This is a genomic window from Pseudarthrobacter sp. H2, assembly GCF_050157045.1.
Taxonomy (GTDB): Bacteria; Actinomycetota; Actinomycetes; order Actinomycetales; family Micrococcaceae; genus Arthrobacter.
Genome location: NZ_CP189594.1, coordinates 1,019,873 through 1,131,303, shown reverse-complemented (window position 1 = coordinate 1,131,303; position 111,431 = coordinate 1,019,873). Strand labels below are relative to the sequence as shown.

Annotated in this window: 110 protein-coding genes, 1 tRNA gene and 3 pseudogenes (2 of these 114 running past the window's edge); 67 read left to right on the top strand and 47 right to left on the bottom strand. The window is 68.0% G+C overall.

Annotated features, from left to right (window positions below):
- The 10 genes from ACQCSZ_RS05335 to ACQCSZ_RS05290 form a co-directional block, all read left to right on the top strand.
- Nucleotides 1-572, top strand: partial view of a type IV pilus modification PilV family protein gene (locus tag ACQCSZ_RS05335; RefSeq protein WP_427007037.1) — the final stretch only. Its footprint begins 853 nt before the window's first position; the window shows 572 of its 1,425 coding nt (coding positions 854-1,425); the start codon falls outside the window, past its left edge; the stop codon is at nt 570-572.
- On the top strand, nt 569-1,282 hold the full coding sequence (locus ACQCSZ_RS05330) for a PilW family protein (RefSeq protein WP_427007036.1): 714 nt from the start codon (nt 569-571) through the stop codon (nt 1,280-1,282). Before ACQCSZ_RS05335 ends, ACQCSZ_RS05330 begins: the two co-directional genes overlap by 4 nt.
- A gap of 62 nt (nt 1,283-1,344) precedes the next feature.
- On the top strand, nt 1,345-3,183 hold the full coding sequence (locus tag ACQCSZ_RS05325; protein WP_427007035.1) for a hypothetical protein: 1,839 nt from the start codon (nt 1,345-1,347) through the stop codon (nt 3,181-3,183).
- Nucleotides 3,180-4,025, top strand: coding sequence for a prepilin peptidase (locus ACQCSZ_RS05320; RefSeq protein WP_427007034.1), 846 nt, complete (start codon nt 3,180-3,182; stop codon nt 4,023-4,025). The genes ACQCSZ_RS05325 and ACQCSZ_RS05320 overlap by 4 nt, the downstream gene beginning before the upstream one ends.
- A gap of 39 nt (nt 4,026-4,064) precedes the next feature.
- A complete protein-coding gene (gene pilM, locus ACQCSZ_RS05315) occupies nt 4,065-5,999 on the top strand; it encodes a type IV pilus assembly protein PilM (RefSeq protein WP_427007033.1) in 1,935 nt (644 codons plus the stop codon).
- Nucleotides 5,999-6,658, top strand: coding sequence for a hypothetical protein (locus ACQCSZ_RS05310; RefSeq protein ID WP_427007032.1), 660 nt, complete (start codon nt 5,999-6,001; stop codon nt 6,656-6,658). Before pilM ends, ACQCSZ_RS05310 begins: the two co-directional genes overlap by 1 nt.
- Nucleotides 6,659-6,757: 99 nt before the next feature.
- The gene (locus ACQCSZ_RS05305) at nt 6,758-7,690 is read left to right on the top strand and encodes an ABC transporter ATP-binding protein (protein ID WP_427007031.1); all 933 of its coding nucleotides are present in this window, start codon (nt 6,758-6,760) and stop codon (nt 7,688-7,690) included.
- Nucleotides 7,691-7,695: 5 nt separating this feature from the next.
- Entirely contained in the window at nt 7,696-9,006 is a 1,311-nt protein-coding gene (locus ACQCSZ_RS05300; RefSeq protein WP_427007030.1) for an ABC transporter permease, read from the top strand.
- 356 nt (nt 9,007-9,362) lie between these two features.
- Nucleotides 9,363-9,614, top strand: a complete 252-nt coding sequence (locus ACQCSZ_RS05295) for a hypothetical protein (protein ID WP_427007029.1) — start codon at nt 9,363-9,365, stop codon at nt 9,612-9,614.
- A gap of 24 nt (nt 9,615-9,638) precedes the next feature.
- The gene (locus ACQCSZ_RS05290) at nt 9,639-10,229 is read left to right on the top strand and encodes a DUF3841 domain-containing protein (protein WP_427007028.1); all 591 of its coding nucleotides are present in this window, start codon (nt 9,639-9,641) and stop codon (nt 10,227-10,229) included.
- A 45-nt stretch (nt 10,230-10,274) separates the two neighbouring features.
- On the opposite strand, the gene ACQCSZ_RS05285 is transcribed toward ACQCSZ_RS05290, so the two are convergent.
- Nucleotides 10,275-10,418 (bottom strand): hypothetical protein, encoded by a 144-nt coding sequence (locus ACQCSZ_RS05285; RefSeq protein ID WP_427007027.1) that lies wholly within the window; start codon nt 10,416-10,418, stop codon nt 10,275-10,277.
- 101 nt (nt 10,419-10,519) lie between these two features.
- Nucleotides 10,520-11,002 carry a MarR family winged helix-turn-helix transcriptional regulator gene (locus tag ACQCSZ_RS05280; RefSeq protein WP_427008258.1) on the bottom strand — a complete coding sequence of 161 codons (483 nt, stop codon included), beginning with the start codon at nt 11,000-11,002 and terminating at the stop codon, nt 10,520-10,522.
- A gap of 97 nt (nt 11,003-11,099) precedes the next feature.
- On the opposite strand from ACQCSZ_RS05280, the gene bcp reads away from it, so the two are divergent.
- The 11 genes and pseudogenes from bcp (at nt 11,100) to ACQCSZ_RS05225 (ending at nt 23,307) form a co-directional block, all read left to right on the top strand.
- Complete coding sequence (gene bcp, locus ACQCSZ_RS05275) at nt 11,100-11,573, top strand: thioredoxin-dependent thiol peroxidase (RefSeq protein WP_427007026.1); 474 nt, start codon at nt 11,100-11,102, stop codon at nt 11,571-11,573.
- Between the two features lie 90 nt (nt 11,574-11,663).
- Nucleotides 11,664-11,745 (top strand) — tRNA-Leu (locus ACQCSZ_RS05270).
- A gap of 238 nt (nt 11,746-11,983) precedes the next feature.
- Nucleotides 11,984-12,655: a fasciclin domain-containing protein gene (locus ACQCSZ_RS05265; protein WP_427007025.1), complete on the top strand. Its 672-nt coding sequence runs from the start codon at nt 11,984-11,986 to the stop codon at nt 12,653-12,655.
- Between the two features lie 224 nt (nt 12,656-12,879).
- Entirely contained in the window at nt 12,880-14,553 is a 1,674-nt protein-coding gene (locus ACQCSZ_RS05260; protein ID WP_427007024.1) for an ABC transporter substrate-binding protein, read from the top strand.
- Between the two features lie 80 nt (nt 14,554-14,633).
- Nucleotides 14,634-16,136, top strand: coding sequence for a malate:quinone oxidoreductase (locus ACQCSZ_RS05255; RefSeq protein ID WP_427007023.1), 1,503 nt, complete (start codon nt 14,634-14,636; stop codon nt 16,134-16,136).
- An 89-nt stretch (nt 16,137-16,225) separates the two neighbouring features.
- A complete protein-coding gene (locus ACQCSZ_RS05250) occupies nt 16,226-19,492 on the top strand; it encodes an efflux RND transporter permease subunit (protein ID WP_427007022.1) in 3,267 nt (1,088 codons plus the stop codon).
- Nucleotides 19,493-19,602: 110 nt separating this feature from the next.
- Nucleotides 19,603-20,547: an endonuclease domain-containing protein gene (locus tag ACQCSZ_RS05245; RefSeq protein ID WP_427007021.1), complete on the top strand. Its 945-nt coding sequence runs from the start codon at nt 19,603-19,605 to the stop codon at nt 20,545-20,547.
- A gap of 245 nt (nt 20,548-20,792) precedes the next feature.
- The gene (locus tag ACQCSZ_RS05240) at nt 20,793-21,917 is read left to right on the top strand and encodes an LLM class flavin-dependent oxidoreductase (protein ID WP_427007020.1); all 1,125 of its coding nucleotides are present in this window, start codon (nt 20,793-20,795) and stop codon (nt 21,915-21,917) included.
- The gene (locus ACQCSZ_RS05235; protein WP_427007019.1) at nt 21,917-22,378 is read left to right on the top strand and encodes a MarR family winged helix-turn-helix transcriptional regulator; all 462 of its coding nucleotides are present in this window, start codon (nt 21,917-21,919) and stop codon (nt 22,376-22,378) included. Before ACQCSZ_RS05240 ends, ACQCSZ_RS05235 begins: the two co-directional genes overlap by 1 nt.
- Nucleotides 22,379-22,577: 199 nt before the next feature.
- Nucleotides 22,578-22,808, top strand: a pseudogene (locus ACQCSZ_RS05230) (hypothetical protein); the annotation flags it as partial.
- A 22-nt stretch (nt 22,809-22,830) separates the two neighbouring features.
- Nucleotides 22,831-23,307 carry a recombinase family protein gene (locus ACQCSZ_RS05225; RefSeq protein WP_427007018.1) on the top strand — a complete coding sequence of 159 codons (477 nt, stop codon included), beginning with the start codon at nt 22,831-22,833 and terminating at the stop codon, nt 23,305-23,307.
- A 273-nt stretch (nt 23,308-23,580) separates the two neighbouring features.
- On the opposite strand, the gene iolD is transcribed toward ACQCSZ_RS05225, so the two are convergent.
- The 7 genes from iolD to ACQCSZ_RS05190 form a co-directional block, all read right to left on the bottom strand.
- Nucleotides 23,581-25,431: a 3D-(3,5/4)-trihydroxycyclohexane-1,2-dione acylhydrolase (decyclizing) gene (gene iolD, locus ACQCSZ_RS05220; RefSeq protein WP_427007017.1), complete on the bottom strand. Its 1,851-nt coding sequence runs from the start codon at nt 25,429-25,431 to the stop codon at nt 23,581-23,583.
- Nucleotides 25,431-26,621, bottom strand: coding sequence for a Gfo/Idh/MocA family protein (locus tag ACQCSZ_RS05215; protein WP_427007016.1), 1,191 nt, complete (start codon nt 26,619-26,621; stop codon nt 25,431-25,433). Before ACQCSZ_RS05215 ends, iolD begins: the two co-directional genes overlap by 1 nt.
- Nucleotides 26,618-27,499: a 5-deoxy-glucuronate isomerase gene (iolB, locus tag ACQCSZ_RS05210; RefSeq protein ID WP_427007015.1), complete on the bottom strand. Its 882-nt coding sequence runs from the start codon at nt 27,497-27,499 to the stop codon at nt 26,618-26,620. The genes ACQCSZ_RS05215 and iolB overlap by 4 nt, the downstream gene beginning before the upstream one ends.
- Nucleotides 27,496-28,398 carry a Cgl0159 family (beta/alpha)8-fold protein gene (locus ACQCSZ_RS05205; protein ID WP_427007014.1) on the bottom strand — a complete coding sequence of 301 codons (903 nt, stop codon included), beginning with the start codon at nt 28,396-28,398 and terminating at the stop codon, nt 27,496-27,498. The genes iolB and ACQCSZ_RS05205 overlap by 4 nt, the downstream gene beginning before the upstream one ends.
- Complete coding sequence (gene iolC / locus ACQCSZ_RS05200) at nt 28,392-29,348, bottom strand: 5-dehydro-2-deoxygluconokinase (protein ID WP_427007013.1); 957 nt, start codon at nt 29,346-29,348, stop codon at nt 28,392-28,394. Before iolC ends, ACQCSZ_RS05205 begins: the two co-directional genes overlap by 7 nt.
- Nucleotides 29,345-30,256, bottom strand: a complete 912-nt coding sequence (locus ACQCSZ_RS05195; RefSeq protein WP_427007012.1) for a TIM barrel protein — start codon at nt 30,254-30,256, stop codon at nt 29,345-29,347. The genes iolC and ACQCSZ_RS05195 overlap by 4 nt, the downstream gene beginning before the upstream one ends.
- A gap of 152 nt (nt 30,257-30,408) precedes the next feature.
- Nucleotides 30,409-31,449, bottom strand: a complete 1,041-nt coding sequence (locus ACQCSZ_RS05190; RefSeq protein ID WP_427007011.1) for a LacI family DNA-binding transcriptional regulator — start codon at nt 31,447-31,449, stop codon at nt 30,409-30,411.
- Between the two features lie 270 nt (nt 31,450-31,719).
- On the opposite strand from ACQCSZ_RS05190, the gene ACQCSZ_RS05185 reads away from it, so the two are divergent.
- From ACQCSZ_RS05185 to ACQCSZ_RS05165, 5 genes are all read left to right on the top strand, one after another.
- On the top strand, nt 31,720-32,721 hold the full coding sequence (locus ACQCSZ_RS05185) for a substrate-binding domain-containing protein (RefSeq protein WP_427007010.1): 1,002 nt from the start codon (nt 31,720-31,722) through the stop codon (nt 32,719-32,721).
- Nucleotides 32,722-32,782: 61 nt separating this feature from the next.
- Complete coding sequence (locus ACQCSZ_RS05180; RefSeq protein WP_427007009.1) at nt 32,783-33,832, top strand: ABC transporter permease; 1,050 nt, start codon at nt 32,783-32,785, stop codon at nt 33,830-33,832.
- 14 nt (nt 33,833-33,846) lie between these two features.
- A complete protein-coding gene (locus ACQCSZ_RS05175) occupies nt 33,847-34,746 on the top strand; it encodes an ATP-binding cassette domain-containing protein (protein ID WP_427007008.1) in 900 nt (299 codons plus the stop codon).
- A 99-nt stretch (nt 34,747-34,845) separates the two neighbouring features.
- Entirely contained in the window at nt 34,846-35,850 is a 1,005-nt protein-coding gene (locus tag ACQCSZ_RS05170; RefSeq protein WP_427007007.1) for a Gfo/Idh/MocA family oxidoreductase, read from the top strand.
- Nucleotides 35,847-36,875 carry a Gfo/Idh/MocA family oxidoreductase gene (locus ACQCSZ_RS05165; RefSeq protein ID WP_427007006.1) on the top strand — a complete coding sequence of 343 codons (1,029 nt, stop codon included), beginning with the start codon at nt 35,847-35,849 and terminating at the stop codon, nt 36,873-36,875. The genes ACQCSZ_RS05170 and ACQCSZ_RS05165 overlap by 4 nt, the downstream gene beginning before the upstream one ends.
- Nucleotides 36,876-37,237: 362 nt before the next feature.
- Here ACQCSZ_RS05165 and ACQCSZ_RS05160 read toward each other — a convergent pair whose 3' ends face one another.
- Nucleotides 37,238-38,044 carry a transglutaminase-like domain-containing protein gene (locus ACQCSZ_RS05160; protein WP_427007005.1) on the bottom strand — a complete coding sequence of 269 codons (807 nt, stop codon included), beginning with the start codon at nt 38,042-38,044 and terminating at the stop codon, nt 37,238-37,240.
- Nucleotides 38,045-38,119: 75 nt separating this feature from the next.
- Nucleotides 38,120-38,962: a hypothetical protein gene (locus ACQCSZ_RS05155; protein WP_427007004.1), complete on the bottom strand. Its 843-nt coding sequence runs from the start codon at nt 38,960-38,962 to the stop codon at nt 38,120-38,122.
- A 145-nt stretch (nt 38,963-39,107) separates the two neighbouring features.
- Between ACQCSZ_RS05155 and ACQCSZ_RS05150 the strand changes: the two genes are divergently transcribed.
- The 3 genes from ACQCSZ_RS05150 (at nt 39,108) to ACQCSZ_RS05140 (ending at nt 41,118) form a co-directional block, all read left to right on the top strand.
- Entirely contained in the window at nt 39,108-39,782 is a 675-nt protein-coding gene (locus tag ACQCSZ_RS05150; RefSeq protein ID WP_427007003.1) for a DUF1684 domain-containing protein, read from the top strand.
- A gap of 108 nt (nt 39,783-39,890) precedes the next feature.
- Nucleotides 39,891-40,406, top strand: coding sequence for a GtrA family protein (locus ACQCSZ_RS05145; RefSeq protein ID WP_427007002.1), 516 nt, complete (start codon nt 39,891-39,893; stop codon nt 40,404-40,406).
- 103 nt (nt 40,407-40,509) lie between these two features.
- Nucleotides 40,510-41,118 (top strand): NADPH-dependent FMN reductase, encoded by a 609-nt coding sequence (locus ACQCSZ_RS05140; RefSeq protein WP_427007001.1) that lies wholly within the window; start codon nt 40,510-40,512, stop codon nt 41,116-41,118.
- Nucleotides 41,119-41,145: 27 nt separating this feature from the next.
- Here the strand turns inward: ACQCSZ_RS05140 and ACQCSZ_RS05135 are convergent, their stop codons facing one another.
- The 7 genes from ACQCSZ_RS05135 to ACQCSZ_RS05105 all read right to left on the bottom strand — a co-directional run bounded on the left by ACQCSZ_RS05135 (nt 41,146) and on the right by ACQCSZ_RS05105 (nt 48,756).
- Nucleotides 41,146-41,973, bottom strand: coding sequence for a GAF domain-containing protein (locus ACQCSZ_RS05135; RefSeq protein WP_427007000.1), 828 nt, complete (start codon nt 41,971-41,973; stop codon nt 41,146-41,148).
- A 110-nt stretch (nt 41,974-42,083) separates the two neighbouring features.
- Nucleotides 42,084-43,256 carry a cysteine desulfurase family protein gene (locus tag ACQCSZ_RS05130; RefSeq protein ID WP_427006999.1) on the bottom strand — a complete coding sequence of 391 codons (1,173 nt, stop codon included), beginning with the start codon at nt 43,254-43,256 and terminating at the stop codon, nt 42,084-42,086.
- 8 nt (nt 43,257-43,264) lie between these two features.
- Entirely contained in the window at nt 43,265-44,263 is a 999-nt protein-coding gene (gene nadC / locus ACQCSZ_RS05125; protein ID WP_427006998.1) for a carboxylating nicotinate-nucleotide diphosphorylase, read from the bottom strand.
- 2 nt (nt 44,264-44,265) lie between these two features.
- Complete coding sequence (locus ACQCSZ_RS05120; RefSeq protein WP_427006997.1) at nt 44,266-46,074, bottom strand: L-aspartate oxidase; 1,809 nt, start codon at nt 46,072-46,074, stop codon at nt 44,266-44,268.
- Complete coding sequence (nadA, locus tag ACQCSZ_RS05115) at nt 46,071-47,372, bottom strand: quinolinate synthase NadA (RefSeq protein WP_427006996.1); 1,302 nt, start codon at nt 47,370-47,372, stop codon at nt 46,071-46,073. Before nadA ends, ACQCSZ_RS05120 begins: the two co-directional genes overlap by 4 nt.
- Nucleotides 47,369-48,079, bottom strand: a complete 711-nt coding sequence (locus ACQCSZ_RS05110) for an NUDIX hydrolase (protein WP_427008257.1) — start codon at nt 48,077-48,079, stop codon at nt 47,369-47,371. The genes nadA and ACQCSZ_RS05110 overlap by 4 nt, the downstream gene beginning before the upstream one ends.
- Before the next feature lie 203 nt (nt 48,080-48,282).
- Entirely contained in the window at nt 48,283-48,756 is a 474-nt protein-coding gene (locus ACQCSZ_RS05105) for an Lrp/AsnC family transcriptional regulator (RefSeq protein ID WP_427006995.1), read from the bottom strand.
- 172 nt (nt 48,757-48,928) lie between these two features.
- Between ACQCSZ_RS05105 and ACQCSZ_RS05100 the strand changes: the two genes are divergently transcribed.
- The 7 genes from ACQCSZ_RS05100 to ACQCSZ_RS05070 all read left to right on the top strand — a co-directional run bounded on the left by ACQCSZ_RS05100 (nt 48,929) and on the right by ACQCSZ_RS05070 (nt 55,306).
- The gene (locus ACQCSZ_RS05100) at nt 48,929-50,353 is read left to right on the top strand and encodes an amino acid permease (protein WP_427006994.1); all 1,425 of its coding nucleotides are present in this window, start codon (nt 48,929-48,931) and stop codon (nt 50,351-50,353) included.
- A gap of 475 nt (nt 50,354-50,828) precedes the next feature.
- The gene (locus ACQCSZ_RS05095; protein WP_427006993.1) at nt 50,829-51,137 is read left to right on the top strand and encodes a hypothetical protein; all 309 of its coding nucleotides are present in this window, start codon (nt 50,829-50,831) and stop codon (nt 51,135-51,137) included.
- Between the two features lie 206 nt (nt 51,138-51,343).
- A complete protein-coding gene (locus ACQCSZ_RS05090) occupies nt 51,344-52,381 on the top strand; it encodes a thiamine pyrophosphate-dependent enzyme (protein ID WP_427006992.1) in 1,038 nt (345 codons plus the stop codon).
- An 85-nt stretch (nt 52,382-52,466) separates the two neighbouring features.
- A complete protein-coding gene (locus tag ACQCSZ_RS05085) occupies nt 52,467-53,450 on the top strand; it encodes an alpha-ketoacid dehydrogenase subunit beta (protein WP_427008256.1) in 984 nt (327 codons plus the stop codon).
- The gene (locus tag ACQCSZ_RS05080) at nt 53,443-53,772 is read left to right on the top strand and encodes a biotin/lipoyl-containing protein (protein ID WP_427006991.1); all 330 of its coding nucleotides are present in this window, start codon (nt 53,443-53,445) and stop codon (nt 53,770-53,772) included. Before ACQCSZ_RS05085 ends, ACQCSZ_RS05080 begins: the two co-directional genes overlap by 8 nt.
- A gap of 4 nt (nt 53,773-53,776) precedes the next feature.
- Nucleotides 53,777-54,604 (top strand): alpha/beta fold hydrolase, encoded by an 828-nt coding sequence (locus ACQCSZ_RS05075; RefSeq protein ID WP_427006990.1) that lies wholly within the window; start codon nt 53,777-53,779, stop codon nt 54,602-54,604.
- A 51-nt stretch (nt 54,605-54,655) separates the two neighbouring features.
- Entirely contained in the window at nt 54,656-55,306 is a 651-nt protein-coding gene (locus tag ACQCSZ_RS05070; RefSeq protein ID WP_427006989.1) for a phosphoribosyltransferase, read from the top strand.
- A 94-nt stretch (nt 55,307-55,400) separates the two neighbouring features.
- Here the strand turns inward: ACQCSZ_RS05070 and ACQCSZ_RS05065 are convergent, their stop codons facing one another.
- Complete coding sequence (locus ACQCSZ_RS05065) at nt 55,401-56,747, bottom strand: MFS transporter (protein ID WP_427006988.1); 1,347 nt, start codon at nt 56,745-56,747, stop codon at nt 55,401-55,403.
- 207 nt (nt 56,748-56,954) lie between these two features.
- Between ACQCSZ_RS05065 and ACQCSZ_RS05060 the strand changes: the two are divergent.
- Nucleotides 56,955-57,086 (top strand): annotated as a pseudogene (locus ACQCSZ_RS05060) (ArsR family transcriptional regulator); the annotation flags it as partial.
- A 67-nt stretch (nt 57,087-57,153) separates the two neighbouring features.
- On the opposite strand, the gene ACQCSZ_RS05055 reads toward ACQCSZ_RS05060, so the two are convergent.
- From ACQCSZ_RS05055 to ACQCSZ_RS05030, 6 genes are all read right to left on the bottom strand, one after another.
- Nucleotides 57,154-58,518: an MFS transporter gene (locus ACQCSZ_RS05055; protein WP_427006987.1), complete on the bottom strand. Its 1,365-nt coding sequence runs from the start codon at nt 58,516-58,518 to the stop codon at nt 57,154-57,156.
- A 164-nt stretch (nt 58,519-58,682) separates the two neighbouring features.
- Entirely contained in the window at nt 58,683-61,784 is a 3,102-nt protein-coding gene (locus ACQCSZ_RS05050; RefSeq protein WP_427006986.1) for an AAA family ATPase, read from the bottom strand.
- A complete protein-coding gene (locus ACQCSZ_RS05045; protein WP_427006985.1) occupies nt 61,781-62,956 on the bottom strand; it encodes an exonuclease SbcCD subunit D in 1,176 nt (391 codons plus the stop codon). The genes ACQCSZ_RS05050 and ACQCSZ_RS05045 overlap by 4 nt, the downstream gene beginning before the upstream one ends.
- A 127-nt stretch (nt 62,957-63,083) precedes the next feature.
- Complete coding sequence (locus tag ACQCSZ_RS05040; RefSeq protein ID WP_427006984.1) at nt 63,084-64,067, bottom strand: MIP/aquaporin family protein; 984 nt, start codon at nt 64,065-64,067, stop codon at nt 63,084-63,086.
- Between the two features lie 150 nt (nt 64,068-64,217).
- Nucleotides 64,218-64,571, bottom strand: coding sequence for a DUF202 domain-containing protein (locus ACQCSZ_RS05035; RefSeq protein ID WP_427006983.1), 354 nt, complete (start codon nt 64,569-64,571; stop codon nt 64,218-64,220).
- Nucleotides 64,568-64,924 carry a YidH family protein gene (locus ACQCSZ_RS05030; RefSeq protein WP_427006982.1) on the bottom strand — a complete coding sequence of 119 codons (357 nt, stop codon included), beginning with the start codon at nt 64,922-64,924 and terminating at the stop codon, nt 64,568-64,570. The genes ACQCSZ_RS05035 and ACQCSZ_RS05030 overlap by 4 nt, the downstream gene beginning before the upstream one ends.
- A 100-nt stretch (nt 64,925-65,024) precedes the next feature.
- On the opposite strand from ACQCSZ_RS05030, the gene ACQCSZ_RS05025 reads away from it, so the two are divergent.
- A complete protein-coding gene (locus ACQCSZ_RS05025; RefSeq protein ID WP_427006981.1) occupies nt 65,025-66,197 on the top strand; it encodes an ADP-ribosylglycohydrolase family protein in 1,173 nt (390 codons plus the stop codon).
- A gap of 23 nt (nt 66,198-66,220) precedes the next feature.
- Here ACQCSZ_RS05025 and ACQCSZ_RS05020 read toward each other — a convergent pair whose 3' ends face one another.
- Both ACQCSZ_RS05020 and ACQCSZ_RS05015 read right to left on the bottom strand, forming a co-directional pair.
- Nucleotides 66,221-66,769: a DUF4395 domain-containing protein gene (locus ACQCSZ_RS05020; protein ID WP_427006980.1), complete on the bottom strand. Its 549-nt coding sequence runs from the start codon at nt 66,767-66,769 to the stop codon at nt 66,221-66,223.
- A 93-nt stretch (nt 66,770-66,862) separates the two neighbouring features.
- On the bottom strand, nt 66,863-67,879 hold the full coding sequence (locus tag ACQCSZ_RS05015; protein WP_427006979.1) for an exonuclease domain-containing protein: 1,017 nt from the start codon (nt 67,877-67,879) through the stop codon (nt 66,863-66,865).
- Nucleotides 67,880-68,002: 123 nt separating this feature from the next.
- On the opposite strand from ACQCSZ_RS05015, the gene ACQCSZ_RS05010 reads away from it, so the two are divergent.
- Complete coding sequence (locus ACQCSZ_RS05010) at nt 68,003-68,770, top strand: VTT domain-containing protein (protein WP_427006978.1); 768 nt, start codon at nt 68,003-68,005, stop codon at nt 68,768-68,770.
- Nucleotides 68,771-68,869: 99 nt separating this feature from the next.
- Here the strand turns inward: ACQCSZ_RS05010 and rdgB are convergent, their stop codons facing one another.
- From rdgB to clpS, 6 genes are all read right to left on the bottom strand, one after another.
- On the bottom strand, nt 68,870-69,520 hold the full coding sequence (gene rdgB, locus ACQCSZ_RS05005; protein ID WP_427006977.1) for an RdgB/HAM1 family non-canonical purine NTP pyrophosphatase: 651 nt from the start codon (nt 69,518-69,520) through the stop codon (nt 68,870-68,872).
- Nucleotides 69,517-70,275: a ribonuclease PH gene (gene rph / locus ACQCSZ_RS05000; RefSeq protein WP_427006976.1), complete on the bottom strand. Its 759-nt coding sequence runs from the start codon at nt 70,273-70,275 to the stop codon at nt 69,517-69,519. Before rph ends, rdgB begins: the two co-directional genes overlap by 4 nt.
- 73 nt (nt 70,276-70,348) lie before the next feature.
- Nucleotides 70,349-71,146, bottom strand: coding sequence for an MBL fold metallo-hydrolase (locus tag ACQCSZ_RS04995; RefSeq protein WP_427006975.1), 798 nt, complete (start codon nt 71,144-71,146; stop codon nt 70,349-70,351).
- On the bottom strand, nt 71,143-72,213 hold the full coding sequence (gene murI / locus ACQCSZ_RS04990) for a glutamate racemase (protein ID WP_427006974.1): 1,071 nt from the start codon (nt 72,211-72,213) through the stop codon (nt 71,143-71,145). The genes ACQCSZ_RS04995 and murI overlap by 4 nt, the downstream gene beginning before the upstream one ends.
- Before the next feature lie 154 nt (nt 72,214-72,367).
- Nucleotides 72,368-72,934, bottom strand: coding sequence for a DUF2017 domain-containing protein (locus ACQCSZ_RS04985; protein ID WP_427006973.1), 567 nt, complete (start codon nt 72,932-72,934; stop codon nt 72,368-72,370).
- Entirely contained in the window at nt 72,927-73,295 is a 369-nt protein-coding gene (gene clpS, locus ACQCSZ_RS04980; RefSeq protein ID WP_427006972.1) for an ATP-dependent Clp protease adapter ClpS, read from the bottom strand. The genes ACQCSZ_RS04985 and clpS overlap by 8 nt, the downstream gene beginning before the upstream one ends.
- A gap of 37 nt (nt 73,296-73,332) precedes the next feature.
- On the opposite strand from clpS, the gene ACQCSZ_RS04975 reads away from it, so the two are divergent.
- The 11 genes from ACQCSZ_RS04975 (at nt 73,333) to ACQCSZ_RS04925 (ending at nt 82,646) form a co-directional block, all read left to right on the top strand.
- A complete protein-coding gene (locus ACQCSZ_RS04975) occupies nt 73,333-74,661 on the top strand; it encodes a nicotinate phosphoribosyltransferase (protein ID WP_427006971.1) in 1,329 nt (442 codons plus the stop codon).
- Complete coding sequence (locus ACQCSZ_RS04970) at nt 74,661-75,350, top strand: isochorismatase family protein (RefSeq protein ID WP_427006970.1); 690 nt, start codon at nt 74,661-74,663, stop codon at nt 75,348-75,350. Before ACQCSZ_RS04975 ends, ACQCSZ_RS04970 begins: the two co-directional genes overlap by 1 nt.
- 126 nt (nt 75,351-75,476) lie before the next feature.
- Nucleotides 75,477-75,821, top strand: a complete 345-nt coding sequence (locus ACQCSZ_RS04965) for a hypothetical protein (protein ID WP_427006969.1) — start codon at nt 75,477-75,479, stop codon at nt 75,819-75,821.
- Nucleotides 75,822-75,949: 128 nt separating this feature from the next.
- A complete protein-coding gene (locus ACQCSZ_RS04960; RefSeq protein ID WP_427006968.1) occupies nt 75,950-76,315 on the top strand; it encodes an ArsR/SmtB family transcription factor in 366 nt (121 codons plus the stop codon).
- Nucleotides 76,312-77,418, top strand: coding sequence for a cation diffusion facilitator family transporter (locus tag ACQCSZ_RS04955; protein WP_427006967.1), 1,107 nt, complete (start codon nt 76,312-76,314; stop codon nt 77,416-77,418). The genes ACQCSZ_RS04960 and ACQCSZ_RS04955 overlap by 4 nt, the downstream gene beginning before the upstream one ends.
- 24 nt (nt 77,419-77,442) lie before the next feature.
- On the top strand, nt 77,443-77,772 hold the full coding sequence (locus ACQCSZ_RS04950) for a hypothetical protein (RefSeq protein ID WP_427006966.1): 330 nt from the start codon (nt 77,443-77,445) through the stop codon (nt 77,770-77,772).
- A 161-nt stretch (nt 77,773-77,933) separates the two neighbouring features.
- Nucleotides 77,934-78,104, top strand: a complete 171-nt coding sequence (locus ACQCSZ_RS04945) for a hypothetical protein (protein WP_427006965.1) — start codon at nt 77,934-77,936, stop codon at nt 78,102-78,104.
- A 62-nt stretch (nt 78,105-78,166) separates the two neighbouring features.
- A complete protein-coding gene (locus ACQCSZ_RS04940) occupies nt 78,167-80,299 on the top strand; it encodes a copper-translocating P-type ATPase (RefSeq protein WP_427006964.1) in 2,133 nt (710 codons plus the stop codon).
- Between the two features lie 93 nt (nt 80,300-80,392).
- Complete coding sequence (locus tag ACQCSZ_RS04935) at nt 80,393-80,893, top strand: hypothetical protein (protein WP_427006963.1); 501 nt, start codon at nt 80,393-80,395, stop codon at nt 80,891-80,893.
- A 146-nt stretch (nt 80,894-81,039) separates the two neighbouring features.
- Nucleotides 81,040-81,684: a DUF305 domain-containing protein gene (locus tag ACQCSZ_RS04930; protein ID WP_427006962.1), complete on the top strand. Its 645-nt coding sequence runs from the start codon at nt 81,040-81,042 to the stop codon at nt 81,682-81,684.
- A 125-nt stretch (nt 81,685-81,809) separates the two neighbouring features.
- A complete protein-coding gene (locus ACQCSZ_RS04925; RefSeq protein WP_427008255.1) occupies nt 81,810-82,646 on the top strand; it encodes a F510_1955 family glycosylhydrolase in 837 nt (278 codons plus the stop codon).
- 271 nt (nt 82,647-82,917) lie between these two features.
- On the opposite strand, the gene ACQCSZ_RS04920 is transcribed toward ACQCSZ_RS04925, so the two are convergent.
- The 8 genes from ACQCSZ_RS04920 to ACQCSZ_RS04885 all read right to left on the bottom strand — a co-directional run bounded on the left by ACQCSZ_RS04920 (nt 82,918) and on the right by ACQCSZ_RS04885 (nt 88,637).
- Complete coding sequence (locus ACQCSZ_RS04920) at nt 82,918-83,394, bottom strand: universal stress protein (RefSeq protein ID WP_427006961.1); 477 nt, start codon at nt 83,392-83,394, stop codon at nt 82,918-82,920.
- Nucleotides 83,384-83,560: a hypothetical protein gene (locus tag ACQCSZ_RS04915; protein ID WP_427006960.1), complete on the bottom strand. Its 177-nt coding sequence runs from the start codon at nt 83,558-83,560 to the stop codon at nt 83,384-83,386. Before ACQCSZ_RS04915 ends, ACQCSZ_RS04920 begins: the two co-directional genes overlap by 11 nt.
- A gap of 3 nt (nt 83,561-83,563) precedes the next feature.
- The gene (locus ACQCSZ_RS04910) at nt 83,564-83,998 is read right to left on the bottom strand and encodes a low molecular weight phosphatase family protein (RefSeq protein ID WP_427006959.1); all 435 of its coding nucleotides are present in this window, start codon (nt 83,996-83,998) and stop codon (nt 83,564-83,566) included.
- Nucleotides 83,995-84,669, bottom strand: a complete 675-nt coding sequence (locus ACQCSZ_RS04905) for an arsenate reductase ArsC (RefSeq protein WP_427006958.1) — start codon at nt 84,667-84,669, stop codon at nt 83,995-83,997. Before ACQCSZ_RS04905 ends, ACQCSZ_RS04910 begins: the two co-directional genes overlap by 4 nt.
- A 42-nt stretch (nt 84,670-84,711) precedes the next feature.
- Nucleotides 84,712-86,088: an NAD(P)-binding domain-containing protein gene (locus ACQCSZ_RS04900; protein WP_427006957.1), complete on the bottom strand. Its 1,377-nt coding sequence runs from the start codon at nt 86,086-86,088 to the stop codon at nt 84,712-84,714.
- A gap of 185 nt (nt 86,089-86,273) precedes the next feature.
- The gene (trxB, locus tag ACQCSZ_RS04895) at nt 86,274-87,263 is read right to left on the bottom strand and encodes a thioredoxin-disulfide reductase (RefSeq protein ID WP_427006956.1); all 990 of its coding nucleotides are present in this window, start codon (nt 87,261-87,263) and stop codon (nt 86,274-86,276) included.
- Between the two features lie 27 nt (nt 87,264-87,290).
- Entirely contained in the window at nt 87,291-87,713 is a 423-nt protein-coding gene (locus ACQCSZ_RS04890) for an arsenate reductase ArsC (protein ID WP_427006955.1), read from the bottom strand.
- A gap of 249 nt (nt 87,714-87,962) precedes the next feature.
- Complete coding sequence (locus ACQCSZ_RS04885; protein WP_427006954.1) at nt 87,963-88,637, bottom strand: helix-turn-helix domain-containing protein; 675 nt, start codon at nt 88,635-88,637, stop codon at nt 87,963-87,965.
- 45 nt (nt 88,638-88,682) lie between these two features.
- Here ACQCSZ_RS04885 and ACQCSZ_RS04880 point away from each other — a divergent pair, with 45 nt between their 5' ends.
- The 5 genes from ACQCSZ_RS04880 (at nt 88,683) to ACQCSZ_RS04860 (ending at nt 91,625) form a co-directional block, all read left to right on the top strand.
- Nucleotides 88,683-89,423, top strand: a complete 741-nt coding sequence (locus tag ACQCSZ_RS04880) for an aquaporin (RefSeq protein ID WP_427006953.1) — start codon at nt 88,683-88,685, stop codon at nt 89,421-89,423.
- 130 nt (nt 89,424-89,553) lie between these two features.
- Complete coding sequence (locus ACQCSZ_RS04875; protein WP_427006952.1) at nt 89,554-89,904, top strand: ArsR/SmtB family transcription factor; 351 nt, start codon at nt 89,554-89,556, stop codon at nt 89,902-89,904.
- 35 nt (nt 89,905-89,939) lie between these two features.
- Entirely contained in the window at nt 89,940-90,425 is a 486-nt protein-coding gene (locus tag ACQCSZ_RS04870; protein ID WP_427006951.1) for an N-acetyltransferase family protein, read from the top strand.
- A 347-nt stretch (nt 90,426-90,772) separates the two neighbouring features.
- Nucleotides 90,773-90,931 carry a hypothetical protein gene (locus ACQCSZ_RS04865; RefSeq protein WP_427006950.1) on the top strand — a complete coding sequence of 53 codons (159 nt, stop codon included), beginning with the start codon at nt 90,773-90,775 and terminating at the stop codon, nt 90,929-90,931.
- Between the two features lie 109 nt (nt 90,932-91,040).
- Nucleotides 91,041-91,625, top strand: coding sequence for a DoxX family protein (locus ACQCSZ_RS04860; protein ID WP_427006949.1), 585 nt, complete (start codon nt 91,041-91,043; stop codon nt 91,623-91,625).
- A gap of 38 nt (nt 91,626-91,663) precedes the next feature.
- Here the strand turns inward: ACQCSZ_RS04860 and ACQCSZ_RS04855 are convergent, their stop codons facing one another.
- The 6 genes from ACQCSZ_RS04855 to ACQCSZ_RS04830 all read right to left on the bottom strand — a co-directional run bounded on the left by ACQCSZ_RS04855 (nt 91,664) and on the right by ACQCSZ_RS04830 (nt 99,221).
- Nucleotides 91,664-93,451 carry a DEAD/DEAH box helicase gene (locus ACQCSZ_RS04855; protein WP_427006948.1) on the bottom strand — a complete coding sequence of 596 codons (1,788 nt, stop codon included), beginning with the start codon at nt 93,449-93,451 and terminating at the stop codon, nt 91,664-91,666.
- 264 nt (nt 93,452-93,715) lie between these two features.
- Nucleotides 93,716-94,039, bottom strand: a complete 324-nt coding sequence (locus tag ACQCSZ_RS04850) for a DUF3039 domain-containing protein (protein WP_427008254.1) — start codon at nt 94,037-94,039, stop codon at nt 93,716-93,718.
- A 297-nt stretch (nt 94,040-94,336) separates the two neighbouring features.
- Nucleotides 94,337-95,119: a glucosamine-6-phosphate deaminase gene (gene nagB, locus ACQCSZ_RS04845; RefSeq protein ID WP_427006947.1), complete on the bottom strand. Its 783-nt coding sequence runs from the start codon at nt 95,117-95,119 to the stop codon at nt 94,337-94,339.
- A 145-nt stretch (nt 95,120-95,264) separates the two neighbouring features.
- A complete protein-coding gene (locus ACQCSZ_RS04840; RefSeq protein ID WP_427006946.1) occupies nt 95,265-96,365 on the bottom strand; it encodes an NADH:flavin oxidoreductase/NADH oxidase in 1,101 nt (366 codons plus the stop codon).
- Entirely contained in the window at nt 96,365-97,396 is a 1,032-nt protein-coding gene (locus ACQCSZ_RS04835) for a co-chaperone YbbN (RefSeq protein WP_427006945.1), read from the bottom strand. Before ACQCSZ_RS04835 ends, ACQCSZ_RS04840 begins: the two co-directional genes overlap by 1 nt.
- 70 nt (nt 97,397-97,466) lie before the next feature.
- A complete protein-coding gene (locus ACQCSZ_RS04830; protein ID WP_427006944.1) occupies nt 97,467-99,221 on the bottom strand; it encodes a hypothetical protein in 1,755 nt (584 codons plus the stop codon).
- Between the two features lie 264 nt (nt 99,222-99,485).
- On the opposite strand from ACQCSZ_RS04830, the gene ACQCSZ_RS04825 reads away from it, so the two are divergent.
- The 12 genes and pseudogenes from ACQCSZ_RS04825 to ACQCSZ_RS04770 form a co-directional block, all read left to right on the top strand.
- The gene (locus ACQCSZ_RS04825) at nt 99,486-100,724 is read left to right on the top strand and encodes an AI-2E family transporter (protein WP_427006943.1); all 1,239 of its coding nucleotides are present in this window, start codon (nt 99,486-99,488) and stop codon (nt 100,722-100,724) included.
- A gap of 136 nt (nt 100,725-100,860) precedes the next feature.
- Nucleotides 100,861-100,965 (top strand): annotated as a pseudogene (locus tag ACQCSZ_RS04820) (ACR3 family arsenite efflux transporter); the annotation flags it as partial.
- Between the two features lie 15 nt (nt 100,966-100,980).
- Complete coding sequence (locus ACQCSZ_RS04815) at nt 100,981-101,403, top strand: arsenate reductase ArsC (RefSeq protein ID WP_427006942.1); 423 nt, start codon at nt 100,981-100,983, stop codon at nt 101,401-101,403.
- A 28-nt stretch (nt 101,404-101,431) separates the two neighbouring features.
- Complete coding sequence (trxB, locus tag ACQCSZ_RS04810) at nt 101,432-102,424, top strand: thioredoxin-disulfide reductase (RefSeq protein WP_427006941.1); 993 nt, start codon at nt 101,432-101,434, stop codon at nt 102,422-102,424.
- A 92-nt stretch (nt 102,425-102,516) separates the two neighbouring features.
- A complete protein-coding gene (locus ACQCSZ_RS04805; protein ID WP_427006940.1) occupies nt 102,517-103,836 on the top strand; it encodes an FAD-dependent oxidoreductase in 1,320 nt (439 codons plus the stop codon).
- Between the two features lie 104 nt (nt 103,837-103,940).
- Nucleotides 103,941-104,363, top strand: coding sequence for a low molecular weight phosphatase family protein (locus tag ACQCSZ_RS04800; RefSeq protein WP_427006939.1), 423 nt, complete (start codon nt 103,941-103,943; stop codon nt 104,361-104,363).
- Between the two features lie 2 nt (nt 104,364-104,365).
- Nucleotides 104,366-104,842 (top strand): universal stress protein, encoded by a 477-nt coding sequence (locus ACQCSZ_RS04795; RefSeq protein ID WP_427006938.1) that lies wholly within the window; start codon nt 104,366-104,368, stop codon nt 104,840-104,842.
- A 693-nt stretch (nt 104,843-105,535) separates the two neighbouring features.
- On the top strand, nt 105,536-106,657 hold the full coding sequence (locus ACQCSZ_RS04790) for an IS110 family transposase (RefSeq protein WP_427006937.1): 1,122 nt from the start codon (nt 105,536-105,538) through the stop codon (nt 106,655-106,657).
- 489 nt (nt 106,658-107,146) lie between these two features.
- Nucleotides 107,147-108,346 carry an IS4 family transposase gene (locus ACQCSZ_RS04785; protein WP_427006936.1) on the top strand — a complete coding sequence of 400 codons (1,200 nt, stop codon included), beginning with the start codon at nt 107,147-107,149 and terminating at the stop codon, nt 108,344-108,346.
- A 463-nt stretch (nt 108,347-108,809) separates the two neighbouring features.
- Nucleotides 108,810-110,081, top strand: a complete 1,272-nt coding sequence (locus ACQCSZ_RS04780) for a 3-hydroxyacyl-CoA dehydrogenase family protein (protein WP_427006935.1) — start codon at nt 108,810-108,812, stop codon at nt 110,079-110,081.
- A 72-nt stretch (nt 110,082-110,153) separates the two neighbouring features.
- Nucleotides 110,154-111,341, top strand: a complete 1,188-nt coding sequence (locus ACQCSZ_RS04775) for an acyl-CoA dehydrogenase family protein (RefSeq protein WP_427006934.1) — start codon at nt 110,154-110,156, stop codon at nt 111,339-111,341.
- Between the two features lie 9 nt (nt 111,342-111,350).
- Nucleotides 111,351-111,431, top strand: the start of a protein-coding gene (locus ACQCSZ_RS04770) for an AMP-binding protein (RefSeq protein WP_427006933.1). It continues 1,551 nt past the right edge of the window; only the first 81 of its 1,632 coding nucleotides appear in the window; it begins with the start codon at nt 111,351-111,353; the stop codon falls past the right edge of the window.

The following is a 111,431-nucleotide window of genomic DNA, read 5'->3' as shown; positions in this document are numbered from 1 at the left end:
ACGTGTCGACTGCCACATCTGCAGTGTCCAGCCGCACTCTGCAGCTGTTCCCGTTCCCCAGCGGCTACGCTGTGATGGCCGGCAAGTACGTGGCTCCCAACGAGAGCTCCACGGGGTGTATCTCCGTCGATCCGGAAGCCTGGCCGGAGAGCGCCACTACAACTGCAGGCGTCCGGACGCTCATGACGCCGGCTGCGGTCGCCGGGCTGCCGATGGGATTGCTCACCATCGCCGGCGCCTCCGGCCAGTTCATCACGGCCGTTTCGTCCACTGGGGCGGGCCTCGACGAGCCGGGCTGCTCGGTGCCGATGACATATACCTTCGACGCCCTCGCGGTCTCCGGAAAGATCGCCTTGCCCTACGGCTCGTGGACCCTGTACACCGGCACGACGGTAGGCGCGAAAACGACGCCCGTCCCAGCGGCATCCGTTGCGGTGGCGGCACCGAGCCTCGTCGCCACAACCGGAATCGTGACGCTTGACCCGCGTCTCACGCCCACGCCCACGCCCACGCCCACGCCCACGCCCACGCCCACGCCCACGCCCACGCCCACGCCCACGCCCACGACATGATCACCCTTGTCAAAAAGTGCCGGGTCCGACTGCAGCGATCTCGCGACGACCACGAGCGCGGCATGACCCTTACGGAATTGCTGATCGCCAGCGTCGTGCTCATGATCGTCCTCACGGCCTCCTCGTCGCTGTACATCAGCGCGACGAAATCGATGAGCATGGCGGGCGCCACCAACACCAACACCGCAAATGCGTCCAACGGCATGAACGAGCTCGCTCGGGTCATTCGCGCAGGCACGTCCAATCCTGTCGTGGGACAACCGCTGGACGACCCCGCCTTCCTCGAGGCGCAGCCGGAGTCCGTCATTCTTTACTCCTATGTGTCCTTGGATCCAGCCGTACCGAAACCGGTAATGACGCACTTCTACCTGAACTCCCAGCGCCAGCTGGTCGAAGACCGCTGGCCAGCCACCGGCCCACTGAACGGCTACTGGAGCTTCCCCTCACCGTTCCCCGGAACTGCCAAATACACACCTCCGCAGTCCTCCCGCATCCTGACGACGACCGTTCCACTCACGGGTTCAGCGGCAAATCTATTCACGTACTACAAAGACGTGCAGGGCAAAGACGCCACCACGATTCTTTCGTCAATCGTGGCGGTCAAAATAACCCTGACCGTGCAGCAAAGCCTGACGAACAACAGCTCCCCCGTCACCTTGGAAAATCTCGTCGGTATTCCCAACCTCAACGCATTGGAGAACATTTTATGACCGGTGGGCGAAAGTTTCGGCGGCCTCGTGTTGCGGACCCCTCAGCGCCGCGCGATCATGGCGTGGCCCTGATCGTGGTCATCGGAATCGGCGCGGTCCTTACCCTGCTGGTTACGGCGTCTCTCAGTATCTCCCTCAGCGGAGTCGTCAAGGCCAAAACCGATCAGGACTGGAACGCCGCTGTCGCCGCCGCCTACGCCGGGGCGGATGATTATAAGAGCAAGCTCGCCAACGACTCCACGTACACGAAGTACGGCAACCCCGATTCCCCGTTCAGCGCGTCCAGCAAGGCCGCCGGCACGATCCTCCTGCCCCCCGCATCGGCGACGAACCCGGCGTTTGGCCTGGGCCAGTCCGGGTCCTGGGCCACGATGCCCGGAAGCGGCGAAACTGCCTCCTACCGCTATGAGGTGGACAATTCCAATTACTGGTCCACCGGCGCGCTCCGGCTCCAGTCAACCGGCCGGGTAGGGAAGCAGACACGCAGTATCGTCGTTAATCTCAAGCAGTCCGGTTTCATCAATTATCTGTACTTCAGTAACTATGAGATGCCGGATCCCGCGTTGACGAACAACCCTGCCACCTGTGTCGTCAAATACAGGTGGCAGGACCGCTCCGATACCTGCGCCACAGTCCAGTTCGGCGCGGCAGACACCATTAACGGCCCGCTGCACAGCAATGACACGATCCTCCCCTGCAGCGCCACGTTTAACGGACCCGCGACTACCGCGAACCCGGTGGGGCCTCCGGCTACCCCGACACGGTACGCCAAGGTGCCGGGCTGTTTGGATCCAACCTTCACCGTTCCCGGCAGCCCCGCCTACGTTCCTGTCATCGCGATGCCACCCTCGAACGCGCAGATGAAGCGGGAGACGCGAACCGATCTCCCGGCGGAGGTACCGCGACCGGGCTGCCTCTACACGGGGCCGACAGACATTGTCTTCAACGCCGACGGAACTATGACCGTGCGCTCACCGTGGACAAAAGCCATCCCCTCGCCATCCTGCGGAACACCCGGAGATCCGACCAAAAACGCGGCCGATAACATTGGGAAATTGGCCGGGGCTGCGGGCCAGAAGATCGCCGTTCCCGCCAACAACCTCATTTATGTCCAGAATGTGCCCATCACTCCCACTTCCGACCCTAATTACTGGCCGGAAGGGAGCACCCCGCCAGGGCTGACCTGCACGGGACTCAGCGGCAGCACCGGGGCCGGCAACGGGATCGGCTACCCCAGGGCCGACGAGTACGCTCCCATCGCGGTATCCGGGACCCAGGCCTATGGCTGCCGCAGTGGCGACGCCTTCGTCAAAGGCCAACTGCACGGCGCTGTCACGGTTAGCGCCCAGAATTATCTGTATGTGACCGGGGACATCACCTATGTTGACTCAAGGGCGGACATTCTCGGGCTTGTGGCGGAGAAAGCGGTCTGGGTCTGGAATCCGATGAGCTGCAGCACGAAAAACGGCAAGTCCGACTGCAACAGCAATTGCAACGGAAACTGCAGCTGCATGGGCCAAGGTAAAGGCCTAGGTGACGGGAACAGCGCGTGCAATGCGAACTACGTTCCGCTTCTGCTCGACAGCGGCACAGGACGCACAATCAACGCCGCCATTCTCTCGGTCGACCACACATTCCTGGTCCAGAACTATGACAAGGGCACCCCGCGCGGGAACCTTACAGTCAGCGGAGCCATTGCGCAGAATTTCCGCGGACCCGTCACCGCCACCGGGGCCGGCAGCGCCCCAGGCTCCACCGGTTACATCCAAAAATATACTTACGATCCACGGTTCCGAACCATGGCCCCGCCCAAGTTCCTGCTGCCGACGTCCACCACCTACATTGTGAGCACGCAGGCTGAGGTCCGCACGGCGTTCACCACGGATGGAAGCCCAGGATGAGCCTCGCCGGCCAGAGCCTCTGGTTCCTAGTCGCCGCAGCCTGCGTGGGCGTGTTCGGCCTCCTTATCGGCTCGTTCCTGAACGTGGTGATCTACCGCGTGCCGAACGGCCTCTCCATCGTGTCTCCGCCCAGCGCCTGTCCCTCCTGCGGCCACACCATCAAGGCCTACGACAACATCCCCGTCCTCTCGTGGGTCCTGCTGCGCGGCAAATGCCGCGGCTGCGCGGAGCCGATCTCCAAGCGGTACCCCCTCGTGGAGGCCGGCACGGGCGTTGCCTTCGCCGGCGTCGCCTTGTGGTCGTGGACGGGCGGCGCGTCGGCGCGCCCCTCAGATGGAGCCGCGGGAATCCTCGTCCTGATCGGATTCCTGTATCTGGCGGCCATCAGCGTGGCGCTTGGGCTGATCGACCTGGACACCTACCGGCTGCCCGACGCCATCGTGCTGCCGGGTTACGTCGTCGCTGCCGCACTGTTCGCCGTGGCCAGCGTGATCACGGGAGACTATTCGGCCCTGCTGCGCGCCGCCGTCGGGATGGCATCTTTGTGGACCGCCTACCTCCTCATGGCGCTCGCCTATCCGGGCGGCATGGGACTGGGCGACGTGAAACTGGCCGGCCTGCTGGGGATGTTCCTGGGCTGGACCGGCTGGGGCGAACTGGCCGTCGGGGCGTTTGCGGCCTTCCTGCTCGGCGGCCTGTACTCGCTCATCCTGCTTGCGGCCGGCAGGGCCAGCCGCAAGAGCGGCATACCGTTTGGTCCGTGGATGCTCCTCGGAGCATGGGCCGGGATCCTCGCCGGCGCTCCGCTCTGGAAAGGCTACCTTGCACTCGTCGGACTGTAATATCACCGCTACACCGGGGATTCGGAAAGGATGCAGGCCATGCCATCACGCATCGTAGGAATCGACATCGGCAGCACGGCCCTGCGTGCCGTGGAGGTCGCGAATCCGGACAGAGCCAATCCCACTGTGCTCCGGTACTTCGAAGTTCCGCTGCCGGTCGGTGCGGTCAACCACGGCGAGGTGACGGACCAGGCCGCGGTGACGGCCTGCCTCAAGCAACTGTGGTCAGAGGGCGGTTTCAAGACAAAGGCCGTCGTGCTCGGCCTGGGCAACCAGCGCGTGCTCGTGCGGGACCTCACGGTGCCCAAGGCTTCCCTCAAAGTCATCCGGGAATCGCTGCCGTTCCAGGTCCAGGACCTGCTGCCCGTTCCGGTCGCCGACGCCCAGCTGGACTTCTACCCGACGTCGGAGGAAACCGGCCCGGACGGCCCGACCGCCAGCGGGCTTCTGGTCGCCGCCCGGAAGGAAGCACTCCTTGGCAACGTCGAGGCGGTCCGGCGCGCCGGACTCCTCACGACCGACGTCGACCTGATCCCCTTCGCCCTCAGCCGGGTGCTGCTGCGGCGCGGGGAAGGGGAAGGCGGCACGGCAGTCATCGACGTGGGCGCCAGCACGGCCAGCGTTACCATCGCCAAGGATGGCGTGCCGCAGTTTGTCCGACTGATCCCCACCGGCGGCCTCGACCTCACCGTCGCGCTTGCCGCACGCCTCGCGATCAGCGTCGACGACGCCGAGAAGCTCAAGCGCAACGTCGGCCTGCGCTCGCTGCGGGACGTGCCCGAACATCAGCACGAGGCCCTTCGGGTCATCCACGAGTTGAGCATCGAACTGCTTGACAGCCTTCGCAATACCGTCACCTACTTCCTGAAGATGCGGCCGGATGAGTCGATCGGGCGGATCATCCTCACCGGCGGCGGAGCCGAACTGCCGGGCTTTGCCGGGGCCCTGGCCGAGATGACCAGGCTCGACGTCGTCATGGCCGACCCGTTCGCGGACCTCGGACTGTCGCGGGAGCTCAAGGCCAAGGGCCTTGGCCTTGGCCCCGCTTCCATGGCAGTCGCCTTGGGCCTGGCCATCGCCGAGCGAGCCACGGGCGCGGCGGACACCGCGGGCGACCGGAAGTCCGCAAAGGCCCCGGACGCGGTCGGTAAAGCGGCCGGTAAAAGGGGACTGAAAAAGGCACCCAAGGCCGAAAAGGCCGGGAACAGCACCGAGGCGCCTGCCACGGCGGCCGCCGAAGCCAAGCCGGCCGAGCAGCCGTCGAAGAAGACCGCCACGGTGCCCCGGTTGAAGGGCAGGGCCCTTCCGCCGATCTCACTGAAGCGGAAGGACCAGCCGCTGGTGGTCGGCGGGGAGCGCCGCGTTGACCTGCTGCCCACGGAGCTCCGCCAGCTCGTGATGGCCAAGAAGGTGCGGGAGCGCCTGGTCCTCGCCGTCGCCGCCTTGCTCGCAGTGGTGGTGCTGGGCTCGGGAGCCGCCAATGTGGCCGCGATCCAGTCGCGGAGCGACCTTGCCGTCGAACAGGCACAAACGGGCGCCCTGCTTGCGGAGCAGGTCAAATACCTGGACGTCCGGAAAGTGCAGGCCGACGTGGCACGCATCAAGGCCGCACTCCGGACGGGGGCGAGCACGGAGATTGACTGGAAGAACTACCTCGATGCCGTCCAGAAGACGCTCCCGGGCAACGTGACCATCGAAACCGTCAAGATCGACTCGGCATCGCCGGTCGCCACGTACGTCCAGTCCACCGCGCCCTTGCAGGGGGCGCGAGTGGCGACCCTCAGCTTTTCCGCCCGGAGCCCCACGCTGCCCTCGGTGCCCACCTGGCTGGACAACCTCCAGACCCTCCCCGGCTTCGCCGATGCGCTGCCGGACACCGTGGTGAAGAACGACGACGGCAGCTACACAGCCAACATCACCATGCACATCAACGACGGCGCGTTCTCCAGGCGCTTCCCGGCGGAAGGGCAGTAATGGACAAGAACAGACTCTTCGTCATCGGCGCGGCACTGGCGATGGCCGTCATCGTGCTCTTGGGTTGGACCCTCGGTGTCCAGCCGCAACTGGCCGCCTCCGCCGCCGCCGCCGAGGAGGCAAAGGCCGTCCAGGTGAAGAACGCTGCGCAGGCCGAGGTTCTGTCGGTCCTGAAGAAGGACTACGCGAACATCGGCACGCTGGAGAAGCAGCGGGACGAGCTGCGCAAGGCGGTTCCGGCGGGAACTGACATGTCGGCGTTCATCGACGAACTGCACGCCGTCGTGGTGGCCCGCGGCGTCACCCTCGGTTCCTTCGCAGTGACCGAGGGCCAGGCATATGTTGCGCCAAAAGCCGCGCAGCCGGCCGCGGCGGCGCCGGCTGGCACGGCCACCCCCGCGCCAAGCGCCGGGCCGGCCCCGGACGGTCTGGTACTGATGCCGATCCAGCTCACGGTGACGGGGGCGTACGCGAAGGTGCTGGACTTCGTACACGGCCTGCAGACCGGCACGAGGCTCGTGTTGGTCACCACGCTGACAACATCGCCGTCTTCCGCCGGTACTGGTGCTGGCGCGGGTGCCAGCAAGGACGTTACCGCATCAATCGGCGGTTTCGCCTACGTCCTCGCCACGCCGAAGGCAGGGAGCCCGGCCGCTTAGCTGCCCCCGGCGCCACCGGAGCGGCGGTTCATTTTGCCTAACCGGCGCGCCATTTGCCGCTGCCTCCGGGGCGAAGGCGCAGCCGGTTACAGTGGTGGCATGACGTTGGGGGACGCGGCCGCCGAGCCGCTGGTGCGCATTGAAGATTTCAGGATGGACTTCGGGGACAAGACGGTCATCAAGGACCTGTCCTTTGAGGTGCGGTCCGGGGAGACCTTCGGTTTCCTGGGCAGCAACGGATCCGGGAAAACCACCACGCTCCGGGCGCTGCTGGGGATCTACCAGCCCACGGCCGGGACCCTCCTCATCGGGGGCAAGGTCTTCGACCCGCGGGACGGGGCACGGCTCGGGTACCTGCCGGAGGAACGCGGCCTGTACAAAAAAGAATCGGTGCTGGACGTCATGGTCTACTTCGGCCGGCTCAAGGGCCTGGACAAGGCCTACGCGAAGACCTGGTCCCGGGACTATCTGGAGCGGGTCGGGCTGGCCGACAAAGCCGGCATGCGGCTGGACAAGCTCTCCGGCGGCCAGCAGCAGAAGGTCCAGCTCGGCGTCACCATCATGAACGACCCCGAGCTGCTAATCCTCGACGAGCCGACGAAGGGCTTCGACCCGGTGAACCGGCGGCTGCTGATGGACATCATCGAGGAGCAGAAACTCGCCGGCGCGACCGTCATCATGGTCACCCACCAGATGGAGGAGGTCGAACGGCTCTGTGACCGGGTCATCCTGCTCAAGGACGGCACCTCGCGGGCGTACGGCACCGTCGCCGAGGTCCAGGAACAGTTCGGCGGGACCGTCTACCGGCTGGCCTACGACGGCGTCCTGCCGTCCTCGGCCCTGTACGACATCGTCACCGACGCCGGCGGCCACGCCGGGCTCTCCCCCCGCCCGGGCGGGGACGCAACGGCCGTGCTGCGCGAACTCATCACCGCAGGCGTCGCGGTCCGTGCGTTCACCACGGCCGGGACATCCCTGGAGGACATCTTCATCAAGGTCTACGGCGAAGCCCACGACATGGTGGAGGCCTGAACCTCATGGCACAGCAAACACCCACACTCCGCTCCCCCGCCCCCAAGCCGCCCACGTCGCGGCCGCAGGTCCGGCGGCCGTTCGCACAGCACAACCTGGGGACGGTCGTCGGTTTCGAATTCACCCGTACCGTCAAGAAACGCCGCTTCTGGATCGCGACCCTGGCCATCCCTGTGGTGATGGCGATCGTCGTCCTGCTCGTCGTCGTCAGCAACACCTCTACCTCGGCCAGCGCCGACGCGCAGAAGAACGCGACGGTGTCCTTCGCCTACACCGACGACTCGGGGCTCATCCCGGCCGGGATCGCAGCAGCCATGGGCGGCCGGCAGGCCGCCGACGCGGGCGGGGCCCTGCAGGATGTGAAGGACGGCCTGACGGATGCGTACTTCGCCTACCCCGCCGACCCAACCACCGCCCCGGTCAGGGTCTACGGCGCCGACAAGGGGATCTTCGAAAACGGCAAATACGACGCCGTCGCCAAACAGCTCCTCGCCGCCGCCGCCCAGGCTCAAATCGGCTCCCCCCTGCTTACCGCCGCAGCCGGCGGCAACGTGAAGATCGAATCCAAGGCCTTCAAGGACGGCCAGGCCACCGGCGGGATCGGCACCGTCGTCCCGCCCCTGATGTTCCTCCTGATCTTCTACGTCTCCATCATCCTGCTCTCCAGCCAGATGCTGAACAGCACCCTGGAAGAGAAGGAAAACAGGGTTACCGAGATGATCCTGACCACCCTGAACCCGACCACCCTGATCATCGGCAAGGTCATCGCCCTGTTCATGGTCGGCCTGGTGCAGATGCTGGCCTTCCTGACCCCGGTGGTGGCCGGCTACCTGTTCTTCCGCGAACAACTCGCGATCCCCGACTTCGACCTCTCCCACCTCACGTTTGAGCCCGGCGCCATGGTGGTCGGTGCGCTGCTGCTGCTGGGCGGGTTCACCGTTTTCACGGGTGTCCTGGTGGCGGTCGGCGCGGTCATGCCCACGGCCAAGGACGCCGGCACGATCTTCGGGCCCCTCTTGGCCCTGATGTTTGTCCCCTTCTACGCGGTGAGCCTCATCGTTTCCGACCCGCATGCGCCGATCGTGCAGATCTTCACCTACTTCCCGCTCTCAGCGCCCGTGACCGCCATGCTCCGCAACGGCTTCGGTACCCTCAGCCCGCTCGAATCCGTGATCGTCATGGCGGAACTGTTCATCACCGGCTTCCTTGTCCTTCGACTGGCCGTGCACCTGTTCCGCTACGGGTCCATCGAATACTCGAACAAACTCTCCATCGCCGGAACCTTCCGCAAACGGAACACCACGCCCGGAAAATGAGCCGGCCCGGCAGCGGCTCGGACCGGGCTCGTCCGCTTGTTGCCGGACTCTTGACTACCTGGGCTCTCCGGACCCTCTGACAAGCACGTTCGTGCTGCCTGCCGATGAGGTCCGGCGGGCCCGCAATATCGCAGCTTCGAACGCCTCAACATCAATCCACGTCGACCCGCGGTCCACGGCTTTGTGTGCGACCAAGGGCGGGTCTCCGGCGAGGGGCCCAGCCAGGGGAAGGAGGCCGTCTTCCATCCCGTGGCCGTCGCCGAACCGGGCCCCCGTCCCGGGCCTTGCCATGGGAGGCCAGATCGGTATCATGTAGCCACAGCACCTGCGCTGTGGCCGTGACCGGAGGTTCAGCGATGCCGCACTACCCCGACGAAGTGATCCGCTACAGCCGCGATGATCTGATCCTGGCACTGGCCCAGGAGCTCTGTTCAACGGCGGAAGACCCGAGGATCCTGGATGCCTACGAGCAGGTGATCGACGAATTGGCTTATGCCTCCTTCGATCCCGACGCGGTGTACGCACGCTACTTCCGGGACGGACTTGTCGCCACCGACCTCGACATGGCCGCAGTGCGGGGCTGGGCCAAGGGCCGCCTCCTGCTGTAGCCGGCGGCGAGGACTCCTTTTTGTGTGCGGCGCCAGCTCCTTCTCCACACGATTCAGACGGCGGAAGCGTTCGATGCGCTTCTTTCGACCGGCGTACTCGTTCCGGACAATTCCTTTGCCGAACCGTCGTACGCGGACGCATACGGCTGGATGCTCCGCCAGATGGGAGCAAGACTTGCCACCGTGGGTGACGGGGCGATCTGGTTCTGGGCTCGGATCAGGCGCCAGGACCTGGTGGACCTCTGCAGTCGTGCCAACGGCGAAGTTTTGCTGACGTGCAAAGTGCCGCGGGAAGCAGTGCTCCTCTCCCATTTTGGTGACTGGCACGCGGCCTTGAACTGGCGTCCGCATGTCCCGGATCTTCCGGGCGAGAGCGACGAAGAGTACGGTGCCCGGCTGGACCGCGTGGTGGACGATTTCGACGCACGGATCAGGGCGGCGGGGGTGCGGGATGCGGGAGTCCAGCACTGGCCGGAGGACCTGCGGACCGAGATCGAGGGAAGCTGGGAGCACGTTCTGGAGCCATTGAACTACGGCCGTTTCGAGTCCTGGCAGGCCACCATGCACTTGCTGCGCACGGACCACGTTCTAGAGGCGGTTAGGCTCGAACGCTGAGCGACAGTCCCGTCAGACCAGGGCGTACGTCCAGTCGATCCGGCGTCAGGACCCCCGCCGGAGCGATGCCGCCAGGATGTGGAAAGGTATCGGCAGCGCGAGCTGGATGGGTTCGGTGCCGATCGGCTCGTCGATCAGCTCGTTGATCGAGATCTGTCCCTCGAGTTCCGCGGGATGGTCAGTGCCCATGCCATGACGATATGCGCCAGCAGTACCGGCAGCCGCGAGCGACACGGCAGCAGATGCCAGGCAACGCAAAAAAGCCGGCGCCGGCCCGGCTCCGGGAAGGCTCAGTTGAGGCGGGTCGACTCGGCCACCAGGCCGGGCTCGACGTCAGTGACGATGGCCTTGACGTCCGGGGAGGTGACGCCGGTGGCCAGCTCCCTCACCACCGCCTGGAGTTCCTGCCGGAGCACGTCCGGGTCGATTGATGCGGCGGCGAGCACGGAGCGCTCCATATCCGCGGCTTCGGCGACGGCCTGGCGGCCCCGCTTCGTCAGGGACACCACATGGCTGCGGCGGTCGGAGGTGCTGCGCTCCCGGGAAATGTGCCCGTGCGCTTCCAGCCGGGTCAGCGTCTTGCCCATGGTCTGCGCCTGGACCCGCACCAGCTGGGCCAGCTGGGCCTGCGTCATCGGTCCGTTGGCGGAAAGCACTTCCATGGCGATCACCCCGGCGTGGGTCAGGCCGATGGCCCCCAGCTTCACGTTCCAGGAGTGCTCGACGAGGCGCGCTGCCGTGGACAATAGGCGCCCCGTGGGCCAGCGATCCATATCAGGCATACCACTGAGTATAGCGAGCGCCGGATTCGCCGGCCGCGCCGCCGCTCATTAGGCTGGGATGTTCCGCCACCCTGCGAAGGAGAACATCTTGCCTGAACGGCTCATTCCCGGTGACCTTGCACCGGATTTCACCCTGAAAAATGCGGAAGGACAGGACGTCAGCCTGAACGCCTACCGGGGCCGCAGCACCGTCGTGTACTTCTACCCGGCGGCATCCACGCCGGGGTGCACCAAGGAGGCCTGCGACTTCCGCGATTCCCTTGCATTCCTGCGGACGGCAGGCTACGAGGTGCTCGGGATCTCCCCCGACCCGGTGGACAAGCTCGCCCGGTTCGCCGCCGCGGAAGGGCTGAACTTCCCGCTGCTCTCGGACGCCGACCACGCCGTGGCCGAGGCCTACGGGGCGTGGGGCGAGAAGAAGAATTACGGCCGCAGCTACGAGGGGCTCATCCGCTCAACGGTCGTCATCGGCCCTGAAGGCACGATCACGGTGGCGCAATACAACGTGCGGGCCACCGGACATGTCGCCAAGCTGCGCCGGGATCTGAAACTGGACGGCTGACCTCGGCACCCGGCTGTAGGTACAATGGAGCCTGGCGCCCGCCGTCGGGAGTCCAGAAGTGATCCAGGACCTGACGGGCGACGGCGCCGCGCGCGAGTGGTGAAATTGGCAGACACGCAGGATTTAGGTTCCTGTGCCTTCGGGCGTGGGGGTTCAAGTCCCCCCTTGCGCACACAGTCAATATCCGCAGAGAGAAAGAATCCCGGCCTTCGGACCGGGGTTCTTTCGGTTTAACGCGGCACTGGGTGCGGGCCGCCAAAAAGAATTTTCAACCGGTACCCATCCGTTTCCTCCGGGCCCCCGAATACCCGTTGAGACACCAGCCAAGGGCAGGTGCCCATCAGTCGGAAAAGGGCCAGGGCGGCAGTTTCGCCGCAGCCAATAATCGGCACAACACAGGAGAAAACGAAATGCAGACCATCAAGCGCACGACTTTCGCCATTGCAGGTATCGCTGCCGCAGCCATGCTCAGCCTCACTGCCTGTGGCGGTTCCAGCACCACGGCGAGCTCTTCGGCTCCGGCTTCAACGCCGCCGGCGTCCAGCATGGCGCCGTCACCGTCCAAGAGCTCCGCCGCGGCCATGGATCCGGCCGCCAACCTTGTCGGCAGCGGCTGTGCCGCCTACGCCGCCCAGGTGCCCAGCGGTAAGGGCTCGGTCGCCGGGATGGCCCTTGACCCGGTAGCCGTCGCGGCATCCAACAACCCGATCCTCACCACACTGACCGCCGCCGTTTCCGGCAAGCTCAACCCCAAGGTCAACCTGGTGGACACGCTCAACGGCAGCGAATTCACCGTCTTCGCCCCGGTGGATGACGCCTTCAAGAAGATCGACGCCGCCACCATCGACAAGCTGAAGACCGACGATGCGCTGCTGAGCAAGATCCTGACCTACCACGTTGTTCCCGGCCAGATCACCCCGGACAAGATCGTGGGCACCCACAAGACCGTCGAGGGCGGCTCCGTGACGGTCACCGGTAGCAAGGACGCCCTCATGGTTGACGGCGCCAACGTCATCTGCGGCGGCGTCAAGACCGCCAACGCCACTGTTTACATGGTGGACTCCGTCCTGATGCCCAAGTAAGCAGCACCAAGCACTCCTGCTCCGGCCCAGTCCGGCTCCCTGGACCGACCAGGAGAAGTGAAGGCCCGCACCGACTGGTGCGGGCCTTCACTTTTGCACGCAACATTTGCCCGCCACTTCTGCACGCGACTTCTGCCCGCGGCAAAGCGGACCGCACGGTCAATTAGACTGGGGCTGTTCCGCAGCCCGGCGGCCCATCCATTTCCCCCAGAGGTGATAGTCGAGTGCCCAGCAGCCCATCGCGCCGCATCGCAGCCGGTATCGGCGCCCTTCTACTCATGCTGCCGCTCGCTTCCTGCACCGGAACCGCCGGTCCCGGCCCGACGTCGCCGGCTGCGTCGGCCGTGGCTTCCGACGCCGGACCCACCGCCGTCTTCACCTTCGGTACCGCCTCCCAGCCCCTCGGCCTCGATCCGGCACTGGTTTCCGATCTCGAGTCCTACCGGATCACCCGCCAGGTGCTCGAGGGCCTCGTCGGCGTCGACCAGACCACCGGGCAGCCGACCCCGCTGCTCGCCACGGCGTGGGAACAGGGCGACGAAGGCCGGAGCTACACCTTCAAGCTCCGCGAGAAGGTGACCTTCCAGGACGGGACGCCCTTTGATGCCGCCTCGGTCTGCAGCAACGTCAACCGCTGGTTCAACTTCCCGGAAGCCCTCCGCCAGCAGGCCCCCGGAGCCTCCTTCAAGTCCGTCTTCAAGGCGCACGCGGACCAGGCCCCGCTCTCCATCTACAAGGGCTGCACCGCCCTGGCGCCCGGCAGCGTCAGGATCGACCTCACCCAGCCGTTCACCGGGTTCCTCCAGGCCCTGACCCTCCCGGCCTTCGCCATCTCCTCGCCCCAGGCCATGGCGGCCGGGACCGCCGACGTCCTGGACCAGAGCCGCGCCGGCCAGCCGGCGTCCGCCTATGCCCTGCACCCGGTGGGGACCGGCCCCTACGTCTTCGGCTCCTGGGAGCAGGGCCACGTCACCCTGGCGAGCAACAAGGACTACTGGGGCGACAAGGGGCAGATCGCGACCATCAACTTCGTCACCTACGATCACCCGCAGACACGGCTGCAGGCGCTGCTCGACGGCAAAATCGATGCCTACGACCCCGTGACGGTGGACAATTTCGACCAGTTGGTCAAGCGCGGCAAGCAGATCATCCAGCGGGACCCCTTCTCCGTCATGTACCTGGGAATGAACCAGGACATTCCCATCCTGCAGAACCTCAAGGTCCGCCAGGCGATTGAGATGGCGCTGGACAAGGACACCCTGATCCGCCGGTTCTTCATCGACAACACGGCCCAGGCTTCCCAGTTCGTCCCGCCCAAGCTGAGCGGCTTCAACAACACCGCACCAGCCCTGGGGCACAACCCGGACAAGGCCAAGCAGCTCCTCGCCGAGGCCGGCTACAAGGGCGAGGAACTGAAGTTCTACTACCCGCTGAACGTCACCCGGCCCTACCTCCCCACGCCGGAAAAGGTGTACGCCGAGATCAGCAGGCAGCTGACCGCCGTCGGCCTGAACATCAAGCCGGTGCCCGTCGACTGGTCCGACGGCTACCTGCAGAAGGTCACCTCCCCGGGTGACCACGCCCTCCACCTGCTCGGCTGGAACGGCTCCTACTCCGATCCGGACAACTTCGTGGGGCCGCTTTTCGGCGAGAAGACCGGCGAATTCGGCTACCAGGATCCCCAGGTCTTTTCCAAGATCGCCCGCGCCCGCGGCCTGCCCGAGGGCAAGGAGCGGACCGAGCAGTACCAGACCATCAATGCGCAGATCGCCGCCACGGTGCCGGCCGTCCCGATTGCCTTCCCGATCTCGGCGCTGGCACTCTCGGACCGCGTGCTGAAGTACCCGGCCTCGCCGGTCCTAAATGAAGTTTTCACAAAGGTCGAGCTGAAACCTTGACGGACGGACCCAATTTCAGTTAGAGGGCTGTGCGGGGATATTCTTTGACAGCCAGAGCCGCTGCTAAACGGAGACTGATCGTGACTTTCATTTCCAAGACCCACCATGCCGACGTCGTCCTGATTGGCGGCGGCATCATGAGCGCCACCCTCGGGGCTTTCATCAAGCAGCTTGAGCCGAACTGGACCATTTCCCTGTTCGAGCGCCTGGACGAACCGGGGCTGGAAAGCTCCGGGCCGTGGAACAACGCGGGCACCGGCCACGCCGCGCTGTGTGAACTGAACTACTCCCCCGCCGCCAAAGACGGCTCGGTGGATCCCGGCAAGGCGCTTGCCATCAACGAACAGTTCCAGCTGTCCCGGCAGTTCTGGTCCCACCTGATCAGCAACTCGCTGATCGGCTCCCCCAAGGGCTTCATCAACACCGTTCCGCACATGAGCTTCGTGATCGGCGAGGCCAACGTCAAGTTCCTGCGCACCCGCTACGAGGCACTCACGCGGAACCCGCTGTTCCGCTCCATGGAGTACTCCGAGGACCACGCCCAGATCGCCAGGTGGGCCCCGCTGATCGTCAAGGGCCGGGACCCGAAGCAGCACATCGCGGCAACGCGCGCCGCGGAGGGCACCGACGTCGACTTCGGCGCCCTGACCCGCGAGCTGACCGGCTACCTCGGCAACAACGGCGTGGAAATCAACTACGGCCACAACGTCACCGGCATCGCCAAGGCGTCCGACGGCGGCTGGGACCTCGCGATCAAGCACCCGGAGTCCGGCGAACACGGCTCGATCCACGCGAAGTTCGTCTTCGTAGGCGCCGGCGGCGGCGCCCTGCACCTGCTGCAGGCCTCCGGGATCCCGGAAAGCAAGGGCTACGGCGGCTTTCCGGTCTCCGGCCAGTTCTTCCGCTGCACCGACGAGACCCTCGCCGCCCAGCACAGCGCCAAGGTCTACGGCCAGGCGTCCGTGGGGGCCCCGCCCATGTCCGTGCCGCACCTGGACACCCGCTTCGTCAACGGCAAGCGCTCCCTGCTGTTCGGCCCGTACGCCGGCTTCTCGACCAACTTCCTCAAGCACGGCTCCTACCTGGACCTGCCGCTGTCCATCCGGCCCTCCAACATCATCCCGATGCTGGCCGTGGCCAAGGACAACATGGACCTCACCGCCTACCTGATCAGGGAGGTCGCCAAGCGCCACGGCGACAAGGTCGAGGCCCTGCGCGAGTACTACCCGGAAGCCAGCGACGGCGACTGGGAACTCATCACGGCCGGCCAGCGGGTCCAGATCATCAAGAAGGATGCGAAAAAGGGCGGCGTGCTGCAGTTCGGCACCGAGGTCATCGCCGGACGGGACGGCTCCATCGGCGCGCTGCTCGGCGCGTCCCCGGGCGCATCGACTGCTGTGCCGATCATGATCGAGCTGCTCCAGAAGTCCTTCCCCAAGGACTTCAAGGGCTGGCAGTCCAAGCTCAAGGAGATGATGCCCGGCTACGGCGTCAAGCTCAACGAGAACCCTGAACTCGCCGCGCAGCTGGAAGCCGAAACAGCCAAGGCGCTGCAGCTCGAACCGGTCGGCGCGCAAAGCTGACAGCGGGCGCCGGTTGCCCTGATGCTTTGAAGCCAACCCCTTTGGGCCACCCTTGAGGCACGTCCGCCGACCCACCAGGAGACCATGAGATGTTCCGGCTCGCAAAGCTGTCGCTGGCCAACCGGGCGCTGATCGCGCTGGTCACCGTGTTCGCGTCCGTCTTCGGCGTGATCACGATGTCCTCGCTGAAGCAGGAGCTCATCCCGTCCATCGAGTTCCCGCAGATCACGGTCATCACCTCGATGCCCGGTGCCTCGCCGGAAGTCGTGGACAAGCAGGTCAGCGCCCCGCTGGAGACGGCGCACAACGGCGTCGAGGGGCTGGAGTCGACGTCGTCCACTTCCCGCAACGGCGTCTCGCAGATCCGCCTGGCGTTCACCTACGGCACCAACCTGGACCGGGCCCGGAACCAGATCGACCGCGCCGTCTCCAACGCCAGGCAGTCGCTGCCGAAGGACGTCCAGCCGCAGGCGATCGCCGGCAGCATCAGCGACTTCCCGATCGTGTACCTCGCCGTCGCCTCGGACAAGCCGCTCAGTGAGCTGAACGCCGACCTCGCCCGGCTCACCGTGCCGCGGCTGCAGAAGCTCGACGGCGTGCGGGGCGCCGAGGTGACCGGCGGCGCCACCCGGCACATCCGGATCCTGCCCCGCCCCGCGGCGATGGCCGCCGCCGGCGCGGGCATCCAGTCCATCAGCAACGCGCTGAAGAACAACGGCACGCTGGTTCCGGCCGGCACCGTCGAGGAACAGGGCAGGACGCTCGCGCTGCAGATCGGCAGCCCGGTGGATTCCCTCGACGCGGTCAAGGCCCTCCCCTTGGGCGGCGCGAAAAACGGCACGACGATCGGGAGCGTGGCCGACGTCAGCATCGCCGAGGACGCCCGCACCTCGATCACCCGGACCAACGGCAAGGAAACCCTGGCCCTCTCCGTCACCAAGAAGCCCGAGGGCGACACCGTGGCGATCTCCCACGCGGTCAAGGACGCCATCCCGCAGCTCGAGGCCGAGCTCGGCTCCAACGCCACGTTCACTCCGGTGTTCGACCAGGCCCCGTTCATCGAGAAATCCATCAAGGACCTGACCACCGAGGGGCTCCTGGGCCTCGGCTTCGCCGTCGCCGTGATCCTGGTGTTCCTGATGTCCGTGCGCTCCACCCTCGTCACGGCCGTGTCGATCCCGCTGTCCCTGCTGATCACCTTCATCGGGCTCTCGGCCACCGGCTACTCGCTGAACATCCTCACCCTCGGCGCGCTCACCATCGCGATCGGCCGCGTCGTTGACGATTCGATCGTCGTCATCGAAAACATCAAGCGCCACCTCAGCTACGGCGAAGCCAAGCTCACCGCGATCCTGACCTCCATCCGGGAAGTGGCCGGCGCCATCACCGCCTCCACCCTGACCACCGTCGCCGTCTTCCTGCCCATCGCCTTCGTGGCCGGCCTCGCCGGCGAGCTGTTCCGGCCCTTCGCGCTGACCGTGACCATCGCGCTGGTCTCCTCGCTGCTGGTCTCGCTGACGATCGTGCCGGTGCTGGCCTACTGGTTCCTGCGGACCCCGGCAGATTCCGGTGTCCCGGACGCGTCCGCGCGGGAGACCGCCGCGAAGGCCCACGAGGCCGAGCAGCGCACCCTCCTGCAGCGCGGCTACCTGCCCGTCCTGACCAAGACCCAGCGGCATCCGGTCCTTACCCTGATCGCCGCCGTCCTCGTGCTCGGCGGCACCGCCGCGATGTCGCCGCTACTCGCCACCGACCTGCTGGGCCGTTCCGGGGAAAACAGCATGACGGTCAAGCAGGAGCTGCCCGCGGGCACGAGCCTCGCCGACGCCGGCGCGGCAGCGGTCAAACTCGAAAATGTGCTGCGCGGCATCGACGGCGTCAAGGACGTCCAGGCCACCACCGGCAACGCCACGGCCGGCTTCTCCGCGCTCCTTTCCGCCGGCGCCTCGAATTCCAGCATCACGGTGGTCACCGACGAAAAGGCCAACCAGGGCAGGCTCCAGGACACCGTCCGCAACGCCCTCGCCCAGCTGTCCGGCGCCGGCAAGATCACCGTCGGCTCCCAGCAGGGCGGCTTCGGCACCTCCTCGACGGTGGACATCACGCTGACGGCCGCGACCTCGGCCGACCTCAGGACCGCCAGCGACGCGATGGTCAAGGCCATGGACGGGGTTCCCGGCAGCAGCGAGGTCAGCACCAACCTCGCCGCCAGCCAGGCCGTGGTCCAGGTGAAGGTGGACCGCGCCAAGGCCGTCGCCGCCGGCCTGAACGAGGAACAGGTCGCCGGCGTGCTCGCCGCCACGGTCAGCCCGATTCCGGCCGGAACCGTGCGCATCGACACCAACGACTTCCCGGTCCGGATCGGCGAGGGCACCCGGTTCAGCAGCATCGGCGCCGTCCGGGACATCCCGCTTCCGACGGCGGCCGGCGCCGTAACGCTGGGCAGTGTCGCCGCCGTCGAGCAGGTGGACGTTCCGGTCTCGATCACCGCCAGCAACGGCCAGCGGACCGCACGCGTCTCCGTCACGCCGTCGGGCGGCAACCTCGGCGCGGTCAGCACCGAAGTGCAGAACCGGCTCACGTCGGTCCCGCTGCCGCCCGGCGTCACCGCGGCGATCGGCGGGGCCACGACGCAGCAGGCCGAGTCGTTCGCCCAGCTGGGCCTGGCGCTGCTGGCCGCCATTGCGATCGTCTACGTCATCATGGTGGCCGCGTTCAAGTCCCTCGTGCAGCCGCTGATCCTGCTCGTGTCCGTCCCGTTCGCCGCGACCGGAGCGATTGCCCTGCTCCTGGTGACCGGCGTGCCGCTGGGCCTGCCCTCGCTGATCGGCATGCTGATGCTGGTGGGCATCGTGGTGACCAACGCGATTGTGCTGATCGACCTCATCAACCAGTACCGCCGGCCGCGGAACGGCGAGCCCGGGATGAGCGTGGCGGACGCGATCACGCACGGGGCCCGGCAGCGCCTGCGGCCGATCCTGATGACAGCCCTGGCCACCGTGTTCGCCCTGACGCCGATGGCCCTGGGCCTGACGGGCGGCGGCGGCTTCATCTCGCAGCCGCTGGCAGTGGTGGTGATCGGCGGCCTGATTTCGTCGACCGCGCTGACGCTGGTGCTGGTTCCGGTGCTGTACCGGCTGGTGGAAGGCCGGCGCGAGCGGAAAGCCCTGCTGAAGGCGCCCCGCCCCGCCCCCCGCCGCACCGCCCGCCACGCCGCCCCGGCACCCCTGGACGACGTCGGCGGGGACTTCGCGGACGACTTCCCTGGCGACTTCGCCGGGGACCTCGATGACTTCCGAGGCGACGCTCCTGATGACCTCCCGGATGCCGTTCCCCTCCCAACTGGCTCGCATTAGTTGTCGTTTAGAGGGCCCAAAACGACAACAATTGCCAGCTAGTTGGGCTCCCGGGGCGCCGGCCTGTGGATAACCCTCCGCAGGCCGCCAGGGTTTGCCACGATGGGGGCATGAAGACGCCTCGACCACTGCCGGAGCCGCTGGGCAGCGCTCCGTTTACGTTCCGGGAAGCGCTCGACGCCGGAGCCAGCCACCGCAGGCTGCGTCACCCTGGGCTTGCGGCACCCAGCCGCGGCATCCGTATCCCTGCGTCGCCGGCCGGACCGCTGGCCGGAGCCGCGGCGCTGGTCCGGCCGCTCACCCGGATCACCGAATTTTCGGCGGCTTCGCATGCCACGGCATTCCGGCTCTGGGCACTGCCCGGATTCCTCCCCGGGGCCGACTCCCCCGGCATCCACATCTCGAGGCCGGACACCATGGCCATTCCGCGGCGGACGGGCGTCGTGGGCCACGTGGGCCAGTTCTTTCCGGACGAGATCACCAGTCTGGACGGCCTCCTGCTCACAAGCCGCACCCGGACATGGCTGGACATCTCCCGGAGGATGAGCATCGACGAACTCACCGTCGTGGCTGACCACCTGATCCGCAGGCCGCGTCCCGAGCTGGAGGGCCGCAGCGAGGCACACGCCAGCATCGGGGAACTCGCGGAGATGCTGGACCGGCACAAGGGCACGCCCGGCATCCGCAAGGCGAGGCTGGCCCTGGAGCAGGCACGGCTCGGCGCCGATTCCGCGCCTGAGACAAGGCTCCGGCTCGCGCTCGGACAGGCAGGTCTGCCGGAGCCCTGCCTGAACCCGCCCACGGAACTGCGGGCCGGCGTCGTGCGCCAACCCGATCTGGGGTACCCCGAATACCGCGTGGCCGTCGAATACGAAGGCGATGGCCACTCCGAGCCTGAGCAGATCATCCGCGATATCTCCCGCGAGGAGGATTTCAGCCGGGCGGGCTGGACGCTGGTCCGGCTGTCGAAGCGTCATATGGCCAACAACGCCCGCTCAGCCGTCACGAAGGTCCGCGCCGCTCTCCTTGACCGGGGCTGGACCCCGCGCGGCTGAACTGCCGCGCTGACTCGGCCCGACCGCGCCCAACCGCGCCCGACCGTGCCCAACTGGATCGCAGTTGTTGCCGTTTTGAGCGCTGAAAACGGCAACAAATGCGAGCTACTTGGGAGGGGCGCGCCGGGGAAGGCCGGGGAATAAGCGGGTGTGGCACACGTTATGCCGGGTGATAGATGCATATGCATGGAAATGGTCTATACTTGAAACAGACCCCAAGAAGTCCAGAGAACGGAAGGCGCATCATGCAAATCGGCGTATTCAGTGTCAGTGACATCACCACTGACCCCACCACCGGCCACACCCCCACCGAAAACGAACGCATCAAGGCGTCCGTGGCCATCGCCAAGAAGGTCGAAGAAATCGGCATGGATGTCTACGCCATCGGCGAGCACCACAACCGGCCGTTCTTCTCCTCCTCCCCCACCACCACCCTGGCCTACATCGCCGCCCAGACCGAGCGCATCATCCTGTCCACGGCGACCACGCTGATCACCACCAATGACCCGGTGAAGATCGCCGAGGACTTCGCCATGCTCCAGCACCTGGCCGACGGCCGCGTGGACCTGGTCCTGGGCCGCGGCAACACGGCTCCGGTCTACCCCTGGTTCGGCAAGAACATCCAGGACGGGGTGGAGCTCGCGATCGAGAACTATTCCCTGCTGCGCCGCCTCTGGGACGAGGACACCGTGAACTGGTCCGGCAAGTTCCGCACCCCGCTGCAGAACTTCACCTCCACGCCCCGCCCGCTCGACGGCGTCGCCCCCTTCGTGTGGCACGGCTCCATCCGCACCCCGCAGATCGCCGAAGTGGCCGCCTACTACGGCGACGGCTTCTTCGCGAACAACATCTTCTGGCCCAAGGAGCACTACCAGCAGCTGATCAGCCTGTACCGGGAGCGCTACGAGCACTACGGCCACGGCAAGGCGGACCAGGCGATCGTGGGCCTCGGCGGCCAGTTCTTCATGCGGAAGAACTCCCAGGACGCCGTCAAGGAGTTCCGCCCGTACTTCGACAATGCCCCGGTCTACGGCCACGGCCCGTCACTCGAGGACTTCACCTCGCAGACCCCGCTGACCGTCGGCAGCCCGCAGGAGGTCATCGAGAAGACCCTCGCCTTCCGGGAGTACTTCGGCGACTACCAGCGCCAGCTGTTCCTGATCGACCACGCCGGCCTGCCGCTGAAGACCGTACTGGAACAGCTGGACCTGTTCGGCGAGGAGGTCCTGCCGGTCCTGCGCAAGGAATACGCCGCCCTCAAGCCGGCCCATGTTCCGGAACCGCCCACCCACGCCGGCCGCGTGGCAGCTTCACTGGCCGCAGGCGCCGTGGCGTCGCAGCCGAGTGAAGCTGCCAGCCAGGACGCGTAATGTCCGCCAAGACGGCCGAGTCCTCTGTCCGCCTGGCCGCGGAGACCTGGGAATCCCTGTTCCGCGCCCAGGTGGCGGTGATGCGCAGGCTGCAGGCCGGCCCCGCCTTCAAATCGCTCGCGATCAACGAGTACGACGTGCTGTTCACGCTCTCCCGGTGCCCCTCCGGCTGGCTCCGCCTCAACGAGCTCAACGACCATGTGCTCCTGAGCCAGTCCAGCCTGAGCCGGCTCGTGGAGCGCCTCGGGAAGCGCGGGCTCGTGGATCGGATGCCGGCCCCCGACGACGGCCGCGGCATCCGCATCCAGCTCACCGAGGCCGGCTGGGAGCTGCAGAAGCAGATCGGCCGGGAGCATGTCCGCGACATCGCCGCGCTCGTCTCCCCGGCCCTCACGGCAGAGGAACAGCAGGAGCTGCGGCGGCTGACGGAAAAGCTGAGGGCCTCGGTGGCGGCTCGCTGAGCGGACGCGGCCACGGGGGGACCGGCCCCCGTGTCATTTTCGAAGTCGTGTGCACAGAGTGTTCGAACTCTGCAGTCAGTCGGTCCTCTTCGAATGTTCTTGAAGTGGCATCATGAGTCATGATCACCCCTGATGCGGTTACTCCGGATCAGCCAGACAGTTGACATCGTCTCCAGATACGCCATGCATAAACGCCAACATGGAGACGCAACAGCCTTCAGCTTTGCCCCGTGCGACGACCTGGAGACCGCCGTGCAGCTGGCGTGGGAGCGGGAACGTCGCGAGACGGCAGCATCGGAGTCGAAGACAGTCGGCCCAAGGCCCCGAATCGAGTTTGAGAAGAGAACACCCACATGGCTGCACACCGTATCGCTACGCCAGAGTCTCCACCCGTGACCAGAACCTTGATCTGCAGTTGGGTGCCCTGAAGGGCGCCGGGTGCGACCGTATCTATGAAGATACGATCAGCGGCCAAAGGCCCGGCGCCCCGGCCTCACCCAGTCGCTGGACGTCGCACGGGCGACACCCTGGCCGCATGGAAGCTGGACCGCCTCGGCCGCAGCGTGAAAGACCTCCTGGACTTCGCCGGCGGTCTGAACGAGCGCGGCATCGGTTTCGTCAGCCTCACCGACGCGATCGACACCACCACGGCCTCCGGCCGCTTCTTCTTCAACGTGATGGCGTCACTGGCCCAGATGGAACGTGAGCTCATGGTCGAACGCACCCAGGCCTGCCTGCAGGCAGCCAGGGAACAGGGCATGGTCGGTGGCCGCAAACGGGTCATGACGGAGGCCAAGATCCGCTCCGCCCGCAAACTCCTCAGCCAGGGAACCCCGCCCAAGGAGGTTGCCAAAAACCTCGGGGTCTCTGTCCCCACGCTCTACCGATGGGTCCCGGCAACGGACATGGCGAAGGATTCAACGCAGTAGCTGGTGTCATTCGGTGCAGACGGGTTCGAACACCCAAATGTTCACACCCGAAGTTAACAGTCACAAGCGGTCGCGGAAAGCCGCGGATTCGCACACGCCGCCTTGAGCTGCCGGGAACCAGGGCCCACACGGAAGCCGCTGAGTACCGGAACCTCAAAAGGTGATCACGTCGCTGCGGCCGGCGACGCGTGGGCAGCGTGGAAATGGTTCAGGCCGGGCGAGTGCCCGGCCTGAACCATTTCTAATCCCGAACCCGCCCGGTTCCTGAACCCGTCAGATGCCGCGGCGTTGACCGGCGAGGCCTTCATCCATGGCTGCCCGGGCAGCGGTGACCTCCGGACGGTCACTGGTGGTCGGTACGCCCACCTCCCAGAAGGCGCCGCCGAGCGTCCAGTCGCTGGCCCGGACCTTGGTGACGATCACCGTGGTCCGGTCAGCGGTCCGGGCCGCCGCCAGGGCTTCGCGCAGCTCGTCCATGTCTTCGACCGTGAACGTCAGGGCCCCCAGGGCCTGGGCGTGGGCATGGAAATCCACCCGGACGGAAGACCCCGGGCCGCGCGCATCGCTGAGCATGTTGTTGTACGACGCGCCGCCCTGTCCGACCTGCAGGCGTTCGATGACGGCGTAGCCCTCGTTGTCGCAGACCACCAGCACAAACTTCTTGCCGGAGAGCACGGAGGAGTAGATGTCCGAATTCAGCATCAGGAACGAGCCGTCGCCGACCATCGCGTAAACCTGTCCGGAGGTCCGGGCGAACGCCGCACCCCAGGCTCCCGCGATTTCGTAGCCCATGCAGGAGAATCCGTATTCCGTGTCGACCGTGGCGATCCCCTTGCTCGCCCAGTTGACGTTCACCTCGCCGGGCAGGCCGCCCGCCGCAGTGAGGATGTAGTCCTCGGCGGTGGCACTTCCGTGCACTTCGGCGATCAGTTGGGCGTAGCTCGGGGGCCAGTGGCCATCAGGCGCGGCGCGGCCGGCAACGAATGCCTCCAGCCCTGCGCGTGCCTCGGATGCCCGCGCCGTCCAGTCCTGCTCAGCGGTCCACCCCTGCAGGGCTTTCTGGAGACTGACCAGCGATTCACGCGCGTCGCCGATGACCGGCAGCGCGCGGTGTTTGAGGGCATCGAACCTCGCGGCGTTGAGCGCCACGATCCTGGCATCCGGGGCGAACGCGGTCCAGGAACCGGTGGTAAAGTCCTCGAGCCGGGTCCCCACCGCGATGATGAGATCCGCGTCCCGGACCACGGCGTTGGTGGCTTCGGCGCCGGCCACGCCGACCGGGCCTGCATAGCAGGGATGGTCCGGCAGCAACGCCGATTTTCCGGCCACCGTCTCCACCACGGGGATACCCAGGGCTTCGGCGATTTCTCCCAGCTCGGCTTCCGCGAGGGAGTAGTGGACTCCTCCGCCGGAGATGATCACCGGCCGCTCAGCGTTCCGGATGGCCTCGGCTGCCAGCTCGACCTGGCCGAAATCGGGCCGTGGGCGGGAGATCCTGTGCACGTGGGTGGTGAAGAACTCCACCGGGTAATCGTAGGATTCAGCCGCGACGTCCTGGGGCAGGCCAAGGAAGACCGGTCCGCAGTCCGCCGGGTCCAGGAGCGTGCCCACCATCTGCGGCAGTGAGGAAAGCAGCTGTGCCGGGTGGGTGATCCGGTCCCAGTAGCGCACGACCGGCCGGAACCCGTCATTTACTGTGGTCGACGGCGCTCCGAAGTGCTCCACCTGCTGGATGACCGGGTCCTGGAGCCTGGAGTTGAAGGTGTCGCCGGAGATGAAGAGCACGGGCAGCCGGTTGGCCATGGCGACCCCGGCCGCGGTGATGAAGTTCGTGGCGCCCGGGCCGATCGAGGAAGAGCACACCATGACCTGCCGGCGGCGCATGGCTTTCGCGAAACCCGCCGCAGCCAGGCCCATGCCTTGTTCGTTCTGGCCCCGCCACACCGGGATCTCGTCACGATGGCTTTCCAGGGCGTGGCCGAGGCTGGTGACGTTGCCGTGACCGAAGATCGCCAGCACACCGGGGAACAGCGGGACTTCCTGCCCGTCCACGACGGTCCGCTGCGCGATCAGGTACCTGACGATCGCCTCCGACGTTGTGATGCGTACCGTTTCGCCGCCCATCAGGATGCTCCTTCGTTCTCGGCCAGGTCCACGACCGTCTGCCATGAACGCGATTTCCACGAGTCGATGAGAGCCTGCTGGACGCTCACGACGTCGACTGCTTCCCTGAAGCTCGGCGAGAAGGGTGCCCCGGTCGCGAGGCTCTCCATGAAGTTGAAGTCCTCGATCGCCACGAGGTCTTCGAAGCCGATGGAGTTGGCCTGCCCGGGGACGAATGCGCCGTGGAAGGGGAACCGGTCCCCGCCGCGCACCGTCGTGTATCCGGTGTCATCGCCGGTGCCGAGCTTGTACACTTCGAGCTCATTGATGCGCTCGTGGTTCCACTTCAGCGAGCCCTTCGTGCCGTAGACCTCAAAGGCGTTCTCGGACTCGGGACCCACGATCGTCCGGCTGCTCTCAAAAGTGCCGGTGGCACCGTTGGAGAAGCGGCACAGCATCGAGGCGAAGTCTTCGTTCTCGACCTCGCCGGTCGGGTCCTCTGCCGAACCGCGGCCGTAGTGGCTCGCGGTTCCGGACGGCAGCGGGCGCCGGGTGATGGTGGTGTTCTGCATTCCGACAACTTCCTCGATGCCGCCCACCAGGAACTGTGCCATCGACACCGAGTGGCTGAGAATATCGCTGGTGACGCCGTACCCGGCCTCGGCGAGTTTGAACCGCCAGGTCAACAGGCCCAGTTCGTCGCTGCCGTACATCGTCAGGAACCGGCCCCGGTAGTGGGTGATCTCGCCCAGCTCACCGGACGCGATCAGGTCGCGGGCGTGGAGCACCAGGGGGCTCCACACGTAGTTGTACCCGACGCCGGTGCGCACGCCGGCGGCTTCGGCGGCGCGGAAGGCCTGCACGGCCTGTTCCGGCTTGCCGCCGATCGGCTTCTCGCTGAAGACGGCCTTTCCTGCTGCGCAGGCGGCTTCGATCATCGGCAGGTGCAGCATGTTGGGTGCGGTCACCCAGACGGCGTCGACGTCCGGATCGTTGATGGCCTCGCGCCAGTCTTCCACGGCACGTTCAAACCCGAAGTCGTTGACTGCGCGTTCCCGCAGGGCCGGCGCCGTGTCAGCGCAGACGACAAGCCGTGGCTCAAAGGAGCGGTCCGGGAACAGCGAGGGAATCCGCAGTGCGGAACGGCTGTGCGCCTGTCCCATCCATCCCAGCCCGAGTACCGCAATTCCGATGCTTCGTCGATTTGTCATACGTTGATCACTCTTCCGTGTGCTGAGGTCAGGGGCAGGCGGGGGTCGGGCTCCTGGCCCTCCCACGCCTCGCGGATCCAATGGTGTGTGGCGTCATCGCAAAATGCCATGGTGCGGTCTTCGTTCGGCCCGGCAAGGACGTTCAGGAAGTACATCGGGTATTCCGGCGGGGCGACGGACGGGCCGTGGTAGCCGTGCGGGACCAGGTAGACGTCCCCGTCGTGGAGCGTCACGGTCTCGTCGACAGAACCATCAACGGAGTAGACGTGGAACAGGCCCTGGCCGTCCGGTTCGCCGTGTGCGGAGTCGCCGCGGCCGATCCGGAAGTAGTAAATCTCCTCGTTGTTGACCGTACAGCCGTCCAGGCCGTCGTGGCGGTGCGGCGGCCACGAGGACCAGTTGCCGCCGGGCGTAATCACCTCACACACGTTGATTCGGTGGGCGGCCGAGAAAGACCCGGGGGTCGCGATGTTGGCGATCTGGCGGGTTGCCCGGCCGGCGCCGCGGACTTCGACGGGGACGTCTTCGGCGCGGACATGGGCCACCGGGAAGCGTTCCGAAGCGCGGGCGGTGCAGACGGCGACTTCTCCGGAAGCGCCGCTGATCGTCAGTTTCGATCCGACCGGTGCGTAGAGCCAGTCGGAGACCGCGGCGAAGACTCCGTCGCGTCCTTCCAGCAGGTAGGGCTCGCCGTCGACGGTGACGCCGATGTTGCGCGCCGAGAGCGGCACGATGACCGCCTCGTCCTGCGTCAACTCAATCTCGACGGTCACGCCCGGCTGAAGCGTCCTGACGTCGAGGCCGCTGTAGGCCCAGCCTGCCTCTTCCGGGGTGACGGACGCGTCGCTGCCGGCAACCGCGGGCCGGTGCCAGCTCATCGGTTCGCCCCGTGGACGAGGTCCGACGCCTGCCGGACTGCTGCCTCAACGGTCCCGGCATGCGGGTAGAGCAGGGCCCTTCCGGCCACCAGTCCTCTGACGTTTGGTTCTTTCATGGCGTTCTCCCATCGTGCGAATGTCTGTGCAGTGTCTTTGCCGGGGTCCCCGCCGAGCATCAGGACGGGCATTGACGTCGCGCCAGCGACTTCCGCCATCCGGTCCGTGGTGGGGAGCTTGAGCCAGGTGTGAGCCGAGGACGACCCCAGTCCGGAGGCAATGGCGACGACCTTGATGAGCCGTTCGTCCGACTCGTCGAGGACGGCGAGGCCGGCGTCGTTGAGGAGGTACGGCAGCGGCTCAAGCAGGCTCATGATGCCGCGGTCGGCCAGCTGGGTGATGGCGGCGGCGACGGTCTCGATCGTGCGGGCGACCCCGGGGTCGGTGTCTTCGATCCGGAGCAGCATTTTTCCGCCGTCAAGGCCGTAGGCGGCGACGTGGTCGGCGTCGTAGGCGCTCATGCGGTCGTCGAGTTCCCACTGCGTGCCGATGACTCCGCCGCGGTTCATGGTGCCGATGGCCAGCCGGCCTTCGAGCACGCCGAGCCAGGCCAGTTCCTCGAGGATGTCCGCGCTGGCGAGGACACCGTCGACGTCGGGATTGGCCAGGGCCCGCACGATCCGGTCCAGCATCGTGTAGCGGTCGGCGATGGCGAGCGGATCACCGCCGGCCGCGAGCTTACCGCGGGCCGTGTGGTCCGCGGCCAGGATCAGGAGCCGGCCGTCTTTCCCGGCGAGGCTGCGCCGGGACCTGTTCACCAGTGCGGTCTGCAATGATTTCGGCTCAAAGATGCGGGCCTCGATGAGGGCCCTGTAGCTGGTTTCGTCGAGGTGCGTCAGCACGATTCCTTCTCCTTGGTTATGAACATTGATTCGAGTTCCTCGAGGGTCGGCATCGCTTCGGCGCATGCCAGCCGGCTTGCGACCAGGGCGCCGGCGGCGTTGGCGAAATGCCCGATCCGCTCCGGGGCCCAGCCGTTGAGCAGCCCGTGCGACAGTGCGCCGCCGAAGGCATCGCCGGCACCGAGTCCGGACACCACTGCGACCGGAATCGGGGCGATGGTCCACCGCTCGCCGCCCGCGGCCAGGTACACGCCGTCGCCGCCGAGCTTGATCACCGCCAGTTCGACGCCGGCGCCCAGGAGTGCGGCGGCCGCCGTCTCAGGATCCCGGGTACCCAGTGCCATTTCGCATTCGTCCAGGTTGCCGATCACGACGGTGGACAGTCCGATGGCCGTCCGGCTCGCCCGCCGGGAGGTCTCCAGATCGGGCCAGAGCGCGGGCCGGTAGTCCAGGTCCAGGATGGTGTGACCGGCCCGGCCGCGCTGCTCCAGCCAGGTCATCGCCGCCGACGCCGTTGTCCCCTGCGCGAGTGCGCCGTGACTGATCCACAGCACCCCGCAGTTCCGCACTGTTTCCGGATCCAGGTCGGCCGCGACCAGGGTGGTGTCCGGCGCCGGGTTGCCGCGGTAGAACGCCACCTGCGGTGTTTCGGCCGGGGCGAGGGCCGTCAAGGCCAGGGGCGTCTGGCCCTGCGGGTCGATTCCCACGTGATCGACGGTGACTCCCCAGCCTGCCAACCGGTTCCGGACAAAGGTGCCGAATCCGTCGCCGCCGACTTTGGTGACGATCGCTGCCCGCCGCCCCAGCCGGGCGGCGGCGACGGCGACGTTGGTCGGGCTCCCGCCCACAGACTTGGTGAACGACTGCGGCCCGTCAAAGCCCACGTTCATTTCGACCCCATACAGATCGACGCTGACGCGTCCGACGCAGATGACCTCCGGGATGCTCATGCGATGACCCGCTTCCCGAGCGTCGGGGCGACAATGTCCTGGAGGTACTTCAGTGATGACTGCACCTCTTGGCCCGGTCCCTGCCCCTCGGCCGGCACGGCCCCGGCGATCGCGGTGTCCTGCTCAATCACATACGAGCCCCGGTAGTTCGCTGCTTCCAGCGCCTGGATGACGCCGGCAATATCGACGTCGCCGCGGCCCAACTGGGTGAACAGTCCCGCCTGTGTCGCTGCCTTCAGTGACACTTCGCGGTCCAGCACGGCCGGGACCATATCCAGCCGGACGTCCTTGAGGTGGACATGTCCCACACGCTCGACGGCGTCCTTGGCGAACTGGACCGGGTCAATGCCGCCGATGGCCAGATGACCCGTGTCCAGGCACCAGTTGACGTCACACGTGTCAAGAATCCGGTGGACGTCGTCCGCGGTTTCCACGAGCGTCTGCACATGCGGGTGCAGGACCTGCACCAGGCCGTGCTCGGCACAGATTTCATCGATCAGGGCGAGCGTCTCGACCATGTGGCGGTGCTCGCCGGCGGTCAGGGCACGCGGGATGGACCAGTCGGCGTCCATGATCGCCGCCGAAATAAACAGCTTGGCGCCCGATTCCGCCAGCAACCGCGCCGTGGCACGGGCCTGCTTGAGCGTGGCATCGCGCCTGGATGCCACGTGCGGTTCGATCGGCGTGAATCCGCCGGACAGCGTCATACCGAATTCGGCGAGCAGGGCCTTCACCGAGCCCGGTTCCTGCGGAAGAAAGCCCGGCGCGCCAAGCTCCGTGGCCGTGAACCCTAGATCCGACATCTCCTGCAGGACGCGGCGGGTGGGGAGCATGGCACCCCACCCGGGCACCTCGCAGATGCCCCAGGAAATGGGCGCCGATGCGACGCGTGCGAGAAAATCACTCAATTCTGTACCACCTCATCGTGTTTGGATCGTTCCAAGTAATGCGACAACGATGACATACAGATCCACGGGGCGCAAGCATTTTCGGGAAATGCAGAATTCTCGGCGCTTCCACCCTTGAGCGGGCACGGGCGGCCAGTGCCCGGCCGCAGGGGCTAGAGTGCGGGTGCGCCCGCCGGGCGGGGTTCCTCCGGCGCCGCGCTGCTGCGGCGAATCACCAGTTCAGGGGCCAGCAGGGTCTCCGTGCCGGGATCCTCCGGCGCGGCGATGCGGCGGACCAGCGCCTGGGCGGCAGCGACACCTGTCCCATACCCGGCGGCGTCCACGGACGTGAGGTTAATGTGGCCGATCCCGGCCAGATAGCTGTTGTCATAGCCGACAACAGACAGCTGTCCGGGAATCGAAATTCCCAGCTCGAAGGCGGCGTCCAGAACCCCGACGGCGGCCAGGTCGTTGACGGCGAACACTGCCGTGGGCCGGTCCGCCTGCCGGAGGAGCTGCAGCGCGGAGGCATGGCCCTGTTCCTCCGTATTGCCGCTGCGCGTCACGGCGGGCCGGAGGCCGTGGGCGCGCATGGTGGATCTGTAGCCCTCTTCCCTGAGCCGGGCGACCTGGCCGCTGTCGCCCGCCACATGGGCAATCCTGCGGTGGCCGAGGGAAATCAGGTGTTCGACGGCCATCCGCCCGCCGGCCGCGTCGTCGTTGGCAACGACGTCGACTCCCGGCAGCGAGAAGTTCCTGCTGCTGAGGACGACGGTGGGCACCTTCCTGGCGGCATCTTCCAGATCGGCGGTCTGCGGCATGGTGCCGGCGAGGATCAGCCCGTCCACGTTCCGGTCAAGGAACGTACTGACAATCGATTGCCCGCTGGCTCTGCCCAGGCGCTGTTCCCCCAGCAGCATGTGGAGCCCGTTCTCGGCCAGGACGTCGTTGATGCCGCGCAGCGATTCGAGGAACCAGGGGTTCCGAAGGTCGTTGAGAATCACGCCGACAGCGCGCGTGCGGACCTGGACCAATGCCCGCGCTGCCGTATTGGGCCGGTAGTCGAGGGCTTCAATGGCCGTCAGGACGGCTTCGCGCTTGTCCGGACGGACGAGGGGCGAGTCATTGAGGACCAAGGAAACCAGCGATTTGGAGACGCCTGCCTGCAGCGCCACATCCACGATGGTCGCTCGTCCCGGCCGCTTGCCCGCCATTCGTAACCCCTTCAGGTCCTGCCCGCCAACCCTTGACGGTGCACTTCAACCAATGTACGCTCATCTCGATTTGGAACGCTACAAATGCGGTGGAATCTATTCTTCGTCACGCTACCGCTTTGACTGTCCGTTCCCGAGGATCACCGGGAATACAGGTCAGAGACCCTCAGGCGCCCTGTACCCGGACGTCACTTCACCTATCGGGGACCACGGACTGCCGAATTACGGGCTAGGTCCGGCTCCATCCCACCATTCAAGGAGAAATTTACGATGAAGAAAATTTCGTGGCGGAAGGCGGCACTGGTTGCTGCTGTTGTACCCATGCTGGCCCTGAGCGCGTGCTCGAGCACCGGCGGCAAGCCAGCAGATTCAGGCAATGCGGCTGGCGGGGGCCAGGCGGCCTCGACGCCCCGGATCAAAATCGCCTTGATCACCCACGCCGGGCCGGGTGACACCTTCTGGGACATTGTCCGCCGGGGCGCCGAAGAGGCATCTGCGAAGGACAACGTGGAACTGCTCTACACCTCGGATCCGGAAGGTGGCCGGCAGGCCCAGCTGATCCAGCAGGCCATCGACCAGAAGGTGGACGGAATCGCCGTGACCCTGGCGAAGCCGGATGCTCTTAAGGACGCGTTGAAGAAGGCCACCGACGCCGGAATCCCGGTGGTGAGCCTGAATGCCGGCGAATCGGTCTCCGCCCAGCTCGGAGCTTTTACGCACTTCGGCTCGGATGAGAGAGTGGCGGGTGCGGCTGTCGGTGCCCGCCTGGCCGCTGAAGGTGTGGCGCATCCGATCTGCGTCATCCACGAGCAGGGAAACGTGTCGTTGGAAGCCCGGTGTGCCGGTGTGAAGTCCAAGGTGCCCGGATCGGAGATCCTGTACGTCACCGGAACGGACATGACCCAGGTTTCTTCCACCGTGACGGCAAAGCTGCAGGCCACCCAGGGCGCTGACGCCATCATCGGCCTGGGTGCACCGTTCACCCTGACCATGGTCAAGGCCGTGGAGTCCCTGCACCTGAAAGACAAAGTCAAGGTGGTGTCCTTTGACCTGAACGGTGAGCTGAACCAGGCCATCATCGACGGCAAGGTCGTCTTCACCGTGGACCAGCAGCCGTGGCTGCAGGGCTATGGCGCGGTTGATGCGCTGTGGCAGAACAAGCGTGGCGGTTTCAAGCTCGGCGGCGGCCAGCCGGTGCTGACCGGTCCTGCCATTGTTGACCAGTCGAACGCAGCCGATGTCCTGAAGTTCGCCGCTGAAGGCATCCGCTAAGGATGCTCGCGCCGGGTTCCGGGGTGAGGGCCCGGAACCCGCCCGACGTAGGAGAAGCACCATGACCCAAACCATATCCAAGACGCCGCCCGTGGTGTCCGATGAGCGCGTCGCCAAGCGCAACCCGTTGCAGAAACTCCTCGGACGTCCCGAGGTCGGTGCCCTCGTCGGCGCCATCGTCCTGTTCATCTTCTTCGCTTCGGTGTCCCAGACGTTCATCCAGCCCAATGCATTCGCCACGGTGCTCTATGGCAGTTCCACGATCGGCATCATGGCGGTGGGGGTGTCCTTGCTGATGATCGGCGGGGAGTTTGACCTTTCCACCGGTGTCGCCGTGATCTCCTCGGCGCTGACGGCGTCGATGTTCAGCTGGTACTTCAACACCAATGTCTGGGTCGGTGTCGGCCTGGCCCTGGTGGTCTCCTTGTCCATCGGCTTCATCAACGGCTGGATCCTGATGAAGACCAGGCTGCCCAGCTTCATCGTCACCCTGGCGACGTTCCTGATGCTGACCGGCCTGAACCTGGGCCTGACCAGGATGATCGGCGGCGGCGTGTCCTCCCCGTCGATCTCCACCATGGACGGCTACAAGACCGCGCAGGCGGTGTTCTCCTCCTCGGTGAACATCGGCGGCGTCGACGTCAAAAACACGGTGTTCATCTGGATCGTCCTCGTGGCGGTGGCCTCCTGGGTGCTGCTGCGGACCAAGGTCGGCAACTGGATCTTCGCCGTCGGCGGGGACGCGAACGCGGCCCGCGCCGTGGGTGTGCCGGTCAAGGCGACCAAGATCGGCCTGTTCATGGGCGTGGGCTTCTGCGGCTGGATCCTGGGCATGCACAACCTGTTCGCGTTCGACGCCGTGCAGTCCGGCGAGGGCGTGGGCAACGAATTCCTCTACATCATCGCCGCGGTCATCGGCGGCTGCCTGCTCACCGGCGGGTACGGCTCGGCCGTAGGCGGGGCGATCGGCGCGTTCATCTTCGGGATGGCCAACAAGGGCATCGTCTACGCCCAGTGGAACCCGGACTGGTTCAAGTTCTTCCTGGGCCTGATGCTGCTCCTGGCCACCATCGTGAACCTCATCGTCAAGCGCCGCGCGGAACTCAAGTAAAGGGGCCGAACACTATGAACGCGAAACAGATCGACCAGCAGACGCTGCTGCAGAATGAAAAAGATCCCCTCACGCACACTCCGGTGCACCTGCTCTCCCTCGAAGGGGTGGGCAAGCACTACGGCAACATCGTCGCCCTCAGCGATGTGACCATGGCCGTGGACAACGGCCGCGTCACCTGCGTCCTGGGCGACAACGGCGCGGGCAAGTCCACGCTGATCAAGATCATCGCCGGCCTGCACCAGCACGACGCGGGGGTCCTGAACATCATGGGCGAACCGCGGAAGTTCGATTCGCCCCGGGACGCCCTGGACGCCGGCATCGCCACCGTCTACCAGGACCTCGCGGTGGTCCCGCTGATGCCGATCTGGCGTAACTTCTTCCTCGGCTCCGAGCTGACCAGCGGTTTCGGGCCGTTCAAGAGCATGGATGTCCAGCAGATGAAGGACATCACCAAGAAGGAACTCGCCGAGATGGGCATCGACCTGCGCGACGTGGAGCAGCCCATCGGCCAGCTCTCCGGCGGCGAACGCCAGTGCGTGGCGATCGCCCGGGCCGTGTACTTCGGCGCCAAGGTCCTGATCCTGGACGAGCCCACCGCGGCGCTGGGCGTGAAGCAGTCCGGCGTGGTGCTGCGCTACATCCTGCAGGCCCGCGACCGCGGCCTCGGCGTCATCTTCATCACCCACAACCCGCACCACGCCTTCCCCGTCGGCGACCGGTTCCTGCTGCTCAAACGCGGCAAGTCGATCGGCTACTACGACAAGAAGGACATCACCCTCGACGAGCTCACCGCCCAGATGGCCGGCGGCGCCGAACTCGCCGAACTCGCCCACGAACTCGAACAACTCGGCGGCCACGGCGACGTGGTCAAAGAAGTCGAAGTCGAGCTGGAGACCACACGCCGCCGCTGACTCTGGCCGGACGTCCGGCGCCCCAATGGCGCCGGTCGGTTACCGTCCGCTACGACATTACGGTCCGTGCCGGGCCGGACAAGAGATTGGACTCAAGGAATGAGCATTCGGGTTGGCGTCATAGGTGCCGGAATTATGGGCATGGACCACATCACGAACCTGGCAACAGCCATCAGCGGCGCAGACGTCAGCTTCGTGGCAGACATTGACGGTGCCCGGGCAGCCGAGGCGGCTCAGCAGGTGGGTGCCCGTTCCACAACGGACCCTTCCGCACTGATCAACTCCAGTGAGGTGGACGCGGTGGTCATTGCCTCCCACGACTCCACCCACGCCGAACTCATCTTTGCCTGTCTGCAGGCCTCAAAACCTGTGCTCTGCGAGAAACCCCTGGCGCCGACGGTGGACGAGTGCCGCCGGATTGTGGCCGCCGACGAGGAAACAGTGGCAGCCACCGGCAGGTCGCTGCTGTCCCTGGGATTCATGCGGCGTTTCGACCCCGGGTACCAGGAACTGCTCCGCTTTACCGGGTCCGGGGGCGCCGGGGCGCCGCTCATGGTGCACTGCGTGAGCCGGAATGTCGCCTCGGGCCCCAACACCACCACCGCGACGGCCATAACCAATTCAGCGATTCATGAACTGGACATCATCCCGTGGCTTCTGGGATCACCCATCGTGGAAGTGGCCTGGCACGCCGGAAGAAGGTCCGCAAGCGCCCCTGACGGACTGCACGACCCTGCGTTGATGCTGCTGCGCACGGCCGACGGCATCCTCACCACCCTGGAACTGTTCCTCAACGCCCAGTACGGCTACAGCACCCTGTGTGAGGTGGTGTCCGAGCGCGGCACGGCCAGCCTCGCGGAGCCTGCCCTGCTGAGCACCAATGAGTCCCTCCGGCAGTCAACGCGCTACCCGGAAGACTGGCGCCCGCGTTTCGCGGACGCATACCGGATTGAACTGCAGGCCTGGATCCGTTCCCTTCTGGACCAGACGGCGTCGCCCCTGGCCACAGCCCGCGACGGCCTTCACGCAGCCCAGGTTGCGCAGGCCCTCATTGCCGCCTCCGGCGACACCCACAACGCTTTTACCAAGGTGGACTACTCATGACCCCACAGGCCCTGCCCGCTTCCCGGGTCCCCGATCCCATGGATGCCCCCATGCTGCGCTGGGGGATCATGGGCCCCGGCTGGATTGCCGAACTATTCACCCGGTCCCTCCAGGCCCACACCCGCCAGGTCGTTACGGCTGTGGGATCCCGTTCCCTGGACCGTTCGCAGGCCTTCGCCGCACGGCACGGCATCCCCGCCGCTTACGGCAGTTATGAAGAGTTGGCCGCCGCGGACGCCGTCGATGTCGTTTACGTAGCTACACCGCACAACTTCCACCACGCCGCCGCCGCCGTGGCGCTGGCCGCTGGAAAGCATGTCCTCATCGAGAAGCCGATCGCCATGAACGCCGCCGAGGCCCGCGACATCCGGGACCGGGCCGAGGCAGCCGGGCTGTTCGCGGCCGAAGCCCTCTGGAGCTTCTTCCTGCCCAAGTTCGACGTGGCCCGCCAGGTCATCGAATCGGGGACGTTGGGCAAGCTGACCACCGTCATTGCCGAATACGGCGAACACTACGACCCGAGCAACCGCATCTTTGACCCGGCCCTGGCCGGCGGACCGCTGCTTGACCTGGGCACATATCCGCTCGCTCTCATCACAACCCTGCTCGGTGAACCCAGCCAGGTGAAAGCCATCGGAACGGACCACGACTCCGGGGTCAACGGCCAAATCTCCGCCATCATGTCCTTTCCCGGCGGGGCGCAGGCCATCGTCAACACACAGCTGCACAACTTCACGCCCACCGCGGCAAGCCTGGTCGGCCGGAAGGCAACGCTGAATTTCGACGGGATGTTCAACCGGCCCGGCGGGTTCGACGTCCGCTACCCGGACGGAACGGCCCTGCGGTATGACGAACCGGCAGGTTCGCATTTTGACGGCCTGCATTTCCAGGCTGCCGCAGCTGCCCGCAGCATCCACGCCGGCGGCCGCGGGGTCCCGGAACGCCCACTGTCGGAATCAATCACGACCATGGACGTGGCGGACGAAATCCGCCGCCAGCTGGGCATCGTCTTCCCGGGCGAGTAGCGGGCGCCCAGGCCAAACTTCCCGGCGCACTATGAACAACCCTGCGCTAGCGGGGTCATGACCGAGTCCAAGATCCAGTGCAGACGACTTCGAAAAATGACACCCCGGCCGTTGCCGGATGACCTGCCGGATGACCTGATCGGAAAATGCAGGTGACCTGACTGCGGCCGGTGCGTACCGTTGTGCCCGTCGTGGTCCGGCGGAACGGGTCGGGGTATGAAGGCGGCCACATCCGCCAGCTCGAAGCACTCGGCTAGACCGTAACCCTGACCCCATTTTCATGACCACCGGAGACGCTCTGTGCCGCCGCCGCCGGATACCCACACGCGCACCAACCACAGGCAGGTCATCTCATTTTCGGATCAGCGGAGGGCGACGAGCTTCGCCGGATCCTCGTGGGGCAGCTCGCCGTTGACGACGGCGGTGACCTTGAGTTCCGTCAGCGACAGGCTGCCACCCACGGTGGACAGGAACGCGGTATCGGAGGAGTCGCGCCCGGCCGTGATCCGCAGCATGCTTTCGCGCGGCGCGAGCCCGGTGGGATCGATGACCTGCCAGGCCCCGTTGATGTGGGCCTCGGCCACGGCATGGAAGTCCATCGGGCTCAGTCCCGGCGCATACACGGCGGCCAGGCGGGCCGGGACGTTCCTGGACCGCAGCAGCGAAATGGCGAGGTGGGCGAAATCGCGGCACACGCCGCGGCGGTGCAGCAGCGACTCCACGGCGCCGTCGGTCCCCCTGGAGGAGCCGCTGACGTAGCGGAGTTCGCGGAAGACCCAGTTGCGCACGGCGTGCAGCAGTTCCTCGCCCTGGACGCCGCCGAATTCGGCGTAGGCCGTCGGCAGGAGCCTGTCGGACTCGGCGTAGCGGCTCGGCCGGACATACCGGATGAGTTCCATCAGGCCCGGTTCTTCCGGCAGGGCAAAGCCGGACACCGTGGCGGTGTAGTCCACCAGCACGTCCGCGGGCTCTTCGAATTCCATGTAGTGGAAGCGCCCGCCGTGGTGGTCGTGCAGCTCGGTCAGGGCCACGCCTTCGCCGCCCGCGGTGACGGACAGGGACTCCTCGAGCGAGTCGTACCCGGCGTTCCGGGCCACGGCCACCGCCAGGGCGACTTTGGTGTCGGCCACGGTCTTGAAGGCCAGCCGGGCGGCCACAGTGCGTTCCATGTATCTCCGGGGTGTGAGGTGGCGGCAGGGGAACCGGCCGCCGCCGCCGGCCCGCGGCGGGCGCGGGGAGCGGGACTAGTTTCTGATCTTCAGAGACATTAGCATCCGTTGGACGTTGGCGAATTCGGAGCTCTCGTTGACATATTTTGCGGCCTGGTCAAGGGTGTCGAAGGCCTTCGCCGGGGCGACCTTCTGGTCGGGGGCGAACGTCTTGAGCACCGCCAGGTCCCCGAAGGAATAGTCGCCCCTGCCCTCCGGCCCGCGCACCAGGTTCTGCAGCGCGCAGGACGTGCCCCCGGAGCCGCCCAAGATGTTGGTGATGCCGTAGGAGCCGAAGTATTTGTAGCCCTGGATCACCCGGAACACCACATGGGGATCGATGGTCCCCGCGCCGCCGCCATGCGGAAGCTCCACCGGTACGCTGCTGACGACGACGTACGGCCTCGCGGCCCCGTCGGCGCAGGCAGGCACAGGCTGCGGCTGGAGCCCGGTCTGCAGCGTGGCGAGATAGCCTCCCTTAGCGTCCTTGACCTCGATCTTGAGCGCCCCCGGCATGGTTCCCGAATCCGGCGCGACGGACTGGGCAAGCCATTCCTGTGGCAGCTCGAAACTGACGCTTTTCGCGGGGTCGGTGAAGACCTTCCAGGCCGACGCCGTCGAGCCGGGCGCCGCCGACCCGCCGCCGGAGGCGGTGGCCTCCGCCGTCGCGCCGGGTGAGGCGCCCGTCGACGCGCCCGCGGACGCGCCGGGTGAGCCGCCCGACGACGACGCGTCCGGCGTCGTCGTTCCGGCCGGGCCGCTGCCGGACGTCCATGCCGGCGTTCCCTTCCCGTCGCCGCTGCAGCCGGTAAGCGCGGCCGCGGCGACGCCGAGCGCGGCGGCGATCCGGATCCCGCGTGATAGTGCCGTCCCAGTCATGCTGCCAGCCTAGCCGCCGTGACGACGGACACAGGAAAACGCGCAGCGTCGGTTCGGTGTCGGCTGCCGCGGGGTTGCGCGGGCTCAAGGGTCCGCTCCGCCACGGGCGCAATCCGGGGCCGGGAAACCGGGCTACGCTGGGGGCATGGCGGAACAGCAGTTTGACGGAACGCATTTTGGGGACCAGGACAGCGTGGCGGACATCTCCGCCGTCGACATCGCGGACTGGCGGCTCCGGACCTTTGCCCTCTACGCCACCGTGCGGCAGATCGCCGCGGACGACCCCGCCGAGGCCCATTCCTACTGGCGCCAGGAGCGCGACCGGATGTTCGGCACGCACCCCGCATCGCCGCTGACTGCCGCCGCCAAGTCCAGCTTCGACGGGCTGAAGACGGCGGACTACGATCCGATCTACCGCTTCCACATCCCCCTCACCAGTGAGGGCGCGGGCCGGGAAATGAACGTTGAGACCGGGACCGACGGCCTGGTGCGATTCGTCCGGCTCGGGACGTTCGACCTTCCCGAGATGGGACAGCTGGCCGTCTGGAAGCTGAACGGCTACGGCGGCGGGATCTTCGTGCCGTTCCGTGACGCCACCGCCGGACAGCCCGGCGGCAGCTACGGCGCGGGGCGGTACCTGCTGGACACCATCAAGGGCGCCTTCCACGGCGTGCACGGTTCCGGCCCGAAGGCGGAGTTCGTCGTGGACTTCAACTTCGCCTACAACCCGTCCTGTGCCTACAACGAGGCGTGGGCATGTCCCCTGGCCGGTCCGTCCAACCGGCTGGCCGTGGAGATCCCGGCCGGCGAGCTGTACTGAGCGAGCTGTACTGAGCGGACTGTACTGGGCGGGCTTTGCCGGACGGGCTCTACCGTGCGGCCCGGCACTTTTTCGCGGAACGCGGCCGTACTGTGACAGTCTGGACGGATGGAATCCCCTGCCGCCCCGGCCACCGATCCCGGGCAGCAGCTCCTTCCCGCCAGCCCTGTGCCCGCCGGTTCCCGCCAACCGGCAGCGCTCCGGCGCCGCGGGATCTTCCGCTACCCGCTGGCCCGGCAGCTTGTCCGGTTCACCGGCGTCGGCATCGTCTGCACCGTGGCGTCCCTGGCCCTCTATGCGGTTCTCCGGCCGTGGATCGGATCCCAGCCGGCCAACGCGGCGGCCCTGATCATCACCTCGCTGATGAACACGGCGCTCAACCGGCGGCTGACCTTCAAGATCACCGAGCGCCGGCGGATGAAGCGCGACCACCTCAACGGGCTGATCGTGATCCTGGTGGCGCTGCTGATCACGGGCGGCAGCCTGGGGGTCCTGCACTGGGTCAGGCCGGACGCCTCGGTGGCCGATGAACTGTGGACCACCACCCTGTCCGGATTTATCGCCACGGCCGTGCGGTTCACCCTGCTGCGGCACTGGATCTTCCGCCGCGCCCGGCACCGCTGACCATCCCGCCTTCCCCGGCTGGCGCACGAATGTGTGGAAGATTCGGCGCTTCCGGGTTGTTGACCTGATGGAGGGGAAACACGTTCCGGAAAGGAATTCCGCCATGATCCGCATAGCTGTCGTGCTCGGGAGCACCAGACCGGGGCGGCTGGGAAAGCCCGTGGCCGACTGGGTGCAGGCCCGGGCAGCGGAGCGCGGCGACGCCGCCTTCGAGGTCCTCGACGTCGCCGACTTCGGCCTGCCGCTGCTGGACGAGCCGGTGCCCCCGTCAAGGGGCCGGTACAGCCAGGAGCACACGAGGGCCTGGTCGCAGGCGGTCAACGCCTTCGACGGCTACATTTTCGTCACCGGCGAGTACAACCATTCCATTCCCGGGGCACTGAAGAACGCGCTGGACTACCTGTACAAGGAGTGGAACAACAAGGCCGCCGGATTCGTCAGCTACGGCAGTGCCGGCGGCACCCGGGCCGTGGAACACCTCCGGTCCGTGGCCGGGGAGTTGCAGATGGCGGACGTCCGCGCCCAGGTCGCGCTGCCGTTGGCCACCGAGTTTGAGGGCTACCGTACCTTCACGCCGTCGGAGAGTGCCGAAAAGAACCTGCAGACGCTCTTGGACCAGGTCATCGCCTGGGCCGGTGCCCTCAAGGTCCTCCGCCCCGGAAAGGAGCAGGACACGGGGGCCTACACCCTGGCCGGCCCAGGCAAGGGCTGAGGCAGCACCGGCAACGACTCGGGGCGCTCAGGCGGTGCTTCCCGCGCTCCCGCGGGACGGAACGGTTCGACCGGCGGGCCGGGCTTTCCTGGCCGGAGCCGGCAGGCCGTCGGGGCCGTCGTGCAGGTCGGGGTGGGGGCTGGGCGGCGAACCGGCGGTAACGATGTCCAGGGCCGCCTGCTCAAGGTCCGCAGACCTCCGTGCGGCGGTGTGGAGGTAGTGGGAAGCTGCCTCGTAACTGAGCCGGTATTCGTCCATGAGGATCCGCAACGCTTCACCGACGAGGTCACGGGATCCGGGTGCGGGGAGACGCCCGGCGTCGGTTTCTTTCTTCGCGGACAGCTGCATTGCGAGGCTGAGTCCGCGCATGCCCTGCCGGGTGTAGCTGCGCGCCTTGGTGATGTCCTCGCTGGTGAAGGAGTGCGGCAGCGGCGCGTACAGGTTGACCGAGGCGGCGAACACGCCTTCTGACACCAGGGGAACGGACAGCAGGGACCGGACCCCGTAACCGGCAACTGCACTCGCGTATCCCGGCCAGCGGCGTTCCAGGCCGGCATCACCGACATGCACAAATTCGCCGCCGCGCATTGCCGTCAGGGCCGGACCGTCGTCGAAAGAATGCTGGATCCGGTCGATGGCCGCCGTGTGGGCGCTGTCTGCCACCCAGGTGCTGGTTTTCCCGGCCCGGAGAATGGCGAGGGCCCAGTTCATTCCCCGGCCGGCGCCGCCGAGATCCGCCATCAACGCGGCCAGGACGCTCCGGAGGAAGGTGCCGACCTCAGCGCTGTCCAGCACCAGGTCGAGGATGGCGGCGGGCGGTCCGCCTGTGGGGTCCGCTGCAGTTCTGTCGGCCATGCTCCACGCCTAAATATCGCGACGCGACGGCTCGCTGCTGAACCGCTATGAAAAGCATACGTCCGTCAGCATGCCGCCGGTCATGGCCCTGGAAGGCCGGGCAAGCCGGGTCAGGCAGTCTGGCCGAGGGCCCGGACGCTTCCGACGGCGTTGCGGACGGCCGCCGCCGCCTCCTGCAGTTCCGCTGCCGTGATCGTGGAATCGAAGCTGAACCGGACCGCCGTCTGGGCCACCTCGGCGTCGATACCCATCGCCAGCAGCACCGGCGATGCCTCGTCCGAGCCTGCAGCGCACGCCGAACCGCTGGAGCAGATGACGCCCTGGCGCTCGAGTTCCAGCAGCACGGATTCACCGCTGGTCCCGGGGAAGCAGAACGACGCCACCGAGGGCAGCCGCTCGGTGGGGTGGCCGGTGAGGACCGCCCCCGGGACGGCCGCCAGGACGGACCGGATGAAGTCATCCCGCAGCGCCGCAACCCGGGCCGCCGGATGGTCCCCGGTCCCCGGACGCGACGGCCCGGCCAGCGTGAGCGCCGTCGCCAGCGCCACGGCGCCGGCGACGTTTTCGGTGCCCGAGCGGCGGCCGCGTTCCTGCCCGCCGCCGTGGACCAGCGGCTCGAGCCGGATCCGGCCGCGGACAAACAATGCGCCGCTGCCCTTGGGGGCGCCCAGCTTGTGCCCGGAAATGCTCAGCGCGTCCACGCCCAGCGCCGCAGTGTCCAGCGGCAGCCAGCCGGCGGCCTGGACCGCGTCGGTATGGAACGGGATGCCGTGTTCGCGGGACAGCGCCGCGAGGCGGGCCACGGGCTGCACGGTCCCGACCTCGTTGTTGGCGTACATGATGCTGACCAGCGCCGTCTCCGGCCGGAGCACCGCGGCCAGGGCCTGCTCCGTGACCTGCCCGTAGGCGTCCACCGGAACCACGTCGACGGCGAAGCCGTGGACCCGCTCGAGGTAGCGCGCGGATTCCTGCACGGCGGGATGTTCGACGGCGCTGATCGCCACCCGGTCCAGCCGCGGGTCCGCCGCGTGGCGGGCCAGGGCGATGCCTTTGACGGCCAGGTTGTCCGCTTCCGTGCCGCCGGAGGTGAAGATGATCTCCCCCGGGCGGGCGCCCAGGGCCCTGGCCGTGGCCGTGCGCGCCCCGGCGAGCGCGGCGGCTGCCGCCTCACCGAGGGAATGGTGGCTTGACGGGTTGCCGAATTCGCCGCTGAGATAGGGCCACATGGCCTCGAGCACCTCGCGGCGGACCGGCGTCGTGGCCGCGGCGTCCAGGAAGATCATGGCGTGCCTCAGCCTGCGGCCTGCGCGACGGCGGCCGGCTCTGGGCCGGTTTCTACGGCCTGCTCGGCGTGCGGTTCAACGTCCAGTTCAACGTCCAGGCCCAGGTCCAGGGCGGTGACGCTGTGGGTGAGGGCACCGATGGAGATCACGTCGACGCCGGTGGCGGCGATGGCCGCCACGGTGGACAGGTTGACGTTGCCGCTGGCCTCGACCCGGGCGCGGCCGCCTACCAGTGCCACGCCGGCGGCGAGGTCCGCCAGCGGGAAGTTGTCCAGCATGATGGTGTCCACGCCGGCGGCCAGCACCGGTTCGATCTGCTCCATCCGGTCCACCTCCACCTCGAAGTGCGTGGTGTGGCCCAGCTGCGCCTTCGCTGCGCGCAGCACGCCGGTGAGCCGCCCCGGGTCTCCCCCTGTGAGGACGGCCAGGTGGTTGTCCTTGGCCAGCACGGCATCGGAGAGGCTGAAGCGGTGGTTGGCGCCGCCGCCGCAACGCACCGCGTAGCGTTCCAGCACGCGCAGCCCCGGCGTCGTCTTCCGCGTGTCGGTGATCCGCGCCCCGGTGCCGTCCACGAGCGCGACGAATTCCGTGGTCCTGGTGGCGATGGCGCTCATCCGCTGGACGAGGTTCAGGGCCACCCGCTCGGCCAGGAGCACGGCGCGGGCGTTCCCGGTGACCCGTGCCAGCACCGTCCCGGCGGTGAAGGAGGCGCCGTCCGCCACGAGCAGTTCGACGGCGGCATCCGGGTCCGTCAGCTTCATCGCGGCAGCGAACACGTCCCCGCCGCTCAGCACGCCGGGCACGCGGGCGGCCAGGACCGCCGTCGCGCGGGCCTGCGCCGGGATGAGCGTCTGGGAGGTGATGTCGCCGTACGGCGCGTCCTCGGCGAGCGCGGCCCGGAGCACGGCCAGGACCGCGGCCTCCGGCAGGGTTCCGGCGAGCGCCGCGGGGGCGGTTGGTGCCTGGCGCACGGCGGTGCCGCGGGCGGGGGCCTGGATTGCTGTCATGGCTAGATCCTTTGCATGGAGAAGGTGCCGGCGGCCTGGGCTGTGTCGTGTGCTGTGTCATGTGCCGTGTCGTGTGCTGTGTCGGCGCGGTAGTGGGCGCCGACGGAGACGCTCCGCTTCCGTGCCGCCGCCACGAGGAGCCGGGCGGCGAGCAGCAGGTTCCGGTCCTCGTGCTCCCACGGGTCCGCCACTTCGGGGCTGTCGATAGATTCCGACCAGTTGGCCAGTTGCGCGGCTGCAGCGTCGAGTTCCGGTCCCGTGCGCAACACTCCAGCGTGCGCGGTCATCAGCCGCCCCAGGGCGTCGCGTGAAAACCGCCCGGGAACAAGCACAGGTTTCACAACATCCTCGGGGACAACCGGTGAGGTTCCCTCCCCCCACCCAAAGTCGAGCTGTCCGTCGTCGACTGCGGGTGCTCCGGAAGCGTGCGTCAAGGGGAGGCCGCCCGCGGCCGAGACAGCACGCGGAGCAGTGCCGTCGTGCGACGGTTCGTCACTCAGGAAGGCCTCGACGGCGCGGCGGCCGAACACGAGACCCTCGAGCAGCGAATTGCTGGCCAGCCGGTTGGCACCCTGAACTCCGGTGCAGGCAACCTCGCCGGCTGCGTACAGCCCCGGAACCGAGGTGCGGGCCCAGACGTCGGTGGACACACCGCCCATCCAGTAGTGCGCGGCCGGGGACACCGGGAGCGGTTCCGCGGTCCAGTCGTAGCCGGCGGCGCGGGTCGCGGCGCTGATCGTGGGGAACCGCCGGGCCAGGAACCCGGCACCCCGGTCGGCTTCGATGCCGCGGGCGTCGAGGTAGACCGGGCTGTCGGCGGGGGCGCCGGTGGCGGCCAGGTGCAGTGCGATGCTGCGGGAGACGACGTCGCGCGGGGCGAGTTCCGCGTCCGGGTGGTAGTCCGGCATGAAGCGGTAGCCGGCGGCGTCGAGCAGCAGCGCCCCCTCGCCCCGCACCGCCTCGGAGATCAGCAGTGCGGGCGGTCCGCCCGGGACTTCCTCCGCGGCCAGCGTGGTGGGGTGGAACTGGAAGAACTCGAGGTCCCGTACGTCCGCTCCCGCGCGCCAGGCCAGGGCCAGGCCGTCGGCGGTGGCCACGGCGGGATTGCTGGTCCGGGCAAACAGCCTGCCGGCGCCGCCGGTGGCGAGGAGCACCGCGTCGGCGGCCAGCCGCTTCGGCGCCCCGTTGGACAGGTAGGCGACGCCGGTGACCCGGGCCGCCGTCGTCGGGCCCCCCGCCGGAACCGCAGTCCCGATCCCGGTCCCGGTCCCTGCGTCAGCCTGGTCCGTCAGGAGTCCGGTGACGAAGGCGCCGGTCTCCACCCGGAGCCGTCCCTGCACGGCGCGTTCGAGGACGGCGGCGACCAGCCCGCGGGCGATGCCGGCTCCGGTCGCGTCGCCGCCGGCGTGCAGGATGCGCGGGGCGGAGTGCGCGGCCTCGAGGCCCAGGGCCGGGCCGCCGCCGGGCCCGGCGTCGAACCGCACGCCGAAGCGCCGCAGCCCCGCGATGTCCCGGACGGCTTCCGTGCACAGGATCCGGACGGCCTCGGGGTCGTTCAGCCCGGCGCCGGCGGCGAGGGTGTCGGCGATGTGGGCGGCCGCGGAGTCGCCCGGAGCCGCCTCTCCGGGTGAGAGCACGGCCGAGACGCCGCCCTGGGCGTAGAAGGTGTTGCTCGCCTCGAGCGTGCCCTTGCTCAGGAGCACCACCTCGGCCGCCGGGGCGCCGTGCCGGCGCGCATCGGAGGCCAGCAGCGCAGCGTAGAGTCCGGCGATTCCGCTGCCGACGATCACCAGACGCAGCGGCCTGGTCATGGCCGGGCCGCCAGCATCCGCTCCAGGGCGACCTTTGCCGGGGCCGCGACTGCGTCCTCCACGGTGATGCGGTTGACGACCTCGCCGTTGACCAGGGCCTCCAGGACCCAGGCGAGGTAGCCGGGGTGGATGCGGTACATCGTGGAGCAGGGGCAGATCACCGGGTCCAGGCAGAACACGGTGTGCTGCGGGTATTCGGCGGCCAGCCGGTTCACCAGGTTGATCTCGGTGCCGATCGCGAAGGTTGTCGGCTCGGTGGCGGCGGCGATGGCCTTGCGGATGAAGTCGGTGGAACCGGCGGAATCCGCCGCGTCCACCACCTCCATGGGGCATTCCGGGTGCACGATGACCTGGACGCCGGGGAACTCGGCGCGGGCCTTCTCGATCTGGCCCACGTTGAAGCGCTTGTGGACCGAGCAGAAGCCGTGCCACAGGATCACGCGGGAGTCCTCGAGGGTCTGTTCGTCGTTGCCGCCGAGGTCCTTGCGCGGGTTCCACATGGGCATCTGCTCCAGCGGCACGCCCATGGCCTTGGCGGTGTTGCGGCCCAGGTGCTGGTCCGGGAAGAACAGCACGCGCTGGCCGCGCTCGAACGCCCATTCGAGCACCGTGGCGGCGTTGGAGGAGGTGCACACGATGCCGCCGTGCTCGCCGCAGAAGCCCTTCAGCGCGGCGGAGGAATTCATGTAGGTGACCGGGATGACCGGGACCCGGCCGTCGGCGTCGGGCTCGGTGCCGAACAGCTCCTCCAGCTGTTCCCAGCATTCGGTGACCGAATCGATGTCCGCCATGTCCGCCATGGAGCAGCCGGCGGCAAGGTTGGGCAGGATCACGGCCTGCTCCGGCCGGGACAGGATGTCCGCGGTCTCGGCCATGAAGTGCACGCCGCAGAAGATGATGGCCTCGGCGTCGGGCCGGGTCAGGGCCGCGTTGGCCAGCTGGAAGGAGTCGCCCACGAAGTCGGCGTATTCGACCACCTCGTCGCGCTGGTAGAAGTGGCCCAGGATGACGGCCCGGTCCCCCAGCACCGCCTTGGCCGCGCGGATCCGGGCGTCAAGCTCGGCGTCGGACGCCCGCTTGTATTCCTCCGGGAGCTGGACCTGGCGCGGGGTCGCGGGCGGGGCGACGTCGGCGGAGGACGCGCCGGGGCCGTAGGCAGGCACACCGGCGAGGGCCTCGGCGAGGTCGTAGTCCCAGGGTCCGCGGGCGAGCGCCGGGCTGCAGGTCGAGGCCGCCGCCGTGTTTTCCTCGGCCTGTTCGCGTGTGATCAGCTGGATTGCCGTGTTGACGCTGCTCATGGTGTGCTCCTGTTATCTGGGTCAAGGCCGGGGCGGCCGGTGAAGCGGTAGAGGCGGGGCGGGCGGTGCTTGCCGCCCTGCAGGTACTGGTCGGTTTCTTCGATCTCCGGCGTGGCTTTGATCTGGCGGCGGAAGTTGGCCGGGTCCAGTTCGCGGTCCAGGACCGCCTCGTAGACCTCCCGGACCTGGGCCAGGGTGAAGTACTCGCCGAGCAGGTGGTAGGCGATGGAGCCGTAGGCCATCTTGTTCCGCAGCCGCCAGAGCGCGTAGTCGACGATCGCGTTGTGGTCGAAGGCCAGCCCGTCGAGCCGGTCCGCCCGGAACCACCGGACGTTTTCGGATTCGTCGGCGAGCGCGGCCTCGGTGGGCTGGACCAGCGCCCAGTACACGATCGAGACCACGCGCTGGGTCGGCGAGCGGTGCAGCCCGCCGAAGGCGTAGAGCTGCTCCAGGTAGCTGGGCGCGAGTCCGGTGGTTTCGCGCAGGTTCCTGGACGCCGCGTCCTGCAGGGATTCGGCGTGGGTCAGCGGACCGCCCGGGAGGGCCCACAGGCCCTTGAACGGTTCCCTGATCCGGCGCACGAGCGGGATCCAGAGGGTGGGACGGCCGGACCGCTCGCTGGGGCGCAGTGCGAAGATCACGGTGGAGATAGCCAGCGACGGCGGCGCGGACTGGCGCTCGGTGACGTTGGCGGCTGTCGTGAAAATGGTGGTTCACCCCGCAATCCGGGCTCCCGGATGTCCCGTGTGGGGCTGTCCGGAGCGGTCCGGCCCGACCGCCGGATTAGTTATGGTCACTTTGACTAGAACTAAGTGTAAGGCCCGTTGCCCATGATGCAAAATGTTTCGGCTCACCGGACGCTCCGGCCTGCCGAACAACCTCGGCGTCGTCTAGCTCAGCGTCGTCTAGCTCAGCGCCCCCGGGCGGCCGCTTCCAGCAGCGGCAGGGTGCGGCCCTGGAAATGGGTGTTGAGCACAATCACGGAGGAGGAGCGCAGCACCGTCCGGGTGGCGATCATCGCATCGAGCACCCGCTGCAGGTCCGGGTTGGAGCGGGCGGCGATGCGGGCCATCAGGTCCGAACTGCCGGAAACGGTGTGGATCTCGATCAGTTCCGGGATCTCCGCGAGCGCTTCGACGACGGCGTCGTGCCCCAGGTCCTGGTTGATGGTCAGGGAACAGAAGGCCACCACCGGATAACCGAAATGCGCGGGGTCCGGCAGCGGGACCCAGGAAGCGATGACACCGGTGGCGGTCATCCGGTCCAGCCGGGACTGGACCGTGGCCCGGGCAATCTTGAGAACCCGCGACGCTTCCAGCACCGAGGCTCTCGGCGAGTCTGTGAAGAATCGGACAATTCTCGCGTCCACCGCATCAACGTTCATCGAATTTCCTTTTCTCACGATACTCTGCAGCACAAAAAGCCGAATTTTGTGGCTGTTTCCCCGCAAACTGCGTCCATGATCCCACGGACCGTATGCGCACCCCCGGGCGGGACGGTAAATTCACTATGTCCCACAAGGACCCCAGACACCGACCACAAGAAGGTTCGCAAGCATGACGATGAAGTCGACGATGATTTCCACCGCAGTGCGTCCGGCCACACAACTGGGCCACAGCATGAAGCCGCGCCAACTCACCATGATGGGACTCGGCAGCGCGATCGGCGCCGGCCTGTTCCTGGGATCAGGAGCCGGGATCGCGGCAGCGGGCCCGGCCGTGCTGATCTCCTACCTCGTGGCCGGCACCCTGATCATCCTGGTCATGTGGGCCCTGGGCGAGATGGCCGCGGCCAACCCGAACAGCGGCGCGTTTTCCGTGTACGCGCAAAAGGCCCTGGGCAAGACGGCGGGCGCCACCGTGGGCTGGCTCTGGTGGCTGCAGCTCGTGGTGGTCATCGCGGCCGAAGCCCTCGGGGCCTCCGGACTGCTGTTCACGGTCTGGCCGGTGATCCCGGTCTGGGCCCTGTCGCTGATCTTCATGGCGCTGTTCACGGCCATCAACCTCGCCGGGGTGAAGAACTTCGGCGAGTTCGAGTTCTGGTTCGCCATCCTCAAGGTGGCCGCCATCGTGCTGTTCCTGGCCGTCGGCGCCGCCCTGCTGCTCGGCTGGCTCCCCGACGTCGCCTCCCCCGGACTGCGCAACGTCACCTCGGACTTCGCTCCGGCGGGCCTCGGCGGCATCGCCACCGCCCTGTTCGTCGTGATCTTCGCCTTCGGCGGCACCGAGATCGTCAGCGTGGCAGCGGCCGAGACCGAAAACCCGGAACACAGCGTGGGCCAGGCCATCCGCACCGTCGTCTGGCGGATCCTGGTGTTCTACATCGGCTCCGTCTTCGTCATCGCGGCGGTCCTCCCGTCGACGTCGCCGGCACTGAAGTCGCCGTTCGCCGGCGTCCTGGACGTGGCCCGGATTCCGGGGGCGGGCACCGCCATCACCCTGGTCGCCGTCGTCGCGCTCCTCTCGGCGCTGAACGCGAACCTCTACGGCGCGTCACGGATGGTGTACTCGCTGTCCGGGCGCGGCGAGGCTCCGCGGATCCTGTCCAGGCTCAGCCGGGCCAGGGTCCCAATGGTGGCCGTCGGCGTCTCCGTGGCGTTCGGCTTCCTGGCCGCGGTGCTGGAACTGCTCTTCCCGGACCGGATCCTGCCGGCCCTGTTCCAGCTGGTCGGCTCCACGTGCCTCGTGGTGTGGGGCACCGCCCTCGTGTCCCAGTTGGTCCTCCGCCGCCGGGCCGACCGGGACGGCACCGCCCTGCCGCTGCGGATGAAGGGCTTCCCCGGGCTGACCGTTTTCGGGCTCGCGCTCCTGGCGCTGATCTTCGCGGTCGGCTTCAGCAGCCCGGACAGCAGCAGGCAGCTTTTCAGCACCATGGCCCTCGTCGCCGGCATCGCCGCGGCCTGCTGGATCGGCGACCGGCTCACCCGCTCCCGCCGCGCCGGACGGACCGACACCACCGCGGACCTGCCCCGCAAGCTGTAGCGCCGCCCTGAAGACTGGCTCCATTGTCAGAAGAACAATGGAGCCAGTCTATGGGGTTGGGAATCGTCACTTTGAGGGAAATGACGTGTGGCGTGCCCCCAACCGGGCTACTGGGCCACGGGGTAAGAGTAAGTTCCGGAGCTGGGCTTTTCCTTGCCCGGGTATCGACGCGCCGCGGATCGCCAGCGTGACGCGTGGGCTGGCAGTGGCCGCTCGGGCAACGATATGGGGACGAGTTTCGGGCGGGAGTATTCGCTCGTCACTCACCCACCATAATGAGGAAATGGCGCCCCATTGCTGGTATCCCGTTCGCAACAGCAGCCCGCCATATTCGGTCATGGGTGCGGTCATTGCCGTCCTGGTAGTTGCTGCTGCATCCGGGTGCGCCTCCTCCTCGGGGAACGGAGAACCGCCCTGTCTCCCGCCCGCCTTTTCAGTGGACCCGCCGGGCGCGAAAGCCGGTGAGAAGGTCACGGTGGCAGCGCCCGACGCCGGCTGCAATCCCCGCTACGGCGAGAACGCCCGCATCCAGGTGATCGTCACCGATGCGACCGGCGCGGAAGTCGTCAACACCACTGCCCCGATGAACGACGCCGGCGGATTCACCTACACCTTTGAGGTCCCGGCCCGGACGGCCGCCGGCGATGCGGCCGTCACTGCCATGCCGTACAACATCGACTGGTGCGATGACACCGGCAGGAACAACCGTACCGACGGAGCCGCTGTAACCCTTCGAGGGGCCTCATGTGCCCCACCAACGAAGCCCCTTGGCATCACCCGATAGGGGCCGTCGGCCCCTGCCGGCCCAAGTAACTCGCAGCAGTTGTCGTTTTGGGCGCTCAAAACAGCAACAACTGCGAGCCAGTTGGGGCGGGACGTGCTGCACAAACTGCAAGGCGGGACGGCACCACGGCCCGCAAGGTTGTGCAGTCTGGCCAGGGATTCCTGAGCTGATTGCACGGCCGCGCGGGGGTGACTAGGGTCACAGGCATGGACACCCTTCCGCCCCCGGCTTCCGGTGAATCCGCCGCGCCGCCCACTCCTGCCCAGCTGCGCGAGCTCTATTCGCTGATGGTGGCCGTCCGCCACCTCGACACCTCCGCCATCGCCTGGCAGCGGCAGGGCCTCATCCCCGGCTACGCGCCCGAACTCGGGCAGGAAGCGGCCCAGGTGGGCAGCGGCTACGCCGTGGACACCACCCGCGACTTCGTCTTCCCCACCTACCGCGAGATGGGGGTCGCCCGGACCATGGGCGTGGACATGGTGGCCTACATGTCCACGCACAAGGCGACCTGGCACGGCGGACTCTACAACCCGCTCGAATCACGTCTGGCCCCGATCCAGGCCGTCGTAGCCGGCTCGGTGCTGCACGCCGTCGGCTGGGCGCACGGCCAGACCCTGGATGCGAAAGACGGCGTGGCGCTGACCTACTTCGGCGACGGCGCCTCCTCGCAGGGCGACGTGCACGAGGCCATGAACTTTGCCGCCGTGATGAAGGCCCCCGTGGTGTTCTTCGTCCAGAACAACGGCTGGGCCATCTCGGTCCCCACCGAGCGCCAGGTAGCCGGCGGCTCGGTCGCCGCCCGCGCCGCCGGCTACGGCATCCCCGCGCTGCAGGTCGACGGCGACGACGTCCTCGCCGTCCTCGAGGCCACCCGCGGCGCCTTCGCGCACGCCCGCGCCGGCAACGGCCCCGCGGTCATCGAGGCCATGACCTACCGCCGCGGACCGCACTCCACCGCCGATGACCCGGGCCGCTACCGCTCCCTCGAGGAGGAGCGCGACGGCGCCGGCGCGGACCCGCTGGAACGCTTCCGGCAGCGGCTGCTCGCCGACGGGACAGCGGACGAGGCGTTCTTCGCCGCGGCCCTGGCCGCCGCCAAGGCCGAAGCGGAACAGGTCCGCGCCGGCCTCACCGCCCTCGGATCCCGCCCCGGCACGGAGATGTTCGACCTGGTCTTCCAGGAAACCACCCCGGCCCTGCAGGCGCAGGCCGCCAGCTGGCGCGAGGAGTCCGAACATGTCTAACTCGATTCTCGAAGGCGAAAGTGCCGGATTTCGACAGGCTCAATCACCGGCACAGGCGCAATCACCGGCAAGCACAACCACCGTGATGTCCATGCAGCAGGCACTGAACCTGGCCCTCGACGAGGTCCTGGCGGAAAACCCCCGGACCCTGGTCTTCGGCGAGGACTGCGGCCGGCTCGGCGGCGTCTTCCGCATCACCGACGGGCTGCAGGCCAAACACGGCGCGCAGCGGGTCTTCGACACCCCGCTGGCGGAATCCGGCATCCTCGGCATGTCCGTGGGCCTGGCGATGGCAGGCTTCCACCCCATCCCCGAGGTCCAGTTCGACGGCTTCGCCTACCCCGCGATCAACCAGATCGTCTGCCAGATCGCACGGATGAACTACCGCAGCCGCGGCACCCTGCCGATGCCGATCACCCTGCGGGTGCCCAGCTTCGGCGGCATCCGTGCCCCCGAGCACCACGGCGAAAGCCTCGAGGCGCTCTTCGCCCACGTGCCGGGGCTCAAGGTGGTCTCGCCGTCGAACCCGCACGAGGCCTACCACCTGCTCAAGTACGCCGCCACCCGGCCAGACCCGGTGATCTTTCTGGAGCCGAAGTCGCGCTACTGGCAGAAGGGCGACGTCGACCTCGCCCAAGGCGATGCTGCCGGCGGCTCCCCCACCGGCGCGAAGGTGATGCGGGCGGGCCGCCATGTCACGCTCGTCGCGTGGGGCGCCATGGTGGCCCGCTGCCTGCAGGTCGCCGGGCTCGCCGCCGAGGACGGGATCGACGTCGAGGTCCTGGACCTGCGCTGGCTCAAGCCGATCGACGCGGAGGCGCTGGCCGCCTCCGTGCGCAAGACGCGCCGCGCCGTCGTCGTCCATGAGGCGCCGCTGACCTCGGGGCTCGGCGCCGAGGTGGCGCAGCTGATCACCCAGGCCTGCTTTGACACGCTCAAGGCGCCGGTGGAACGCGTCACCGGCTTCGACGTCCCCTACCCCTCGGGCGACCTGGAGGACGAATACATCCCGAACATCGACCGGATCCTCTTCGGCATCCAGCGGGTATTGGAGTACAATCGTGGCTGAAATTTCCTTTCCGCTCCCCGATCTCGGCGAGGGCCTGATCGAGGCGACCGTGCTCGAATGGCTGGTTTCGCCGGGCGATCAGGTGGAACGCAACCAGCCCCTCGTGGAGGTCGAGACCACCAAGTCGGCGGTTGAATTGCCCAGTCCGCAGGCAGGTAAAGTGGTGCGTACCTGCGGCGGGCCCGGCGACACGATCAATGTCGGCGAGCCCCTGATTGTGTTTGAGGTGCCGGACAACACCGCCGGGATCGTGGGCACGGTCCCGCAGGACGAGGCACCGAAGCGCCGGGTCCGCCTGAGCGCCGTACTTGATGAGGACTGACACCATGAGCGGCAGACACACCGGCGAGCAGCATTCCCACACCGTCGAGGGCACCGACCCCCAGCTCTATGTCGCGGTGCACGAGCCCGCGACGGACGCCGGGCTGCGGCCCGTGATGCTGCTGCACGGCTTCTCCTCCTCCGCCAAGCTCAACTGGGAGGACACCGGCTGGCTGGCCGCCCTGCTCGAGGCAGGCCGCCGCGTCATCACCGTCGATCTGCCGGGCCATGGCCGCAGCGGCGCCCCCGAGGACATGGACTCGTACGCGCCGAGCCGGATCCGCGCGGACCTGCTGCAGATCGCGTTCGACGCCGGCACCCGGCCCCTGCGCGACGGCGACCCGGGCAGCGGGCTGGATCTGATCGGCTACTCCCTGGGCTCCCGGCTGGCCTGGGAGTTCGGCGCCACCCAGCACGAACTCGTCCACCGCCTCGTCCTGGGCGGCCCGAACACCGCCGATCCGCTCGCCGAGTTCGACCTCGTCGCCGCGCAGCGGTACCTCGCCGACGGCACCCCGATCGCGGACCAGTCCACGGCGGGGCTGCTGAAGATGGCCCAGCTGCTGCCCAGCAACAACATCTTCTCGCTGCTCTCCCTCGTGGAGGCGATCAAGGGCGAGCCCTTCGACCCCGCCGAGGCCGTCCCGCGGATGCCCATGCTGCTCGTGGCCGGGGACAAGGACGATCGTGCCGCGTCCCTGCCGGAGCTCGCCGCCCTGGGCGCCAAGGCAGGCGCCATGGTCGAGCAGGTACTGCTGCCGGGCCGGAACCACACCAACGCCGTCACCAGCCGCGCGTTCAAGCAGGAGGCCATCAGCTTCCTGGCCGCCTGAACCATGCCGGGCCGTCCAGGGCGTCCCGGGCCAGACCCGAAGGGGAACCCCATGGGAATGCGCTTCACGGACCGCGGGGAGGCCGGCCGGCTGCTCGCCGCCGCCCTCCCCCAGTTCCGCGGACGCGCCGGCACGGTGGTGCTGGGCCTGGCCCGCGGCGGCGTACCGGTGGCGGCCGCCGCCGCGGACGCGCTCCGGCTGCCCTTCGGCGCCCTGCCGGTCCGCAAGCTGGGGGTCCCCGGCCACGAGGAAACAGCCTTCGGTGCCCTCGCCTGGTCCCCCGGCAAGGTGGTCCGCGTCCTCAACGGGCCCCTCGTGGTCCGGCTCCTGGAACTGGGCTTCCCGCAGTCGTCCCTGGACCGGGTGGAACACGACGGGCGCGCCGAACTGGAGCGCCGCGCAGGGCAGTATCCGGGCACCCGGGACGAGCTGCGGGACCGCACCGTCATCCTGGCCGACGACGGCCTGGCCACCGGCGCGACCATGCGGGCCGCCATCGAGGCGGTGCGGCGAGCCGGGGCGGCACGCATCGTCGTCGCGGTCCCGGTGGCCGCACTGGACGCGCAGACGTCCCTGGAGCCGTTCGCCGAGGCCGTCGTCAGCCTCTTCATCCCCGGCGGGTTCCGCAGCGTCGGCAGCTACTACCGCGCGTTCGGGCAGGTGAGCGACGACGACGTCGTCCGGCTGCTCCGCGCCCGGTAACCGCAGGACCACCACCCGCAGGGCCACAGCAACGCGGGGTCACATCGGGCCCGTCCGGAGGCCCCGGACGGGCGCGATGTGACCCCGCGTTGACTTAGTGCTTGGCGGGCTCGTGGGCGTGGACACCCAGCGGCCGGCCCCGGGTTTCCTTGGCCAGCAGGACGCCGACGGCGGAGATGACGCACAGGATCATGATGTAGATCCCGATCGAGCCGGTCCACTTCGTGCTCTGCAGCAGCGATTCGGCGATCGTGGCGGCGAAGGCGCCGCCCAGGATCGCGCCGAAGGCGTACCCGATCGAGATGCCCGAGTAGCGCACGTTGGCCGGGAACATCTCGGCGTACATGGCGGACATCGGGCCGTAGGACAGGCCCAGGCCGATGGTCAGGACGAACAGCGCGGTGCCGTAGAGGACGATGTCCTTGGTGTCGATCAGGGCGAACATCGGGATCATCCAGGCGAAGACGATCGCGTAGCCGATCAGGAAGGTCTTGACGCGGCCGATCTTGTCCGAGAGCCAGCCGCCCACGAGCGTGAAGATCAGCCAGCCGAAGGAGGCCAGGGTGGTGGCGAGCAGGATCTGCGGGGTCGGCATCTTCAGCGATTTGGTGGCGTAGGAGATGAAGAACGCGATGAGCAGGTAGCCGGCGGCGTTGTTGCCGATGAAGATCATGGTCGAGTAGAGCACGGCCTTCTTGTGGAACTTGATCAGCTGGCCCAGCGGGGCCTTGCTTTCTTCCTTGCGGGCGGCCATCTCCTTGAAGACCGGGCTCTCGCCGACGGCACGGCGGATCAGGTAGCCCACCACGATCAGCACGATGGAGAGCAGGAACGGCACCCGCCAGCCCCAGGCGGCGAAGTCTTCCTTGGACATGCTGGTGTTCAGGAAGTACAGCAGGCCGGTGGCCAGGATCATGCCGACCGGGACGCCGATCTGCGGGTATGCGCCGAACAGTCCGCGCTTGCTCTTGGGTGCGTGCTCCACGGCCATCAGGGCAGCGCCGCCCCATTCACCGCCGGCGGAGAAGCCCTGGATGACGCGGAGGAGGATCAGGAGGATCGGTGCCCAGACGCCGATCTGGCCGTAGGTCGGCAGCATGCCGATCAGGGCCGTGGCGGCACCCATCATGATGAGCGTGAAGACCAGCATGGCCTTGCGTCCGAGCCGGTCACCGAGGTGGCCGGCAATGACCGCACCGAGCGGGCGGAACAGGAAGCTGATGCCGATCAGGGCGAAGGACAGGATCTGCGCCAGGCCCGGGTTCGAATCGTTCAGCGGGGCCAGGAACAGCGCCGACAGCAACGTCCCTGACAACTGGGCAAAGATGAAGAAGTCGTACCACTCGATGGTGGTGCCGACCAGCGTCCCGGCGAGGACCTTGCGTTCCTCATGCTTGCTGCTGGGTCCCGCCTCGGAATCGACGGATGAAGTTGCGGTCATTGGAACTCCGTTGCTGGGGGCAGAGGCACTGCCCGGGTGGGTGCGAGGTGATTTACTGATCGTTCGGTCAGTTGGTACTGAGTACACTACTACGGAAATGTGACAAAGGGCACATGATTCTTGCGAGGGGGCTCCCGCCGGCATCGTCTGCGGCGGACGGCCGGCCGGCTCAGTCCTCGCGGGTCCGCCTCGACCGGCAGCGCCATTAGGCCGGTCCGGGTCCCGGGCGGGCGTCCGGCTGCCCTCGCCGTCGTGTACATCCGCACCAGCGAGGATCCGGCCGACGTGGCGGCCGCGCTGGCGGCCGGCGCCGTCCGCATCGAGGGCCAGCTGGGCTGAGGCCTGCCTTCCCTGACAAGCGGACCGAGGTGCCCCCTTCCCAACTGGCCCGCATTAGTTGCCGTTTTCAGCCCGCAGAACGACAACTACCGCCAGCTACTTGGACCGGGGCCGTCGTCTTCCATCGCGGGAGGACGACGGCGGCTGCCGCACCCAGGAGGAACAGCGCCGCGGCGGCGCAGGCCGGGACGAGTAACGCCGCGGAGTAGCCATGGTCCTGTGCCAGCCGCCCCGCGATGGAGGACCCCAGGGCCGTGCCGGCGACAATGCCGCTGGCCAGTGCTGTCATGACCGTGCCGAGCTTGCCGGTCGGGGCCACGAGGCCGCCGGCGGCGAAGACCGTGACCATGAGCGGTCCCACCGGCACTCCCAGGACCAGGAGTACGAGGATCATCGGCAGCGCCGTCGAAGGCAGGAGCAGCAGCACGGCGAGCCCGGCCATCAGCGCCGCGCAGACCAGCCAGCGGGCGTGCACCGTGAACCGCCGGGGCCAGTAGGCGACCGAGAGGGCAGCCGCGGCTGAGCCTATGCCCATCACGGCGTACAGCAGGCCGGCCAGTTCGGAGCCCGCGAAGCTTGCGGAGAAGGAACTCAGGGAGGTTTGCGTGGAGCCGAAGAAGGTGCCCATGCACACCATGGCGAGCACGGGCAGGGCGACGGCGGCGACGGTCCCGATGCGCTGGCGTGCCGTCAGCGCGTCACGGCGCTTTTCCTGCGCGGAGCCTGCGGTCCTGGCCGGGGTGCGTACCACCGCATGATGGGTGGGGTGCGTGGCGAAAGCGGGCACGAGGGTGATGGTAAGCGCGGCGGCGAGGGCCAGGGGCAGCCACGGCGCAATCAGGCTGGCGAGGATTCCCACCAGCGCGGGGCCCAGGACGAAGGTCAGCTCATCCGCAGTGCTTTCGTAGGACAGGGCAGTGTCCAGGTCCGCGGTGTTGGCGTCACGCCCGCCTCGGGAGGTCAGGGCCATCCAGCGGACCCGTGCCAGGGGTCCGACCTGAGGGCAGCTGGCACCGGCCACGAACGCGGCGGCAAGCACCGGCACCGCGGTGGCCATGTCCTGCCCGCCCGGGATCAGATAGGCGGCGAGGATCAGGGCGACGACGGCGACGGTGTTGAAGATCGCGGCAAACACCAGCACGGGGCGCTGGCCCAGCCGGTCCGCCAGAGCGCCGAGAATGGGAGCACCAAGCGCGGAGCCGATGCCGACGGCCCCAGCCGAGGCTCCGCCAATGGCGTAGGAGCCGGCGACGGCGGTGACCAGGGTCAGGGCGCCCATGGTGAGCATGGCCAGGGGCAGGCGGGCGAAGAGTCCCAGCGGGATGAAGCTCCGGCCGGCAAGGAGCGGGAGCCGTGCGAAGCGGCCGCCGGTGCGGGGTTCGGAGGTGGGCGCGGCGGAAACGGGAGGCTGGAAAGACGTTGAAGGGGTCATGATTCCGGGTTCGTTCAATGCTGCGCATCGTCCCTCCTCCCGATGCGCGCGACCCGGTAACTGTTCAATAGTAGCGGCGTTGGCCATGGTGGCAAGGGTCTTGCCTGCCACCATGGCCAACGGAATTCCGCCTGCTCAGCCTTGCCCGGCTCAGCCCTGCCGGCTCAGCCCTCGGCGTCGTCGGAGATGTGCAGGGTGGACCCGTTGCGGCCCTTGACCACCTGGAGCTGGGTGCTGATGCGCTGTTTCATTTCCCCCACGTGGCTCACGAGCCCGACCACCCGGCCGCCGTCCCGGAGTCCTTCGAGGGCGTCCATCACCTGTTCGAGGGCCTGTTCGTCGAGGCTGCCGAATCCCTCGTCGACGAAGAGGGTCTCGATGTCCACCCCGCCGGATTCCTGCTGCACCACGTCCGCCAGCCCCAGGGCCAGGGCCAGGGAGGCCATGAATGATTCGCCGCCGGACAGCGTTGCCGTGTCGCGGCGCAGTCCGGTCCACTCGTCCACGACCTCCAGGCCCAGCCCGGATTTCGCCCCGCGTGCGGCCTTGGCGTCCGTGTGCTCCAACGTGTAGCGGCCATCGCTCATGCCGACCAGCCGCTCCGAGGCGGCGACTGCCACCTGTTCCAGCCTGGCGGCGAGCACGTAGCTGTTCAGGCTCATGCGGTACGTGTTGTCTCCGGCGCCCCGGGCGGCGTCGGCCAGGGCGTTCAGGAGTGCTGCGCGTTCCCGCGGCCCGCTGCCGGTGGCGGCGAGCCCGGCGTACTCGGCCGTGATCCGGCCCAGGGTGCGCACGGACTTCTCCGCAAGGCCGGACCCGAGCGCGGCGTCCCGCGCCTCGCGTTCAGCCAGGGCAGCAGCTGCCTGGAGCCGCTCCAGGACGTCGTCCCCGAGCGGTCCCTCGGCCTCCAGCTCCCGGGCAGCCAGGGCGAGTTCCTCACCGGCGAAGAGCTCTTCAACCCGTGCGGCTTCGTCCTGTCCGGCACGGATGGCCGCTTCCAGCACCGCAGCCTCGGGCGCCGCGAGCAACGCGGCACGGGCCTCGGCCGCGGACTCGAAGCCGGACGCGGGAAGCGCCTGCTCCACCTGTTGCCGCACGCCTGCCGTGCGGGTCCGGGCCTGTTCCAGTCCGGTCCGGGCATCCTCAGCCCGTTCCAGGACCGCCGTCGCCTTGCCGACGGCGGCGATACGCCCCGCCAGGGTGCGGTGGCCGGAGCGCAGTTTCCCGAGGGACAGTTCGAGGGCGTCCGCCTGTTCCTGGACTTCCGCCATGGTGGATTCCGTCTGGGCGATGCCGGCGGCAGCCTCCGCCTGTGCCTGTTCGGCGGCGGAGATCTCCTCCGCAAGCTCGGCCTGCCGGGCGCGGCTGACGGCGAGCCCCTTGGCTGCGGCGGCGGCTTCGGCCGCCCGTTCCGTGGCCACGGCCGCGTCACGGCGTGCTTCCTCGGGCGCGGTGCTGCCGCCCTGCGCCGCCAGGACGGCGACCTCCTGCTGGGCATCGGCAAGTCGGCGCTCCAGCGCGGACAGCGCCGCTTCCGCGGCCTCGCAGGCGTCCTGGGCGGTCTGCTCCGCCTCGGCGACGGCCAGTGCGGACGCCGCGGCCTGGGCGGGCGCCGGATGGTCCGGACTGCCGCACACCGGGCAGGCGACGCCGGAGAGCAGCTGCGCGGCGAGCTCGGCGGCGGCATTGGCGAGCCGCTCCTCGCGGAGATCAAGCCAGCGCTGGCGACGGTCCTGGTGCTCGTCCCGCGCGAGCCGGTGGCGTTCCGCCACGCCGGCGCACGCCGCCTCGGCCGCCGCATGGCGCCCGACCATGGCCACGAGCTCCCCGGCCGCCGCAGCCTCCTTGGTCCGCAGCCGGACCTCGGCCGCGAGTTCCTCGAGCGGACGGAGACCTGCGAGCAGCCCGGCCGTTTCCGTGCGCAGGGTGTCTAGGGCCGCAGCGCCCGAATTGCGGTCCGCGGTGAGCTGCTCCAGCGCCGTGCCCAGCTGGCCGGCGCGCGCGATCAGCCCGGCAAGCCTGGACTCCTCGGGCAGCCGTTCCTCCAGCACCGCCCGCACCGAGCGCAGGCGGACCAAGGCGCTCCGCAGGGCAGTGCCGTCGAGGGTTGCCCCGCCGGCAGGAGGGCCCTGGCGGTCCGGGCCGGCGGCTTCCGTGCCGGTGAGTCCGGGGCCGGCGGCTTCGAGGTCCGTGAGTTCGGGGTCGCTGAGAGCCGCCGTGTGCAGTTCCGCGGCCGCCCCGGCCATGGCCTGGGCTGCCGTCTCCTCGGCGTCCGCGGCGCGTTCCACGGCCTGCAACTGGCCGCCGAGCACCTCGGCCCTGCGGTGCAGGCCCAGCTTGCCGGTCCTCGCGGCGAGGACGGGCGCGGCGGACTCGGCGCCGGACCGACGAAGTTCCGCGGCGGCAAGCCTGGCCTGGCGCGCCGCGCGCGCCGCCGCGGCGTCCAGTCCCGCCGCGTGTTCGGCCCTGCGCCGCTCGACCTCTGCCGTGGCCGCCTGGCGTACCTTGGCCGCGGAGGCCGCACTGTCCCCCAACCAGGCCAGGAGCGCATCGGCGTCTTCGCGGTCCGGGGCCCCGGCCGTATCGAGTTCGAGGGCCGTCGTCTCTGCCTCGGCCCGGGCGAGCAGCAGTTCCAGCTGGTTGTTGAGGCCGGCGACCTCGGCCCGGGCCGCCTGTGCCTTCCGGGCCAGTTCCTGTTCCACTGCTTCGAAGCGCTGCGTACCGAACAGGCTTTGCAGCAGTTCAAGGCGGTCCGTGGCCTTGGAGCGCAGGAAGGCCGCGAAGTCCCCCTGCGGCAGCATGACCACACGGGTGAACTGCTCCCGGTTCATGCCCAGAATGTCGGCGATCTCAGCCGCTGCCTCGTCGTTGCGGCCCGACTTCTCCAGCCAGGCGCCGTCAACGCGTTCGCGCAGCAAAGTGTTCGCCTTTTGGGCGGTGGAACCGTTCTTGCCCCTGGCGCTGGGCCTGTCCCAGGCGGGCGACCGGGACACTTCAAAGTGCCTGCCCTTGGCCGAAAACTCGCAGGTGACACGCGGTTCGACGGCGGCCTCGGCGTGGTCGCTGCGCAGCCGCTTGCCGTCCTGCCGGGCGCCGGGCACCGAGCCGTACAGGGCGAAGCAGATGGCATCCAGGACGCTGGTCTTGCCTGCGCCGGTGGGCCCGTTCAGCAGGAAGAGCCCGTGCGCGCTCAGGCGGTCGAAATCGATGTGTTCGGTGCCGGCGAACGGGCCAAAGGCGGAAATCTCGAGACGGTGGATCCTCACAGGGATGTCCCTTCCAGGCGGACGGCTTCCAGGGCTTCGGCGAGGACTGCCGTTTCGGCGTCGTCTGCGTCCCGGCCCCGGACGTGCGCCAGGAAGCCGGAGCAGATGGACAGGTCGTCGTCGGCCTCGGCGAGCCGTCTGCTGTAGCTGGTCCTGGCCGCCGCGGCCGCCCCTTCGGGCTCGAACCCGAGCACCAGGGTGTCCGGAAAACGGGCGCGCAGCCTTTCCATGGCCTGCGCTGGGCGTTGGGCGTCCGTCAGCGTGACCTGGCAGTAGGCGTCCTCGGCCCAGGCGAATTCCTCCGCCGAGAGCAGCTCCTCAAGCCTGCCCCGCAGCACGGCCAGGGTCCGCGGCGCCTCCCAGAGCACCTCCGTGACGCCCGTGATGCCCGCGGCCCCGACGTCCACCAGCCAGCCGCCCTTCCGGTGCTTGGCCTCGGAGAAGGAGTACGCGAGCGGTGATCCTGAGTAGCGCACGGCGGGCGAAAGCTCCTGCCGGCCGTGCAGGTGCCCGAGCGCGGCATAGCCGAACCCGTCGAAGAGATCCAGCGGCACGGCACCCACCCCGCCGATGCTCAGGTCCCGCTCGCTGTCCGAGCTGATTCCGCCGCTCGCGAAGGTGTGGGCCAGCACCACGGAATGAACCGTCCGCGTCGCGGAACGGACGCCGAGATCGTCCCGGATGAGTGCCGTCGCGGCCCGCGTCACCTCGTAATGGCTCGCCGTCTCAACCCCCAGCTGGTCCGCGACCAGCCGGGGCTCCAGCCAGGGAATGCCGTAGACCGCCAGCACGGGGCCGTCCTCGCTGCCCTCGTCGAGCGGGAACAGGACGGGTTTGTCCAGCTCGGTCAGCCGCGTCCGCAGATGCACACCGCCGCGCTCCAGCAGCCGGGAGGCGAACCCGAGCCGGATGGCCGAATCGTGGTTCCCGCTGGTCAGCACCACCTGGGCGCCGGCGCCCGTGATCCGCACCAGCGCGTCGTCGAGCAGGCCGACGACGTCGACTCCGGGCAGGGCGCGGTCATAGACGTCCCCGGCGATGAGGACGACGTCGACCGCTTCCTTCCGGACGAATGTGACGAGCTGGTCCACGAAGGCGCGCTGGGCGTCGAGCATCCCGACGCCGTGGAATGACCGGCCCAGGTGCCAGTCCGAGGTGTGCAATAACCGCATGCTCCTACGGTATCGGCTGCCACCGACAGTTTTGTGCAGCCGCCCCGACCGCAACGCGGGGTCACTTACGGCCTATCCAGGCGGCCGGGATAGGCCGTAAGTGACCCCGCGTTGCTTGGAAGGAGTGCTATTCCGCGCGCTTGTCGAAGAAGTCGCGGGCCTCGTCGCCGCCCGCCGTCCCGGACCCAGCCGTCCGGGACCCCGCCGTCCCGGACTCCTGGGCCGGGGCGGGGGATGCCGGAGCCGGCGCAGCGGAAGCATGGGCCCGGGCGGCGTCCGGCTCGGCGTCTTCCTCGCCGTCCGCACGGTCCGGCACAGCTGTAGAAACGGCAGGCTGCGGCTGCGCGGCGCTCTGCCCGAAGCCGCGGAAGAGAAGTCCCGCGAGGACGGCGCCGAGCAGGGGAGCCACCCAGAAGAGCCACAGCTGTCCGAGGGAGCCGGTGTTGCTGAAGATGGCGGAGGCCGTGGCGCGGGCGGGGTTGAAGGGCGCGTTGCCGATCGCCTGGCCGAGCTGCAGCAGCACGGCCGTGGCCAGGCCGACGGCGAACGGAGCCGTTGCCTTCGCGGGGTTGCGTCCCGAGGTGGTGCCCAGGTAGACGGCGACGAGCAGGGCCGCACCGAGGACCTCCACGAGCAGCACCCCGGCCATCGGGACCTGGATGATGGAGTGTTCGCCGAAGCCGGCGGTGACGGTGTCAAAGGCGGCCCGGCTGTCACTGATCGTGGGGACAGTGCGCAGGATGCCGAAGAGCGTGACAGCGCCGAGCAGCGCGCCCACGATCTGGGCGCCGAGGTAGGCTGCCGCTTCCTTCAGCCGGATGCGGCCGGCAACGGCATTTCCCACCGTGACCGCGGGGTTGAAATGGCCGCCGGAGAGGTAGCCGAACGCCAGCATGGACGCCGTCAGCGCCAGGCCGGCGGCGAGGGATGCGGGCAGCGGGTTGGACTGCGGGATGGTGAACAGCGGCACGCCCAGGCCTGCGACCACCACGAACAGTGTCCCGACGGCCTCGGCGGAGAGCCGTGCCACCAGCCCGGGCCGGAGCGCATTCTCGCGGGTGGCGGACGGTTTGGCGCCGCCCGTCTCGGGGGCTGGCACAGGCGTGGTCATGTTCAGTGGATTCCTTTGCTTGGGGTGTGCGGCTGCACGGGTCTTCGGCCGGCGGCGGCTCAGGGGCAGGGCGCGCGGTGAGCCGCCCGCCCGGAAGATTGGTCCGCGAGAAGTCTTCCAGCGAATTCTGGGCGTTCGCTGGATCCGCGCTTAATGGCCCAGGGCCACCGCGGCGACGGCGCTGCCGGCCAGGACGACGACGGCGCCGGCCGCCCAGCGCAGGAGGGCCGCGGCAGGTGCCGCCGTGGAGCGCCGGAGTTCCCTGCCGCGGGCCAGCACGCAGAGGCAGAGGACGACGGTGGCCGCCATGGCGGTCAGCGCGCAGATGCCCAGGTAGTCCGGGCCTCCCGTGCCGGCCGCCGGGGCGGCGGTGCGGGTTCCCGACAGTGCCCAGCTGCGCCAGATCAGCAGGTCCGCCACCACGAGGGCCAGCAGCGTCCGGCGCCAGGCCAGGGAGGTCCGCTCGGGCTGGAGCCCGGGGTCCCCGACCGGTCCTGCGCTCAACGCGCCACCAGGATCAGGACGGCAAAGGTGAAGGCCGCGGCAGCCACGCCGATGGTCATCACGAGCATCAGGCCGGAAAACGGCAGCTCCCGGTTGTTCCGCATGGCCGCCTCCATCTGCCCCCAGCGGCGGTAGGACAGGGCGGCCAGGCCGGCACCCAGGACCGCCAGGATGACGCACAGGCCGATGCGGACCGGACCGGGCGCGATGGACGGTGCCAGCTGGTCAATCGCCAGGGCCCCGGCGACGAGGGCCAGGGAGGTCCTGATCCAGGCCAGGAAGGTGCGTTCGTTGGCAAGCGAGAATCTGTAGTCGGGGGTGCTGCCCGTCTTCCGCCACGCTGGTTCACGCATTCGCTGGTTGTCCTCTGTTCGGCCTGACGGCACCCGATGGGCTCCAACAGCACCCTACCCGGCGCAGGAAGGCAACCGGGGCCGGGGTAAATTTGAAGGCATGAGCACCGAGCCCGGCACCACCCCCGCACCGCGTCCCCTCCCATCGGCGCTGCCCGCACCGGCCCCGTCCCGCGAGTCCCGCATCCACGGCTGCCTGCTCGGCGGGGCCCTGGGGGATTCCCTCGGGTACGCCGTCGAATTCGACGACATCGCCGCGGTCCGCGCCCGGTTCGGCCCCGCGGGGCTGCAGGACTTTGCGGCGCTCGACGGCGGCAGCCACTTCTCCGACGACACCCAGCTGACGCTCTACACCGTCGACGGCCTCGTGGAGGCGCTGGAATGGGCCAACGACGGGGTCGGCGCGGACACCAACGCCTGCCTGTGGCTCGCGTACCTGCGCTGGCTCGGCACCCAGGGCGTGCCCCTCCCGGCGTCGGCCCCGGTGCAGCCTCCGCGCTGGATCGACACCCACGAGGTCCTCAAACACCGCCGGGCTCCCGGCAAGGCGTGCCTGAGCGGCCTCGCCACCGGCGAGATGGGCACGGTGTACCGGCCTGTCAATCCCGATTCCAAGGGGTGCGGCACGGTGATGCGCTCGGCACCGTTCGGCCTGATCCCCCACATCGCGCCCGGATCCGTCTACAAACTGAGCTCGGACGCGGCATCCCTCACCCACGGCCATCCCGCGGCCCGGCAGGGTTCGGGCGCCCTGAGCCTGATGATCCACTTCCTGGCGGCCGGCCACGGCCTGCTAGAAGCCGCCGGCTACGCCCTGGCCCACCTGCGCGAGGCGGACCTGGGCAGGAACGAATCCCCGGATCCCGTCCTGATCGAACGGCTGGAGGCGGCCTTGCGGCTGGCCCCGCAGCCCGGACAGCCCGCCGCCGGCGCACTGCTCAGCCCGGAGGATCTGGTCCGGGAGCTCGGCGAAGGGTGGGTTGCCGAGGAGGCACTCGCCGTCGCCCTTTATGCGGTGCTGGCCACCGCCCCGGAGACGACGGCGGCCGCCCCCGGTCATGGGGAGGACCATCCGCAGGCCCACTTCCGGGCGGCGATCGCCGTTGCCGTGAACCACAGCGGGGACAGCGATTCCACCGCGTCGATTGCGGGGAACCTCCTGGGCACGTACTACGGCGAGGAATGCCTGCCGGCCGCGTGGCTGGAGGCGCTTGAAGCTCCGGACGTCATCCGCGGCATGGCGTCCCGGCTGGCGGTTCTTACCGGCGCCTGAGCGCGCAGGGCCGGACCCACGCGTCAGGCGCGACGCAGCGGGATTTTGTTGCAGGCCTCGCAGATGTCCTCGGGGATAAAGCCGCGGCGCTGCAGGAAGCCGAAGATGGCGCAGCCGAGGCAGAAGCCGGCGAACGATTCCAGCGAGGCGGCAACAATCAGGACCGCGAGCAGGACCCATGCGGCCGGTGCCAGACCCACCGCGAACAGGATCGTGGCGGCGGTGGACATGGCCGCGCCGAGACCCTGCGCGAAGCGCTTCGGCGGCCCCGCGACCAGGCGGGTCTTGCCGAGGACGGGCGTGAGGACCTTGACTGAGAGGATCCCGAAGGGCGAAATCCGGGGTCCGAAGAGCAGGCGCAGCCAGAATCCGACGGCAATGACGCCAAGCCCCCAGCCGAAGCCGGTCAGCAGCCCGGTGACCAGGGTCACGAGGGACAGCGCCACCACAAGTCCGGCGGTGATGCGGGCGGAATACTCGTTCACCGGATTCGGGAACGCAAAGACCTTCCGCCAGTCGATGCCGCCCTGGGATACAGGGGCGGGCGTCCGGGCACCGGTCAGTCTGCTCATGGTGCAAGGCTAGGAGCGGGAGTCCCCCGCGGAAAGGTTTGTTGCGCCGTGTGACCGCGGACGGCCGCCAGGGCGGTGGTCCCGCAGGGCGGCTCAGGCCAGGGCGGCGGAGGCCAGGTGGCCTCCGAGCATCTGCAGGAATTCGCCTTCGGAGAGGACCTCAATCCGGCGCCCGCGCTCGTGCAGCTCCAGGACGCGGCGCGCCTTGCCGGTCAGCCTGCCGGAGCGCAAATCGGCGGCCACGAACCCGTCCCCCACCACCAGCACCGTGGTGCGGGCCGTGACCCGGCTTTCGGGCCTGGCGCCGAGCTCGGCGGAGCGGATCTTCGCCTCGGGCCGCGGAATCGCCAGCTCACCGGTGAACACGACCGTCTGCCCGTACAGGGGGTGGTCCGGAGCGGCCGCAGCGTTGGGCGCCGGGTTGGCGCCCTCGTCCGGCCAGCCGGGCTGGAACGCGCGGCCCGCGGGAGCAGCGACGCCGGCGGCAATTGCATCGAGGGCGGACCGTGAGGGCTTGGAGAGCGGGTCGCGCAGCGGATCGAAGGCCGGCTGGCGGGACACCGCGAGCCCCAGGGACAGGAACAGTTCGGCGATACTGCCGGCGCCGTTCCGGGCGGCGATGTCGATCAGGATTCCGGCGCACGCCCTCGCGTCCTCGGCCGCATCGTGGTGGTTGAGCAGCGGGACGCCCGCTTCCTCGGCAGCGTACGGCAGGGAATTGGAGACGAGCGAGTAGCAGCGCCGGGACAGCATCACGGTGCAGACGTAGTCATAGGCGGGGCCGGGCAGGCCGGAGACTTCCAGGCCCGAGCGGATCACGCCGAGGTCGAAGGCGGCATTGTGGGCGGCCAGCACGTCGCCGCCGATGAAGGCCCCGATCTCCGGGAACAGCTCACCGAAGCGCGGCAGCCCGGCCACCTGCTCCGGCCGGATGCCATGGATCCGCACATTGTGGTGGTCGAAGCGGTCGTGGTTTTCCGGCGGCCGCATGAGCCAGGACGCCTCCTCGACCACGACGCCGCCGCGGACCTTGCTCAGGCCAACAGCGCACGGTGAACCGCGGAAGCCGTTCGCGGTCTCAAAGTCGATCGCCGTAAAGTCCAAACCCACGGGTCAACATTACCGCCGGATCGCAGCACGCCCGCACACCGGCCCGCTTTCCCGATGGGCCCGCCGCGGCCGCGGTGCCCGACGTCGGCCGTCAAGTACCCTTAACGAGTGAACCTAATAGCGATGAGCGACTTTGCCGTGTCCACAATCGGGGGCGCCGGCCCGGTGCAGCCGCACCTGGCCTCCTTCCTGCCCGACTGGCTCAACCCCCAGGTCTTCCTGGCCGACCCGGCCCTTGCACCCTGGGTCGTGCTGCTGGTCTGCGGCATCATCTTCGCCGAAACGGGCCTGCTTGTCGGCTTCTTCCTGCCCGGTGACTCCATGCTGTTCACGGCCGGACTGCTGGTCGCCACGGACACCATCAAGTTCAACATCTGGGCCTTCGCTGCGCTGATCATCGTTGCCGCGATTGTCGGCAACCAGGCCGGGTACCTGATCGGGTCCAAGGCCGGCCCGGCGATTTTCAACAAGCCGGATTCCAGGCTCTTCAAGCGCGAGAACGTCGAAAGTGCCCACGCCTTCTTCGAGAAGCACGGCGGCAAGGCCCTGATCCTGGCCCGCTTCGTCCCCATCATCCGGACCTTTGTCCCCGTGATCGTGGGGGTCGCCCAGATGGACAAGCGCAAGTTCTTCCTGTTCAACGTCATCGGCGCCGTGCTGTGGGGCGGCGGCGTCACCCTGCTCGGCTATCTGCTGGGCGACAAGGTGCCGTGGGTCCGCGAGAACCTGGACATCATCTTCATCGTGATCGTGCTGCTTTCGGTCATCCCGATCGGCATCGAGGTCATCCGCGGCTTTATCGCCAAGCGCCAGGCCGAGAAGCACGGCACGGACGCCGTCGACGAGTTCATCGAGGAGCACGAGCCCGAAGAAGAGCGCAAGACGCCGTAAGGCACCACGGCGTCAGCCGGTATTCAGCGGGTATTGGACAAAGGGAAGGCGCCCCACTTGGTGGGGCGCCTTCCTCGTTTAACGAACCGGATGCCGGGACTATCTCCCCGCCAGGGCCTCCACGATGGCCGGCAGCAGTGCCCGGAAAGCCTGGCCACGGTGGCTGATGGCGTTCTTCTCCTCGGAGCTCAGTTCCGCGCAGCTGCGGTCCAGGCCGCTCGGCTGGAGCACGGGGTCATAGCCGAACCCTCCCCCGCCGCGCGGTTCGCGCAGGAGCGTGCCCTCGAGCTGCCCGTATTCGACGACTTCCCGCCCCTCCCCGCCGGACGGGCCGGGCACGGCCAGCGCGGCGGCGCAGACGAACGCGGCGCCGCGGTACGCGTCCGGCACGTCGGCGAGCTGGGCCAGCAGCAGCTGCAGGTTCGCGGCGTCGTCGCCGTGCCTGCCTGCCCAGCGCGCCGAAAAGATGCCGGGCGCGCCGCCCAGCACATCCACGGCGAGCCCGGAGTCGTCGGCGATCGCCACGAGCCCGGTCGCCTGCGCGACGGCCCGCGCCTTCAGGAGCGAGTTCTCGGCGAACGTCACGCCGGTCTCGGCGACGTCGGGGGCGCCGACGGCGGACGCGTCCACCACCTGCGTGTCGACGTCGAGCCCGGGCACCTGTCCGCGCAGCAGTTCGCGGAGTTCGCGGAGCTTGCCCTGGTTGTGGGTGGCCAGGACCAGCACCGGCGCAGGACCGCTTCCTGTCACGGCGCCTCCGCCAGGGTCTCGCGCTGGATGGCGGCGAGCTGCTCCGTGCCCAGCAGGGCCAGGTCCAGCAGCTTGTTCAGCTCGTCGCGGTCGAACGGGGCGCCCTCGGCGGTGCCCTGGACCTCGACGAACTTTCCGGAGCCTGTCACGACGACGTTCATGTCGGTTTCCGCACGGACGTCCTCGACGTACGGCAGGTCCAGCATCGGGACGCCGTCGATGATGCCGACGGACACGGCGGCGATGGTGTCGATCAGGGGCTGGGCGTTGCGGGCAAGCATCTTGTTCTCACGGGCGAAGCGGATGGCCTCGGCCAGCGCCACGTAGGCGCCGGTGATGGCAGCGGTGCGGGTTCCGCCGTCGGCCTGCAGGACGTCACAGTCCAGCACGATCGTGATCTCGCCCAGGGCCTTGGTGTCGATGATGGAGCGCAGCGAACGGCCGATCAGCCGGGAAATCTCGTGGGTCCGGCCGCCGATCCTGCCCTTGACGGACTCGCGGTCCGAACGGGTGTTGGTGGCACGGGGCAGCATGGCGTATTCGGCCGTCACCCAGCCGCGGCCCTCGCCCTTGAGCCAGCGCGGGACGCCCGCAGTCAGGGAAGCCGTGCACAGCACCCGGGTGTTGCCGAATTCGATCAGGGCCGAGCCTTCGGCCTGGTTGGACCAGCCGCGGGTGATGCTGATCGGCCGGAGCTGGTCCGGGGTGCGGCCATCGGCGCGGATGACGGGGGCAGTGAGTGCTTCGGAAGTCATGCCTTTAGCTTATCGACTTGGCGCGGTGCCCCGGCGCGCGCCTGCTGTGCGGGGCAGGGCTTGGTCCGGCGGTTCAGACGGTGTAGTGCACGCCGGCCACGGCGACGGCGACGTCCCGGCTGAAGACGTCCTTGGCCTCGGCCATGACCGTCGTCGGAGAGGTCCACACCGGGATATGCGTCAGCAGCAGCCGCCGGGCGCCGGCGGCCTCGGCGGCTTCCCCGGCCCGTTTGCCGGTCAGGTGGACGTCCTTGATGCCGTCGTCGCGGCCCTCCTCGAAGGCCGCCTCGCAGAGGAAAAGATCGGCGTCCCGGGCGGCGTCCTCGAGGCCGCCGCAGGAGTCCGTGTCCCCCGAATAGCTCAGGACGCGGGTCACGGGCGTGCCGTCCTTGGCCGGTTCGGTGACCTCGACGCGGAGCGCGTAGGCCTCCTCCACCGGATGGTTCACCGCGTACGGCGTCACGGTGAACGGGCCCAGGGCCACGGGGGCGCGCTCGGCCCAGTTGGTGAAGTCGAACTCCTCGTGCATGCCCGGGTCGAGTTCCAGGCCGTACGCGGTGGCCATCCGGTCAGCCGTCGCGGCCGGTCCCCACACGGGGATCCGGCCCCTGCCCCAGCCGCCCGGCTTCCAGCGCACCGCGACGTGGAGTCCGCACAGGTCCATGCAGTGGTCCGGATGCAGATGGGTCAGGAAGATCGCATCGATGTCCTCCAGGTCCGTGTACCGCTGGATGGCGCCGAGCGCGCCGCTGCCCAGGTCCAGGACGATTTTCCAGTCCCGTTCGCCGTCGTTGGCGGTCAGCAGGTAGCACGACGCCGGCGAGCCGGGTCCCGGAAAGGATCCGGTACAGCCAACGATGGTCAGCTTCACGGGCCGGTCCTCCCCCGCAGGGAGGAAGCGCGGGAGGGGAGGGAGGAACCGCCGGAGGAAGGCGCCACGAAGTTGGAGATCCGCGGGCGTCCCGTGCCGGCCTGCGCGGCGGCGATCATCTCCGGGGTGATCCTGGCCAGGCTGCCCGTGGGGTACTGGGCCGCCACGTGGTCCACGTGGCGCACGCTGAGGACCTCCGGGCCCAGAAAGCGGCGGGCAAGGGCCTCGAACTGCGCGGCGTCCCCGGTGGCGATGAAGCTGTGCTCCGGCGCCGCGGCGTCCATCCGTTCCAGGCCACGGGAAGCCAGGGCACGGTAGACGTCCTTGGCTGTCTCCTCGGCGCTGGAAACGAGGGTGACCTCCTCCCCCAGGACGAAAGAGATCACGCCGGTCAGCAGCGGGTAGTGGGTGCAGCCCAGCACCACGGTATCCACGCCGGCCGCCTTGAGCGGCCCGAGGTATTCGCGGGCGACGGCGAGCAGCTCCGGACCGGTGGTGATCCCTGCCTCGACATAGGGCACGAAGGCCGGGCACGCCACGGAGGTGATCACCAGGTCCGGGGCAGCCGCGAAGGTGTCCTCGTAGGCCCGGGAGCCGATCGTGGCCGAGGTGCCGATGACGCCGACGCGGCCGCTGCGGGTGGCCGCGACGGCACGCCGGACCGCCGGCTGGATCACTTCGATCACGGGAATCCCGTACCGGGCCGTGTACCGTTCCCGGGCGTCGCGCAGCACGGCGGCGGAGGCGGAGTTGCAGGCGATGGTCAGCAGCTTCACGCCGGAATCCACCAGCTCGTCCATCACGCCGAGGGCGTTGGCGCGGACTTCGGCGATGGGCAGGGGCCCGTAGGGGCCGTGGGCCGTGTCGCCCACGTACAGGATGGACTCGTTGGGCAGCTGGTCGATGATGGACCGTGCCACGGTGAGGCCGCCGACGCCTGAATCGAAGACCCCGATGGGCCGCGATCCCATCGGCGTCGTCGATTCCGGGTGGCGGACTGCGGTGCTGCTCGCTGGGGAGTCCGCAACAGCTCCCGCTGCCGGATCCATGCTCGATGCTGAAGTCATGATTATTCGAGGATAGGGCTTAGCCCGGGGTGCGGCCATCACATTGTGGCGTCCGACTCATGTCTAATTTGTCACACGCCTGCCCCGGGCCCGGCCCATCGGACCGGTGTCCGGCCGGCAGTCGGCCGGCGGCCGGCGGCCGGCTGGCGCGTGCTCAGCGGCGCGGTTCGAGCGAGTGCAGCATCGCCTGGACCAGGGATTCCTGCAGCCAGGTGGTGAAGTTGTAGACCAGGGCCAGGTAGCTCTCCACGTCCTCGGCCTGGGACCAGTCCTGCATCAGGTGGACATGCCCGGCGTCCGCGTCGTCGCGGATGTCGAGGCGCTCGGCCAGCACCAGCCGGACATCGTTCAGGGCGGTGGACCAGTGCCGGGCATCGGCCGGTGTCAGCACCAGCTCGTCCTTGTCCAGGCCCAGCGCGGCGGCCTTCAGCGCGCCGACCTTGCTCTCCCGCAGCGAGCGCTCGGTGAGCCGGCGGAACTCCAGGGAGGCCTCGGCGTCGTTCTTCATCACGTTCGGCAGGAGCCGGCGCAGGGCGCGGTCCGTGGGTTCGCGGGCCTGCATGTCGAGCCCGACCAGCGCGGCCAGGGGGTCCTCGTCGACCCGCATATCCGGCTCCAGCATGGAGATGACGTCATCGAAAAGGCTGCGCAGCAGTTCCCGCTCGGCCGGCTCCAGCTGCCCGGTGATGCCCTTGCGTCCGTACTTGAATGCCTTAGCCACGTTTCCCTTTGCCCTTGCCCGATCCTGTGCTGCCGTCCCCGCCGGTGGCTTTTTCCACCGTGGCCCAGAGGCCGTAGCCGTGCATGGCCACGGCGTGCTGCTCCACCTGTTCCTTGCCGCCGTGCGCCACGATGGAGCGGCCCTTCTTGTGGACCTCCAGCATGAGCTTGTTGGCCTTGGCCTCCGAATAGCCGAAATAGCTGCGGAACACGTAGCTGACATAGCTCATCAGGTTCACCGGATCGTTCCAGATCACGAGGTTCCACGGGATGTCCGGGGCGGTCAAGACGTCCGTGGACGACGCTGTTCCGGTCTGGGTGCCGGCCCGGGTGTCGGGGCCGAGCGCAACGCTGAGGCTCATCTGTCCATTCTATGGGGATGCGCACTAGAGTGAATTTGTGAGTACCTCAGCTGGGTGGGACCGCCCCCGCACGTCCCTGTACACCGATCACTACGAACTGACCATGCTGCAGGGGGCGCTGCGGTCCGGCGCCGCCCACCGCAAATCGGTGTTCGAGGCCTTCGCCCGGCGCCTGCCGGACGGCCGCCGCTACGGGATCGTGGGCGGCACCGGCCGCCTGCTGGAAGGGATCGCGGACTTCCGCTTCGGCGGCCAGGAGCTGGATTTCCTGCGCCGGACGCACGTGGTGAACGAGGAGACGCTGGAATACCTTGCCGGTTACAGCTTCTCCGGCGACATCTGGGGCTACCCGGAGGGCGAGGCCTATTTCCCCAACTCCCCGGTCCTGATCGTGGAATCCACCTTTGCCGAGGCCTGCATCCTCGAGACCTACGTCCTTTCCGTGCTCAACCATGACAGCGCGATCGCCTCGGCGGCCTCCCGCATGATCACCGCGGCCGGCGGCCGCCCGTGCATCGAGATGGGATCGCGCCGCACGCACGAGGAATCGGCTTCCGCCGCTGCCCGCGCCGCCGTCATCGCCGGCTTCGACAGCACCTCCAACCTCGAGGCCGGGCTGCGCTTCGGGCTGAAAACCGTCGGCACGGCCGCCCACTCCTTCACCCTGCTCCACGACTCCGAACGCGAGGCGTTCGAGGCCCAGATCGCCGCGTTCGGCCCGGAAACGGCGCTGCTGGTGGACACGTACGACGTCGAGGCGGCCGTCCGCACCGCCGTCGAACTCGCCGGGGACAGACTCGGCGCCGTCCGGCTGGATTCCGGGGACCTCGTCGCCCAGGCGCAGTGGGTCCGCCGGCTGCTGGACGAGCTCGGAAACGAGCGCACCAGGATCGTGGTGACCTCCGACCTGGACGAATTCGCCATCGCCGCCCTGCAGGCCGCGCCGGTGGACTCCTACGGTGTCGGCACTTCCCTCGTCACCGGGTCCGGGGCGCCGACGGCGAGCATGGTCTACAAGCTCGTCAGCCGCACCGATGACGCCGGCGCGTTCGTCGCGGTGGCCAAGACCTCCAAGAACAAGACCGGCAAGGGCGGCCGCAAGTATGCGCTGCGCAAACTCAACGAACGCGGCACCGCAACCCAGGAGATCGTCGGGATCGGCCACCGTCCGGAGGACGACGGCAACGACCGTCCGCTGCTGCAGCAGTTCATCAAGAACGGCGAACTGCTGCCGGGCTGGACCGGCCCCGAGGGCGTGCTGCGCGCCCGCCAGCGCCATGCGGAGACCATGAAGGAGCTTCCTGCCGTGGTCAACCGGCTGCAGCGCGGCGAGGCAGCCATCCCCACCAGCTATGAGGAGAACTGATGTCCCGGGCCCTGATCATTGTTGACGTCCAGAACGATTTCTGCGAAGGCGGGGCGCTGCCCGTCGCCGGCGGGGCGGACCTGGCCGGAGCCATCAGCGAGTACGTCGACGCCCACCACGGCCAGTTCGACCACGTCGTGGCCACGCAGGACTGGCACATCGAGCCGGGCGCGCATTTCTCCGCGGAACCGGACTTTGCGGGCAGCTGGCCGCCGCACTGCGTGGCCGGCACGCGCGGCGCCGAGCTGCACCCGGACCTCGATCCGGAGTTCATCCAGGCCTACTTCCGCAAGGGCCAGTTCACCGCGGCCTACTCGGGGTTCGAGGGGGTCCTGGCCCCGGACGAGGCCGTCCCCACCGGGGACCGCAAGCTGGGGGCCATCCCGGCGGGCGGCGGTGGGGCTGGCAGTGCCGGCGTGGACAGCGACTTCGCAGGCAGTGATTTCGCCGCCGGTGATTTCGCCGCCAGCGAGGATGCGATCGGACTCGACGACTGGCTGCAGAGCCACGACGTCGAAGACGTGGTGGTCGTGGGCATCGCCACCGACCACTGCGTGAAGGCAACGGCACTGGATGCGGTCCAGGCCGGCTACTCGGTGACCGTGCTCCGCGGACTGACCGTGGGGATCGCCGAGGACCTCGACGACGCCGTCGCCGAGATGGAGTTCGGCGGCGTCGATATCGCCTGAGGCGCCTCCGGCCCCCTTGGCCGGGGATTCTGGCGACGCCTCACCGGAAACCGGAAAACAGGATCCTCACAGTAGACTCAAAATTCGTGCCATGACCGTCTGACCGCAAAACCCCCGGAGTACATTATGAAGAAGACCCTCACCCTCCTGATCGCCGCCGCGGCCCTGCTCGGCGCCGCCGGCTGCTCGGCCCCGACGATGAGCAACGCGGAAACCTGCGCCCGGATCCAGACCGTCGGCTCAGGCCCGACGTCCACCTCGGATAAGGCAGGGATGATCCGTCTCGCGAACCGGCTCCGGCCCATCAAAGCGACGGCCTCCGATGAGCTGCGGGCCCCGCTGCAGTCCTTCATCGACTACCTCGACGAATCCGCGAAGGGCGCCCCTGACGCCGGGAAGCTCCAGGACATGCAGCCCAAGTACACCGCCGCGGGCCAGACCCTCAGCACTGTCTGCGCCGCCGGGCAGTAGCGGGCGGACAGCGGCGCTTTACGGAAGTCCAAGGGACCGGGCCACCCCGGTCCCTTTTTCCTGCCCTGTTGTGGCCCGCCTCCCCGTTGCGGAACCATCAGGCCACCGTAATGTGAAAGAATCTATGCATGGATGCAGATAAGGCGATATGCGGGCGCGAGCCTGACAGCCAGTACGTGGAACTAGCGGTCGAGGTGTTTGCCATGCTCGCGGACGCCACACGGGTACGCATCATTCTTGCCCTCCGCGACGGTGAGCTGCCCGTCAACCGCCTGGCCGAACTCGTCGACAAGTCCCCTGCCTCCGTCTCCCAGCATCTGGCAAAGATGCGCCTGGGCCGCATCGTGACGACGCGGCAGGAGGGCACCCGGGTTTACTACCGCCTGGAGAACGAACACGCACGACAGCTCGTCTCTGACGCCATTTTCCAGGCCGAACACACCCTGGGCGGGACTCCCCGCCACCACCACCCGCAAGGCGCTGAGGACAAATGAGCACCCAACACGACCATCGCGAGCACGCCACGGACCACGGGCACGACCACCACGAGCATGCCGGCGATCACGGGCACGACCACCACGAGCATGGGTCCGGGCATTCCCACGAGCATGCCACGGGAATCAAGGGGTTTTTGTACGGACTGTTCGTCCCGCACACCCATGACGCCGCGGATGCCATCGATGACGCGCTCGAGGCCAGCTCCCAGGGCATCCGTGCGGTGAAAAACAGCCTCTTCATCCTGCTCGGCACCACCATCGTCCAGTTCCTCGTCGTACTGACCAGCGGCTCCGTGGCGCTTTTGGCAGACACCATCCACAATTTCTCCGACGCCCTCACGGCGGTACCGTTGTGGATCGCGTTCGTCCTTGCCCGCAGACCCGCGACCCGCCGTTACACCTACGGTTTCGGCCGGGCCGAAGACCTGGCCGGGCTCTTCATCGTCGTGGTCGTGGCACTCTCAGCCGTCATTGCCGGGTGGCAGTCCATCGACCGGCTGGTCCACCCGCAGCCCCTTCACAATCTGGGGTGGGTCGCAGCCGCCGGCCTGGCCGGCTTTGCAGGCAATGAGGCCGTGGCGATCTACCGCATCCGTATCGGCCGGAAGATCGGCTCCGCCGCCCTCGTCGCGGACGGGGTGCACGCCCGGATGGACGGATTCACCTCCCTGGCCGTGGTTCTCGGAGTGATCGGCGTCTGGCTCGGCTTCCCGCTGGCAGACCCGATTATCGGGCTGCTGATTGCCGCCGCCATCATCATTTTGCTGTGGGGAACGGTCCGCAGCATCGGCCGGCGGCTGCTGGACGGCATCGAACCTGACCTGCTGGACCGCGCCCGGTCGGCTCTGGCAGGCACGCCGGGGGTTCTCGCGGTGCCGGCGCTGCAGTTGCGCTGGGTCGGCCACCGTCTCCAGGGCAATGCCAGCATCCTGGTCGCTGACACGTCGCTCTCGGCGGCGGAGAACATCACCAAGGACGCAGAGCAGCGCCTCGGCCGGACCTTGCGCAATTTGGACAACATGGTCATCCGCGCCGCCGCCTCCCCCTCGCACGAGGAAGCGGCCAGCCCGGACGGGTCACTGCACCACCAGCATGGTTAATCGGGAACGCCCGATGGAGGGACCATGACGACCGATGGCATTCCGGCCCGGATCCCGGGCCACGGCAGCTTTGCTGTCACCGGGGCCGCCGCCATGATCGAGGTGTTCGGCGGCCTGCTGCACTGTTACCAGGGAAAAGGCGGCTGCCGCAGGCAAGGCCTCTATTTCTCACGGACCGAGCCCAGGAAACCCCTTCGCTGTCTGCTCGCCAACCCTGGCTCCGCCGGAACCGGCTTCCGTGAAACGGAAACACGTGACGCATGGAACCCCCGCAGCGGAGACGACATCATTGTCTGCGTCGGCCACGAACTGGCTCCCAGACTGGACGGTGCGGTCCTGGACTTCGATATCTGAACGAATCTGCACCCATGCCTGCTTGACAGTGATACCCCCTGGGGGTATCTTTTGAGGTGTTGTCAGTGAAGTGGTATGTCCAGGCCGGTGCAGCGCACCGCCGTCACAGCCGTTCAACCCCAGCGCCCATCACCTTCTTCTACAAGAAAATGGAAACTGACATGTGTGGATCTGAATCCCGGAAAGAATTACCGCTGCCCTCCTCCGCGTCCGGCTGCAGCTGCTGCTCGCCGCAGGTCCCGGACGAATCCCTGACCACCGCCGGATCCGCCGCCGATACTGCGGTCCATGACGCTGTCACCTCCGCCGGGTACAGCCTGATCCCCAGCTAGTCCGGTCCCGCCGGCCCGCAGATGAGTCCAGCGGCGGGCAGCAGCATCCTCAAGGAGAAACCATGGAAGAGCACACCAGGCACGACAACCACCGCGGGCACGCCCCCGTGTCCGAAGCTGACCACGCGGGCCACGCCAACCACGGCCAGGCCATGCCAACCGGGCACGCGCACACCGCCCTCGATGATGAACACGCGGTCCATCAGCACGGCCAGCACGCCGGGCACAGCACCGCAATGTTCAAGAACAAGTTCTGGCTCAGCCTGCTGCTCTCGGTCCCGGTGGTGTATTTCAGCCCCATGTTCGGCCACCTGCTGGGCTACCACATCCCGTCATTCCCGGGAGCGGCCTGGATCCCGCCGGTCCTGGGAACGGTGATCTTCTTCTACGGCGGCCAGCCTTTCCTCAAGGGCGGGCTGAATGAACTGAAATCCCGGCAGCCGGGCATGATGCTGCTGATCTCCCTGGCCATCACGGTCGCGTTCGGCGCGTCCTGGATCACGACCTTGGGTATCGGCGGGTTCAACCTGGACTTCTGGTGGGAACTGGCCCTGCTCGTCGTCATCATGCTGCTGGGCCATTGGATCGAGATGCGGGCCCTGGGCTCGGCCCGCGGCGCCCTGGACGCCCTGGCCGAACTGCTGCCGGACGAGGCCGAACGCGTCACCGGAGACGGCACGGAAATAGTCAGCCTCGCCGACCTGGCCGTGGACGACATCGTGCTGGTCCGCTCCGGGGCCCGCCTGCCGGCCGACGGCGAGATCACCGACGGGCAGGCCGAGCTTGACGAGTCGATGATCACCGGTGAATCCAAAACCGTCGCCCGCGGCCCAGGCGACAAGGTTGTCGCCGGAACCGTCGCCACCGACAGCGCGCTGCGGGTCAGGGTTGCCGCCGTCGGCCCGGACACCGCCCTGGCCGGCATCCAGCGGCTGGTCGCCGAGGCCCAGGCCTCCTCCTCCAAGGCACAGGCCCTCGCCGACAAGGCGGCAGCCCTCCTGTTCTACTTCGCCCTGGCCGCCGGCATCATCACCTTCGTCGCCTGGGTGCTGCTGGGCCACCCGGACGAGGCCGTGATCCGCACCGTCACCGTGCTCGTCATCGCCTGCCCCCATGCCCTGGGACTGGCGATTCCGCTGGTGATCGCCATCTCCACCGAACAGGCAGCCCGCGCCGGGGTCCTCATCAAGAACCGCATCGCCCTGGAGCGCATGCGCACCATCGACGTCGTGCTGTTCGACAAGACCGGCACCCTCACCAAGGGCCAGCCCGCCCTGACCGGCGTCGCCTCCGCCGGCGAGCTGACCGACGACGAGCTGCTCGCCCTGGCCGCCGCCGTGGAGGCGGACAGCGAACATCCCTCCGCCCGCGCCATCGTCACCGCGGCCCGGGAGCGCGGCCTGGGCATTCCCGCCGCCGCCGGCTTCGCGTCGCTGACCGGCCGGGGCGTCACGGCCGACGTCGGAGGGTCCGCCGTCGCCGTCGGCGGCCCGAACCTGATCGCCGCCGAAGGCCTGCAGATCCCGGCCGGACTGCAGGAGAAAACGCGGGCCTGGATCGACCGAGGCGCATCCGTGCTCCATGTGGTGCGCGAAGGCAGCGTCATCGGCGCCGTCAGTGTCGAAGACGAGATCCGCCCCGAATCCCGGCAGGCCGTCACCGCCCTGCAGAACCGCGGCATCAAGGTCGCCATGATCACCGGAGACGCGCAGCAGGTCGCCGACGCCGTCGCGGCGGAACTGGACATCGACGAGGTCTTCGCCCAGGTCCTGCCGCAGGACAAGGACAAGAAGGTCGGCGAGCTACAGGCCCGCGGCCTGAAGACCGCCATGGTCGGCGACGGCGTCAACGACTCCCCCGCCCTGGCCCGCGCGGACGTCGGCATCGCCATCGGCGCCGGCACCGACGTGGCCATGGAATCAGCCGGCGTCGTGCTGGCCGGCAACGATCCGCGCGCCGTGCTCTCCATGGTCGATCTGTCCCGTGCCAGCTACCGCAAAATGATCCAGAACCTACTCTGGGCGACCGGCTACAACATCATCGCCGTGCCGCTGGCCGCCGGCGTGCTGGCCTTCGCCGGCGTCGCGATCTCCCCGGCGGCAGCAGCGGTCCTGATGTCCGTCTCCACCATAGTGGTGGCCCTGAACGCCCAGCTGCTGCGCCGGGTGAAACTCAACCCGGAGCAGGTTCGTTGACCCTGAAGCCGCTGCGCGCAGCACCCGGCCGCGCCACGGCACCGACTGCCGCTAGCCTTGAAGCACCCCGACCCGCACCGAAGGAGGAACGTCATGACCGCGTCACACCGGAATTTCACGGCGGCGTTCCTTCGCCGTGCGGGTCTGCTGGTTGGCCTGCTGGCTGTCATGGCCGGGATCTTCGGCATGCACGTGATGACCGGAACCCACTCCATGCATTCCCCGGCCGCCGTCCCGGCCACCACCCCCGAAATCCACGCGGGCTCCGCGGCAACTGACGGCCACGCCGTCCATCAGGCGTCCGGCACCTCCGGGGCCCATCCCGCAGCCGAGCTTAGGGTCGCGGCCGATATTAACGACACGGCCGGGACAACGGCGCAGATGTGCTCCTGCCCCGACAGCGGCACCGGCATGCACGCCATGAGCGCGTCCTGCACCCCGTCGGTCAAAACCGGCTCATTGTCCGCCCCGCTGCCGGGCACCACCGTCTTCGGCATCATCTCCCACGCCAGGGCGGCCGGCACGGTCCCCCGACACTATTGCCATCTTCCCGACGGTCCTTCACCGGGTGAGCTGTCCATCAGCAGGACGTAAAACAGGACACCGCCGGAACGCTACGTTCCGGCGCGCACGTCCCGTCCTGATGCACCCCTGACCAACCGTCAGCCGCATTGCTGATGCACACCAGCTCCCCGCGGCGCCCTGCGCCACAACCGATTCTTTGAAGGACCTGATTTTCCATGAACAAGAAATTTCTAACCCTTTCCGCCACCGCCATCGCCGCGGCACTCGCCCTCGCCGGATGCACAACCGGCTCCTCCGGATCCTCTGCCACCTCCAGCAGCTCCGCCACCACCGGCAACTCCATGCCGGGCACGGACCACGGCCCGGGGATGATGTCCAGCAGTGCACCGGCCGCCACGGGCCACAACGCGGACGTCATGTTCGTCCGGATGATGATCCCGCACCATGCCCAGGCTGTGGAGATGAGCGACATCATGCTCAAGAAACAGGACATTCCTGCCGAGGTGACGGCCCTGGCCACCAAAATCAAGGCCGCCCAGGGCCCGGAGATCGAGAAGATGAACGGCTGGCTCACCAGCTGGAACGAACCCACGATGATGCCCTCGGGCCAGGCCATGGGCGGCGGCATGGAGGGCATGATGGGCGAGGAGGACCTGAAGAAGCTCGACGCCGCCCAGGGCACCGAAGCGGCGAAGCTCTTCCTGACCCAGATGATCGCCCACCATGAGGGCGCCGTGAAGATGGCCAGGACCGAAAGCACGGACGGAACGAACCCTGACGCGGTCCAGCTCAGCAAGGACATCGTCGCCTCCCAGGAAGCGGAAATCCAGGAAATGAAGGACCTGCTGGCCACCCTCTGACCGGCGTCCTCCGGCACCGGCCCCTTCCGGGCCGGTGCCGGCCCCTGCTTCCCCTGCCCCGCCCTGATCCCTGGAGTTCCCCATTGCCGTTCGCGCCCAAAACCCTGTCCCGCGCCGCAGCCACGATGGCCGCCACACTCGTTCTGGCCCTTGCCGCCTGCACCCCGGTCCCTGACCGGGCCGCCGACGCGTCCGCCACCCCGCAGGCCGGCACCGGCCTGCCCAGCACGCACATCCACGGGCTGAGCGTCAGGCGCGACACCAGCCAGGTGCTCCTGGCCACCCACCACGGGCTGTTCGACGTCACGGAAAAACCCGCCAGCAAAATCGGCGGCACGAATGACCTGATGGGCTTCACCGGCGCCAAAGACCACGGCGTCTTCTACGCCTCCGGCCACCCCGGAGTAGGCTCGGAGATGCCCAACCCGCTCGGCCTGATCCGATCCACCGACGGCGGCAAAACCTGGGAACAGCTCTCCCGGCAAGGCGAATCAGACTTCCACGCCCTCACCACCACCAAATCCGGCATCGTCGCCTTCGACGGCGAACTGCGCACCACCCCGGACGGCAAGACCTGGAAAACAGTGGCTGCCGCCTTCGCCCCGGCGGCCCTGGCCGGGCACCCCGACAGTGACACCGTTCTGGCCACCACCCCCGAAGGGATCCAACGCTCCGCCGACGGCGGCAACACCTGGGCGCCGGTGACATCCGGTCCGGTCATCCAGTTCGCTGCCTTCGCCAGCCCCGGGGAGGCCGCAGGGGTCGAACCCGACGGGACGGTCCGCTACTCCGCCGACGCCGGCGCGACCTGGACCCGGAAGGGCCGGATCAACGGGGAAGTCCAGGCGATAGCCGCCGTAGAGGGGACCGACGGAAACCCGTGGATCTGGGCCGCCACCGCCGACGGGATCGTCGTCTCCACCGACGCCGGGACCACGTTCCGGCCCTCCGACGCCTCCTGAACCATGGACATCGGAGAATTCTTCGCCTCCTGCATCCTGCCCTGATACTGGACGAACATCCCAGTGCCGCGGAATCGCCTCACACCAGCAACCATTTGTCCGATTCCTCCAATGCCCCAGAGCCTGTCCACAACCTTGGAACGGCAACACTTGTCCAGGGAACGGCCAGAGCCACGTGTTGCGCTTGTGGATATAGTTTTTGGGAGGTCGCGAAAGCTCGTGCAGGCTAAACTTTTTGGGCCGTGGAAATCGGTCGCCCCCGCACGCCTCGTTATCCCTTGCCAGGGACAATGAGGACCGGCCACTTCTTAAGGCGGATCAGGGACGCGGATACGGATCCTTCGAGGAGCCTGTCCGCCCATGCCAGGGATCCTGGCCAGCCGGCGCCGACAACGAGCAAGGATGCATCTGTGTTCTCTGCCAGGCGGCTGAGGGCCTTGGAGACGTCGCCGTTCAGCACGCGGAAGGACCACGCCTCCCCGGGCTCTCCGAGAACGGATTCCAGATTCCGTTGCAGTTGCCTGGATGGAAAGTCGGCCTCTTCATTGACCATCGGGTCCAGTGAAAGCGCTGTCCGTCGGCCCTCCGGCTCCCATTCCGTCAGGTAACTGGCTGGATCCACGAAGGCGCAGACAAGATGTTGTCCCAGGGCTGATGCGAGACCAGCAGCGGTGCGGATCAGATGCTCTGAGCACTTCCACCCGACTCCGAGCACGATTGGTCCGTCCGGCCATCCTTCATCCGGCATGGTGGCCTCTGGCGAGGCGCGCGGCGGCGATGAGTGTGGCGGTCCCGGTGGCGGCCGCCATGGCATAGGCGGTCCTGTCCGTGGTCTGGGTGATACACAGCGCGGCCAGTCCGCCGCGCGGTGCGCCCTCCGCGACCAGTGTCCGCGACAGCGCCGGTGCGGGCATGGGCTAGTTCCCGGTGAGCTCCGCGTAGAGCTTCCGGACCCGGGCCCGAATGTCGTCCCGTACCAGGCGCATGCGTTCCATGCCTTCGATGCCGCGTTCTGAGGGCTCGTCCGTTTCCCAGACTTCAAAACGGGTGCCTTCGTGGGGTTCAAGCTTCGCCTCGTTGCCCAGGACGATGACGGCGTCCACGGCGTCCAAAACCTCCTCGGTGACCGGCTTGGGGTGCTCGCCAGTGATTTCGATGCCGAGTTCGGTCAGAGACTCCACGGCCTGGGGATTCAGGGACTTACCCGGTTTGGTCCCGGCGGAGTAGACCGTCACGGCGCCGCCGGCCAGCTGCTTCATCAGGCCGGCGGCGAGCTGGGATTTGCCGCCGTTCTTGCTGCAGACGAAGAGGACGGCCGGGATCTTCGGTTCGTTGGTTGATTCCTGGGTCATGGGAGCGTTGTTTCCTGTGTGAGCAGTGAGGCGGTGAGGGTTTTGACCCGGTCGTGGATCCGGTCCCGGATGTCACGGACCGTTTCGAGGGGCTGATCGGCGGGGTCCGGCAGGTCCCAGTCCTCGTAGCGTTTGCCCGGATAGATCGGACAGGAATCGCCGCAGCCCATCGTGATCACCACGTCCGAGGCGCGCACGACATCATCCGTGAGCGGCTTGGGGTAGTCCTTGGTGAGGTCCAGACCCATCTCGGCCATCGCCGTCACGACGGCGGGATCCAGCTCGGCCGCGGGCAGGGAGCCGGCGGACCGGACCTTGATCCTGCCCTTGGCCTCGACGGTGAGCAGCGCGGCGGCCATCTGGGACCGGCCGGCGTTCTGCACACAGACAAACAAGACCTCGGGGACCTCGGAGGCGACGGCTCCCTTGGATTTGGCCAGGGCGTTCAGCCGGTCGTTCGCGAAGTGCTCGGTGGTGGCGGGCAGGTAGGCGCTGATCTTCGCGGTCCGCGCCAGGGCCGTGTACGACTCGAAGACGTAGCGTTCGACGGTTTCGGCGGCAAAGATGCCCGCGAACTTGTCGGCCAGACGGTTGCTGATGCGCTGCAGCAGCTCGGTGCTGTCCTGCAGCCCCCGGCTGGTTTCATACCGGTTTTCGTGGGGTTCAGTCATCTCAGCACTCCAAGGACGTGATTCATCGAAGGGAAGTCCGGATCAGTTGTTTCCGCCGGAACGGCCGTGGGACAGTCCGGTGGGGAAGCCGACGAGCACCGGCTCCGTTGTCGCGCAGCACGAGGACTCTGTTGCGACGGCGGCGGCTGCCGGGACGTCGCAGCTCGTGCCGGCGCCGGCGGAGCAGACCCCGGTCTCGGGGAGCTCGAGCTGGACCGTGTCGGCGGCTTCGCGGTCCCCGGCCAGCGCTGCCGCGACGGAGCGGACCTGTTCGTAGCCGGTGGCCAGCAGGAACGTCGGTGCCCGGCCGTAGGACTTCATGCCCACGATGTAGAAGTCCTGGTCCGGGTGGGCCAGAAGCCTGGCGCCGTGCGGGGCGACGGTGCCGCAGGAGTGGAATTCGGGGTCGATGAGCGGGCCCAGCTCCCGGGGCGCTTCGACGGCGGGGTCCAGGTCGAGCCGGATTTCACGCAGGATGTCCAGGTCCGGGCGGAAGCCGGTGCAGGGCACCACGACGTCGGCCTCCAGCGTCCGTCCGTCAACGGCTCCGACGGTCACGTGCGAGGCGAGGGATTTCAGCGAGCTGATGCCGAAGCCGGTGTGCAGTTCAATGGTTCCTGCCTCGACGAGGCGGCGCAGGCGGGCACCGAGCTGGCCGCGGGCGGGCAGCCCGTCGGCGTCGCCGCCGCCGTAGGCCTTCTCGGCGGACGCGCCGCGGACGGCCCACAGGATCCGGGTGCCCGGGGCGTCCCTGGCCAGGTCTGCGAGGTTGATCAGGGTGTTCGCGGCCGAGTGGCCGGCGCCGACCACGAGGACCCGCCGCCCGGCAAAGGATGCACGGTCCCGGCCTGTCACGTCCGGAAGGGGCGGGGAAATCCGGTCCGCGGCGGCCTCCTCGCCAATGGCCGACAGCCCGGAAGTGCCCAGCGGGTTGCGGATAGACCAGGTTCCGGAGGCGTCAATGACCCCGGCCACGGTGTGGTCGCGGGTTTCTCCGTCCTCGTGCTCGACCCGGACGACGAACTGGGTGGTGTCGCGGTCCCGGGTGTGGGTCTTGTCCATGCCGGCACGGGTCACGGCGATGACCCTGGCACCGGTCTGCAACCGGGAGGCGATCTCGGGCAGTGCTGCCAGCGGGGCCAGGTACTGGTCGATGAGGTCCCCGCCGTAGGGCAGGGCCGTGGGCCGGGGTGATTCCCAGCCCGTTGCTTCGAGCAGGCGGACGGCGGCGGCGTCGAGGTTGAACCGCCACGGAGAGAACAGCCGGATGTGGCGCCACTGCCCGATCGCGGCGCCCGCGGACGCGCCCGCTTCGAAGATCAGCGGCTCCAGGCCGCGTTCGAGCAGGTGGGCCGCGGCGGCCAGGCCCACGGGGCCGGCGCCGATGACGGCAACGGGAAGGTTCTTCGCTGAATCCAAGGTGTCCTCTGTTTCATCCGTAGGTGTGGCGGTTGTCTCGGGAGGGGCCTGCCGGTCCCTTGCGGGGCCGGCAGGCTGCGGGGCGGTCAGCAGCAGCCCTGCTCATCATCCGGGCAGTCGTCGCAGCAACCCGAGTCGCCGCAGCATCCTGTCGTCATTCGGCTCACCCCCTCTCCGTTCTCAGGTCAGGCGTGGGTGGGTTCCTCGACCAGGGCGGTGGCGATGCTGTCGGCGTCGTCCAGCGCGGCGAGGTAGCGTTCGGCGTCCAGGGCGGCGGCGCAGCCGGTGCCGGCGGCGGTGATGGCCTGGCGGTAGCGGTGGTCCACCGCGTCGCCGCAGGCGAAGACGCCGGAGAGGTTGGTGACCGTGGTGGGCGCGTCGACCTTGATGTAGCCCTCGTCATCCAGCTCCACCTGCCCGGCCACGAGTTCGGTGCGCGGCACGTGCCCGATCGCGACGAAGATGCCGGTGGCGGCCTGCTCGCGGGTTTCACCGGTGACGGTGTCCTTCAGGGTCACGCCCGTGACCTTCCCGTCGCCATGGATCTTGGTGATGGCCGAGTTCCAGGCGAAACGGATCTTGGGGTTGTCCTTGGCGCGCTGGGCCATGATCCGGGAGGCGCGCAGCTCGCCCTTGCGGACCACGACGGTCACGGACTTCCCGAAGCGGGTCAGGAAGGTGGCTTCCTCCATGGCGGAGTCCCCGCCGCCGACGACGATGATGTCCTGCTCGCGGAAGAAGAACCCGTCGCAGGTGGCACACCAGGAGACCCCGTGGCCGCTGAACTTCTTCTCCTCGGGCAGGCCGAGCTCCTTGTAGGCCGAGCCGGTGGCCAGGATGACCGCGGGCGCCTCATAGGTTTTCCCGGCGCCGGTGACCACGCGCTTCAGGTGCCCGGCCAGCCGGACCTCCGTGACGTCGTCGAAGACCACCTGCGCGCCGAACTTCTCGGCCTGGGCCTGCAGCCCGTCCATGAGCTCCGGTCCCTGGATGCCGGCCGGGAAGCCGGGGAAGTTCTCCACCTCGGTGGTGTTCATCAGGGCACCTCCCGCGGTGACCGCCCCGGCGAGGACGAGGGGCTTAAGACCTGCCCGGGCGGCGTAGATCGCCGCGGTGTAGCCGGCAGGGCCGGACCCGATGATGATCAGCTGTTCAGAGTTCTCGGTGTCGCTCACGGGACGTCTCCTGGTGCTCGGTAGCGGTTACTTGGCGGCGGGGGTGAGGGACGCGATGAGTTCCTCGATGCGGCCCCTGATCTCGTCGCGGATGGGGCGGACGGCGTCCACGCCCTGGCCGGCGGGATCTGCCAGGACCCAGTCCTCGTAGCGCTTGCCGGGAAAGTAGGGGCATTCGTCGCCGCAGCCCATGGTGATCACGACGTCGGATTCCTTCACGGCCTCGGTGGTGAGGACCTTCGGGATTTCGGCGGACATGTCGATGCCGACCTCGGCCATGGCCGCGACGGCGGCCGGGTTGACCTTGTCGGCGGGCTGGGAGCCGGCGGAGCGGACCTCGATCCCGCCCTGGGCGAGGGTGGTGAGGAAAGCCGCGGCCATCTGGGAGCGGCCGGCGTTGTGGACGCAGACAAACAGGACGGAGGGCTTCCTGGTGGTTTCGGTGCTCACGGGGTTCTCCTGGGTTCAGTTGGGTAACGCGAATCTGGTTAAGGTCTTCGCCCGCCCCCTGCCTCGGTCATCAAAGATTGATGATGATCGATACAGTGAGTATCGGACTATAGATTGATGATTGTCAATATTCAGGTAATTCGGGCTTCATGACCCGTCCGGACTTCCGGCTGCCCGGATGAACCTGGCGGAACCCCTTGCCCGGGGAGGAAGGGCCTGGGCAGGTATCGTGTCGGGTCGTCGGTTGGGTCAGGCGGCGAGCACGCGTGGTGCGAGGTCATTGATGCGGGTGGCGATGTCTCTGAAGGCGTTCTCGAAGGCTTCCTCGGTACCCTGGCGCAACGGATCCGGCACTGACCAGTGGACGCCGCCCAGGCCGGCCAGCTCCTCATGGGCGTTGTCGCACACGGTCACCACGAAGTCCCCCTCCCCCGCCACCTGCTCCAGCCTGCGCGGAGGAAGGTCCCCGAGCTCCATGCCGTGACGGCGGGCGACGTCGATGGCGCCCCGGGCGATGCGCTCCGCGGGGTGTGTTCCCGCCGACGTTGACGGGATTTCGCTGACCTGCTGCCAGAGCGCGGCGGCCAGCTGGGACCGGGCACTGTTGCGCGTGCAGACGAACAATACGCGGCGGGCCCCGTGTTCAGCCCCCGGCACCAGGCCCTCCAGTGCCCCGGCAGCAAGCCGGATATAGCTGCGCCGCCTGTCGGCTTCGGAGCGGTGGCGGGTTGCCAGCCCGGCCCCTTCCAGCACGCGCAGATGGTGGGACAGCAGATTCGACGGCATCCCCAGCTCGACCTGCAGCTCGGTCGGGGAGAAGTCCCCCAGGGTCAGCAGATCGACAATCCGCAGCCGCGCAGGATCGGCAAGGGCCGCGTGCCTGGCGACCCGCACCTGAAACTCATCGCTTGTCTCAATATTCATTGGTTCAATTTTGACTGAGTTAATTCTTTCAGTCAAGCTGTTGCTATGACTTTAACCCAGCCGCCCCTGTGGCGCCGCGCCATAGCCGAACTCCTCGGCACCAGCCTGCTCGTGATGATCGTCGTCGGCTCCGGGATCGCCGCACAGCAGCTCTCCCCCAATGACGTTGGCCTGCAACTGCTCCAGAACAGCACCGCCACGGTGCTGGGCCTCTCGGTCCTGATTCTGGTGCTCGGACCCGTCAGCGGCGCGCACTTCAATCCCGCGGTATCCCTCGCCGACTGGATCCTGGGCCGGCGCAGCGGCTCCGGACTGACCCTGCCCGAGCTGGGCACCTATATGGTGGCCCAGACCGTGGGCGCGGTCAGCGGCAGCGTGGCCGCGAACGCCATGTTTGAGGTGGGAACCTCCATCTCCGCCAAGGAGCGCGCAACCACGGGGCATCTGCTCGGTGAAGTGATCGCGACCGCCGGGCTCATACTGCTGATCTTCGCCCTGGCCGCCACCAAGCGGGGCGTCCTCGCCGCACCGGCCGTGGGCGCTTACATCGGAGCCGCGTACTGGTTCACGTCCTCGACGTCGTTCGCGAACCCGGCCGTGACAGTCGGCCGCATCTTCAGTGACACCTTCGCCGGCATCGCACCGGCGTCCGTTCCCGGCTTCGTCCTGGCCCAGCTGATCGGCGCGGCAGCAGGCCTTGGCCTCCTCCTCATCCTATTTCCCGCCGCATCCCGCGCCGCGGACGACGTCGTTCTCCCGCACAATTCCGAAACGGCCCGCTCGTAGCCGTCGCCCGCACCGGCGGGCCAGCCGTGTGCGCCTCCGCATCAAAAGAACCTGCACCGGGGAGCCGCTCCGGCCGGGAGCCTTGCGGCTCACACATTGATGATGGTCAATATTCCGGCATAATGGGTACATGAACTCGCTGCCCATACTCGCACCGGCCACGGATGAAGCCTGCTGCGCCCCGGGAGGGCCGCCTGCTCTGGGCGCTGAAGAGGCGAAGCGGAAAGCCCTGGTCTTCAAGGCGCTGGCCGATCCGAACCGGCTGCGGCTGCTGTCCATGGTCAAGGCCGAAGCCTCCGGTGAATCCTGTGTGTGCGACCTGACTGGGCCGCTGGAGCTGGGCCAGCCCACCGTCTCCCACCACCTGAAAATTCTGGTCGAGGCCGGGCTGCTGCACCGAGAAAAGCGCGGCACCTGGGCCTATTACTCCCTGGTCCCGGGAGCCCTGGAACAGACGGCCGGACTCCTGGCGACCCTGTGACCGCGCCGGGACCGTCCGCGGTCACGATCCGTCCCATGCGCGACGATGACTGGCCGGCCGTCCAACGGATCTATAGTGAAGGAATCGCGACCGGCCACGCCACCTTCGAATCAGAGGCACCCGACTGGGAAGGGTTCCACACCTCGAGACTGCCCCGCCACCGGCTCGTCGCCGAAGCCGCAGAAGGCAGGATCCTTGGCTGGGCTGCCGTCTCCCCCGTCTCCGCCCGCCCTGTCTACTCCGGCGTGGTCGAACACTCCGTCTACATCGCAGCCGTTGCACGCGGGCTCGGCCTGGGCGGAGCGCTGCTGCGGGCTTTGGCAGACTCCACGGAGGCTGACGGGATCTGGACCATCCAGGCCAGCGTCTTCCCCGAAAACGAAGCCAGCCTCAAATTCCACCTCGCCAACGGCTACGTCGTCGTCGGGCGCAGGCACCGTATCGCCAGGATGACCCACGGTCCACTCACGGGGCAGTGGCGCGACACCGTCCTGATCGAACGCCGGTCCCCCGCCATCTGAACAGCTATGTGGCCGGCCCCGCCTCAAGTGACCGGCGAATACTGTCTTTTGCCCCTAATGCTGTCAAACGCGCGGGCCCCGCCCTGTCGCGGCCCATAATGAAGCCATGCGCAGCGAACCCCGGACCGCAGCCGGGTCCAGACCTGAAGAAGGGGACGGCACGACGTGGAACCAACCAAAGCGGAAATCGTGGCCGGATACAGCCACTCCCGCCACGCCCTCGACACGTGGCTGGAGAGCGCGACGGCCGCGGATCTTCGACGCAGGAGTAACGGAACCCGGTGGACCAACGAAGAACTGCTCTTTCACATGGTTTTCGGATACATGGTCGTCCGCTTACACTTCCGATGGTCCATGTCATCAGCATGCTCCCCACGCCCGTCGGCAAAGCCTTAGCCGCCGTGAAGGGGGGCCGCGGAAACCCGTGGATCTGGGCGGCCACGGCCGAAGGGATCGTGGTCTCCACCGACGGCGGCACCACGTTCCGGTCCTCCGACGCCTCCTGAACCACGGACATCGGAGAATTCTTCCGGAGCACATGTCTCCGACGTAGAATCATGCTGGACAGAGAGAGCCAGCCAGTGCAGCGGCGCGGCTAACCCAAGGAGGACTCCAATGAGCCATGCAACGACCAGGCCTGTGGCTGCTGCCGCCGCGCAGACCCTTTTCCGGGTCGCCCTCGGAGGCGTACTCATCGCCCACGGATCCCAAAAACTCTTCGGCTGGTTCGGCGGAGGAGGGATCGAAGGCACCAGCAAGGGCATGCACGCCATGGGCTTCCGCCCCGCAAAACCCAGCGCCATACTCGCCGGCGTGGGTGAAGCTGGAGCGGGTTTTGCCCTCGCCCTGGGGCTGGCCACTCCGGCCGCCGGCGCCGCCGCCGCAACCACGATGGGTGTCGCGGCGAGCGTCCACGCTCCCAACGGCTTCTTCGCCACAGAGGGCGGCCTCGAGTACCCGGCGGTGCTGGGCCTGGCCGCAGCCTCGTTCACCCTTGGAGGGCCCGGACTCTTCTCCCTGGATGCGCTCACCGGTCATGTCCTGGACCGGCCATGGATGCGGGCGGTCGCTTTAGCCGTGGTCCCCGCAGCAATCGGGGTCCAGGTCTACCGCCGGCGTAAAACCCTGACCAATGACAGGATTGCACCGGCTTCCGGCACCGCGGTGGACGACGGCTCAGCCAATCCCGGCACGCCCTGACCTGCCCGTAGCTCCGGCCATGGAACGGCCGGGACCAGCTACTTCCGGCCGATGAACCAGTCCTGGAGCTTCCGCAGGCGCGTCTGCAGCTGCTCCTCGTTGGCCTGCGCCACGGCCGGGCCGCCGCAGACCGTCCGGAGCTTGGTGTGGACGACCCCGTGCGGGGTGCCGGTGCGCGCGGACCAGGCCGCAACGTTCTTGGCCAGTTCGGTGCGCAGGTCCATCAGCATCCGGTGGTCAGGCACGGCTGGCACCGGGGCAGCGGCAACAGGCTGCGTGCCACGCGCGTTCTTCCGGTTCAGCTGCTCGTGCTGGCGCTGGCGCAGCAGCGTGCCGACCTGGTCGGCGTCGAGCAGGCCGGGGATTCCGAGGAAGTCGAGCTCATCCTCCGAGCCGACCTCGCCGCCGGTGCCGAACTCGCCGCCGTCGAACAATACGCGGTCAAAGGACGCCTGGGAATCGAGCGCCTCGAACTTGCCCTTGGTGAGCGAATCGGAGGCTTTCTCCTCGCGGTTCGCCTCGTCCATGAGCGAGTCCTCGGGGTTGAAAAGGCCGTCGCCGTCTCCGTCCTTGTCGGGCCGGTCCAGCGCGTGGTCCCGCTCGGCCTCCATCGAGTTGGCCAGCGCCATCAGCTGAGGAACGGAGGGCAGGAAGACCGACGCCGTCTCGCCTCGCTTCCGGGCCCGGACGAAGCGGCCAACGGCTTGGGCGAAGAACAGCGGCGTGGCGATGGAGGTCGCATAGACCCCGACGGAGAGCCGCGGAACGTCCACGCCTTCGGAGACCATCCGGACGGCCACCATCCAGCGCTTCTCGCTGGCGGTGAATTCCTCGATCTTGCTGGAGGCCTTGGCGTCATCGGACAGGATGACGGTGGGCGATTCCCCGGTGATTTTCTTCAGCTGCCCGGCGTAGGCCCTGGCGTCCTCATGGTCTGTGGCGATCACGAGCCCGCCGGCGTCCGGGACGCTGCGGCGCACCTCGCTGAGCCGTTTGTCCGCCCCGGCCAGCACGGCCGGGATCCACTCGCCGGCAGGGTTGAGCGCCGTGCGCCAGGCATGGGCGGTGATGTCCTTGGTGACCGCGGATTCGCCGAGCGACGCGGCCATTTCCTCCCCGCCGCTCGTGCGCCAGCGCATCTGGCCGGAGTAGGCCATGAACATGACCGGGCGGACCACGTGGTCGCGCAGCGCCTTGCCGTAGCCGTAGGTGTAGTCGGCCTTGGAGCGCCGGATGCCGTCGCGGTCCTCGGCGTATTCCACAAACGGGATCGGCGAGGTGTCCGAGCGGAACGGCGTGCCCGTCAGGGACAGCCGGCGGGCGGCCGGTTCGAAGGCCTCGCGGAGCCCGTCGCCCCAGGACAGGGCCTCGCCGCCGTGGTGGATTTCGTCCAGGATGACGAGGGTGCGGGCGGCCTCGGTCTTGGCCCGGTGCAGCATGGGCTTGCTGGCGACCTGCGCATAGGTGACCGCGACGCCGATGAAGCCGCGGCCGTGCTGGCCGTCGGCGTTCTTGAAGTTCGGGTCGATGGCGATGCCGACCTTGGCTGCCGCATCGGCCCACTGGCGTTTCAGGTGGTCCGTGGGCGCTACGATCGTGACCCGCTTCACGGCGCCGGAATCGATCAGCATGGACGCCACCCGCAGCGCGAAAGTCGTCTTGCCGGCGCCCGGCGTAGCGACGGCGAGGAAATCCTTGGGGTGGGTGCTGAAGTAGCTGTCCAGTGCTTCCTGCTGCCAGGCGCGGAGCTTGGGCGCGGTGCCCCAGGCGGCCCGCTCGGGATAGGCCGGGGGAAGCGTCGGGCCGCCAAAGAGTGTCTCTGTCACTTAGGTCCCTTCCATTCCGCGCATGGCTGCGGCTGACGGAGAAACCCAACGAAGCACAAAAACACCTATCTTTTCGGATGAAACGGACAGCAGGTAGCGGGCGACGGGCCCAGCCTGGCCGCCAGGAGGCACAACAATGCCCGGTGGCTGGTGGAAAGCGGGGAGCCGTGGACGGGCGCAGCGCGGACCTACCGGCAACGCCGTGCTGCTACATCACGGTGCTGCTAAATCACGGTGCTGCTGCGTGACGCTGCCGGGTGCCGCCTACTTGTCGCCGGAGCCGCCGCCGTCTTTGCCGGGGCGGAGTCCGTCGTAGACTTCCTTGCATTCCGGGCAGACAGGGAACTTCTTCGGGTCTCGGCCGGGCGTCCAGACCTTGCCGCAGAGGGCAATCACAGGCTCGCCGGACAGCGCCGATTCCATGATCTTTTCCTTGCGCACATAGTGCGAGAATCGCTCCCGGTCGCCGGGTTCCACTTCCTGGCGCAGTTCCTCGCGCTCGATCGTGGCAGTCGACGTCCCGGCTCCGGAGAGCTCACGCATCGGGTCGTTTTCGAGGGGATCGGTCATGCTGGTCATGCCACCCATCTTAGCCGCTGCGACGGACAGGGCCACGACAGCGGTTTCTACAGGGTGGAGTCACATGACTTAATGGACGCTTCTGTCCCATGACCCCGCAGACACCCTGTCCCGGGACCCCGTGGACTCCGGGGGCGGTGTTTGCTGCCGCGCAGGAGCAATCCCGACCCGGATATCAGGATCCGCCATGCCATGGCCACCTGGCCCGGGCCTCCCGCGCGGGGCGGGTTGCGCGTCATCAGCCACACCAGACGGGAACAGTCCACGAAGTCCTAAGACATGACACGGCGGTTTCTACAGGGTGTCCTACAGGCCCTCCCACGGAGGCTTGTTGTCATAGCTGTGGCGGTAATAGTCGGCGAGCCGGAGCGAGGACGCAGCAGCCTCGTCCAGCAGGATCGTGGCGTGCGGATGCAGCTGCAGCACCGAGGCGGCGCAGATGGCGGCGACCGGGCCCTCGACCAGGTCCCGGACGGCCTGCGCCTTCTGGGCGCCGGTGGCAAGGAGGATCACATGCCGGGCGTCCAGGATGGTTCCCAGCCCCTGCGTGAGCGCGTGGCGGGGGACCTCGGCCAGGCTTCGGAAAAACCGGGCATTGTCCCGGCGTGTCTGCTCGACCAGCGTCGTGATCCGGGTCCGGGAGGCGAGGGAGGAACCGGGCTCATTGAAACCGATATGGCCGTCCGTGCCGATGCCCAGGAGCTGCAGGTCCACTCCCCCGGCGGCACGGATGGCATCCTCATAAGCCTGGCAGGCCGCGGGGATGTCGGCTGCCGTGCCGTCGGGTCCGTGGACGTTGGCCGGGCCGATGTCCACCCGCCCCGTGAACACGCGCCGGATGACCTCGCGGTAGGACTCGGGGTGGCCGGCCGGGAGCCCCACGTATTCATCGAGCGCGAAGGCACGCGCCAGGCTGAAGTCCAGGCCGCGCTGCTCATGCCGCAGCACCAGCTCGTCATAGACGGGCAGCGGCGAGGAACCTGTGGCCAGCCCCAGGACGGCGTCGGGCTTGCGACGGAGCAGGGCTTCAACCGCGTCGGCCGCCAGGGAGGCGATTGCCTTGCTGCCCGGAAGGATGACGACTTCCATGATCCCTGCCTTTGCTGTGTGCCGTGACGTTCTGTGCCGTCACGTTATGCCGCGACGTGCGGAGCCCGCGGGCCGCCGGGTGCGGTGCGGGCCGTGCGTCTTACTGGCAGGCTATCGCAGCGAGCCGGTCCTGTCCCGGGCGGCCTTAGAACGAGTGGCGCGGGACGGCCCGCTCGTACTGCGGCGGCCACGCCAGCTCGTGTCCGAGTTCAAAGGCGGCCCGCAGCCACCAGTGCGGATCGCGCAGTGCGGCACGGGCGATGAACACGCCGTCCGCCTGGCCGGTCGCCACGGCGTGTTCGGCCTGGCCCGCCGAGGTCAGCAGGCCGACGGTACCGGTCCGGACGCCGGTTTCCCGCCGGATCCGCGCGGCGAAGCCGGTCTGGTAGCCCGGTCCGACCGGGATCTGCTGGTGCGCCACGGCGCCTCCGCTGGAGACATCCAGCAGGTCCACCCCGTGCTCCGAGGCCGCACGCGCCAGCCGGACCGAGGCCTCGACGTCGATCCCGCCCTCGGCCCAGTCCGAGGCGGAGATCCGCAGCAGCAGCGGCATGGAGTCGGGAATGACGTTCCGGACGGCGTCCACGACGGCGAGCGTCAGCCGGTTCCGTCCGGATTCGTCCCCGCCCCAGCCGTCGGTCCGGTCATTGACCAGCGGGCTCTGGAACTGGTGCAGCAGGTAGCCATGGGCGCCATGGATTTCAACGGTGTCGAATCCGGCGTCGACAGCGCGGACCGCGGCGGCGGCGAAATCGGCGATCACGGCGTCGATGTCCTCCACCGTCATGGCCGACGGGGCGGCGTAGCCGTCAAAAGCGCCGGTGCCGGGGCCCACGGTGCCCCAGCCGCCGTCGGACGCCGGCACGGAGCCGTGCTTTCCGGAGAACGGCCAGTAGGAGGACGCCTTCCGGCCGGCGTGGGCCAGCTGGGTGCCGATCTTCGTCCCGGCGGTGCCGTGGCGGTGGACGAAGGAGGTGATGCGTTCCCAGCCGGCCGCCTGCTCGTCGTTGTAGAGGCCCGCGTCCAGCGGGCTGATCCGGCCCCCGGGGTTGACGGCGGCCGCTTCCGTGACGATGAGGGCCGCTCCCCCGGTGGCGAACGAGCCCAGGTGCATGAGGTGCCAGTCGTTCGGGACCCCTTCTCCGGTCTCGGGTCCGCAGCTGTACTGGCACATCGGCGATACCCAGCCGCGGTGCTGCAGCCGCAGGGACCGCAACTCCAGCGGCTTGAAGAGGGCAGAGCCCATCAGAAGAGGACCCGGGCGAGGTTCTGGCGTGCCTTGGCGACGCGCGGATCCGCGGTGCCCACGACGTCGAAGAGTTCCAGCAGCCGGACCCGGGCAGTTTCCCGCTCCGGGCCGAAGTTCCTGCCGATGAACGCGACAACCCGGCCCAGGCCGTCCTCGACATGCCCGCCCGCGACGTCGAGGTCGGCGACGCCTAGCTGGGCGTCGAGGTTGTCCGGCTCGTCGGCGGCTTTCTGGCGCAGCTCTTCGGTGTCCGCGGCGGAGAGCGGCTGGAGCCGGCCCATGAGCTCCACCTGGGCCAGCCCGGCCTTGGCATCGGCGTCGGCCGGCATCTCGTTCAGGGCCTGCCGGTAGGCCGCGGCAGCCGCCGCGTAGTCGCCGGCTTCGATGGCGTCGAACGCGGCCTGGTGCAGGGGCGGAAGCGGCGGGAGGGCCGCTTCGGCCGCCCCCTCGGAACTGCCGGGGCCGCCGGCGCCGATCCGTCCGGTCACGCCGTTCGCGGCGGCGACCTTCAGCAGTTCATCGAGCAGGCTGCGGACCTGCTGCTCCTCGGCGCCGCCCTGGAACAGAGGCACCGGCTGGCCCTTCACGAGGGCGACGGCGGTGGGCACGGCCTGCACCGCGAACGCCTGCGCCAGCTGCGGGAAGGCTTCGATGTCGGCGGCGCCGAGGACCAGCCGGCCGTCGTAGCTGTCCACGATCTGCTCGAGGGACTCCACGAGCTGGCCGGAGCCCGGCGAATAGGCCGCCCAGAGGGCGATCACCACGGGCACGGTGCCCGAGAGCTCCACGAGCTCCTGGAAGTTGGCCTCGGTGACGTCCACGCGCAGCGGATGTCCGTGCGCCGCGGGTTCGGCTCCCGCGGCGGGGGCACCACCGGCGGTGGCACCACCGGCGGGGGCACCACCGGCCGGATCACCGGCCGACGGCGGCGCCGGACGCTGTTTCAGGGAGGACAGATCGACGGCGCCGCGCAGGTTATGCGGGTTGGCGGCAGCTGGCGGGACCGGGCGGGAAGCTGGCGAAGTCATAGCTCCACTCTAGCCACACCGGCCCCTGCCGGTGCTATCTGGAACAGCTCCCGCCACTGTTTGAACGCCGCTACTTGAAGCTGGCCCCGACCAGGCCGCGGGTGGCCGCCACCAGTTTCATCGGGTCCGTGGACCCGGTCGGCGGGATGTAGACGGCCACGGACTCGGCGAAGGTCAGCACCATGCCGGTGCCCGTCTCCTTGCCGCCGGCCAGGGCAGCCGCGTCGTCACCGATGGTCAGCTTGTCGCCGGGGGCCTTGGGGGTGCCGTCGAACGCGAAGTTCAGGCGTCCCAGGGCCAGCGCCCCGCCGTCGGCCGTGCGGAACACCACGGTGTTCTCCGGAACCGGCTTGTGCGTGAACGAGAAGGTCCCGTTCACACCGGTGCTGACGGCGTCGGCCTGGTACGCCAGGGTGTCGGCAATGTACGGGGAGGACGCGCCCTCCACGAGCTTGTCCTTGAAGCCGGAGTCGGCAGAGGTCAGGCGGTCGCCCAGCCCGGCGAGTGCTTCCTCACCGCTGTAGGTCAGCCCGGACTTGGCGGAAGGGGCCAGCGTCTCGATGCCGCCCCGGGCGATGCCGGGGAACGTCGTCCCCGGCTGCAGCGGCGTGGTGCCCACGAGCTTGTAGTTCTCGCGGGGGGAAGCCTGGGTCAGGGTGAGCAGCTGCGGAACAACGTTGCCCTCGCCCTGCGTGACGGCCAGGACCGAACGCGGCCAGCTCCGTTGCTGGGTGACGACGGTGGTCAGGAGTTTCGTGGCGCGCACCGGCATCCGGGCCCCGTAGGAGCCGACCTGGGAACGGATCTTGTAGTTCTGCGTGCGCACTTCGAGTTCGGTCTGCCCCACGCGCGGCTGGAGCTTGCTTGCGTCCTTGGCTGCGTCGCCGGCATCGACGGCGCCGGAAACCTGTTCCAGGATGCGGCGGAACTGCGCGTCCAGCAGCACGGGGGCGTGCGGGGCCTTGTCCGCTGCAGCGGTGGAGGAGGTGCTCGGCGAGGGCGACGGCGTCTGGCCGGCCTGTGCCGCCACGCCCGTTCCGGTGACGGCGGCGGCCGTCAGCACTCCGATGACACCGACGACGCCGGGCCGGCGCAGCCGCCCGGTGCTCCGCCCGGGGGCGTTCCGCTCGGCGGCGGTGGTATCCGTCGGCTTGGCCGCGGCCGGCGGGGCGCCGGCCGAATCCCTGGCGCCGGCGAAAACCCTGGCACCCGGGCCGGACCCGGGCTTGAGGACCAGCAGAGCGGCGCCGGCCAGGATGAGCAGTCCGCCGACCATCATGAACGGAACCGCCCACGGGGTGGAGGTGTCATTGGGGAAGGTCATGGTGATCGACGCCGGAGCCGGCTTGGTGCCGTCCGCCGCCAGCAGCAGCGACCAGTCACCGTCGGCGGGCGCGGTCCATGAATAGTTCAGCTCGCCGCTGGCATTTTCGGCGGACACCCACAGATCCGAGCCCGCGGGCGAAGGCGCCGTGGCCTCGCCGTCCGTGTGCGTCAGCTGCAGCGCCTTGCCGTCGTCCGAGACTCCGGAGACGGTGTTGTGGGCGGTCTTGTCCACCCACGCATTGACGTCATCCGGCCGGCCGGCGGCGAGCAGGAAGCTGCCTTCGCCCTTGACGTTGATCTTCACAGTGCCGCCGTGCAGCGTGCGCAGCTTCTGGTCGAAAACGGTCAACGGGGCAGCCTTGGCGTCGGCCGGCGCGGTGGCCGTGAAGCTCTCGGCCGGCGCCCAGAACGTCTTCTGGCCGATCCCGGCCAGGAGTGTCAGGAGGCCGAGCAGCACGAGTGCAACTGCAGTCTTGAAACGCAAAATATTACCTATCATCAGCGGGCACTTAGCTCTAATAGTAACCGTTTTGTTACCGGCGGGTCGGATCGGCGCCGTGGCCGGCCTCTTCCGCCGGGGCCACGGACGCTGCCGGAACCGCGAGCTAACAAGCCTGCTGATAGTGTTTGCGGTGATCATCACACTCGGCCCGCGACCGCGGCGCCACGGAGGGTAACCACAGGACAAAGGGCTTTCGACGCAGTGACAGAACACACGGATTCGTCCCGCTCCGGACAGGAAACACACCAGGAATCCGGTGGGATGGAGCGCCGCCCGCAGAAGCCGCTTTCCAGCCAGCGGGCGGCCGTGGCCGGAGCGCTGACAGCGATGGCCCGCCGGCTGCGCCAGCCCCTCCCTGGCGCGCAGCCGCGGCTGCGCTTCGAGATGCCGCCGGACTATGAGGCGCCGGCCGGAACAGCGGAGGGCGATTCCGAGGCCCGCTTCGGCGATCCCGGGCCGCGCATGTCCGCCAAGCACCCCCTCTATGTCGGCTTCATGGGAACGGTCGGCGTCGGCGTAGCGCTGCTGCTCTACTGGATCGGCTCCAACACAACCCAGCTGCTCCTCTGGATCGTGGCGGCCCTCTTCATCGCCCTGGGCCTGGACCCGGTGGTGCGCTGGCTGGAAAGCAAGAGGTTCCCCCGTGCCGCAGGGATCGTCGTGGCCGTCTCCACCCTGACGCTGGCCGTGGCGGGGTTCTTTGCCACCCTGATTCCCACGATCGTGCAGCAGGTGACGCAGATCGTGGAGCAGGCGCCGCGCTGGATCCAGGACTTCATCGACTCGGACTTCTTCCGCAGCCTCGACAGCCAGTTCGGTGTGCGGGACCGCCTGACCCAGGAGCTCGAAAAATTCGTCAACAATCCGGCGGCGATAGGCGGTATTTTCGGCGGCGTCCTCGGATTCGGTTCCACCGTGGCCAACGGACTGTTCGGCGCGCTGATCGTGCTGGTGCTGAGCCTGTACTTCCTGGCCGCGATCCCGGCGATGAAGAAATGGGGCTACCGCCTCGCCCCGAGGTCCCGCCGTGCCCGGGTCGAGGCGCTGTCCGAGGAAATCACCGCCTCGGTCGGCAACTACGTCATCGGCCAGGCCGTCGTCGCACTGCTGAACGCGACCTTCGCCTTCATCGTGATGTCGATCGTCGGCGTTCCGTTTGCGGTGCTGCTGGCCTTCATCGTCGCCCTGCTCGCGTTCATTCCGCTCGTCGGCGGAATGATTGCCGGGGTGATCGCGACCCTGATCGCGCTCAGCGCCGGCTGGCAGACGGCCGTCGTGTATGCCATCTGCTACTTCGCCTACCTGCAGTTCGAGGCCTACTTCATCTCGCCGCGCGTCATGCAGAAGGCCGTCGCGGTGCCCGGTGCGGTGGCTGTCATCTCAGTCATCGCCGGCGGCAGCGTGCTCGGCGTGCTGGGCGCCCTGATTGCCATCCCCACCGCGGCGGCGGTCCTGCTGCTGGTCAAGGAGATCTTCATCGTCCGCCAGGACAGCCACTGACCGTGGGCTTCTGAACGACGCAGGGCCCGGCACGCGCCGAGCCCTGCGTGTTTCCTCGGGCGTCGCACCTGACGCCGGGCGGTTCCTGTCCGGTCACAGGCTTGCCAGGAGCCCGGCCGTCCGTTCGAGGGCGCCCGGCGTCGTGGGCCCCTTGATCGAAGTCCCCGTTCTTGTTGCACTGGTTTATGTCGCCCTTGGGGCGCGCCAGCGCTACTTCACCAACATGCCCGTTCCCGCCTGACCCAGGAAAAACATCATGACCACCGAAACCGCCAGGAAGCCCTCCGTCCTGTTCGTCTGCGTCCACAACGCCGGCCGCTCCCAGATGGCCGCGGCGTTCCTCACCACCCTCTCCCAGGGCGGGATCGAGGTCCGCTCCGCCGGCTCCCAGCCCGCGGACAAGGTCAACCCGGCCGCCGTCGAGGCCATGGCCGAGCTTGGCATCGACATGTCCGCCGAAATCCCGAAGGTCCTCACCGCCGGGGCCGTGAAGGAATCCGATGTGGTGATCACCATGGGCTGCGGCGACGAATGCCCCTACTTCCCGGGCAAGCGCTACGAGGACTGGGTCCTGGCAGATCCCGCCGGGCAGGGCGTGGACGCCGTCCGCCCCATCCGCGACGAGATCAGGGGCCGCATCGAGGAACTCATCGCGTCCCTCACCCCCGCCGTCAAGTAACACCCGTACCGAGCACCGGGAGAGAATCGTGAGCGCTGACACCCGAAACACCGAACAGCTGATCATCATCGGGTCCGGCCCTGCCGGCTACACCGCGGCGATCTACGCCGCCCGGGCAGGTCTTAAGCCCCTCGTCCTCGCCGGTGCGGTCACCGCGGGAGGTGCCCTGATGAACACCACCGAGGTGGAGAACTTCCCCGGCTTCCCCGCCGGCATCCAGGGACCGGAGCTCATGGACGGGCTGCAGCAGCAGGCCGAGAAGTTCGGCGCCCAGGTGGTGTTCGACGACGTCACGGAAGTGACGCTGGCCGGGCACCTGAAGCGTGTGGTCACCGGCGGCGGCGCCACCCACGAGGCGCCCGCGGTCATCCTGGCCACCGGCTCGGCCTACAAGGAGCTCGGCCTGCCGGAGGAAAAGAAGTTCAGCGGCCACGGCGTGTCCTGGTGCGCCACCTGCGACGGGTTCTTCTTCCGCGAGCAGGACATCATCGTCGTCGGCGGCGGGGACTCCGCCATGGAGGAAGCCACCTTCCTGACCCGCTTCGGGAAGTCCGTCACCGTCGTCGTCCGCAAGGGCGAACTGCGGGCCTCCCGGATCATGGCCCAGCGCGCTAAGGACAACCCCAAGATCCGCTTCGCCTGGAACTCGGCCATCACCGCCATCCACGGCGACGGCAAGGTCACCGGCGTCACCCTGAAGGACACCATCACCGGTGAAACCCGCGAACAGGCCGCCACCGGCATCTTCGTTGCCATCGGACATGTCCCGCGCACCGAACTGCTGACGGGGCAGGTCGAGCTGGACGCCGACGGCTACATCAAGGTCGACTCGCCCACCACCGTCACCAACCTCACCGGCGTCTTTGCCTGCGGCGACGCCGTGGACCACCGCTACCGCCAGGCCATCACCGCCGCCGGCACCGGCTGCGCCGCCGCGCTCGACGCCGAACGCTACCTCGCCGCACTGGACGACGCCGACAGCATCGCCACCGCCCTGGTCGAGGAACCCACCCACGCCTGACCCCGAAGGGAGAGGGGGTGAGCTGAATGACGACAGGATGCTGCAGTGACCCCGGTTGCTGCGACGACTGCCCGGATGAAACAGAGGAGACCATGGATTCAGCGAAGAACCTTCCCCTTGCCGTGATCGGCGCCGGCCCGGTGGGGCTGGCCGCCGCGGCACACCTGATCGAACGCGGTCTCGAACCGTTGATCTTCGAAGCCGGTCCCTCCGCGGGTGCCGCGATCGAGCAGTGGCGCCACATCCGGCTCTTTTCACCGTGGCGGTTCAACATCGACGCCGCCGCCGTCCGCCTGCTCGAAGCCGACGGATGGAAATCGCCCCGGCCCACGGCCCTTCCCTCCGGCGGGGAACTGGTCGACAACTATCTGGCCCCGCTGGCCGCACTTCCGGCCATCAGCTCGCAGCTGCAGACCGGCGCCAGGGTCATCGCCGTGACCCGCGCCGGCATGGACAAGACCCACACCCGCAACCGCGACACCATACCGTTCGTCGTCCGGGTCGAGCACGAGGACGGGGAGACCCGCGACCACACCGTGGCTGGGGTCATCGACGCCTCCGGCACGTGGTCCATCCGAAACCCGCTGGGCACCTCCGGGCTGCCGGCCATCGGCGAAGACTCCGCCACGGACCGGATCTCCTCGCCGCTGCCGGACGTCACCGGCCGTGACCGTGCCTCGTTCGCCGGACGCCGTGTCCTGGCCGTCGGCGCCGGCCACTCCGCCGCCAACACCCTGATCAGCCTCGCCGACCTGGCCAAGGAAGAACCGGACACCCGGATCCTCTGGGCCGTCCGCGGCCAGCTCGGTGCCCGCCTGCGCCGCCTCGTCGAGGCAGGAACCATTGAACTGCACACCGGCTTCGGCATCGCCTCCCTCAAAGCACTGGATTCCGGCGTGACCGTCAGAGCCGTTGACGGACGCACCTTGGACGCCGACGTCGTGGTCCCCTGCACCGGCTTCCGGCCCGACCTGGACATCCTGCGCGAACTCCGGTTGGACCTGGACCCGGCCGTGGAAGCACCCCGGGAGCTGGGCCCACTGATCGACCCTGAATTCCACTCCTGCGGCACCGTCCCGCCGCACGGCGCCCGGCTGCTGGCCCACCCGGACCAGGACTTCTACATCGTCGGCATGAAGTCCTACGGCAGGGCGCCGACCTTCCTGCTCGCCACCGGCTACGAACAGGTCCGCTCCGTCGTCGCCGCCCGGTCCGGTGACCGCGAAGCGGCCGACACCGTCCAGCTCGAACTCCCCGAAACCGGCGTCTGCTCCTCCGACGCCGGCACCAGCTGCGACGTCCCGGCAGCCGCCGCCGTCGCAACAGAATCCTCTTGCTGCGCCGCTCCCGAGCCGGTGCTCGTCGGATTCCCCACCGGACTGTCCCACGGCCGCTCCGGCGGCAATAACTGAACGCAACCCTTCCACAGGACGGGGACCTGACTGACCCGGCAGGACCACCCGTTGAGGCCGTCACTGCCAAGCAAGCCCGATTCAGACAAGGAAGAATCAAACGCATGACCGAGAGCACGAAAACCCCCAGCGTCCTGTTCGTCTGCAGCAAGAACGGCGGAAAGTCCCAGCTCGCCGCCGGACTCATGAACCAACTGGCTAACGGCACCGTCGCCGTTCACTCCGCCGGGACCAAACCCGGTACATCGCTGAACACGCAGTCCGTGGAGTCCCTGGCCGAACTCGGCATCGATATCACAGGCGGGCACCCCAAGCCGATTACCGACGAAGTACTGGACGCGGTCGATGTCGTCCTCGTCCTGGGCAACGAAGCAAAAGTCGAACCCCGCGAGGGCAAGCTGTTCGAGGTCTGGGCGACAGACGAGCCCTCCGACCGCGGCATCGAAGGCATGGAACGCATGCGCCTGGTCCGGGACGACATCCAGGCCCGGGTCCGGAAGCTGTATGCGGAGCTCACCGGGAACTAAGCATGACCGCTGGGGGATGGCCCGACGGGCCGATTGTGCTCGGGGTCGGGTGGAGGTTTTCCGAGCGTCTGGTCCGGACGGCCGCTGACCTCGCGGACGCCCTGGGACGGCACCTCGTGTGTGCCTTCGTGGATCCAGCCAGCTACCTCACGGAGTGGGAGCCGGACGGCACGCGGACGGCTCGTTCACTGGACCCAACCGTCAACGAAGAAGCTGACTTCCCATCCGGGCAAATGCTGCTCAGCCTTGAAATCCTTCTTGGGCAGCCAGGAGAGAGATGGTCCTTCCGCGTGCTGAACGGTGAAGTCTCCCAGGCTCTCGCCCGTCTGGCGGAGAGCACGGGCGCATCATTGCTCGTCGTGGGCGCCGAACGGCCTGGAGCCCTCGCCTGGATGGACAGGCTCCTTGAAGGATCGGTTTCAGCGTCCCTGCTCTCCCGCCAGGAGTGGCCGGTCCTCATTGTCGCGGGTGGAGGCTGACGGCGGCATTCTCACGGAGATCGCAGAACCACGCGACTCCGTCAAACAACTGGGTAGGTTCGCTCGTTCGTCGGGGTTCGGATCCAGGCGGTGGGGTCGGCCAGATGGCGACCGCACGCGCCTTCCCAGGCCCCGGGCCTCCCCCGGCCTCTTCGCGCCGGGAGGACATGCCCAGCCTTGGCGCCCGGGACCGGGCATAACCGTCCATCCGCCGGCCCCGGCTCGGGGCATGTCCTTGTCCGGGGGCACGCCTGGTGGCTCCGCTGGTGGATCGGGCCACTCCGCCGGGAGGACATGTCCAGTGCTCGCGCCCGGGACCGGGCATCACCGTCCATCCGCCGACCCCGGCGGGGGGCATGTCCTGTCCAGTGGGCATTTTGGTTTAGACGATATGAGGTGGGGGTGGTTGGGTTTCCTGCCCCGTCCGGGGCGGCCATTGTCGCCGGGCGGTCCCGCGGCGCCGGCTTGATGCTGGTGGGTTTCCGTCGTCCCGGAGGTGGCGCCGCGGGGCCTATGGCCCGGCGGGGATGGCCTTGTATCCGGACGGGCAGGGGCTGCGGTCACCGTTGGCGAGGGGCCGGGGCCTTCTGTTTCACAGCGTCCGTGGGTTGCCAGTGAACAACCTCCTGGCCCCGGAGGCCCTCGGAGAGTTGCATTGGTAGTGCCACATGTGAGTTTTGGGAGGTCCCGGTTATGTTTCAGCATACGTTTATTGGGTTGGATGTTCACGCGGCGTCTGTTGTCGGCTGCGCGCTGGTCCCGGATACCGGGGAACTGGTCCGGATGCAGATGGATTCGGACCCGGCGGTCGTTTTGGATTGGGTCCGCCGCTTCGAGCCGCCGGTGAAGGCCGTGTACGAGTCGGGCCCGACCGGGTATGTCCTGGCCCGGTTCCTGCGGGAGGCCGGCGTTGACTGCGTGGTGGCGGCGTCCTCAAAGCTGCTGCGGGCACCGGGAGACAGGATTAAAACGGACAAGCGGGACGCCCGGCTTTTGGCGGAAATGCTCGCCCTGGGCCAAGTCACGCAAGTGCAGGTCCCGACGCGGGAGCAGGAGGACCTGCGGGACTTGTCCCGGCTGCGGGCCACGGCCGCGAAGAACCTCGCCCATGCCCGCCAGCATGTCAACGCGATCCTGCTCCGCCACGGAATCAGGTACCAGGAGAAGACCAAATGGACGAAGGAGCACGGGGCCTGGCTACACCGGCAGCACTTCGACTCCCCGGTACTCCAATTCACCTACGAAGCCGACGTGGAGCAGGCCGAACTGCTGGCAGCGCACCTCAAGCGCATCGACCAGCGCGTCGCGGCGGTCGCCAAGGACTGCCGGTACACCCCGGTGATCGACGCGTTGATGTGCCTGCGCGGCATCCAGGTCACGACCGGGTTCGGGCTCGCCGTGGAAATCGGCGACTGGACCCGGTTCACCGGCTCGTCGATCGGCTCCTACCTGGGGCTGGTGCCCAGTCAGCAGTCCTCGGGCCAATCCCGGCACCAGGGACCGATCACGAAAGCCGGCAGCAAATACGCCCGCAAACTCCTCATCGAGGCTGCCTGGCAGCATCAGCGCCCCTACTCCCGGCCCGGGGAACGGCTGCTGCGCCAGCTGGACCTCGTCGCCCCGGCCACCCGGATCCGCGCCCTGGAAGGCAACCACCGGCTCCACCACAAATGGGAAGTATTCGAAGCCCGCAAGAAAAGGTCCGTCACGGCCAACACCGCGATCGCCAGGGAACTCGCCGGCTGGTGCTGGTCCCTGGCCGCGCCCCTCCAGCAAGGCGAACACGGGCAGGGGGGCCGCATGAACGCGGCGTAAAGAACGTGCCCTCCGGATGCGTGGCGGGCGTGACGTGGCAGCACTTTGGGGCCAACTCGAGACGCGACTATGAGCACACGGCCCATGCCGTTGACGCTCGATTTTAGACAGCGATACGTCCCAGCCGAACAATCGTCATGCGGTAACCAACCCGCGCATATCAGCCTGACACTGCAGTCGAATACAAGACTCGCCAGCACGACCGCCACACCCGGACGGCACCCCAACCAGCGGCCCCCACCAAAGAAGTTGGGAGCCGCTCACCACTGCCCCTTGACAAACCTACCCACATATCAGCCGCCGCGTCACGCTGCCGGTGCGTGCTCGTGGCTGCCCAGGCGTAGCAGGTAGTCGTTGCGGCCGGTGGAGGTATTCCGGTCGAAGGGTCCCGGTGGCTTTGTAGCGTTTCTGGAAGGCGGGCGCGCGCCCGGAGACTGCTGGTCTAGTGGCAATGCCGTTCACTTAGAGTAGTTGTGTTAATCTTTCGGCATGGCGCGTAGCGGATGGGTGACTCCCGAGGGTCCTGAGCGGTTGAGTGACCACGTCTCGCTCGGTGTTTTGACGCGGGTTTTCCCGCCGGATGTCGTTGATGCGGTGATTGGGCGGACCGGGGCCCGTGAGCAGCGGAACCGGTTGCTGCCGTCGCGGTTGATGGTCTATTACGTGATGGCGCTGGCCTTGTTTTCGGCCGGTTCGTATGAGGAAGTGATGCGGTCCCTGCTGGCCGGCATGGAATGGATCACGGGCCGGTTCCGGGACTGGCAGATGCCGACGAAGGCCGCGATCTTCAAGGCCCGGACCCGCCTCGGTTCCGCCGTGATGGCCGAACTGTTCGCCGAGACCGCGAAGCCTCTGGCACTCCCGGGCGGTCCGGGATTCCACGGCTCCTGGCGGCTGGTGTCCGTGGACGGGACCTGCCTGGATCTGGCGGACACGGAGGCCAACGAGCGCGCGTATGGCAGGCCGGGCACGGCCACGGATCTGAAAAGCGCCTACCCGCAGGCGCGGGCGCTCGGCCTGGTCGAATGCGCCACGCACGCGGTGATCGGGGCCGTGGTCTCCGGCTTTTCCACGTCCGAGCACGACCTCTATCCGGGCCTGCTCCACCGGCTGGAGGCGGACATGCTGGCCATGTCCGACCGCGGGTTCTTCTCCTACACGGCCTGGAAGGACAGCTCCGGAACCGGTGCGCAACTGCTGTGGCGGGTCAAGGCCAACGCCGTGCTGCCCGTGCTCGAGGACCTGGCCGACGGCTCCTACCTCTCCGCCGTCTACGCGAACCCGAAGGCACGGCGGAACAACACGGACCCCATCCGGGTGCGCGCGATCGAATACACCGTCAGCACCGGCGACACGAGCAGCGAATTCCGGCTGATCACCACGATCCTTGACCCGCACGCCGCCTCCGCGGAGGACCTTGCCGAAGCCTACGCCAAACGCTGGGAAATCGAGTCCTGCTTCGATGAACTCAAAACCCACCAGCGCGGCCCCGGGACCGTGCTGCGCTCCAAAACCCCCGACGGGGTCCTGCAGGAAATCTACGGATACCTCTGCGTGCACTACGCCATCCGGTCCCTCATCGGCGACGTCGCCCACCACTTCGAGGAAGACCCCCTGAGGTTCTCTTTCACCCGCACCCTCCGGGCAGTACGGCGTTCCCTCGCCGCGCGCCCGGCTTTTTCCCCCTGAGCGTCTGGCGGAGGCCTTCACGGTCTTCTGCCGCGAAATCCTGCATGAACTGCTGCCCCCGCGCCGGCCAAGAACCAACCCCCGCGTCATCAAAAGGAAAATGTCGAACTGGCCACTCAAGCGAATACCAAAAAAGCCTAAGTAAACAGTATTGGGTCTAGTGGTGGCTTGTGAATTAGTCGAAAATCCGACGTTAGTGTTCTGTCCGGCATCGTTGTGGGTTACGCCCCCGCTGAGTGGTGGAGTTTCTCGACACGTGCAGGTCAGTAATCTGATTATGCTGAAGCGCTCTCCGACCTGCTAGAAGTCCTTGGACCCCGGAGGCGAACATTTCAGGTTTCGTGACGCCCAAATTTGTCTCGATTCAAAGACGGCTCCACTCAGGTGCGCAGTAAGCGCCTGCACCACGGTTGAAACTTAGTTTCTATTGACGTGATACTGAGGTTCACGATATAACTGAGTTGTGATTCCTGACACTGTCGTAGAAACTGGCCCGCCCGCGGGCGCTGGCGGAGATGCCTGCACTACCCCCGGGGAATCGGCCGGCGCGTATGCCACGGCGCTGCTGGACACGGCGCGGCAGCGGCCGGTGGGCGCTCCTGGCGCAGCACCGCTCCCGGTCCGCAGCGTCGGAGTGGTCGGGGCCGGGCTGATGGCCAGCCAGCTCGCCATGGTCTTTGCCCGGCAGCTTGGCGTTCCCGTCCTGATCACGGACCTGTCCCAGGCAAAGGTGGATGGCGCGCTGGCCTGGATCACCGCACACCTTGAGAAGCTGGTGAGCCGCGGGCAACTCAACGAGACGGCAGCGCGGGAGCTTGGCAGTCTCATCCGCGGAACGGTGGACAAGCGTGAGTACGCGAACTGCGACGTGGTCATCGAGGCAGTCTTCGAGGAGTTGAACGTCAAACGCGCCGTCTTCGCGGAACTCGAGCCGTTGCTGCGCGCTGATGCGCTGCTGCTGACAAATACTTCGTCCCTGTCGGTGACGGCGATGGGCCACGGCCTGGCCCATCCGGAACGCGTGGTGGGACTGCATTTCTTCAATCCGGTGGCTGTGCTGCCGCTCGTGGAAATCATCAGAACCGGGAACAGCGACGATGTCAGCCTCGCCACCGCTTGTTCGCTCGCCCGGCTGCTGGGCAAGACTGCGGTCCTGGTTGCGGACACGCCGGGCTTTGTGGTGAACCGCATCCTGACCCGGCTGTTCTGCGAACTGCTGCAGCTCATTGATATCGGCGCGGATATTGAACTGGCGGACCATGCCCTCGACCCGCTGGGGCTGCCCATGACTCCGTTGACCCTGCTGGGTTTCATCGGGCCCGCGGTCCAGCTGCACATCTGCGAGACCATGCACGCCGCCTACCCCGACCGTTTTTATGTCAGCACAAGCCTGACAGCCATCGCGGATGCCCGGCTGCGCGGCTACCTGGACAAGTCCGGCACAGTGCTTCCCGAGGCGGCCGCCCTGCTGCCAGCTGCCGACGTCGACAGTGCAGCGCCTGCACCTGACGCCGATGCCATCAAGATACGGATCCTTGATGCCCTGGCAGAGGAAGTGGGCCTGATGCTGGCCGAAAAGGTGGTGTCCGGTCCGGCGGACATCGACCTGTGCATGCTCCTCGGCGCCAATTACCCGCGCCATCTGGGGGGCCTCACACCGCTGCTTGACCAAAGCGGCGCCTCCCGGCGCGTCTGGGGAAAAGATTTCCATCCCGGCTCCGGATTCGCCGACTAGCTCGGCTCGTTACCGGCCGAACAACCTCCGCTATGCTCCACGCCGTTCTTCAACCACTCCCCATAAGGATGCATGAACATGCCCGACTATGACGTCGCTGAACCACTGGACACGGACTACTACGCCGTCTTCGCGAACATTCCCGCACCCGACCGCGAAGCGTGGCGGCGCGCCCGGACCTTCACCGGGGAGGCTCTGCCGCAGATGAACGACTACTGGGAACGTGCCGAGTTCCCGGCCCACCTGGCCAAGCGCATGGGCGATCTGAACCTGCTGGCTGATGGGATCGAGGTCGAGGGCCTGGAGCCGATGTCGCCCCTGGCCGCCGGCCTGGTCAACATGGAGGTCTCCCGCGGGGACGGTTCACTGGGTACCGTGATCGCAGTCCAGGGCGGCCTGGCGCTGCGTTCGATTGCCCTTTTTGGCTCCGAAGCCCAGCGCCAGGCCTGGCTGGGTCCGCTGGCCCGCGGCGAAAAGCTCGGCGCCTTCGCCCTGACGGAACCGGACCACGGCTCGGATTCCGTGGCGCTGGAAACCACTGCCTCACTCGACGGGGAGGACTACGTCCTCAATGGCGAGAAGAAGTGGATCGGCAACGGCTCCGTCGGGGATGTCACGGTGGTCTGGGCACGGGACGAAGCCGGCAATGTCCGCGGCTTCCTGGTGGAACAGGACCGGGAGGGTTACGAGGCCGAGACCATCACCGGAAAGGCCTCGCTGCGCGCCATACACCAGGCCCGGATCACGCTCAACAACGTCCGCATTCCAAAGGCCAATCTGCTCCCCGGTGCCCGAACGTTCAAGGACACGTCCGAGGTCCTGGTTGCCACGCGCCTGGGTGTGGCCTGGTCCGCCCTCGGCCACGCCACCGCCGTCTACGAAGCCGCGCTGAACTATGCCACGCAGCGGAAACAGTTCGGCAAGCCACTGGCGAAGTTCCAGCTGGTCCAGGAGCGGCTGGCTTACATGCTCTCGGAACTGACCAGCATGCAGCTGCATTGCTTCCATCTTGCGGCCCTTGATGCGGCCGGCCAGTTGCGCCCCACCCAGGCCGCGATGGCGAAATACCACAACACCCGCAAGGCCCGCGAGCTGGCCTCCATTGCCCGTGACATGCTCGGCGGCAATGGCATCCTGCTGGAAAACCACGTGATCCGGCACCTGTTGGACATCGAATCCATCCATACCTATGAAGGCACGCAAAGCATTCAGACCCTATTGATCGGCCGCGATGTCACCGGACAAAGCGCCTTCGCCTAAGGATTCGCCATGACCACAATTGAGCTCCCCAATGAAACTCCGCTGAGCCCCCTGCGGTTCCTGCAACGCTCCGCCGAGGTATTCGGGCAA

Excerpts from the sequence above, each read along its gene's own strand:
- ACQCSZ_RS05330 (WP_427007036.1), top strand. The coding sequence starts at position 569 with ATGATCACCCTTGTCAAAAAGTGCCGGGTCCGACTGCAGCGATCTCGC.
- ACQCSZ_RS05320 (WP_427007034.1), top strand. The coding sequence starts at position 3,180 with ATGAGCCTCGCCGGCCAGAGCCTCTGGTTCCTAGTCGCCGCAGCCTGC.
- pilM (WP_427007033.1), top strand. The coding sequence starts at position 4,065 with ATGCCATCACGCATCGTAGGAATCGACATCGGCAGCACGGCCCTGCGT.
- ACQCSZ_RS05310 (WP_427007032.1), top strand. The coding sequence starts at position 5,999 with ATGGACAAGAACAGACTCTTCGTCATCGGCGCGGCACTGGCGATGGCC.
- ACQCSZ_RS05305 (WP_427007031.1), top strand. The coding sequence starts at position 6,758 with ATGACGTTGGGGGACGCGGCCGCCGAGCCGCTGGTGCGCATTGAAGAT.
- ACQCSZ_RS05300 (WP_427007030.1), top strand. The coding sequence starts at position 7,696 with ATGGCACAGCAAACACCCACACTCCGCTCCCCCGCCCCCAAGCCGCCC.
- ACQCSZ_RS05295 (WP_427007029.1), top strand. The coding sequence starts at position 9,363 with ATGCCGCACTACCCCGACGAAGTGATCCGCTACAGCCGCGATGATCTG.
- ACQCSZ_RS05285 (WP_427007027.1), bottom strand. The coding sequence starts at position 10,418 with ATGGGCACTGACCATCCCGCGGAACTCGAGGGACAGATCTCGATCAAC.
- ACQCSZ_RS05280 (WP_427008258.1), bottom strand. The coding sequence starts at position 11,002 with ATGGATCGCTGGCCCACGGGGCGCCTATTGTCCACGGCAGCGCGCCTC.
- ACQCSZ_RS05265 (WP_427007025.1), top strand. The coding sequence starts at position 11,984 with ATGCAGACCATCAAGCGCACGACTTTCGCCATTGCAGGTATCGCTGCC.
- ACQCSZ_RS05250 (WP_427007022.1), top strand. The coding sequence starts at position 16,226 with ATGTTCCGGCTCGCAAAGCTGTCGCTGGCCAACCGGGCGCTGATCGCG.
- ACQCSZ_RS05245 (WP_427007021.1), top strand. The coding sequence starts at position 19,603 with ATGAAGACGCCTCGACCACTGCCGGAGCCGCTGGGCAGCGCTCCGTTT.
- ACQCSZ_RS05240 (WP_427007020.1), top strand. The coding sequence starts at position 20,793 with ATGCAAATCGGCGTATTCAGTGTCAGTGACATCACCACTGACCCCACC.
- ACQCSZ_RS05235 (WP_427007019.1), top strand. The coding sequence starts at position 21,917 with ATGTCCGCCAAGACGGCCGAGTCCTCTGTCCGCCTGGCCGCGGAGACC.
- ACQCSZ_RS05225 (WP_427007018.1), top strand. The coding sequence starts at position 22,831 with ATGAAGATACGATCAGCGGCCAAAGGCCCGGCGCCCCGGCCTCACCCA.
- iolD (WP_427007017.1), bottom strand. The coding sequence starts at position 25,431 with ATGGGCGGCGAAACGGTACGCATCACAACGTCGGAGGCGATCGTCAGG.
- ACQCSZ_RS05215 (WP_427007016.1), bottom strand. The coding sequence starts at position 26,621 with ATGACAAATCGACGAAGCATCGGAATTGCGGTACTCGGGCTGGGATGG.
- iolB (WP_427007015.1), bottom strand. The coding sequence starts at position 27,499 with ATGAGCTGGCACCGGCCCGCGGTTGCCGGCAGCGACGCGTCCGTCACC.
- iolC (WP_427007013.1), bottom strand. The coding sequence starts at position 29,348 with ATGAGCATCCCGGAGGTCATCTGCGTCGGACGCGTCAGCGTCGATCTG.
- ACQCSZ_RS05190 (WP_427007011.1), bottom strand. The coding sequence starts at position 31,449 with ATGGCGGGCAAGCGGCCGGGACGAGCGACCATCGTGGATGTGGCGCTG.
- ACQCSZ_RS05185 (WP_427007010.1), top strand. The coding sequence starts at position 31,720 with ATGAAGAAAATTTCGTGGCGGAAGGCGGCACTGGTTGCTGCTGTTGTA.
- ACQCSZ_RS05180 (WP_427007009.1), top strand. The coding sequence starts at position 32,783 with ATGACCCAAACCATATCCAAGACGCCGCCCGTGGTGTCCGATGAGCGC.
- ACQCSZ_RS05175 (WP_427007008.1), top strand. The coding sequence starts at position 33,847 with ATGAACGCGAAACAGATCGACCAGCAGACGCTGCTGCAGAATGAAAAA.
- ACQCSZ_RS05170 (WP_427007007.1), top strand. The coding sequence starts at position 34,846 with ATGAGCATTCGGGTTGGCGTCATAGGTGCCGGAATTATGGGCATGGAC.
- ACQCSZ_RS05165 (WP_427007006.1), top strand. The coding sequence starts at position 35,847 with ATGACCCCACAGGCCCTGCCCGCTTCCCGGGTCCCCGATCCCATGGAT.
- ACQCSZ_RS05160 (WP_427007005.1), bottom strand. The coding sequence starts at position 38,044 with ATGGAACGCACTGTGGCCGCCCGGCTGGCCTTCAAGACCGTGGCCGAC.
- ACQCSZ_RS05155 (WP_427007004.1), bottom strand. The coding sequence starts at position 38,962 with ATGACTGGGACGGCACTATCACGCGGGATCCGGATCGCCGCCGCGCTC.
- ACQCSZ_RS05150 (WP_427007003.1), top strand. The coding sequence starts at position 39,108 with ATGGCGGAACAGCAGTTTGACGGAACGCATTTTGGGGACCAGGACAGC.
- ACQCSZ_RS05145 (WP_427007002.1), top strand. The coding sequence starts at position 39,891 with ATGGAATCCCCTGCCGCCCCGGCCACCGATCCCGGGCAGCAGCTCCTT.
- ACQCSZ_RS05140 (WP_427007001.1), top strand. The coding sequence starts at position 40,510 with ATGATCCGCATAGCTGTCGTGCTCGGGAGCACCAGACCGGGGCGGCTG.
- ACQCSZ_RS05135 (WP_427007000.1), bottom strand. The coding sequence starts at position 41,973 with ATGGCCGACAGAACTGCAGCGGACCCCACAGGCGGACCGCCCGCCGCC.
- ACQCSZ_RS05130 (WP_427006999.1), bottom strand. The coding sequence starts at position 43,256 with ATGATCTTCCTGGACGCCGCGGCCACGACGCCGGTCCGCCGCGAGGTG.
- nadC (WP_427006998.1), bottom strand. The coding sequence starts at position 44,263 with ATGACAGCAATCCAGGCCCCCGCCCGCGGCACCGCCGTGCGCCAGGCA.
- ACQCSZ_RS05120 (WP_427006997.1), bottom strand. The coding sequence starts at position 46,074 with ATGACCAGGCCGCTGCGTCTGGTGATCGTCGGCAGCGGAATCGCCGGA.
- nadA (WP_427006996.1), bottom strand. The coding sequence starts at position 47,372 with ATGAGCAGCGTCAACACGGCAATCCAGCTGATCACACGCGAACAGGCC.
- ACQCSZ_RS05105 (WP_427006995.1), bottom strand. The coding sequence starts at position 48,756 with ATGAACGTTGATGCGGTGGACGCGAGAATTGTCCGATTCTTCACAGAC.
- ACQCSZ_RS05100 (WP_427006994.1), top strand. The coding sequence starts at position 48,929 with ATGACGATGAAGTCGACGATGATTTCCACCGCAGTGCGTCCGGCCACA.
- ACQCSZ_RS05090 (WP_427006992.1), top strand. The coding sequence starts at position 51,344 with ATGGACACCCTTCCGCCCCCGGCTTCCGGTGAATCCGCCGCGCCGCCC.
- ACQCSZ_RS05085 (WP_427008256.1), top strand. The coding sequence starts at position 52,467 with ATGTCCATGCAGCAGGCACTGAACCTGGCCCTCGACGAGGTCCTGGCG.
- ACQCSZ_RS05075 (WP_427006990.1), top strand. The coding sequence starts at position 53,777 with ATGAGCGGCAGACACACCGGCGAGCAGCATTCCCACACCGTCGAGGGC.
- ACQCSZ_RS05070 (WP_427006989.1), top strand. The coding sequence starts at position 54,656 with ATGGGAATGCGCTTCACGGACCGCGGGGAGGCCGGCCGGCTGCTCGCC.
- ACQCSZ_RS05065 (WP_427006988.1), bottom strand. The coding sequence starts at position 56,747 with ATGACCGCAACTTCATCCGTCGATTCCGAGGCGGGACCCAGCAGCAAG.
- ACQCSZ_RS05055 (WP_427006987.1), bottom strand. The coding sequence starts at position 58,518 with ATGACCCCTTCAACGTCTTTCCAGCCTCCCGTTTCCGCCGCGCCCACC.
- ACQCSZ_RS05045 (WP_427006985.1), bottom strand. The coding sequence starts at position 62,956 with ATGCGGTTATTGCACACCTCGGACTGGCACCTGGGCCGGTCATTCCAC.
- ACQCSZ_RS05040 (WP_427006984.1), bottom strand. The coding sequence starts at position 64,067 with ATGACCACGCCTGTGCCAGCCCCCGAGACGGGCGGCGCCAAACCGTCC.
- ACQCSZ_RS05030 (WP_427006982.1), bottom strand. The coding sequence starts at position 64,924 with ATGCGTGAACCAGCGTGGCGGAAGACGGGCAGCACCCCCGACTACAGA.
- ACQCSZ_RS05025 (WP_427006981.1), top strand. The coding sequence starts at position 65,025 with ATGAGCACCGAGCCCGGCACCACCCCCGCACCGCGTCCCCTCCCATCG.
- ACQCSZ_RS05020 (WP_427006980.1), bottom strand. The coding sequence starts at position 66,769 with ATGAGCAGACTGACCGGTGCCCGGACGCCCGCCCCTGTATCCCAGGGC.
- ACQCSZ_RS05010 (WP_427006978.1), top strand. The coding sequence starts at position 68,003 with ATGAGCGACTTTGCCGTGTCCACAATCGGGGGCGCCGGCCCGGTGCAG.
- rph (WP_427006976.1), bottom strand. The coding sequence starts at position 70,275 with ATGACTTCCGAAGCACTCACTGCCCCCGTCATCCGCGCCGATGGCCGC.
- murI (WP_427006974.1), bottom strand. The coding sequence starts at position 72,213 with ATGACTTCAGCATCGAGCATGGATCCGGCAGCGGGAGCTGTTGCGGAC.
- clpS (WP_427006972.1), bottom strand. The coding sequence starts at position 73,295 with ATGAGCCTCAGCGTTGCGCTCGGCCCCGACACCCGGGCCGGCACCCAG.
- ACQCSZ_RS04970 (WP_427006970.1), top strand. The coding sequence starts at position 74,661 with ATGTCCCGGGCCCTGATCATTGTTGACGTCCAGAACGATTTCTGCGAA.
- ACQCSZ_RS04965 (WP_427006969.1), top strand. The coding sequence starts at position 75,477 with ATGAAGAAGACCCTCACCCTCCTGATCGCCGCCGCGGCCCTGCTCGGC.
- ACQCSZ_RS04960 (WP_427006968.1), top strand. The coding sequence starts at position 75,950 with ATGGATGCAGATAAGGCGATATGCGGGCGCGAGCCTGACAGCCAGTAC.
- ACQCSZ_RS04955 (WP_427006967.1), top strand. The coding sequence starts at position 76,312 with ATGAGCACCCAACACGACCATCGCGAGCACGCCACGGACCACGGGCAC.
- ACQCSZ_RS04950 (WP_427006966.1), top strand. The coding sequence starts at position 77,443 with ATGACGACCGATGGCATTCCGGCCCGGATCCCGGGCCACGGCAGCTTT.
- ACQCSZ_RS04945 (WP_427006965.1), top strand. The coding sequence starts at position 77,934 with ATGTGTGGATCTGAATCCCGGAAAGAATTACCGCTGCCCTCCTCCGCG.
- ACQCSZ_RS04940 (WP_427006964.1), top strand. The coding sequence starts at position 78,167 with ATGGAAGAGCACACCAGGCACGACAACCACCGCGGGCACGCCCCCGTG.
- ACQCSZ_RS04935 (WP_427006963.1), top strand. The coding sequence starts at position 80,393 with ATGACCGCGTCACACCGGAATTTCACGGCGGCGTTCCTTCGCCGTGCG.
- ACQCSZ_RS04930 (WP_427006962.1), top strand. The coding sequence starts at position 81,040 with ATGAACAAGAAATTTCTAACCCTTTCCGCCACCGCCATCGCCGCGGCA.
- ACQCSZ_RS04925 (WP_427008255.1), top strand. The coding sequence starts at position 81,810 with ATGGCCGCCACACTCGTTCTGGCCCTTGCCGCCTGCACCCCGGTCCCT.
- ACQCSZ_RS04920 (WP_427006961.1), bottom strand. The coding sequence starts at position 83,394 with ATGCCGGATGAAGGATGGCCGGACGGACCAATCGTGCTCGGAGTCGGG.
- ACQCSZ_RS04915 (WP_427006960.1), bottom strand. The coding sequence starts at position 83,560 with ATGCCCGCACCGGCGCTGTCGCGGACACTGGTCGCGGAGGGCGCACCG.
- ACQCSZ_RS04910 (WP_427006959.1), bottom strand. The coding sequence starts at position 83,998 with ATGACCCAGGAATCAACCAACGAACCGAAGATCCCGGCCGTCCTCTTC.
- ACQCSZ_RS04905 (WP_427006958.1), bottom strand. The coding sequence starts at position 84,669 with ATGACTGAACCCCACGAAAACCGGTATGAAACCAGCCGGGGGCTGCAG.
- ACQCSZ_RS04885 (WP_427006954.1), bottom strand. The coding sequence starts at position 88,637 with ATGAATATTGAGACAAGCGATGAGTTTCAGGTGCGGGTCGCCAGGCAC.
- ACQCSZ_RS04880 (WP_427006953.1), top strand. The coding sequence starts at position 88,683 with ATGACTTTAACCCAGCCGCCCCTGTGGCGCCGCGCCATAGCCGAACTC.
- ACQCSZ_RS04875 (WP_427006952.1), top strand. The coding sequence starts at position 89,554 with ATGAACTCGCTGCCCATACTCGCACCGGCCACGGATGAAGCCTGCTGC.
- ACQCSZ_RS04870 (WP_427006951.1), top strand. The coding sequence starts at position 89,940 with ATGCGCGACGATGACTGGCCGGCCGTCCAACGGATCTATAGTGAAGGA.
- ACQCSZ_RS04865 (WP_427006950.1), top strand. The coding sequence starts at position 90,773 with ATGGTCCATGTCATCAGCATGCTCCCCACGCCCGTCGGCAAAGCCTTA.
- ACQCSZ_RS04860 (WP_427006949.1), top strand. The coding sequence starts at position 91,041 with ATGAGCCATGCAACGACCAGGCCTGTGGCTGCTGCCGCCGCGCAGACC.
- ACQCSZ_RS04850 (WP_427008254.1), bottom strand. The coding sequence starts at position 94,039 with ATGGGTGGCATGACCAGCATGACCGATCCCCTCGAAAACGACCCGATG.
- nagB (WP_427006947.1), bottom strand. The coding sequence starts at position 95,119 with ATGGAAGTCGTCATCCTTCCGGGCAGCAAGGCAATCGCCTCCCTGGCG.
- ACQCSZ_RS04840 (WP_427006946.1), bottom strand. The coding sequence starts at position 96,365 with ATGGGCTCTGCCCTCTTCAAGCCGCTGGAGTTGCGGTCCCTGCGGCTG.
- ACQCSZ_RS04835 (WP_427006945.1), bottom strand. The coding sequence starts at position 97,396 with ATGACTTCGCCAGCTTCCCGCCCGGTCCCGCCAGCTGCCGCCAACCCG.
- ACQCSZ_RS04830 (WP_427006944.1), bottom strand. The coding sequence starts at position 99,221 with ATGATAGGTAATATTTTGCGTTTCAAGACTGCAGTTGCACTCGTGCTG.
- ACQCSZ_RS04825 (WP_427006943.1), top strand. The coding sequence starts at position 99,486 with ATGGAGCGCCGCCCGCAGAAGCCGCTTTCCAGCCAGCGGGCGGCCGTG.
- ACQCSZ_RS04815 (WP_427006942.1), top strand. The coding sequence starts at position 100,981 with ATGACCACCGAAACCGCCAGGAAGCCCTCCGTCCTGTTCGTCTGCGTC.
- ACQCSZ_RS04805 (WP_427006940.1), top strand. The coding sequence starts at position 102,517 with ATGGATTCAGCGAAGAACCTTCCCCTTGCCGTGATCGGCGCCGGCCCG.
- ACQCSZ_RS04800 (WP_427006939.1), top strand. The coding sequence starts at position 103,941 with ATGACCGAGAGCACGAAAACCCCCAGCGTCCTGTTCGTCTGCAGCAAG.
- ACQCSZ_RS04795 (WP_427006938.1), top strand. The coding sequence starts at position 104,366 with ATGACCGCTGGGGGATGGCCCGACGGGCCGATTGTGCTCGGGGTCGGG.
- ACQCSZ_RS04790 (WP_427006937.1), top strand. The coding sequence starts at position 105,536 with ATGTTTCAGCATACGTTTATTGGGTTGGATGTTCACGCGGCGTCTGTT.
- ACQCSZ_RS04785 (WP_427006936.1), top strand. The coding sequence starts at position 107,147 with ATGGCGCGTAGCGGATGGGTGACTCCCGAGGGTCCTGAGCGGTTGAGT.
- ACQCSZ_RS04775 (WP_427006934.1), top strand. The coding sequence starts at position 110,154 with ATGAACATGCCCGACTATGACGTCGCTGAACCACTGGACACGGACTAC.